Below are 115,343 nucleotides of genomic sequence, written 5' to 3' on the forward strand. Positions count from 1 at the left end.
CTAGCACTAGTCTTTACTAAATTGTAAGCAAATAGATCTATTTATTTTTATCATCCATAAAATTTAGCAAGTTTTTCTTTTTCGGAGTCTCTGTCTGCACTCCTTCCAAGAGTTGCGTTCGTGTGACCCCAACAAAAAACAATTCCTGCTTAGCCCGTGAGACCGCTGTATACGCCAGACCCTGATCTTCTGGTTCTAGGACGTAGACTCGCTTAGATCCACTACCTTGAGCTTTGTGGATCGTTAAGGCGTACGCTAAGAGAAGATCTTTTTTAGCCCGATACAGGGGCAACTTATACTTTCCGACTTCAGTTTGGACTGTTACCGTGCTATCTTCATCATCATTTTTGAGCTCAAGTCCTATGACCTCACCAAATTCACTATTCGTGTAGCCGTAATTTTGAAAACTGTCATCGTTATGATAGAAAACGACTTTTGCCCCGATAAAAAAGCCACCCCGACCAAGCCCATTTTGAAAGTAAAATGGCACAACTTTTTGCTTACCCTTTGATAAAATGCGGTAAAATTGCTGATTGATCAAACCAACCGTCTTATTGCGATAAGCCAAGATCATACACTCTTCCAAAGCTTCGTGTTGATATTTGGCTAAGACCATTTCTTTACCAGTTGCCGTCTTAAATGCCTGACTGCGGGCTAAATACCTGATGTCGCCAGCCCGACAAGCAGCGATCAACTCACCCGTGGCTTTATCTTTACAGCGCAGATTAGCTCTAAAATAAAAGCATGCTCCCCTAGCTTTTATCAAGGCCATGGGATCACCACAAACACTCAATGCGTCTTCGTCTTGTGAGACTGGCGGTAACTGTTTTTCATCTCCGACCAACAGATAACGGACTTTCGTACTAAAAGTCTGGGTCAATTTAGCTAGTAATTCCAGAGGCGCCATTGATACCTCATCGATAATGATCACTTCATAATCATTCACCAGTTCTTCATTACCATTTTCGATCTCATAGATCACATGCTGCAAAGTATCATTGTTAAAGAAACCGTGTTGCGCTAAATTCAGCCGTGCCTTATGTGTCGGGGCTAAGGCTAAAGTCTTTTTAGGATCAAGGATCTGGCCCAAAGTGTAAGTTTTTCCCGAACCCCCAACACCTAGTAAATTGATGATGACGTGCTTATTTTGCGCGAGCCACTTTAAGAAAGCAAATTGCTCTTTAGTCGGACGATAAGTTTTAGGCGGATGAACTAAGGGTAATTTACGCCGCGAGTGCTGGCCCAATAACTGACTAAAGTTACGTTCATATTGGCATTTATCCGCTAAATGTAGCGTATGACCACAATTCTGCTTGCATAAATAGCCAAATTCCTTGAGCAAATTTAATTCTGAAAGGTCAGCCGCTTGACTTTCGGGCAAGACTTCACCTACCTGCTTTAAATAGACGAGATCATCGCACCCTTTTAAATGCCGGTCAGCTGTTTCATCCAAAAGATCATTTAACTCCAGTAATTCAGTGATCTTAGGCCGGTCAAAAGCTGGGATCTGTAAGAGTGAAAATACGCGGGATCGTTCCCATTTTGACTTGAAGAACTCGTCTTCTTCCAGATGATCATTGAAAACCGAACGCAAAAAAAGATCGGGAAACTTCGGTAGATATTTACGATAATACGTCCGTTCATCCCTGATCGAACACGACATGTAGCCTTTGAGCTCTAGGAATTTAGGCTTCGTGACCGCTAATTCTTGCCATTTCCCAGCCGCAAAGCGTTGTTTTTGGAGCTCACTCATCCCGTTGATAAAAAATTTATACGCCCGATATTTGGGATGAGAAGTTTTAGCGATCGGGGTCTTATTTTTAGCAAACTGAATAAATTTAAAGCGCATATGCGTGGGGGCTTTGCCGGTCCACTTAGTCAAGATTTCAGCAAAAGGCTCCAGTTTGGGGACCGCATCGATTTTTGCTTGCTCTAAAAATTCAGCTAACTGGGTCTCATTTTTGAACTTGACTGCTGTTTTTAACGCTAACTGATAAGCTGCCTCACGATTTTTAGTTGTCTCTGTGGCTAAATGGGCTTTGACTAAGGGATAAATATTTTCCTCAGCTTCATTGAGCACAAATGCACATTTAGCTAAAAAGTAGTTGACCGAACGATATGTCGGTTCACTTTGCCGGACCTCATCAAAATAAAAGCGCGCCTTTTGGTATTGCTTTTGGCGCATTGCTTCACATGCTACTTGGTATGTTTTTTTTATTGTTTTTTCAAGCATCTTATCACCGCCTTTAAAGTCTTAATAAAAATTTATATTACTTTTACAGACAAATAAAAAATTCTGTGTTATGCTTTTCTAAACAACCAAGAAAGGGAATACATTGCACACAGCTAAGAAAGGATGGATTCGATGTTCAAACACATTAAACGCTTTTTATGGTTGCTTCTTGCGATCATTAGTTTTATCTTTGGAGTGATCGGAATCTTACTTCCAGTTGTCCCCCAAGTGCCCTTCTTTATTTTAGGCTTTTTCAGCCTCTCTAAGTTTTCACTGCGCTTCCACAACTGGATGGTGAATACTAAGATCTACCGTAAACTCCAAAAATTTCTGGACGAAAAAATAGCTGAAGCCGAGGCTAGATCAGAACATATCAAGCAAACTTGGTATCAAGTCCTTTGGCTAAAATTCTTATTACTCGCGAAAAATTAATGATTAACGCCCACAAGCAACGTCGACTCTTGCAGTTTGCGTTACTTATGGGCGTTATTTATTTTAAGCGTTATTGTCACCTAACGCAGCTTTTAGAGCTTGAGCTAGTGCACTTTCTTGTGGTTCATCATCTTGATTGATCTTCTTTAGCAGCCGTCTTTCTTCGTGTTTGGTCATCTTCTTGTTCTTCTTTTTGCCTCCAGTTAATTTTTCAGTCGTCCCATCATATTTACATCTGAAATAATCACCGTTCTTGCCACTGACGATCAACATCTTCTTATGACAGACTGGGCAGCGATGATTGGAAACTTTTGCCTCAGCTCGGCGCTTGTAATCACAACTTTCACTGGTGCAGACCAGCAATTTACCGTCCCGGACCTTCTTTTCCTTCAAAAAGGTACCACATTTAGGACATTTTTTCTTGGTCAATGAAAAGTCCTGATATTTTTGTTGACTATTCTTCACTTCACGAACCAAGCGTTTAGTATCAGCTTCGATCTCACGTAAGAATTTTTTGCCATCATAATTTCCCTTAGCGATCTGTTCGAGTTGTTGTTCCCACTTTTCAGTCAATTGTGGGCTAACGAGCTCTTCATTGACTAATTCCAGCAATTGTTGGCCTTTTTTAGTCACCCGTAAACTGTTGTTAGTCCGCTCCATCAGTTCCGATTTGACTAATTTTTCGATGATCTCAGCTCGTGTTGCCGGTGTCCCTAAACTATAGCGCTCCATTTGAGCTAGCAGTGAACCTTCACTCAAAGGCTTAGGTGGGGTCGTTAAGGCTTCTTTGACCGTGAGATGTGGCGCAACTTGCATACCTTCGCTAAACTTAGCAGCTGCCTTTTCTGGTGTCGTGTTCTTTTTCCAGCCAGCTTCAATGACTTTTGTTTGGGTCAGTTTAAAGCGTTCCTTACCAAAAGCAAATACGATCTTTTCTTGGCGTTCTTTGTGAGGTGCTGCAAATAAACCTATAAATCTTTCGGCAATCAAAGTATAGATTCGATGTTCATCACTGCTGAGCTTATTATACTGTGGTAACTGTTCCGTTGGGATCAAGGCATGGTGGTCTGTCACCTTAGCGTCGTTAAAAGCTTTATTTTGAACGACTTTTGCGCCCTTGACCGCATATTGTTTAGCTTCCGGAAATAGCCCTGCGATCGCATGTAATCGATCTTTTAATGTCGCCTTTAAGTCATTAGATAGATATTTACTATCAGTCCGAGGATAAGATACGATCTTATGCACTTCATATAAACTTTGGACTAATGACAAGGTCTTTTTAGCGGAATAGCCGTACTTTTCGTTGGCAACGCGCTGTAATTCTGTTAGATCGTATGGTAAAGGTGCAGGGATCGTCTTATCTTTAGCCGTGATCTGTTCGACTTTACCATTTTGAGAACTCATCTTTTTGACGAGTTCATCTGCTTCTTTGCGCTCCTTTAATGCATGCGGATCTTTTTGGACCCGTGTTGCTCTTTGACCGGCAACTTCAAGACTGATCGTAAAATATTTTTGCGGGATAAATTTGCTGATCTTCTCTTCTTGCTTAGCCACTAAAGCTAAAGTTGGCGTTTGGACCCGCCCCGCCGATAAATTATCCTGGTACTTGACCGTTAAAGCACGCGTCACATTCAACCCAATCAGCCAATCAGCTTTAGCCCGGGCCAAGGCCGAATAATAAAGATCATCGTAAGCTTTAGCTGGCTTTAGTGAAGCAAAGCCTTCTTTGATCGCTTTATTAGTTTGTGAAGATATCCATAAACGCTTGACTGGCTTATTGAAACGAATATATTCCAAGATCCAGCGCGCCACTAACTCACCTTCACGCCCAGCATCGGTAGCGATGATCGCTTCTGAGATATCTTTTCGTTTAGCTAAGTTAGCGATCGCTTTTAATTGGGCTCGCGTTTTAGGTAATGGCTTGGTCCCGATATACTTAGGGATCATTGGCAAAGTTTCCATTTGCCAAGTTTGCCATTCATTTTTTAAATCTTCCGGCATCTTCAAAGTCAACAAGTGACCAAGCGCCCAAGTAACAACATAATTTTTACCTTCATAATAATTCTTGTGCTTTTGGTCTGCGCCCAAGATCTTGCTCAGATCACGGGCAACACTTGGTTTTTCTGCCAACACTAATCGTTTCATATTTTTCTTCCTTTAAGTTTGATAATTTTTATTATCTAATTTAATCTGCTTTTTTGCAAATTTTTCAGGCCAATGAAAAAAGTGGCTCAAATGAACCACTTTTCTGACTAATCTTTAACTACTTTGATCGGTAATAAGAATTTTTGCCACAGTCCTAGGCATTGTGCCATTAACTCTGGATAAGCTTGGGGTCTGATCTTTTGTCCATTTTGGGTCAAGAATTCAAACTCCACGCCACCTTTTTCAGCTGTATAAAAATCAGTCGGTAAAAACTCATTTTTAGCATAAAATTTTAAACGGCGTAAACGCTCGTGGTTGTTAGCCGCAGCTTCATCAGGCCTTTCAGCACTTAAGCCGATCATTTGCCCTTGATAACGCTCTTTTATCAGCTTCATCAAACCACTGCCATACCCCTTAGAGCGTTCAGTCGCTTTGATCGCCAAAAAGAACACATAGACTAATTCGGCATTTTTGACCGTATAGATAAAACCGACCCAGTTATCATCGTCATAGAGACTACAAAATTCGGCTATCTCAGTCTTAGTGCGCTTTTTTAACAGCCAAAATGGGATCCGTTCTACGGCTGGAAAAGCACTCAAATACAAATCCTTTATCTTAGGTAGATCAGCTGGAGTTGCTGTAACTAATTTCAAAGTCATAAATATCCTCCTCATTGCTACTTCTCAACTATAGCAGACCTCTCCTAATAACTCTAGCCTTGATAGAGAGCTTTTACAGCTTCGATATCTTTAGGTTGGATCGAATAATACGATCCAGCCGACTGCATCACTGAGACATTTTCATCATCATGCGCCAAACCGATCGCATGCCCTAATTCATGTTCTGCGGTATTAGTTATCCGTAATTGGGAATAACCATACTGCGCATTTAATAAATAATAGGAATTGAGATAGACATCTGCACTGGTCAGACGATTCGTCAATTGATTTATCATGGTATGCGTCACCCCAGCTGCACTGGTATTGGCATCATTTTGTTGTTTTAAAATGATCTGGGCTCGTTTTTTATCATCAGTCAAATCAAAGTTAAAAGCCCCAGTTTGGTTCCAATTTTCGATTGCCCTTAAATAGGCGGTGCGGAAGCGTTCATCACTTGCTTCAAGATAAACAGTCGCTGTGTTTTTGCTCCAACGTGCGCCATTTGCCGCCTGCGCATTGGTATCCTCAGAATAACTTTGCACCGTTGGATCACTTGGGGATATGCTTTCAGTTTTGACATTCAGCAGCTTTCCTTGATCGGGAACGATCTTAGTCACCAAAGTCTGTATCTCACGCACAACTGGGAGAGCGTAAGGACTAGTCATAAACCACAACAAGCCTAAACTTAAGCTAGCAGTGATAAAAAGGGTCAAAAATAGATTCCAAATGAAACGTAAAAATCTGATTTTGCGTCACCTCGCAATTATTTTTTGCTCCCTGTACTTACTAATTGTACACAACTTTCGGCTTAAAACTTTTAAAGAATTCTTTAAGTTTACCTATGCCTGTTCCAAAGCTTGCTCTAGATCTTGTAGCAGATCTTCTTTAGCTTCGATCCCCACTGATAGTCGGATCAATTCATCGCTGATCCCATCTTTTAGCCGGATCTCACGTGGGATAGCTCCATGTGTCATGATCGCAGGTACTTCGATCAAACTTTCCACTGAGCCTAAACTTTCGGCTAACGTGATCAAGCGCAGGTATTCGATAAAGGCTTTTACATCGGCCCCAGCTATCAACTCAAATGAGATCATCCCCCCAAAATCACGCATTTGCTTTTTAGCAAGTTCATGCTCTGGCGCACTTGGATCACCAGGGTAGTAGATCTTAGCAACTTTTTCATGCTTTTGCAAAAATTCAAAGATAGCTCGCGTATTTTCATTATGCACACGCATCCGGACCGCTAATGTCTTGATCCCCCGTTGTAGTAACCAACTATCTTGTGGACCTAAAATAGCCCCGATCGCATTTTGTAAGTAAGCTAATTGATCCCCGAGTGCTTGGCTCTTAGTGACCGCTAAGCCTGCCACAAGGTCGCTATGTCCCCCGAGATATTTTGAAGCACTGTGGACCACGATATCAGCGCCTAGATCTAACGGCTGTTGCAAATACGGAGTCGCAAAAGTATTATCCACGATCACCAAGAGATCGTTAACATGGGCTAAGTCAGATAATGAACTCAAATCAGAGACATGTAACAAGGGATTAGTCGGGGTCTCTAAATACAGTGCCTTTGTATTCGGCTGGATCGCTTGTTTGACCGCTTTTAAATCACGGGTATCGACTGCGGTAAATTCCAGACCAAGACGATTTAAAACTGTATTCAACAGCCGAAAAGTTCCGCCATATACATCATTTCCTACGACAACATGATCACCCTTAGAAAATAAATTAAACACGGTATGGATCGCTGCCGAACCCGAAGCAAAGGCTAGCCCGCGCTTCCCATTTTCTAGCTCTGCGATCAATTGTTCAAGTGCATGGCGCGTTGGATTACCAGTTCGGGAATATTCATACGCTGGTGTCCCCCCCAACTCGGCTTGCTTATAGGTCGAGACCTGATAGATCGGTACACTCACTGCACCTGTTGTCTTATCATTACTGATACCACCGTGGATCAACTTTGAATCAAATTTCATTTAAATCTCCTGCTATATAAAATGTAGAACAATATAGAAGTTTAAGTACATTCTTCTACATTGTTAGAAAGAATTATATAGTTTTTCCTTTCCTAATTTTATTTACTGCCGTCAACATTAGTATTCCCATATCCTAACGAGAGGGTAATGACAGTGACTAACTCTTACAGTTTAAGGGTGTAGCCCACCCCTGTATTTTTTATATCAGTGCTAATAAATTCAACACTGCGTTTTCATCTCTATCCATAATATTTCCGCATTCATAACAGATATATTCGTTGTGCTTAGTTCCATATTTTAAGTTGCCATTAAGCCCAACTTTTTCTTCACCAGTTTTAACATAACCGCAGTTAGAACAGCGTTGTGTGCTTGGATAGTATTTATCAGCGATAAGCAAATCTTTACCATACCAATCGCACTTATAGCTCAATATCTGTCTGAAATAACCAAACATTGAACGCTGTAGCCCTTTGGAAGCAAAATGAGTCATCTGCATTTCTTTAACCGCCAAGTCTTCAATTACGATCTTGTCGTATTCTTCAACTAATTGAGTTGTAAACTTCTGCATAATATCATGTTGGATATTAGCTACTTTGCGATAATCACGTTGAAACTTGGCTCTCGTCTTAACATAATTATTACTTTTAGTAGCTCGTTTCCCATTTACAACACTCTTTCTAGCCAACATACGTTGATAATATTTGATACGCTTATACAATCGTTTTAGATTATCTGGCAATGTATTAATTTTGCCTTCCGTATAGTTGATATGCCCAACATTGACATCGACCGCTGTTACACGGTTAGTTTTAGCTTTGTTTGCCACTTCGATCTCAAAAGGTAAACTTGCCCAATATTTACCATTTTCACGGTAAATTGAAACAACTTTTAATTCACCAGTTAACAACTTAGCGCCACTCATGCGAATGTCATACCAATTCTTAATTCTATGTGGTTTATCCAAGCGCAACTTACCCTTAATAATCTTGGCACGGTCAGTTTTAAAACCCTGTCTAGTGGCTTTCTTTGATTTAAAACGTGGTTTACCCCAATCAACTTGTGCCTTATCAAAAAAGTTCTTCCACGCTTTATTTAAGTCGCTAATTGCTAGTTGTAAGCAACGTGCAGATAGTCGGTATTGCCAATCCTCTTTATTTGCAACCAATTCATCACGAACCTTGTATTGTGTTGGTTTTAACTTTTTATCTTCTAAAATCAATGATTCTTCATACATATCATTCCATAAAGCCAAACCAGCATTCCAGCAATATCTGCGATAATCACACAAGTCATCTAAGACTTTCTGCATGGTTTTATTTGGATAAAGTCTAACTTTTTGGGTTCTTAACACCATTATTTTCACCATCTTTCAAAGATCTGTCGTTTTCTAGTTTATGCTTATATTTACGTAAACCATATAAACGACAGGAAAATACGTGTACAATACTCACCATATCATCAATCATTTCTTGCGTTGGACTAGTTTCAACATTATTCAATACCACAATCTTAGTATTGTGTATTTTACATAATCGTTCAAACCACTCATAACCAAAACAAATAAATCTATCTTTATAAGTAATGTAAATCGTATCAATCTGATTATTCATTACTTCTTCTAGCAATTTATTCCACTTTTTTCGATTGTAGTTAAGCCCACTACCAACATCAGTAATTGTTTCATCTAAAACAACGCCTTTAGCGTTAACGTATTGCCTAATAAAGTCAATTTGATTTTTTAAATCATCTCTTTGACTATTTGTTGATACTCTAGCATAGGCGACTACTTTGCGCTTGTTGGACTCTGATTTACCAATATAGTTTAAATATTGTTCTTCAGTATAATATCTTCGATTGGTGGGAGTCCAATATGCTTTTAACACACCTTTACTATCCCAAATTTGCAAAGTTCTGACTGTAACACCTAAACGTTCAGCCATTTCTTTCGGTTTTAACATTGTCATGATAACCACTCACATTTTTACTTCTTTCCATGGTTTGTTATAACAAATTTTTCTACATTATTCTATGTTTTTGGTAACAGTTAACCACTCCTCAAATCGATAAATATGTCTACTTAAATAACGTTCTGAACTATCGGGAAAAATCGTGACGATATTACTGTTTTGAGGCAGCTTTTGTGCTAATTTCAAGCTAGCTGCCAACGCCGCTCCGCTCGAACTTCCGACAAACAAACCATTTGTCAGTGCCAGTTGCTTGACTTGCGCAAACGCCTCCCGATCACTTATCGTATAGATCGCATCGGGCTTAGTTTGAGCGAAAAAGGGCGGTATAAATTCAACCCCGATTCCTTCCGTCAAATGACTATGGGGCGCACCACCATTTAGGATTGAGCCCTCTGGTTCAACCACGGCAGCTGTTAACCCAGGAAATTTTTGCTTTAAAGCTTGCGTGATCCCAGCAAGGGTCCCACCACTGCCAGCCCCAGCTACAAAAGCAGCTAAACTCAACTTATTTTTTTCAAATTCAGTAATGATCTCTGGCGCCAGACTAGTCGCATATGCAGCTGGATTGGCCGAATTTTCAAATTGTAGCGGCAAGTAGCTATCCGTGATCTGGGCAGCTAATTTCTTAGCTTGGGCGATCGCACCTTTGATCCCTAATTCACTTGGCGTATGTACTATTTTTGCACCTAAGGCACGCATCAAGATCTGTTTTTCCTGGCTAAATTTCTCGGGCACGACTAAGATCGTTTTTAAGCCACGTTTTTGTGCTGCTAAAGCTAGACCGATTCCAGTATTGCCCGCTGTAGGTTCAATGATCGTCGTTTCTGCTGTCAACAAGCCTTTTGCCTGCGCATCATCCATGAGATACTCGCCTAAACGATCTTTAATACTGCCACCTGGATTAAACATCTCTAACTTGGCATAGATCGATACATTATTTGGCGTTTTGACTGCAAGTTTTATCAACGGTGTCTGACCGATCAGCTGTGATACGTCTTGATATATCATGTTCTTCCCTTCTTTCTGCGATCTGAGTAGAAAAAAAGGGCGCAAACTTTAAAAAGTCTGCGCCCTCTTACGTTGAAGAAGCCTCCTAGTTACGTTAAAAAACTCAACGCAAATGAACCTTCTTCGCTAGCTGGCGCGAAGAAGGACAACATGTATGAGCCATATTGTTGATAACTAAAGTCTTCATCGTAATTCCTCTTTTCAAATCGTTATCAATACAATAACACTTACTTTTCGTAAATGCAATCCCTCTTGCAAAAAAATTTTTCTTTGCTAGAATTAAGCTAAATATTTTAACGAGGAGGAATAAATTTGACGATCCGCTTAGCCACTACCGCAGATTTACCCGCGATCAGTGCGATTTATGCATTTGCTCGTACTCAGATGGCAAAAGACAACAATCCAGATCAATGGGGCAAAAGTCATCCAGCATTGGAGCTCTTAGAAGCTGATATTGCTGCTAAACACCTCTATGTCATTGAAGAAGCAGGAAACATCGGTGGCGTTTTTGCCTTTATCCTAGGTGAAGACCCAACTTATCAGCAAATAGAAGGGTCTTGGCTAAACGACCAGCCCTATGGTACGATCCATCGTATTGCCGGCAACGGGAAAGTCAAAGGTGTCTTTAATAAGGCATTAGCTTTTTGTGAACAGCTCGAACCAAATATCCGGATCGACACTCATCAAAATAATAAACGCATGCAACACCTGATCGAAAAAAATGGCTTTACTTATTGTGGGATCATCCTGACTGATGACAACACTCCACGCCTTGCCTATCAAAAAAAGCGCCCGTAAAAGGCGCTTTTTTGCTATCTAAATATCATCTAAAACATAGCCCGCTGCACTTAGATGTCCACTGTCATCCCATTCAAGATAGATACCTTGGATCTCCGGTTCAAAACCCGGGAAATTTTCCATTGCCCCAAGCAGTACCTTGAAATATTCAACATCTAGTGCTTGCCATCTTTCACCCGGTGCGACGATAAAGACTCCAGGCGGATAGGGCAAGGCCCCTTCAAGTGCGACTTTACCTTCGATCTCATCGAGTGGGACCAACTTGCCTTGTCCCCGCATAAACGCAAGATCAGCCGTGCGTGGTAAACAACTATAGGCTTGCAGCTCTGGTTTGATAAATAAGGCTTGTTGTAAATGGTATATCTCTTGTTCTTTAAAATACTCATGCATTTCTTGACATAACTGTCTTAAAGTATAGCCAGCATAACGTTCTTTATTTTGCCGATAAAAACGGGGGAGAGCTTTTTCTAACGGGGCATCTGTCAAATAGAGTCGTTCAAATTCTAATAGTGCCGTCAGCAATGTCTGTAAACTGAGCTCATCTTCACCGGGAGTCAAAAAGAAAAGTGTTGAATAAAGATCGGCTTTACCCGGAATGATCCGTTTTTCCAATAAAAATTCGCCGACTAATGGGCTCGGGATCCCCGTTTCAGTATATTTACCTGTCTTTAGCTCGACTCCCGGAGAGGTGATCGTCAACTTCAAAGGACTGATGATTGCTTCTCCTAAAGCAACTTTACTAAAGCCATGCCAGGTATCTTTAGGATCAAGTTGCCATAAGCTTAGGTCAGCCGCTAGCTTTTCAGTCGGGATATTTTCCCAGGAAATACCGTTTATCTTTGTGGGAACGAGTGGTTTAAACAGCTTGCTTTGACGCAACAATGTCTTTCTAAATTCGATCCCTTTGACCAGTGTTTCTTCCCACCACGCATGATTAGCCGAACTAGCTGCCATCGCTGCATTGACTGCTAAAGACGCATAGATCGGATAAGAGTAACTCGTTGTAACGTATTTAAGGTAGGCATTATTGAAGTGTTTATGATCGATATAACGTTTTTGCCCTTTTAAGTGTGCATCTTTTTTCAAGATCTGAGAAGTTTGGGCTACCCCAGCTTGCTGTTTATGCACAGATTGGGTCACTAAGATCCCTGGATCAGCTGGACCGTATTCCAAACTCAGCGGAGATAATTCTTTCATCAGATCGACAAATTGTTCATAACCGCCCCAAGCACAATCAAATAGAATATAGTCACACAGTGGTCCGAGCTTTTTAATGAGATACCGTGCATCATAAAAGACGCCATCATATGTTTCCAGTTGTAAGACCGCTAGTCTAAAAGGCCGTTTAGCTTTGGCTTTTTTAGGATCGACCAATGCGATCTGTTGGCGGATCTTTTTTTCATCTAACTCTTCACCTACCAAAGGACCGATCAACCCTAAAGGATCACGATCAGTCTTTAAATAGACCGGTTTAGCCCCTGTCATCACTAGGGCACTGTTGTAGAGCGATTTATGGTTATTTCGATCAAAGAGCACGAGATTGCCCTCGGTCAATGCAGCGGTCGCACAGATCGTATTTGAACTAGTAGTCCCATTTGTACAAAAATATACTTTATCGGCGTTAAAAGCTTTAGCCGCCTGTTTTTCAGCTGTCAACGGCGTTCCACCATGGGTCAAGGTATCGCCCAATTCAGGGATCGTGTCACTGACGTCAGCATATAAAAAATTATCGCCGAAAAAGTTTTTAAAGACTTCACCAGCTGGATGCCGCGTGTAAAAATTTCCATTATGGTGTCCCGGTGTGGTAAAGCTGACTGCTTTTTCATCGGCAAAATTGATCAGATCTAATAAAAAGGTGGGCACATTTTCTTTTTCATAAGCCGTGGCTGATTCCAACACTCTTTTCATATCGGCATCGATATTTTCCGCCGTGACTTCGATCAGCGGTATTTTTAGCCCAGAACGCTGACAGATCAATTCAGCGAGCGCACGTTGTTTGAGATCACCTGCTTCGATCACTAGTGCGGCTAATTTAGTGCCAGATACTTCAGGTGTCAATTCTACAGTTGGCCACTTCTTAGCTACGTCTGCCTGCAACTTGGCGGGAGTAGCTATCTTTAGATATTTCTTCATTTTTTCACCTACTCACTTTTTCAAAACAATTTTATATTTTTTCATAAGAAAAAACAAATTTATGGTAGTAATTTCATAAAGGATTCTTTAAAATGGAAAAAGTAATTATTTTCATAAAGGAGAAATTCGCGTGCATTCGAATAAGCATCCCGGTGTTAATGCAAAATAAACTCAAATTTTGCATTAATTAAAGGAGATAAAATTGAATACTTTAAACCAAAACTCACTCAACCAAAAGAAATATACCCCCTGGCTCGTCTTAACTTTACTTGATTTTGTTACGATCATCAGTTTTGAAAATATCTTTTATCCTTTTCAAAATCAAGGGCTATCGGTAGTTATTTCTTGGATCTTCATGTTGTTTGTCTATGTCATTCCCTACGAATTGATCGTCAGCCAATTAGGTTTGACCTTCGACCAACAAGCAGGTGGACTTGCTTCGTGGATCAGACGTGGGACTGGCAGTGATCTCTTTGGTTACGCTACTTCCTGGATGTATTGGGTCCAAACTATCCCATACTTAGTCGATGTCTCTAACTCGATCATCGTATCCTTTAGTTGGATCATCTTGGGTGATGCTACATTGAGCAGTCACATGTCCACCTTTACTTTTGGCTTACTGACATTTGTTATCATTTTAGCTTTCATTCTTTTGGAAAATATTTTCAAAAACGCCTTAGAGATCTTATCCTTGATCGGTGGGGGCGCAATGTTTATCATGTCAATGCTCTTTGTTTTAATGACAGGTTATGCCTTGACACATGGAGCACATATCGCAACACAACCATTTGATTGGTCGGCATTCAAACCTAATTTCAGTTTGCACTATTTTTCAACGACCGGTTTGTTGATCTTTGCGATGTCTGGGGCTGAACTTGCAGCACCTTACATCAGTCGCATGAAAAATCCTAAACGTGATTTCCCACGCTCTATGTGGATGCTCGCCTTGATGACTGGGGCGTTGACGATCTTTGGAACGCTAGCTTTGGCAGTCTTCTTTGATGCCAATAATATCCCTAACGACTTCAAGATGAACGGTCCTTATTACGCTTTCAAACTTTTAAGCCAACAATTAGGCTGGGACAATAGTTTGATGTATGTCTTTGCTGTTGTCCAATCATTTTTCATGTTAGCTCAGCTTGCAGTCTTGATCGATGCTGCCAGTCGCGTCTTTGCCGGCGATGTCAATCAAAAATACATGCCAACTTGGCTCACGAAGACCAACAAAAACGGGCGTCCTGTCCACAGTTATACTTTGACCGCTGGGATCGCCTTGGTCCTCTTACTTTTGAGTGGGACTTTACCTGATATCAACTCCATTTATAACTGGTTGCTTAACTTAAATGGGATCGTTTCCCCTTATAAGACCTGTTTAGTCTTTGTTGCGTTCATCGCCGTTAGATGGCAACAGGATAAATTTAGCTCAGACTATATCTTCATCAAAAACCGTACCGGGGCTTTGCTCGTTGGTTTCTGGTGTTTCTTATTCACATTTGTCTGTGCGACAATGGGATTCATTCCGCAAAATGCACACTTTGGAACAAAGCAATTCACGCATGAATTGATGATGAATTTCTTCTTTGTCTTCTTGATCTTTGGAATGGGTGTTATTTTACCATTCTTACGTAAACTAGAGATCAAACGTAAACAAAAATAAACATAACGGGCTAGAGATTTACTACTGATCTCTAGCCCGTTATATTTATTTTTCGTATAATTCTTTTTTAGCTTCAACGACCCAGCGTGCATTTGTATCAAATACATGAGCTTCCAAGATCAGATCAGCTTGTTTTGTTTCTAAAATGTACTCACACAACTTTGAATCAAGTAGCATCCCTGTAACTGCGATCGGTAAGTTGACTGCCTTTTTCATTGCTGTTGCATATGGAACTTGCCAGCCTTCATAAATATGGTCTGGCTTTTTATCAAATAGCCCACCAGTCGTGATACTCAAGCAATCGATCCCATCACGCTCGAGCCATTGACTGATAGTTTGCCACTCAGTTAGCTTATTTTGCTCATCTTCTTTAGCATAATCATCTAACGACAAGCGGACCCACAATGGCCCCGTATAAAAGTCTCTGATCTGAGTAATGATCTCTTGCACGAAGCGATAACGCCCTGCAAGTTCACCACCATACTCATCATCTCGCCGATTGATGACTGGCGAAAAGAACTCATCGATCAAAAAGCCCTCAGCTCCCTGGAGCTCGATCAGATCAACTCCAGCCTGTATAGCTCGTTTAGCTGCAGTTACAAAAGCACTTTGGATGCGTTTGATCTCAGCGATATTCAAGGCTCTTGGTTCATTGTAATCATCACTGTAGGCTTCAACAAGACTCGGTGCAACTGGTACCGACTCAGCTTTAGCTTTACGGCCTGCATGTCCGAGTTCGATCCCAACTTTTGTGCCCAAACTATGCAAAAAATCGACCAGACGCTTTAACTCTTCTGCCTGTTCGTCGTTCCACAAGCCTAAATCGTGCTCAGTCGTGCGCCCTTCAGGTTCAACAGCGGTCATCTCAAGGATAACTAACCCAACTTGCTCGACCGCACGTGCTCCATAATGAGCAAAATGCAACGGATTTAAGACACCATCACCTTTTTGGACACTATACGTCCGCATGGGCGACATCACTACTCGATTCTTTAGATTTAATGACGCTACTTTAGCTGTTGAAAACAGCATCGACATAAGCTTTACACCCTCTTTTGTGAATTATTATCCACCTAAGTTTAACGATAAAAGCTAAATTTGTAAAGATTTTGCTTAGTTAAAGTCTCGCCCATAAAGGTAATAAGTCTCGGCGGTCTCTTCGTTGCCTTCATCCCAATAAAAACGCTTTTCTACCAATTTTTCTAAGCCATTATGTTCATAGAAGCCATAATCCGATGAATCATCTGTATATAAATAGAATGATCTGACACCATTTTTTTGTAAATATTCACAGAAGTTGTTGTATAATTTTTTCCCTAAACCTAGACCACGATATTTTCCATTGACCAACAATAAATTGAGACTCCCTTCAAATTCACGTTTACTTTGAAGTAACAGCTCCTGATCTAATGCCATCGTTTGAATATATTTTTCAAAGATTGAATCAGGTTCGGTCTGCTTTAAGATTGCACCTAAAGCAGCAGTCTTTTTCCGCAAACAAAAGCGCTGGATCTTCGTATAGTCTAAAACGTCGCCGGCACAGATCCCGGCAGGCTTACCGTCGACCGTTACCACAACGATATGATCTGATTTTTGCAAAAGATCACTCAAAAAGTATTCTGCCATCGGTTCAACCAGGTCTTTGGGGACCCAAGAGCGATAATCCCAAGTTGTGATCACCATCTTTAAGATCTCATCATAGTCACTTGCCCGCATCAGCCTTAAATCAATTTCCATTTTTCACACTCACTTTACTGAAATACACCTAAATTTTAGCGTATTTGAGCCAAAAACAAAAGAGAGACGCAAATAACGTCTCTCTAATATTAATTTTCCCCACGTTCATAACTCAAATTCCCCTGACTGACTAAAGTATCAGCTGTTAGATCTAATAGCTCTTTTTTTGCCACTAGATCAGTAGTCTTTTTGATATATTCTTTAAAATGTGGAGTCTCCCGGTGCTTGGCATAAGCTTGTTTATCTTGATAGAATTCTAAAAAGATCCATTCATCCGGCTTATTCTGGACCGTTGCTGCATACATCGCTAAAACACCGGGTTCAAGTACGATCGCTTGGTGCATTTCACTAAAGACGGCAGCTTTAAAGGCAGCAGCACTGGATTTTTCTAATTGTAATTTAGCTAATTTTACCGTCACATTATCTGGCGTCCCTTTACCTAAAAAATCAAACTTTTCCAGTAATAATTCTGGGATCAGATCGATCACCTTGCGATTGACGATCGCATTTTTAGCAAAAGTCGCGTACTTTTGAAATTGCGGTGAGGCTTGATGTCGTTTTTGCGCCGCAGTATCTTGATAGAGCTCAAAGACTAGATTCTCCAGCCCCTTTTCATCAATATGAGTTGCATGCATCGCTAATGTCTGCGGTTCAGTTTTGATCGATAAATTCAAATTTCTCTGTCCTAAAGCTAAAAATTCCGCTTTCTTTTCTGGTTTGATCTCAAGTTCATACAATCTAAACAAAGGCGGATATTCCAAATTGGTCACTTCATATCACCTGCCATTAATTTTTCAAAGTTTAAATACATGATCTGCTCGCGCTCTTTAGGTGTCAAAATTGCCTCGAGGACCGTCATAACAGCCCCAACAATCAACTCTGGCGCTAACTGTAATAATTACTGATAAAATTTAGGAGGCAAGACATGGGCAAAGATATCGATTGCCGGCTTTGACACTCCAATCACTCCTTTTGATTAATATTCTAAATTTTTTCTGTAAAAATCACGGCTAATTCTTAATTTTACTATTCGAGCCTTTCTGCTTTATTATAACAAAATCTTTAACAAAACGGCGCTTATATATCACACAAGTTATTTTCAATTTTAAGTTATAGCAGCCTTAATTTCCCTAAATTACTTAAAAAATATACTTTAAATCTTTCATTAATAGATTTATAATACACGTAATCTTTTTTTAAGAAAAAGAAATGAGGTGCTACTATGGCAAAAAATGATGAATTACTTCACCAAGAAGCCCGCAGTTTAGCTTCGCAATCACGGATCAAGTACTTTGATCTCGTGATCGCACAAGGAAACGGCGCCCTATTGACTGATGCTGACGGCAAAGAATATATCGACCTCTTAGCCTCCGCCTCATCGACCAACACTGGGCACTGTCATCCATCGGTGGTCCAAGCGATCACCCAGCAAGCTCAAAAGTTGATCCAATACACACCAGCCTATTTTGCTAATCAGATTGCAGCCCAATTGAGCACCAGATTAACAAAACTTGCACCAATGTCAGGACCTGTCAAGTTAGCCTGGGGAAATTCTGGCTCAGATGCCAATGATGCGATCATCAAATTTGCGCGCGCCTATACTGGGCGGCAATACATCGTGACTTTTACCGGAGCTTATCACGGTTCGACCTATGGCTCTCTGACTGCTTCGGGTGTCAGTTTGAACATGACCCGCAAGCTCGGTCCCTTACTTCCCGGGATCATCAAAGTACCTTATCCCGACCCCTGGCAAAAAGCGTCGCAAGAGACTGAAGAGCAATTTGTAGAGCGAATGTTTGCAGCCTTTAAGTTACCATTTGAGACCTATCTTCCTCCTGATGAAGTCGCCTGCATCTTGATCGAACCGATCCAAGGTGATGGTGGGATCATCAAAGCACCGACAAAGTATCTCCAAAAAGTCTATGAATTTGCTCATGAACACGGGATCTTATTTGCAGTCGATGAAGTCAATCAGGGCATGGGACGAACCGGTAAATGGTGGTCGATCCAACATTTCGAGCTTGAACCCGATCTCATGAGCGTCGGCAAATCACTAGCATCTGGGCTTCCACTAAGTGCAGTGATCGGACGAGCTGAGATCATGGAAGCGTTGGACGCTCCGGCTCATATTTTTACTACTGCAGGAAATCCCCTCACTGCAGCAGCTGCTATAGCTACTATTGAAATCATCGAAAAAGAAGAGCTTTTACGTCGCTCGACAGAACTAGGCAGATCAGCGGCGACCTTTTTCCAACAAGCTCAAGCAAAATACGATTTTATCGGTGATGTCAGAATGTATGGCCTCAATGGTGGGATCGATATCGTTGACCCTAAGACTAAACAGCCTTCCACCGAGATTGCGACCAAGATCATCCACCGTGCTTTTGAACTAGGTGTGATCATGATCAGTCTACGGGGCAATATCTTACGCTTCCAACCACCACTTGTGATCACCACAGCTCAGTTAGAACAAGCCTTTGCGATCTTAGAGCAAGTCTTTAGCGAAGAAGCAGCAGGAAAACTCCAACTGCCTAAAAATGCGGCTGAATTAGGGTGGTAAAAATTAATAGCCAAAAAGCGGTTTTGTGGTTTAAAATGATATATGCAATTTAAATCGAAAGGACCGCAATTATCATGAAATATCGCTTACAGGCATGTTTATTTATTTTTATCGCTTTTATGCTCGGATGTAATGAGTATATTATCGTCGGGGTCTTACCAGACATTTCGAGTGAATTTGGGACTGGGTTATCACAACTTGGGCTGTTAGTCACCATTTTTGCACTTGTCTATGCGCTGAGCACTCCGCTTATAACCTCATTTGGCAATCGTTTTTTACGGCATCGTGTCTTACTAGCACTAATCTTGATCTTTTTTATCGGCAATACTTGGACCGCTTTAGCCACTAACTTTACTTCGCTTCTATTGTCGCGGATCTTGACCGCCAGTGTAGCTGGGGCGATCATTTCGATCGTTTTGGTCATGGCCAACTACATTGCACCGCGGCATAAACGAGCTAGCCTAGTTTCTTGGGTCTTTGCCGGTTTTAGTTTAGCTTCGATCATCGGGATCCCCCTTGGAACTTTGATCAGTACGACTTTTTCCTGGCACGATAGCTTTTGGATGATCAGTGCGATCACCTTTATCGTCTTATGCCTACTGCTTTGGCTCGTGCCTAAAGATACCCCTCAGTTTAAAGGGACACTCAAACATCAATTTGCGCTACTCAAAGAAAAGCAAGTTCTCTTAGGTGTCGCCTTTGTCGTAGCTGTGTGCGCCGCTGACTATACGATCTATACCTATATCCGTCCACTTTTCACTAATGAAATGGGCTTTAATAACACTTGGCTCAACTGGTTATTGTTTGGGATGGGGATCTTCTTTATCATTGGCAATAAGTTTGGTGGCTATTTAGCCGATAATGGTGGCTTAAAGCCACTCCGCTACGTCTATATCACGATGACACTATTGATGTTGCTCTTAGGACCAGCAATTCAGCTTCCGTGGCTAGGTGCAGCAACGATCGCTCTACTTTGCGTTTGCTTTGCTAGCTATGGTGCCTCAACTCAGCTGATGTTTTTAGATATCGCTGAGAAAAAATATCCCCAATCCCTTGATCTAGCATCATCGCTCAATTCGATCTTTGCTAACCTAGGGATCTCGCTGGGTTCATTGACTGCAGCCCAAGCCGTCAGTGTTACTTCACTGGGAAATATCGGCTATATCGGTTCCATCTATGGGATCCTAGCCACTTTCCTCGTTTTCATCCTTTACGCTCAAAACAAAAAAATTTAGTCTAATAAAAAAACACGCCTCAGCGCGTGTTTTTTTATACATTCTCTTTTTGATACTGCTCAAAGTACGTTGCGATCTGACTGATCTGGGGACTCGTCGTCATGCAACAGCCACCAATGATGCTCGCACCAGCTTGATACCATTTTTCAGTCAGCTGCGTAAAATCTAACTGTTGCTCACTTTTGGCCCATGTCTTAGTCTCAGGATCATATTGAGCTCCGAGATTAGGGTAGACGATGAGCTTTTTAGTCGTTGCTTGCCGCATAACTTTAAGCGCTCCACTCACAAGCTCAGGTACGATACAATTGACACCGATCGCAAATACTTGCTCAAATTTACTGATCGCTGCAACCGCCCGCTTAAGTTCGGTCCCATCGCTAAGTGTCATTTCATCTCGGAGTGTAAATGAAACGTAGACTGGCATCTGAGGCACATTTTTTTCCAGCCATCTCAATAAAGCTAGTGGTTCTGAGAGTTTTGGCTGGGTCTCTAAAGCTAAACAATCCGGTGCTTGCGCAAGTACGGCCGTCAAACGTGGCAAATGAAAATTAAGATATTGCGCATCATTCAACAAATAATCCCCCCGATACTCACTGCCATCGGCAAGATAGGCTCCATATGGTCCGATCGAGGCAGCCACTAAAGCATGTTTTCCGGTCTGTTCTTCATAGTCATCTCGAGCTTTTTGAGCCACTAATACCGCCATCCCTACCAAGTTTTCAGCCTGCTGTTTGGAATGACCAGCTTTTTCAAAAGCTTTCAGATTAGCTTGATACGTATCGGTCAAGATCATCTGGGCTCCAGCTGCTAAATAACTGTAATGCGCATCATAAACAGCTTCGATATTGTCGCTTAACGCTTGGGCTGTCCACAGCTCACCCGTACTATCTATTCCTTGTTCTTTCAAGGCAGCCGCCATTGATCCATCTAAAACGTGGATATTTTCAGTAAATTTTTCGTTCATTCACTCACTTCCCTTTGCTAAGTTTTAACCTATATTACCACTCTTCTTACTCAAATGTACGTTTTTACACTCAAACTAAAAAATAAGCTGGTGTTACCACCAACTTATTTACTGATCAGATCGAGCGTGGTAAAACGATAAAGATCGCCGTGATCAAGACTTCCCACATCATTGCAGGCGGAAAGATCGTTAAAGTCAAGATCAGACCGATCACTTTTCCTGCAACATCAAACATGCCACGACCATCTAGGATACTAAAATCTGCCTCGACTGATTTTCCCTTATTTATGCGTTTTAGTTCCACATACATCCAAATATTGCAAGCTGTAACAGCTAAAACAATGATTCCATACATCGTTTGAGCAACGGGACTGTCAAAATTATCAGCTACGATACTTGTTGTACAGGGGAAAATGAAGAAAAGAATAACAATATCAAAGAGTTCCATACTAGTTCATTATTGATCTTTTCAACATTATGCCAAGCTCGGTGCATATTGACCCACATCGTTCCTAACCAGAAAAATGAAACAGTGTAGGCAAAGAAACTCTCACATAGATCCCAAACGGCAGCCCAAGTCATCGCTTCAGGTTTATTCAACTCTAAAACTAAGATCGTCATAATGATCGCTAATACTGCATCAGTGAAGGCAGTCAGGCGTTCTTTTGACATTTCCATAATTTTATATTGCCTCCTAGACATTTTTTATTATTTTAAAATATCTTAAATGATCTGGCAATAATTTTTTATAAGATCTGTTCCAGTTCTAGTAGCGCCTGTTTACGGTCAAGTCCACCAGCATAGCCATGCAAACTGCCGTCACTTGCCAAAACGCGGTGACACGGGATAAAAAGACTCAATGGGTTATGCGCTACAGCCCCACCGACAGCCCTTGGATGCGAGGCCAATTGTTTTGCTAGCTCTTGGTAGGTCACCGTAGTTCCATAGGGGATCTGCTGTAGTTGCTGCAATACTCGCTGCCTAAAAGGCGTAACTTGTGGTGCTAACGTGATCTTTGTAGTCGGGATCTGACCATTAAAATACTCCGTTAGCCATGCTCTAGCTTGTTTTAAAGCCGGAGTCTCAACATCTGCGATCTTTTCAAGTGAAAAATCAGGAGCAAAATATTTTTGATCAGTGAACCAAGCTCCCACAAGTTCTGTTTCGGTCCCGACTAACAGCAATTCTCCCAGGGGCGTGGAATAGATCTGTTTGAAGTACATACTTTCACCTGCTTGATTTTTCTTTAGCATAACACAAGTCTATAGTTAAGCACATCCCCCAGCCACTCTTGGTTTAGAACTGATCACTGAGATCTTGGCCGTTAGTCGCAATAACTTTTTTATACCAATAAAATGAATCTTTGCGGTAACGTTTTAAAGTCTTGAGATCAAATTCATCCCGATCAACATAGATGAAACCATAGCGCTTCTTGATTCCTTCATGCGTTGAGATCAGGTCGATCGCTGACCATGGATTATAGCCTAACATCTCAACGCCATCCGAGATCGCTTTTTGTATCTGAGCAATGTGTTCGCGCAAATAAACGATCCGATATGGGTCATGGACTTTTCCATCTGCAGTTAGTTCATCATAAGCTCCGATCCCATTTTCCGTGACTAATAATGGAAGTTGGTAGCGATCATATAAGGCACGCATGGTCGCTCTAAAGCCAACTGGATCGATCTCCCAACCAAATTCGGTCTTTTTCAAATTTTGATTTTGTACACTACGGTAATATCCCGGTTCAGACATTGCAGATTGCTGATCAGCAAATTTGTCATCGATCTGTTCACTACCATCACTTGCTTCGACCGTAAATGAAGTATAGTAATTAAAAGCGATAAAATCAGGTTTGGCTGCCTTTAAGACTTCGGCATCTCCAGGAGCAAACGTTGGGGTTGCATCTTTAGCTTCTAAATACGCCCAAACCAAGTTATTGTAGCGCCCATAAACAGCCATATCTAAATATAACCAATTGCGGATCGCATTGGCATTTTGTTCCGCGATGATGTCTTCTGGACGATTACCATTAGGATAAGCCAACGCGATATTTGGCGCCGGACCGATCTTGGCTTGTGGCAACATCTCGTGGCATAATTGCATCGCTTTAGCTTGTGCCACTAATTGATGGTGATTTTGTTGATAGATCTCTTTAGTCAAGTTCGTTGTTGCTTCTGGCACACGTAATGTACCGATCAGTTGTCCAACTAAAGTCATCATATTTTGTTCATTGATCGTCAACCAATATTTGACCCGGTCACCGTAATTTTCAAAGAGCACTTGAGCAAATTCCTTGAACCATTCGGAAGATTCCGCATTGCTCCAAGAACCTTTTTCTTCCAGAGCTGCCGGCATGTCGAAATGAAACATCGTGATGATCGGTTCGATATCATATTTCAAACATTCATCGATCAAATTATTATAAAATTCGATCCCCTTAGGATTAACTTTCCCGATCCCTTCTGGTAAAACACGTGACCATGAGATCGAGAAACGATATGCTTTAAAACCCATCTCGGCCATCAAGGCGATGTCTTCTTTGTAACGATGATAATGATCAACTGAGACCGTTAGATCAGCGGTCCCTGGTGGCAATTCCTTGGTATCTTGAAAAGATGGTCCTTTGCCGTCTTCTAAACTGGCACCCTCAACTTGGTAAGCCGAAGTCGAAGCCCCCCATAAGAAATCTTTTGGAAATGGTTTTAATGTTTGATGGATCATTTGCATAAGCCCCTTTCTTAGATTATGTATAATTGTTTGGGTACACTTATATGCTAAATTGTTACCAAACATTTTGTCAAGCGTTTTCATTATGCTATACTGAAATATGAGGTGAAATAGCATATGTTAAAACATCAAGTGATCGCAAACAAGCTCAAATCTTATATCGATGATAATCAACTTTCCCATGGAACTAAACTGCCCAGTTTGACCGAATTGATGGAAATGTATGGTGTGAGCAAAAACACGATGATGCAAGCACTTAAGAATCTCGAAAATTCGCATGTAGTCTACCAAGTTCAGGGAAGTGGGATCTTTGTCAGACGGCGCCAACGCCAAGATTATGATCCTTTATTTCAAAATACTGCTGGTTTTTTTGGTAATTTTCACGAACGGATCACCAACCGTGTCCTCGCTTTTGAAAAACTCCCCGCCGAACCTGAAATTGCTAAAAATTTACAGCTCCCAGTCGGCAGTTTGGTCTACCGCATTTTGCGGTTACAATATTTAGATGGTAAACCTTTTTGGCTAGAAGAATCTTTTTATGTTGCCGATCTCGTCGGTCATTTACCCGCTACTGTAGCAGAAGGCTCTATCTTTAGCTATTTACGCGCCCAAGGCCTAAAGATCGGTTTTTCGGATAAATACTTTGATAGTGTTTTGCTCGATGAAGCTCAAGCTAAATTACTAGACTTGTCCCCTAATAGTCCCGCTTTACGACTCGAAGATATTTATTATTTAAATGATGGGCGCATTTTTGACTATTCACGCACTTACTGCCAAGCTAAATTCTACGCCCAATCAAATTGAGCCAGCACGTTGTGGATCCCACGATGTGCTGGTTCTTTTGGTTGATCATATTTATATAATATAGACAACAATATTTCTGCAGATTAGCCATTTTTCTGCAGATCAATCTCTATCTTTTGTGATTCTTAAATCGGCTGTCCTTTGTTTGATCGTAGCAACTTCTTGCTTCAAAGTTCTATTACGTCAAATCTGATTTATTAATCATCTTATGGATCTATACAATACATCCCTTGGGAATATTCAACTTATACTTCTTATTCTCGAGTAAAGCTCTGATCAGAATTTCTCTCAATTCACTATCAGTTACACACATCTGAGCTATCGGTAACCTTTCACCAAAATGATCCATATAAACTCCCAACAACTCCCATGTTGTCTTTCTTTCCAATAAAAACCGCTTAATCTTTTTCAATTTTTAGCACCTAGCCATATCTTTCCTGAATTACTAGAAGTAATATAGCTTTTCCCTTCTTAATTTATTTACCACCATTAACATTCATTGCAAATATCACGATCATGAACTTTTTTCTGCAAGAGAAATAATAGCTTCACGATCTGACTAACACACTCCATTTTCTTTCTCCATGATATCCCTGATAATGGTCTACGGCAAATAAAATATCCCATAATCTTCTGAAAAGTCTAGGTCAAAACAAAAAAACGCATCTCCCACCGAAGTGAGAAATGCGTTTGAAACGTTGATATAACGCGATATTAACGTTTTGAGAATTGTGAAGCTTTACGAGCCTTCTTAAGACCTGGCTTCTTACGTTCTTTCATACGTGCATCACGAGTCAAGAGACCTGCACGCTTCAAGACACCGCGGAAGTCTGGATCTACTTCAAGTAAAGCGCGTGCGATACCATGACGTGTAGCGCCAGCTTGACCTGAGAAGCCACCACCGTTAACGTTTACCAATACATCATATTGGTCTTTTGTTTCTGTGGCAACGAATGGTTGAGCCATAACTTCGCGTAAGTTTGCAAATGGAATGTATTCTTCTGCAGATTTGCCGTTCATTGTGATCTTACCTGTACCTGGTACCAAGATCACACGTGCAACTGAGTTTTTACGACGACCTGTGCCGCGATATTGTACTTGTGCCAAATTCGTTTTCCTCCTAGATTAAGTTTGTGATGTCTAATACTTCTGGGTTTTGAGCAGCATGCTTGTGTTCTGCACCACGGTAAACGTGAAGCTTCTTAGCTTGTGCACGACCAAGAGTACCCTTTGGAAGCATACCTTTAACAGATAATGCGATCAATTTTTCTGGATCCTTTTCACGGTAGTCACCAGCTGTACGTTCCTTCAAGCCACCTGGATGGTTTGAGTGATGGTAATAGATCTTATCTGTTGCTTTACGACCTGTCAAAGCAACTTTTTCTGCATTGATGACAATCACAAAGTCACCTGTATCAACGTTTGGTGTGAAAGTAGGCTTGTTCTTGCCGCGTAAAACAGATGCTACCACTGTGGATAAGCGTCCCAAAGGAACATCTGTTGCATCTACGACATACCATTTACGTTCTACTTCGCCTGGTTTTGCAATATATGTTGTACGCACGTTTATTTCCTCCATTTAATGTATACATGTTTGACAAACAATAAGATTAACGGGGCTTACTGTGGGGCAAACAATACCAAATACTATATTACGATTTTTTTTAGGTATAGTCAATTATAACTTTCAATAAATCGTAAAATCAAGCTATTATTTTATTCATAATACACTTTCTTCAGATAAAGTCCACTTGCGGGTGCTGTTTCCCGACATTCATTGCGGTCTTTGACTTCGTACAAGCGTAAAAAATCATGGACTGGACGTTTACCATTTCCGATCTCTAACAAGGTCGCTACCATGATCCGCACTTGATTATACAAAAAGCCGTTGCCGTAGAATTCAAAGATCACTTCATTGTTTTCTTTGTCTTCTCTGACGGTAGCCTCATAGATCGTTCGGACATGATCTTTAGTTTGACTGCCTGAAGCTACAAAACTCGAAAAATCATGGGTCCCCACGACATCGGGCATCGCTTCTTCGATCCGCTTGATATCAAGGGGATATTTGTAATGTCCCGTGTAGAAACGTTTGAAAGGATCGGTAAACCACGAACGGCTGACACGGTACATATAGCGCTTGCCATGAGTGGTAAAGCGCGCATGAAAGTCATCACTGACGATCTTGCAGTCGATGACCTCACAATCAAGGGGCAACATTGAGTTTAACCCCTTGAGCATCCCTTCTGGTGAGATATCATGGGGAAAATCAAAGTGAATGACTTGCCCCAAAGCATGGACACCCGAGTCAGTGCGCCCCGAGCCATAGATCGTGATGTAGTCGTCAAATTTACTCATCTTGTTGAGTGCTTTTTCTAGAACTGACTGCACGGTCCGTTGCTTAGGTTGGGCCTGAAAACCCGCAAAATTAGTGCCATCATAGGCTAAAGTTATCATATAACGCTTCGTCATTAAAATTCCTCAATTTCTCAAAAATATCAAAGCAAGGGTCACTAGGAAAAAGAATACTAGCGCTAGCGTATCTTGTAAATGCCAAACTTGCAAACGATACTTGCTTCGCCCTTCTCCTCCACGATAACCACGCGCTTCCATCGCAGTTGCCAGATCTTCCGCCCGCGTCAAGGCACTGACAAATAAGGGGATCAATAGCGGGATCACGGCCTTTATCCGGGAGATCAAACTGCCTTCACTAAAATCGACCCCACGCGAGCGTTGTGCATTCATGATCTTAGTCGTTTCATCCATCAAAGTCGGCACAAAACGCAATGCGATCGACAACATCAAAGCGATCTCGTGCACTGGGACCTTTAGTTTCTTTAACGGTTGCATCAACGATTCAGTTGCATCCGCGATCGCAAGTGGTGTCGTTGTCACGGTCAAAAGTGTCGACATAAAAATGATCAACACAAAACGACAAAAGACATAAAAACCATTGACTAAGCCAAACTGTGTCAAGGTCAGTGGTCCAAATTGCCAATAAGTCGTGCCGCCACGGGTGAAGAAGACCTGCAAGAGGACTGTAAATAAGATCAGCCAGATCAACGGCATGACCCCTTTGACAAAATAACTCAGGCTGATCTTTGAAAGTAAAACACTGAGCAAGGTCACAGTTCCTAATAGCAGATATGATTGCCAGTTGTTACATAAAAAAATGATCAACACAAAGTAAAAACACAAGATCATTTTGGCACGGGGATCAAGGCTATGTACCAAAGAATCACCCCGTATATAACGTCCGAGTAATAATTTATCCATTTTCAGCCCCCTGTTCTTTTATTTTTGTCGCTAAAATTTGTGCTAATTCATGTTCAGTCAACGGTAGCTGCGCAAATTTCAATCCCCGTTCGACTAACCGCTGCGCAAATGCGGTCGTTTGTGGCAGATTTAAGTGATGTGCTTTTAGCCAGTCGGGATCAGAAAAGAGCTCAGCTGGTGTTTTATCGGCGAGCAAGCGTCCTGATTCCATCACTAAAACTTGATCGGCAAAATTAGCCACATCGTTCATTTGATGGGTCACTAAAATGATCGTCAATTTTTCTTTTTCATGAAGTCGTTTGAATAACGCCATCATTTCGGCACGTCCGCTCGGGTCTAGGCCTGCAGTCGGTTCATCTAAAACTAAAACTTTAGGTGACATCGCTAAGATCCCTGCGATCGCGACCCGACGCATCTGCCCCCCAGAAAGCTCAAACGGTGAACGCTCCAACACACTTTCATCTAAATTAACGAGTTTGGCTTTTTCACGCGCGATCTTTTCAGCTTCTTCAGCCGTTACCCCAAAATTTTTCGGTGCAAAGGCAATATCCTTTAAGACCGTCTCTTCAAATAGTTGAGCTTCAGGAAATTGAAACACGAAACCAACTTCTTGGCGCAACTTGGCCAACTCTTTATTTTTAGTCGCTGGCGTTATCACCTGCCCATTGACTGTCAAACGACCACTAGTAGGTTTTAAAAGTCCATTTAAATGCTGGAGCAAGGTGGACTTTCCACTCCCAGTATGTCCAACAATAGCGGTAAAACTTTGATCTTTGATCGTAAAGCTCACATCTTTTAGAGCTTGTTGGGCTAACGGGGTCTCGGCTTGATACGTATAGCTTAATTTTTCAAGTTGAATTGCCATAACCAGTCCACCAATTCCTTTTCTGTCAAATATTTTTCGGGTACTTTGATCCCCAGCTTAGCTAGCTCATGCTTCAACCGTTCGGGATAAGGTACATCTAACCCCACTTTACTCAATTCATTGCCCCGGGTAAAGATATTTTCTGGGGTATCATCATCGATCACTTTACCTTGCTCTAACACAATGATCCGATCAGCCAGAGCCGCCTCATCGATATCATGTGTGATCGAAATGACTGTAAAACCTTCTTCTTTATTCAAGCGTCGCATTAAAGCAACTAACTCGGCTCGGCCCTCGGGATCAAGCATACTGGTCGATTCATCGAAGATCACGATCTGTGGTCTAATCGCCAAGACGCCTGCGATCGCAACGCGCTGCTTTTGTCCACCCGAAAGTCGGACCGGTTCGTGTTTGGCAAAAGCCTGCATGTTAACAGCTTCCAAGGCTTCTTGAACATGTTGATGCATTTGTTCATAGGGTACACCTCGATTTTCCAAGCCAAAGGCCACATCCCCTTCAACATCTGCGCCCACAAATTGATTATCCGGATTCTGAAAGACCATCCCGATCTGATCTCTGATCGCCCAAATATTTTCTTCATTCAAAGGAAGACCGGCCACAGTTATCGTCCCCTCAGTTGGCGTCAATAGCCCATCGAGCAATTTAGCCAGAGTACTCTTGCCACTTCCATTATGGCCGATCAAAGCGACCCACTGCCCTTGTTCGATCGTTAAATCGATCTGCGACAATGTCTTTTTTTGACTCGCTTCATCGTACGCAAAGCTAAGATTTTTTATCTCAATAATTACACTCATTTAGCTTCCCCCACTGAAATTCTAGTTGCTAGTCTGCAACCCTTTAGGAATAATATACCACATTCTCACGTTTTAATTTGCCAATCTGAGATTTTACTTCTAAAATTAAAGTCACGAGGTGAAATTTTATGAAAAAAATCGGGATCATCATCGGTAGTACGCGTCCTGGGCGCCGGAGCCCCTCGATCGCTGAATGGTTCGCAAAAAATCTGCCTCAAGCTGAGCTGACTTACGATATCATCGATCTAGCTGATTTTGACTTACCCTTCTTAGATGAAAGTGAAATGCCCCAAACTGGTACTTACCAGCATGAGAAGACCAAACGTTGGAGTGAAAAGATCGCTGCTTACGCGGGCTTTATCTTCATCGTTCCGCAATATAACTGGGGCTATCCTGCGGTCTTGAAAAATGCGCTTGACTATCTCTATTGCGAATGGCAAGGAAAACCCGCTTGCTTAGTTACTTTTGGTGGACACGGTGGCTCCCAAGTCCAGATTGCCTTACGTTTAGTCATGCAAGGGCTCAAAATGCCTGTTCTTTCGGTAGCACCGATGATCACGCTCTCACCTAGTGCAAGTCCAAGTGAAGCCTTAAAGACTCTAAGTACATATGAACCTTTACTTCCAGCGTTAGCAGCTGAGTTCAAACGCTCTTTAAGCTAACTAAAAAGCCGACCGGTGCTGGTCGGCTTTTTAGTTAGCCATTACTATACGTTTGCCAAAGCTTGAGCGATCGGTGTATCACCACTGCTCATCATGATAACTTTTTTGCGTGTATTGTCATGTTCCAAGATCTCAGCTAAGGTCAAGGCCACATCTGGGATCGGATTTTTAGAAACTTTAGTCGCCCCGACCGTGATCTTACCTGTACCAGGTTCTTCGGTCAAAGCTGTTGGTTGTAAGATCGTATAATCTAAGTCCGTGTTATGCACTAGATAGTGGTCCGCAAAGAATTTGGCAATGTTATAATCCATGATCTGAGCTAAACCGTTCTCATGCCAAAATTCTGGTTCTAAGGCATGTAATGAGCTCAACATGATATAACGTTTGATACCATTCAACTCGGCTGCTTGCATCGTCTTGACAGCCCCAAAAGCGTCGGTCTGTAAGAGATTTTTACCACGTGAACCGGCTGTAAAGTAGATCGCATCTTGTTGACCGATCAATTCTGCCAATTCTTCTTTTGAAGCATGCAGATCTAATTTGACTGCAGTCACTTGGGGTGAATCCTTCAACGAGACATTTTCCGGATGACGCGCAGTTGCGGTTACTTGATGCCCCTTAGCAACTAGCTCTTTGACCAATTCTGATGCAACTCGACCAGTAGCACCGACTACAAAAATTCGCATTATATAATTACCTTACTTTACTTTAAAACATCATTGAGCGCTTCACTCATCGTTGGATGGGTATAGATCTGATCACGCAACATTGTGTATGGTAATTTAGCATTGATCGCCAAACTGAGCAAATTGATCAACTCGTGTGATTCTTTAGCATAGATCGTAGCCCCTAAGATCAAGTCAGTTTCAGGATCGACTAAAACTTTAAAGAGTCCCCGAGTATCCTTTAAGACCCGGGCCTTAGGAATAGCTGCAACTGGTAACTTGAAGAGCTTATATTCGATCCCTACTGCTTTAGCTTCTTTTTCATTTAGACCAACTTTAGACAATGGCGGTTCGATAAAGACGCTATAAGGCACATTTTTACGATCACTGATCCGACGTTTGCCAGCGCCAAAAAGTTCATCTTTAATGATCCGGAAATCATCTAAAGAGATATAGGTGAATTGCAACCCACCTTTAACATCCCCGATCGCCCAGACACCAGGAACACTGGTATGCAATTGATCATCAACGACCACTGTTCCACGTTCATCCAATTTGATCGCGGTATTTTCTAAGCCTAGTTCGCTAGTCCGCGGTTTACGTCCCGTCGCAGCTAAAACTTTATCCGCTGTTACGGTATGTTCACCATCGTTTTCATAGACGATCTCAACTTTATCCTCAAGGTCGCAAACTTCTTTGATCTTGACACCCAACTTAAAGTCGATCCCCAAAGCACTCAAGTCATCAAAGACCATTTGGGAAATATCATCATCTTCTCTTGGAATAAACTTATCTGATGCATCCAAAACTGTGACCTTAGCACCATAATTGGCAAACATGCTAGCAAATTCAAGCCCGATATAACCAGCACCAATGATCACCAATTCTTTAGGCAATTCACTTTGATCCATCGCACCAGTTGAATCCAATAGATACTTGCTATCTGCTAGACCTGGGATCGGTAATATCACTGGTTCAGCTCCAGTATTGATAACGATCCGTTCCCCTTCAAAATCTAGGGTCTCACCAGCAGGCGTCGTTACTGTGACTACATGGTCTGACTTGAACTTAGCGGTCCCATCTAAAACACGCACAGTCGGTTCGTCAGCCAACATGTGGTAATTCTTATCCCGCAAGAAAGCTGTCATCTCATTTTTACCAGTAACAGCTTGACTGAAATCAGCCTTTTTCTCAGCTTCAATGATCAAGCGTTTGGAGGGTAAGCAACCGATATTGATACATGTTCCCCCATACATCTGGTCAGAACGTTCGATCACTAAAACTTCCTCGCCTTTAGTTGCCAAAGTCTTGGCTAAAGTTTTACCACCCTTACCAAAACCGATAATAATATTTTTTACCTTTTCCATTTTCACTCCCACTTTCTTTTACTTACTACTCTTGATTATACAAACATTTTCCAACTTGTCACGAAACATGCTTACAAATTGTAAGTTTGATAAATAACCACTCTCATACTGAAGTTACCGCTTTCGTTTTGCAAAAGCAATTTTTTTGCCTAAATACTAAAAAAATCAGCACCCATCCAGGATGAGTACTGATCTTTTCAACTATTTGATTTGACGTTTACGACGTCCGACAGCTAAAAGTCCAGCTCCCGTAAGTCCGAGCAAGCCAAGTAGCGATAAGTTATTTTCGTTGACATCCCCAGTTTGTGGTAATTCAACTTTTGGTTGCGCTTTAGGTGTTTCCACCTTAGCCACTGGTTTTACTTCGGGTTGTGGTTCTTCTACCTTAGTCCCTTGTTTGACCAATTGAGTAACTGGTGCGATCACTTCTTCAGTTTCTTCAGCGATCAATTCACCGGTCTCTTCATCAACGCGATAAGTTATGGTCTTGATCTTTTGTCCTTTTTCCCCTGCTTGTACAATGACTGTCGTCCCCACTGGTAAGGTCGGATCGGCTTCACATAAGATCGTGAAATCGAGTTCTTCGACTACTACCTCTGGCTTGGTCCCGACCAAAATGATCTCAGTTACTGGTTCTTTAGTTACTGTACCATTTGGATGTTTGATACCTACTTGGCCTGGGATCGCTACGACTCTTTCCCCTTTAGCTAGTGACTCATCGCCTTTATAGCGTGTTTGGTATGGGATCTGTGTCTCTTCACCACTACCACGCTTGATCACACGGTCGATTGCTGCGATCGTTTCAGTCGCAACACTTGAACTTAATTCACCCGTTTGTTCATTTACCGCAAACGTTGTCGTTTCGATCGTCTTACCCGCTGTGCCTGGAACTACGATCACTTCTGGATCATCTTTTTTCATCGTTGGATCGTCTTGGTAGATTACTTGTGGTTCAATTGCTGTTTCAACTACAACCGGTTTAGTCCCAACTAAGATCAGTTCAGTTACTGGTTCTTTAGTTACTGTACCATTTGGATGTTTGATACCCACTTGACCGGCTACTTTGACTGCTTTTTCACCATTTGTCTTGGTTGCATCAGCTTTATAGCGCGTTTGATATGGGATCTGCGTTTCTTCACCGCTACCACGCTTGATCACACGATCGATCGCTTTGATCATTTCAGTCGCAACACTTGAACTTAATTCACCCGTTTGTTCATTTACCGCAAACGTTGTCGTTTCGATTGTCTTACCTGCTGTGCCTGGAACCACGATCACTTCTGGATCATCTTTTTTCATCGTTGGATCATCTTGGTAGATCACTTGTGGTTCAATTGCCGTTTCAACTACAACTGGCTTAGTACCCACTAAGATGAGTTCAGTTACTGGTTCTTTAGTCGTTGTACCATTTGGATGTTTGATACCTACTTGACCAGCGACTTTAACGGCTGTTGTGCCATTTGCCATTGTTTCATCAGCTTCATAGCGTGTTTGGTATGGGATCTGATTTTCTTCACCACTACCACGCTTGATCACGTGGTCGATCGCTTTGATCGTTTCAACGGCTGTACTTGAGCTTACTTCACCCGTTTGTTCATTGACAGTAAAGGTCGTTGTTTCGATCGTCTTACCTGCTGTGCCTGGAACCACGATCACTTCTGGATCATCTTTTTTCATCGTTGGATCATCTTGGTAGATCACTTGCGGCTCAATCGCAGTTTCGACCACGACTGGTTTAGTCCCAACTTCGATCACACGAGCAACCACTTCGGTCAAGACCTTACCATTTGGATGAACGACCCCATCGACCCCAGCCACGACTTCACGTGTCGTCTTATTTGCTAACTCGACATTAGCAACATATTTGGTTGGCTTAGCTACAATAGTCGTCTTACCAGTCCCGCGTTTTACGATCTGATCGACCGCAGGAGTCGTTTCGACTGTTGGTTCTAAAGCTGTTACCGCCCCAGTTTTGCGATCAACTTTATATTTAGTCGTCGTTACTTGTTTACCAGCCTTACCAACTTGTTCGATCACTTCTGGATCAGTTGGTAAACTCATTGGATCAGCCGTGTATAAAGTCGTAAAATCTAGCGTCTTTTCTTCGACCGTTGGCTTGGTCCCAACTAAGATGATTTCGGTAACAGCAGCTCTAGTGACCACCCCATTTGGTTGCAAGACACCATTTTTACCTTTAACTTTGATCTCTTGTTTGTTTAAGTCTAATTTTTCACTTGCTTGATAAATTGTTGTATATGGGAGCGAAGTTTCTTTACCCACACCACGTTTGATCTGATGAGTTATCGGTTTAGCAGTGATAACTTCTTGCGGTGGCTGGGCAGTCACTTTACCTGTGTTTAGATCGAGCGTGTAGTTGATCGTCGTCACTTTTTGGCCAACCTTACCCTCAACCAAGACAACTTCTGGGGCATCGGCCCGCATCTTTTCATCAGTCACGTAAATCGTTTCAAATGGGATCTCTTCTGAAGTCGAAGTTGGTTTCGTCCCGACTTCGATGATCTCATTTGTTGGTGTTGTAACTTCAAAATGAGCTTTTGGTTGCACATTTGTTGATAATTTAGCTACTGACGTGCCATCTGCAGTTACGTTAAATTCGATCGCACGTGTTTGTGTTGCTTTACCTGCAAAAGCATAGCTGACTTCGATCGGCGTATCATCTTTCGGTGTATATTCATCCTGAACTTTACCAGCAGCTACTTTAAGATCTTTTACCTCAGAGCCAACTTTTAATTGAGCAGATGTGATCTGCAATTCACCTGATGGATCAGCGATCGCGATCGTCAATGGCTTATATACGATCGTTGGGATCAAGTTTGGTGTCACACTGAGCAATCCAGCTTGATCATCCAATTTGTATGGCATCTTAGCTTTTTGAAAGGCTTTTTCCGCAAAACCAAACTTTTTGAATTCCTGTTTGTTTTGGCCGGTATTTCTGATCGAGATCACCCGTGAACCAGCTTTATTCAATAGATTTACCAAAGCTTTATTATTGATCAAAGAATTCTCATTTTCTGTAAAGAGGTCAGTCTCTAAACGAATTTCTGCATTTTTAAGATCCTCATCGGAAATATTAAACCGTGCTGGAATTTGATCAGCTGTGATCGTGCCAATGCTTTCTAATGGTTTGATCGCTGTATCTTGTCCTTTGACCGAATAACTTGCTTTAGCATCATCAAATTTTTCTGGGATCCGCAAAGCACTGATCCAAAGTAACTTGTCGCCATCTTCCATCTTATCCCAGAGTGGTGCTAATTTAGAAACGTCAGTCGATAGATACATATCGACTACACCACTATTTTCAACTAAAACGACGATCAATTGTGGCTCTCTTGTCACACTAGCTTCAGTTTTTGGACTAAAGGTCGCCGTAGCTGTACCATTTACTGGGTCATAGACCTTAGTCGAAGCACCTTTTTTACCAGCTTGAATGACTTTCGTTTCACCCGCAGTAAGGTTCTTATTTTCACGATATTCTGTTTGGTAATTGATCTCACCACTTGGTCCGTGCTTGATAACTTGATTGACTGGATCGGTCACCTTCACTGTTTCTTGGGTCGTTAGTTCACCAGTCTGTTCATTTAAAGTATATGTTTTTGTCGTCACTTTTTGACCTGCGACCCCTGCCACCGCGATCACTTCTTTATCTGTGACCTTCATGGTTGGATCTTCTTCGTAGACCGTTACAAATGGAATGGCTTCAGTTGTAGTTTCCGCCTTAGTCCCGACGCGAACGATCTCTGCTTCTGGTTGTTTGGTGATCTCTTCACTCGTTTTAGCAACGAATTGGTTATTTGCCCCTAGAACATGTGTCGTAATGACTGTTTTTTGCCCTGAAACACCCTTTTTCTCCACTTGACGTTGGCCCCCGAGCAGTTCTGGATCTGCTTTATATACGGTTTCATACGGTACTTCTACTTGTTCTACTTTATCAGCCGGTGCTTCTAATTCCTGGATCACATCATTATAGGCTTTAGAATCAAATTTATTAGTTGCAACTAAAGCGTTATTGATAAAAGCTTGGCCCTGATGCTTAGCTGGGAAAGGTTGGCCATACCCTTGATTAGCCGTAGCGATGTATATATTGAAGGAAGTCACTTTATTTAAACGACCTGAAATATTGACCGTAAACTCGATCAGGCTTTCTTCGTTAGGTCTGACCTTAACATTTTTGGAATAATAGTAACCATCTCCAGTCAGTGCAACAGAAGTGCCATTTACTTTGATCGAACTTGGCAGTTCATAATTAGAATTACTGGTCAACTCGATCGAGATCGGTAATTCTTTACCTGTTTTTGCACTTGGGACATATTTAACTTCTACACGAACGACTTCAGATCTTGTGGTATGTTTTTTCTTATCCACATAACCATCCATCGCCGTTACTTCAGCACCACCATTTTTAATCGCAACTTGACTATCTAAGCTATAAACTTTAACTTCATTAGCTTTAGCCGCTCTAAATCCTGAACTTTAGCTGTATTCGTTTTCAACAACAGGAACTGAATCTGCCTCATTAGTTACTGTTTTTGCCTCTGTATTTGCTGACGCTTCAGGAGCTTCAGTATCGACCACTGAGTTTTCTGTTTCCGCTTGAATAGCTGGAGCTGGTGTCACAGAAGTTTCAACTGGTGTTTCTGTATCCTCGACTGTCTCTGTTTCGGTGTTTTCCGGCATCGTTTCAGTCACTTCGGTCGATGCTTCAGTAGATTTTAAAGTATCATTCTCAGATGTCTCTTTTGTATCGTCAGTTTCTGTCATTGTCACTGCGGGATCAACCTGAGTATCCGCTGACGCACGATCCACTCCTGTATAGGTGGCAAACATAGTACCTACCAAAACAGACGCTACCCCTACACTCAATTTCTTTATTTTAAAACGTTGCTTTTTAGCAGATAGTTTTTGGTTAGATAATTTATGATTATTTTTTGAAAGCATTTTTTCCTCCAATTGATCTGACCTTAAGTTATCATTCTACAATTTAATATTAAATTTTTACTAAGCAAAAAACAATTTAAATTATGAAAATCTAAAGGTTATCTTCTAAAAAAACGTTTTTATCCAGCAAAAGATTAATTTTTTTATCTAATGCCTTAATTTAACGATTTACATTTAAAAAACGGTTTTCTCAAATAGCTAAAAAACGCCTAATAATAAAGTTTTAGTCCGCAAACTCCTAAATTCAAACATAAAAATTTTAAGTTATATAAACTAAAAAAGAGTGCCCTAAAAAAGGCACTCTTTTCATCGTTATTTAAGATTTATACCAAAAAAATGAAGATAATAAAAAATCACTTTTTATAACGAAGGTTTCACAGATCCAACACCTGCTACTTAGGACTAGACTCGGTTTTACCCAACATCGTAACGCCCAGTTATCGCTATAAAAGTGACACTAGTAATATTCGTCGCTAATAATTAAAAATTAGTCGACCAATTCAAGAACAGCCATCTTAGCTGCATCGCCGCGGCGTTCGTTCATCTTGATGATACGTGTATAACCGCCGTTACGGCCTTCAAAACGAGGTGCAACTTCTTCAAACAACTTTTGCAATGCTGTTTGAACAACTGCCTTATCGCCATCTTCTTTAACGTCTGCAACAACATCCATCATGAATGCAGCAGCACGACGACGAGAAGCTAAATCACCTTTTTTACCCAAAGTAATCATCTTTTCAGCAGTCTTACGTACTTCTTTAGCACGTGTTTCTGTTGTAACGATACGACCGTTAACGATCAAGTCAGTTGTCAAGTTGCGTAACATTGATTTACGGTGTGCGCTTGTGCGACCTAATTTACGGTAAGCCATGAACAGTTCCCTCCCTTAAATTTTATATTAGTCATCATGACGTAATGACAAGCCAAGATCTGCCAATTTAGCCTTAACTTCTTCCAAGGACTTGCGACCAAGGTTACGTACCTTCATCATATCTGCTTCAGACTTGTTAGTTAAAGCTTGCACAGTGTTGATACCAGCACGCTTCAAGCAGTTGTATGAACGTACAGATAAGTCAAGTTCTTCGATTGTCATTTCAAGCATTTTTTCTTTATGTGTTTCTTCTTTTTCGACCATGATCTCAGCATTCTTAGCTTCATCTGTCAAATCAACAAATAATGTCAAATGCTCTGTTAAGATCTTAGCGGACAAGCTGATTGCTTCACTTGGTGTGATCGAGCCGTTTGTCCACACGTCTAACGTTAATTTATCATAATCATTTTTTTGACCAACACGTGTTTTTTCTACTTGGTAGTTGACACGTTCGATCGGGGTATAAATTGAGTCGATTGGTAAAACGCCAATAGGCATGTCTTCAGCCTTAGCTTTGTTTTCCGTTGCGGAAACATAGCCTCGACCCTTGTTAGCAGTCATTCGAGCATGGAACACAGCGCCATCAGCCACAGTACAAATATATTGATCTGGGTTGAGGATTTCTACATCACTGCTACCTTGAATGTCACCGGCAGTAACTTCTTTTGGCCCAACAACATCAAATTCCAAAGTTTGAGAATCTTCAGAATCAAGTTTAAGTGCGACTTTCTTTAAGTTCAAAATGATCGCTGTTACATCTTCTAAAACACCTTTTACAGTTGAGAATTCATGTAACACACCATCAATTTGAACATCAGTGATCGCCGCACCTGGTAAGGAAGAAAGTAAGATACGACGTAAGGAGTTACCTAAAGTTGTACCATAACCACGTTCAAGCGGTTCAACGACAAACTTGCCGTAATCTTGGCCTTCTTCGATTTTATGAATTTTTGGTTTTTCAAATTCGATCATTCTTATCTTTACCCCTTTCAAAACGTTACGTGTAATCTGGTTGAAAACATTATGAGTCTATCCTCAAAATGAATACTGATCCACATTAAACACGACGGCGTTTTGGAGGACGGCATCCGTTATGAGGAACTGGTGTAACATCCTTGATAGATGTAACTTCAAGACCTGTTGTTTGAAGCGCACGAATAGCAGCTTCACGACCAGAACCAGGACCTTTAACTGCAACTTCAACAGTCTTCATGCCATGATCCATTGCACCCTTAGCTGCTGCTTCAGCGGCCATTTGGGCAGCAAATGGAGTAGACTTACGGGAACCCTTGAAGCCTAAAGAACCTGCTGATGACCATGCTACGGCGTTACCATGAACGTCTGTGATCATAACAAGTGTGTTATTGAATGTTGAATGAATATGTGCAACACCGCTTTCGATATTCTTCTTTACACGGCGCTTACGAGACTTTTTAACTGCCATGAAATAGCTAACCTCCTTCTTAGATTATTTAAATTATTTCTTCTTACCTGCAATTGAAACTGCTGGGCCTTTACGTGTACGCGCATTGTTCTTCGTGTTTTGACCACGAACTGGTAAATGACGACGATGACGTAGACCACGGTAAGAGCCAATTTCGGAAAGACGCTTGATGTTTAAAGAAACTTCACGGCGAAGGTCACCTTCTACCTTGTAGTTATCAACAACAGCACGGATCTTGTCTTCTTGATCTGCTGTTAAATCGCGAACGCGAACGTCTTCTGAAACACCTGCTTCAGCTAAGATCTTCTTAGCTGTTGTATTACCGATTCCGTAAATATAAGTTAAGCCGATAACGATACGCTTGTCGCGTGGTAAATCGACACCTGCAATACGAGCCATTACAATTACACCTCCTGATTAATTATTATCCTTGACGTTGTTTGTGCTTTGGATTATCGCAAATAACCATAACGCGACCTTTGCGTTTGATAACTTTGCAATGTTCGCACATTGGTTTAACTGATGGTCTTACTTTCATGAATTATACCTCCTAAATATTTTTGAAGTACAATCTATTTAAAGCGATAGGTAATGCGACCCTTAGTCAAATCATAAGGGGACATTTCAACAGTAACCTTGTCTCCTGGTAAAATACGAATATAATGCATGCGGATCTTACCGGAAACGTGAGCTAAAATCTCATGTCCATTTTCAAGTTCAACTTTGAACATCGCATTTGGCAACGTTTCTTTGATCGTACCCTCAATTTCAATCACATCATCTTTCGCCACGCAAAAGTACCTCCTTAAATTGGTTTTAAAACTTTACACGTAAAAATGTGAGAAGCTTTTTATGGAGTCCCACCTTTTTCCGCAAGTTCTGTTTGCTCAAAATGGCAAACTGAGCCTATTGAAAAGATAAACCTGAATTATCATATCATAGTGCCAAGCTGGATGCAAGCACTATTTTAAAAAAATGACAATCCAGGTGTATCTTTTTTATTTGATTTTAGTTGATTTGATCTAAAACAGCCTTGATATCAGCAAAAACTTTATCGATATCTTGGTTACCATCAACTTCATGCAAGATACCTTGTTTCTTGTAGAAGTCTAATAATGGTGTGTTCATCTTGATATTAACATCAAGACGGTTCTTAACTGTTTCAGGTTTGTCATCTTCACGTTGATAGAATTCGTGTTCACCACAACGATCACAAGTACCTTCGACCTTAGTTGGGTTAAAGATCTTGTGGTAAGTTGCGCCACAGTTACGGCAGATATAACGGCCTGTCAAACGTTCCATCAAAGATTCTGGGTCAACATGAATGTTGATCACACAGTTCAATGGCTTGCCTAATTCAGCCCCGAATGTTTCCAAGGCTTCAGCTTGGGCCATGTTACGTGGGAAACCATCAAGCATGTAACCATCATTAACATCATCTTTAGCTAAACGTTCTTTAACGATACCGTTCGTTACTTCATCAGGGACAAGTTCACCCTTATCTATGTAACTCTTAGCTTCGATCCCCATTGGAGTATTGTTCTTCATTGCTGCACGGAAGATATCCCCCGTGGAAATGTGTGGAATGTGATATTGGTCCACGATCTTTTCAGCTTGGGTACCCTTGCCCGCACCTGGCAGACCCATCAACATAAGATTTAATGCCATTGTAAAATGCTCCTTTATACTTCAAGATTACGTTTTGAACTTTCCCGTTTTATATAACCACAAATACATCGTGATCACCAAGGTATGCTCCATACCCAGCTCGGTTTAAACGTCCATATTGATTATACCACTAAATAGCCGTAAAAATAAGGGCTTACCTGCGCTAAAATGCATTCATACTCTATATAAAAAACAACAAGCAAAGTTGAGCAACTTTGCTTGTTGTCAATGGCAGTTCATTATTTTCTGATAAAACCGATATATTCACGTTTCATCATCATACCGTTCAATTGACGCATTGTTTCAAGAGTTACCCCTACAACAATCAAAAGACTAGTACCACCTAGACCGATCGATTCATTCAAGCCCCAAACAGCCGAAGCTACTAATGGGATCAATGAAACGAGCCCTAGGAAAAGTGAACCTACTGAGCTCAAACGCATCAATAAGCTTGAAACATACTTTTGTGTTTCACGCCCTGGCCAAACAGAAGGAATATAGCTTCCTTGTTTTTGCAAGTTTTCAGCCAATTTTTCAGGGTTAACTTGCACAAAGGCATAGAAGAACGTGAAGACAACAATAAGCACTGTATACAAGATCATACCTGGTACAGTTTGCATATTGAACAATTTGCTCATAATGATGTACCAATTATCTTCCGAGTGATTTTGTGTAAATAACATCAAGATCGTTTGCGGAGTTGCGATAAATGAGCTAGCAAAGATAACTGGGATAACCCCAGCAACGTTCACTTTCAATGGTAAATATGAACTCTCTGAAGCACCTGCGAGGCGTCTTGTATATTGGATCGGAATCTTATAGTTAGCTTGTTGAACATAAGTTACGAATGTAACGATCGCCAAGATAGCTAATAATAAGATGACAATATATAAGATCGGTTGCCACAAGTCTGAGGCACCTTGGAATTCTTCAACAAATACCTGACGAATACCATCTGGAACACGGGCGATGATACCCGCCATAATGATCATTGAGATCCCATTACCGATACCACGATCAGTGATCATATCACCTAACCAAGTCGTAAACATCGTACCACCAGTCAAAATCAACCCGATACTGATGTATGTTTGTGGACTTGGATCTTTCACCAAGTTCAAACTACTCATATAGTTGAACCCAGCTGTAATCCCGATTGATTGTATAAACGCGAGCACAATGGTCAGATATCTAGTCCACTGATTTAACTTGCGCCGTCCGACTTCACCTTGTTTACTCCATTCAACAAATCGTGGAACAATGTCCATTTGTAATAACTGAACAACGATCTGAGCGGTAATATATGGAGAAACACCCATTGCTAAAATGGAATAGTTAGTCAAACCGCCACCGCTAAAAGTGTTCAAGATACTAATTAACCCTGAAGACGCAACACTATTCAATGCTTTAGCGTTGATCCCAGGGACAGTGATATACGTGCCTAAGCGAAATACAACCAAGACACCTAAGGTAAATAAGATTTTATTGCGAATCTCTTTTACAGCAAAGGCGTACTTTAGTGTCTTAAGCATGTATTACATCACCTCTGCTTGACCGCCTGCTGCTTCGATAGCTGCTTTAGCACTGGCAGAGAACTTATTAGCTTTAACAGTTAATTTCTTGTTCAATTCACCATTACCTAAAACTTTAACGCCATCTTTTTCATTCTTAACGATACCAGCTTCCACCATCAATGCTGGTGTTACTTCTGCACCGTCTTCGAATTTGTTTAAAGTTTCTAAGTTTACAATAGCATATTCCTTGCGGTTGATGTTATTGAAACCACGTTTTGGCATACGACGGAACAATGGCATTTGTCCACCTTCAAAGCCCAAACGTACTTTACTACGAGCCTTTTGACCTTTTTGGCCACGACCTGCAGTTTTACCGTTACCGGATGAAGTACCACGACCTACGCGGTTACGTACTTGGCGTGAGCCTTCAGCTGGCTTTAATTCATGTAATTTCATTAGGGTTGGCACCTCCTTATTTATCTAAATAATAATTATTTAGCCAATTCAACGTCCACTAAATGATTGATCTTGCGAATAGCACCGCGCATTGCAGCGTTGTCAGGAACGACAACAGAGCTGTTTACACGTCCAAGGCCTAAGCCCTTAACGATTTCGCGTTGATTTTGAGGACGTCCGATGACAGAACGAACTAAAGTAACTTTTAAGTTAGCCATGAATTTGTCCTCCTTATTACTCTGCTAAGTGTTGAACAGAAACGCCACGTAAAGCAGCAACTTCTTCAGCACTCTTCATGTTAGCTAAACCATCCATTGTTGCACGAACAACGTTGATTGGTGTGTTGGAGCCTAATGATTTACTTGTAACATCAGCAACTCCGGCGAGTTCCATAACGGCACGAACAGCACCGCCAGCAGCAACCCCAGAACCAGCTTCAGCTGGCTTAAGTAAAATACGACTACCGCTGTATTGACCGAGAACTTCGTGAGGAAGTGTTGTTCCGACCATTGGAACTTTAACTAAGTTCTTACGAGCAGCATCAACAGCCTTACGGATAGCTTCTGGAACTTCTTGAGCTTTACCTGTACCGAAGCCCACGTGGCCATTATGGTCACCGACGATTACTAAAGCAGCAAAGCGAAGACGACGTCCACCTTTAACAACTTTAGTGATGCGGTTGATCGCAACAACGCGATCTTCTAAATCTAATTGAGCTGGATCAATAAAAGTCATAAACGTTATTTCCTCCTTTTCCTAAAAGTCTAAGCCGTTTTCGCGAGCAGCTTCAGCCAAAGCTTGCACACGACCATGATAAAGGTATCCGCCACGGTCAAATACAACTTCTTTGATACCCTTGTCTGCAGCACGTTTAGCCACTAATTCACCAACAGCACTTGCTTGAGCTGTCTTTGTACCAGCGCTAACTTCACTGTCTAAAGTAGAGGCACTGACCAGCGTCACACCCGCTACGTCATCAATAACTTGAGCGTAGATGTTTTTGTTTGAACGATAAACATTTAAGCGTGGGCACTCAGCAGTACCAGAGATCTTACCACGAACACGTGTATGGCGCTTTTGACGCGTCTTATTCTTATCTGGTTTTGAAATCACTTTTTTCACCTCTTAGTTTTATTTAACAGCAGATCATGCTGCAAGATTATTTACCAGTCTTACCTTCCTTACGACGTACATATTCGCCAACGTAACGAATACCTTTGCCTTTGTAAGGTTCTGGTGCACGAGTTGCACGAATGCGAGCAGCGCAATCGCCAACGTCTTCTTTGTTAATACCAGAAACGATAATTGATGTAGCTGATGGAGTTTCAAATTTGATTCCATCTTCTTCTTCAAATTCAACAGGGTGAGAATAGCCCACGTTTAACACGAGCTTCTTACCTTGCATTTGAGCACGGTAACCAACACCACGAAGTTCAAGTTCTTTCTTGTAACCTTCTGTTACACCAACTACCATGTTGTGGAAGTTAGCACGGGTTGTACCATGCATTGCTTTAGCTTTTTTATCATCGCTTGAACGTTCAAATGTTGCAACGTTACCATCGATGTTGATCTTGATAAAATCAGAGAATTCACGAGTTAATTCACCCTTAGGACCTTTTACAGTCACAACGTTTCCGTCTTGTTTTACTTCAACGCCTTCAGGTAATTCAACTGCCTTATAACCAATACGACTCACGAGATGGACACCTCCTTTTGAACTTTATATATTACCAAACGTAAGCGACTACTTCGCCACCGATTTTCTTAGCGCGAGCATCTTTATCTGTCATAACACCTTCAGATGTTGACACGATAGCGATACCTAAACCGTTAAGAACCTTAGGCACTTCGTCAGCTTTAACGTATGAGCGTAAACCTGGTTTTGAGATACGACGGATACCAGAGATAACGCGTTCGTTGTTTTTACCGTATTTCAAGAATACACGGATGATACCTTGCTTGTCATCTTCGATGTATTCTACATCACGAACAAATCCTTCGTTCTTAAGGATTTCAGCGATGTTTTTCTTCATTTTTGAAGCAGGAACTTCTACAGATTCATGCTTGACCATGTTAGCATTACGAATACGTGTCAAGAAGTCTGCAATAGGATCTGTCATTGCCATGTTATTGCCTCCTTTTCCTTGTTAATATGGACTACCAGCTAGCCTTTTTCATGCCAGGGATTTGACCCTTATGAGCAAGTTCTCGCAGGCAAACACGGCATAACTTAAATTTACGATATACAGAATGAGGACGACCGCAACGTTCGCAACGTGTGTATTCTTGTGTTGAGAACTTAGCTGGGCGCTTATTCTTTGCTACTTGTGACTTTTTAGCCAATGTGAAACCCCCTTATTTAGCGAATGGCATTCCAAGTTGTGTCAAAAGTTCTTTGGATTCTTCGTCTGTGTTAGCAGTTGTAACGATAACGATATCCATACCACGAACCTTGTTAACATTATCAAAATCAATTTCAGGGAAGATCAATTGTTCGCGTACGCCCAATGTGTAGTTCCCGCGGCCATCAAATGCACGCTTGCTTACACCATGGAAGTCACGCACACGAGGCAATGAAACTGAAACTAATTTGTCCAAAAATTCGTACATACGTTGTCCACGTAAGGTAACCTTGGCACCGATTGCCATACCTTCACGTAAACGGAAGCCAGCGATAGATTTCTTAGCGCGGGTAATAACTGGTTTTTGACCAGAGATAAGCGTAAGTTCTTCCACAGCTTCATCCAAATTTTTAGCATTGCTTACAGCATCACCAACACCCATGTTGATAACGATCTTATCAACCTTAGGTGCTTGCATGATTGATGAGTAGTTGAATTTTTCCATCAAGGATGGAACGATTTCATTAGTATATTTTTCTTTTAAACGGTTAACCATGAAGAAAGTATCCTCCTTTCTCGACTATTCACTGATTTTTTTAACGTTAGAAACATGAATTGGTGCTTCCATTTCAACGATCCCACCGTTTGGGTTTGCGTTGTTAGGTTTTTGATGCTTCTTAACGATGTTTACACCTTTTACGATCACACGATCATTTGCTGGGAAAGCCTTGATAACAACGCCTTCTTTACCTTTGTCCTTACCAGCGATAACTTTAACTTTGTCATTGCTCTTGATGAACATTTTCTCTGCGCACCTCCTTGCCAAATAGACGGATATTATAATACTTCAGGTGCTAAGGAAACGATCTTCATGAAGTTTCCGTCACGTAATTCACGTGCAACAGGTCCGAAAATACGTGTACCCTTAGGTGACTTGTCATCACCGATGATAACAGCAGCATTTTCATCGAACTTGATGTATGAACCGTCAGCACGGTGTGCACCAGATTTTGTACGAACAACAACAGCCTTGACAACATCGCCTTTTTTGACAACGCCACCTGGTGTTGCTTGTTTAACAGTAGCAACAATAATGTCACCGATATTAGCAGTCTTCACACGGGAACCACCCAAAATCTTGATAACCAAGATTTCGCGGGCACCGGAGTTATCAGCGACTTTCAAACGACTCTCTTGTTGGATCACAGTATGTGACCTCCTTTCGCTATTAGATAGATCAGAATACGAATGCTTTGTTAGTTATCGAAAATTAGATAATAACTGCTTTTTCAACGATTTCTAATAAACGGAAACGTTTTGTAGCTGACAACGGACGTGTTTCCATGATCTTAACAATGTCGCCAACTTTTGCTTCATTGTTTTCGTCATGTGCCTTGTATTTCTTTGAATACTTAACACGTTTGCCGTAAACTTTATCGTTCACGTAAGTTTCAACAACAACAGTGATTGTTTTTTCCATTTTGTCAGAAACGACACGTCCTTGATAGACTTTGCGTTGGTTACGAGCTTCACTCATGCGCGATTAGCCTCCTTTTCGTATTCTTATTTGTTCAATTCTTGTTGACGCAACGCAGTCTTGATGCGTGCGATCGTTTTACGAACTTCTTTCAAGCGTGCGGTGTTTTCTAATTGACCGGTAGCTAATTGGAAGCGTAAGTTAAATAATTCTTCTTTGAATTGCTTTTCTTTTTCGAGCATTTCAGCAGTGGTTAATTCATTAATTTCATTAATCTTCATTTGATTCGCCACCTACCTCACGTTTTACAAACTTAGTCTTGACTGGGAGTTTGTGGGAAGCTAAACGCAATGCTTCACGAGCAACTTCTTCAGAAACACCACCAATTTCAAACATGACCTTGCCACGTTTTACAGGAGCTACCCAGCCTTCTGGAGCACCTTTACCGGAACCCATACGAACACCAATAGCCTTAGCTGTGTAAGACTTGTGAGGGAAAATCTTGATCCAAACTTTCCCACCACGCTTCATGTAACGAGTCATAGCAATACGAGCAGCTTCGATTTGACGGTTTGTGATCCAATGTGAATCAGTAGCTTGTAAACCGAATTCGCCGAATGTTACTTCCTTACCGCCTTTTGCTTCACCACGCATTTTACCGCGGAATTCACGACGGTGCTTTACACGTTTTGGTACTAACATAGACTATTTCCCTCCTTTACCGTTATTTTTCTTTGTTGGCAATACTTCACCACGGTAGATCCAAACTTTAACGCCCAATTGGCCGTATGTTGTTGTAGCTTCTACCCATGCGTAATCGATATCAGCACGCAATGTATGCAAAGGAACAGTACCTTCTGAGAATTGTTCGATACGGGACATATCAGCACCGTTCAAACGACCAGCAACTTGAACCTTGATACCTTTTGCGCCAGCACGCATTGTACGTTGGATAGCTTGTTTCATTGCACGACGGAAAGCAACACGGTTTTCCAATTGTTGAGCAATGCTTTCACCAACTAATTTTGCTTCTAAGTCAGGCTTCTTGATTTCCACAATGTTGATGTGTACTCGCTTGCCTGTCAAGTTGTTTAATTCTTTACGAAGCTTTTCAACTTCAGAACCGCCTTTACCGATGACCATACCTGGTTTTGCAGTATGGATAGAAATGTTAACACGCTTTGCAGCACGTTCGATTTCTACGGTAGAGACAGCAGCGTCGGCTAATTTCTTTTCGATGTATTCACGGATGTGTAAGTCTTCGTGTAAGTTGGAAGCAAAATCTTTTTCAGCATACCATTTTGCATCCCAGTCACGAATGATACCGACACGTAACCCGGTTGGATTTACTTTTTGACCCACGCGTTATCCCTCCTTATTTAACAGATACCACAACTGTAATGTGACTTGTACGCTTGTTGATTGGGGAAGCAGAACCCTTTGCACGAGGACGGAAACGCTTCAAGGTTGGTCCTTCGTTAACATAGGCTTCGCTTACATAAAGATCTTCAACATCTAAGTCAAAGTTGTTTTCTGCGTTTGCAACAGCAGATTTCAAAACTTTTTCGATTAAGTAAGCACCAGATCTTGGTGTGAACTTCAAGATACCGAATGCTTCAGCAACGTTCTTACCACGGATAAGATCGATCACAAGACGTGCTTTACGTGCAGGGATTCGAACTGTCTTGGCAGTTGCTTTTGCTGATGTTACTTGTTCAGCCATGATTTATCCTCCCTTATTATTTCTTGCCTGTCTTCTTATCGTCTGCGGCATGACCATGGAATGTACGTGTTGGCACGAATTCACCTAATTTATGGCCGACCATATCTTCTTGGATATAAACCGGCACATGCTTACGACCATCATATACTGCGATTGTGTAACCAATAAAGCTAGGGAAAATCGTGGAACGACGTGACCATGTCTTGATCACTGATTTCTTTTCTTGATCAGCTTGTGCTTCAACCTTTTTCATCAAGTGTTCGTCGACGAAAGGTCCTTTTTTCAAACTACGACTCAAAGTATGTCCTCCTTTCGGAACAATAATCGCATAAAATTTACGCGATTAGGAGATTATTTCTTTTTACGACTACGTACGATAAATTTGTTTGACTTAGCTTTCTTAGAGCGAGTCTTAAGACCTGTAGTCTTCTTACCCCATGGAGACATTGGAGATGGACGACCAACAGGAGCTTTACCTTCACCACCACCGTGTGGGTGATCGTTAGGGTTCATTACAGAACCACGGCTTTGTGGACGCTTGCCCAACCAACGGGAACGACCAGCTTTACCGATGTTGATAAGTTCGTGTTGTTCGTTACCAACAGCACCGATCGTAGCACGGCATGTAACTAAGATCATACGAACTTCACCAGAAGTCAAACGAACGATTGCGTATTTGCCTTCTTTACCAAGTAATTGAGCTGATGTACCAGCAGAACGAACCAATTGGCCACCCTTACCTGGTTTTAATTCGATGTTGTGGATAACTGTACCAACTGGAATGTTTTCCAATGGCAATGTGTTACCAACTTTGATATCAGCATCTTTACCGGATTGAATTTTTTGGCCAACTTCAAGGCCTTTTGGTGCAAGGATGTATGATTTAACACCATCAGCATAAACAACTAATGCGATGTTAGCAGAACGGTTTGGATCATACTCGATTGCTTTAACTGTTGCAGGAACATCGTCTTTAATACGTTTGAAGTCGATCAAACGGTATTGACGTTTGTGTCCACCACCACGGTGACGAACTGTGATATGACCGTAAGAGTTACGACCAGCTGTCTTACTCTTAGATGCAAGCAAGGACTTTTCTGGGGTTGTTTTTGTGATTTCAGCGAAATCTGAACCAGTCATATTACGACGACCGTTAGAGGTTGGTTTGAATTTTTTGATCCCCACTATATTTCCCTCCTATGATTAATTTAAAATTTTATTCTTCGTTGAATAATTGAATATCTTTTGATTCTGGTTTCAAAGTAACGATAGCTTTACGACGCTTACGTGTGTAGCCTTCGTAACGACCCATGCGTTTCTTTTTACCTTTAACGTTCATGATGTTAACTTTAGCAACTTCAACTTCAAAGATGTCTTCAACAGCATCTTTAACTTGTGTCTTGTTAGCACGTAAGTCAACTTCAAATGTGTAGCGTTTGTTGTCCATTTCATTCATAGAAGCTTCTGTGATGATAGGACGTAAGATTACATCGCGTGATTCCATTATGCAAGAACCTCCTCTACTTGAGAAAGAGCTCCTTTTGTGATGACCATCTTGTCGCTGTTTACGACGTCTAATACGTTCAAGCCTTTAGCTGGGATAACTGTTACGTTAGCCAAGTTGCGTGCAGCTAATGCAGCTTTTTCGTTGTCATCTTCAAGAACTACTAAAACTTTGGATTTAACATCTAAGTTGTTCAAAACTTCTGCAAATGCTTTTGTCTTTGGAGCGTCGAAGTTCAATGTTTCAACAACTACCAAGCTATTGTCCAATACCTTTTGAGAAAGGACGGAGCGGATAGCCAAGCGACGCACTTTACGTGGAAGCTTGTAAGCATATGAGCGAGGTGTAGGACCGAATACGGTACCACCACCAACCCATTGTGGTGAGCGGATAGAACCTTGACGAGCACGACCTGTACCCTTTTGACGCCATGGCTTACGACCACCACCGCGAACAGCACTTCTGTTCTTAACTGCGTGTGTACCTTGACGAAGTGATGCACGTTGCATGATCACAGCATCAAAAACAACACTTTCATTTGGTTCGATACCAAAAACTGCATCGTTCAATTGAACATCACCGTTTTGTGTACCGTCTTGATTAAATAATGCTACTGTAGGCATGTGTATTTTTCCTCCCTTCCTCTAATTATTTAACTGTACTCTTAATTGTAACGAATGACTTGTTAGCGCCTGGTACGTTACCCTTGATCAAAAGTACGCCGTTTTCTGTATCAGCTTTAACGATTTCCAAGTTTTGGATCGTAACTCGTTTGCCACCCATACGTCCTGGTAATAACTTACCTTTCATAACACGGTTGATGATAACACCCATCGAACCTGGTCGACGGTGGTAACGGGAACCGTGAGCCATTGGTCCACGACTTTGACCCCAACGTTTGATGTTACCTTGGAAACCATGTCCCTTGGACGTACCTGTTACGTCTACGATGTCGCCTGCTTCGAACAAGTCTGCCTTGATTTCGTCACCGACTTTGTATTCTCCAAGCTCAACATCGCGGATTTCACGAACGAAGCGCTTAGGAGCAGTATTTGCTTTTGCTGCATGACCCTTAGCAGGTTTGTTAGCATTCACTTCACGTTGGTCATCAAAACCTAATTGAACAGCTTCGTAACCGTCATTTTCAACAGTTTTAACTTGTAATACAACGTTAGAACCAACTTCAACAACTGTTACAGGAACTAATTCGCCGTTTTCAGTGAAGACTTGTGTCATACCTACTTTTTTGCCTAAGATTCCTTTAGTGGTCATGAGTACACCTCCAATTAATTTTTATAGTTTAATGTAATTTATTATAATTTGATTTCGATATCAACACCAGATGGTAAGTCAAGTTTCATCAATGAATCAACTGTCTTTGGTGTAGGATTTACGATATCGATCAAACGCTTATGTGTGCGCATTTCAAATTGTTCACGAGAATATTTGTATTTGTGTGGTGAACGAATAACCGTGTAAATTGTACGTTCCGTTGGCAACGGAATAGGACCGGAAATTTGAGCACCTGTTCTCTTAGCTGTTTCCACGATCTTGTCAGCGGATTGATCTAAAATGCGGTGTTCGTATGCTTTCAAACGAATACGAATTTTTTGTTTTGCCATTATGTTACCTCCCTCGTCTATTTTAAAAATAAGACTAGCTCCGTGAAAATTCCCGTCACGCCTGTGGCAAAGCTCCCGGGTGTGTCGCAACCTTTCACATCATAGCTCATTTAAAATATAAAACAACTGAATTATGCACTTGTCCCTTGCACAAGTACTTTTCTATATTATTACAAACAAAAACACAAATCAAGTATTTTTTTGAAAATATTTTTATGAAAGCGTTATTTGTGCTTTTACTTTACAACTAGATCACTTTTCTTCTATTATAATAAGAAAAATATATACGAGGTATCTCAACATGAAAAAAGCTCTACTCATTATCGACTACACTAACGACTTTATCGCCGACGACGGTACGCTTTCCTGCAAAGAGCCTGGCCAAGCTATCGAAGAGACTATCCTCAAATTAGCTGACACCTACCTAGCTAACGGTGATTATGTTATCTTACCGACCGACACCCATCAGTTAAACGATAAGTACCATCCTGAAAGTAAATTATTTCCCCCACATAATATAGAAGGAACTTGGGGACACCAACTTTACGGTAAGTTAGCAGAGTGGTACCAAAATAATCAAGCCAACGAATTAGTCTGGCAATACTCCAAAGATCGGTATTCCAGCTTCCAAAATACAGGCTTAGATAACTTTTTACGCACCCGCAAGATCGATACGCTCTGTTTAACTGGGGTCTGCACTGACATTTGCGTTCTGCATACTGCCGTGGACGCTTACGACCTAAACTACTCACTTGAGATCCCTAAAAATGCCGTGGCTAGTTTTGATCAAATCGGACACGAATGGGCTTTACGTCATTTTGAAAGTTCTTTAGGTGCAAAAGTATACTAATATAATAAAGTAGCATGCAGCCTAGATTTAAACTAGCAAGACATGCTACTTTATTTTTAAGCATTTAGTTTAAATTTTTCCTTTTACCTTGCACAAAAAACTTAAACTTCTTAAAATTAGGTTGTACCAAGAAGAGAGAAGGTCATTAATTATGTACTATAATGCAGCACTAGTGCTCGAAGGTGGTGCCATGCGTGGGCTCTACACTTCAGGTATCCTTGATGTTTTACTAAAAAAAGATATTCAATTTAAAACCGTGATTGGCGTTTCAGCTGGCTCTTTGAGTGGTGCTAATTACGTTTCCAAACAATATAAGCGAACTTACAACATCAATACGCAATACCGCGATGACAAAGAATACATCTCAATGGCTAATGTGCTCAAAAAAGAAAGCATCATCAACCTTGATTTCTTATTCGCAGATCACGGACCAACTTGGCATAACTTTGATGTTAAAGCATATGAACGCTCGGAAACTAATTTCGTGGTCGTAGCGACTGAATTGACAAGTGGCAAAGCCGTTACTTTCAATAAACCAAAACCAGGCAAACCATTTGTGAATGCTTTAGAAGCTTCATCTTCTATGCCTTTTATCTCCAAACCAGTCCAAACGGCTAAGGGATTATGTCTAGACGGCGGGATCGCTGATTCGATACCTTATGATCTAGCTCAACAAGCTGGTTTTGATAAGATCGTGGTCGTCAGAACTAGAATGCGCGATTACCGCAAAAAGCCAACTAGTTTTGCTCTTCAAAAGCTCTATCATCGTCATTTCAAAACTTATCCTAACTTTGTCAAAGCTGCGATCGCACGACCAGAAAATTACAATAAGTCGGTCAAAACTTTGAATCAATTGGAAAAAGATGATAAGATCTTTGTTTTAGCACCAGAAACACCTGTTAAAGTCGGCCGTTTAGAACATAACATCAAAAAACTCGATGAACTCTATCAAGTAGGAACTACCAATATGGAAAACAACTTCGATAAGATGATCGCTTACTTAGAAAGTTGATTTTATGTATCACAAAAAGACCGCTGGGATAACCCCAACGGCCTTTTCTTATACCATCAATTATGATTAAGCGTTGCCGCCGTTTTTCTTGATGATTTCTTCTTGGATAGCCTTTGGCACTGGTTCGTAGTGATCCATTGTCATTGTAAATGTACCACGACCTTGTGTTGCAGAACGTAATGTTGTTGCGTAACCGAACATTTCGGACAATGGAACAAATGCGTTAACAACTTGTGCGTTACCGCGAGCTTCCATACCTTCAACACGGCCACGACGAGCTGTCACGTGACCCATAACGTCACCCAAGTTATCTTCTGGAGCAACAACTTCAACCTTCATGATCGGTTCAAGAATTACAGCGCCAGCCTTGGATGCAGCGTTACGCAAGGAAAGTGATGCAGCAACCTTAAATGCAGCTTCAGAGGAGTCAACATCGTGGTAGCTACCATCATATAACTTAGCCTTAACGTCGATCAATGGATATCCAGCCAAGACACCATTTTGCATAGCTTCCTTCAAACCTTGTTCTACTGAAGGGATGTATTCACGAGGAACAACACCACCGACGATAGCATTTTCGAATTCGAAGCCTTTACCTTCTTCGTTTGGTGTAAATTCAATCCAAACGTCACCGTATTGACCTTTACCACCAGATTGACGAACGAACTTACCTTGTGATTGTACTTGTTTTGTGAATGTTTCACGGTAAGCAACTTGTGGTTCACCAACAGTAGCTTCAACGTGGAATTCACGCTTCATACGATCAACGATGATATCCAAGTGCAACTCACCCATACCAGCGATCAATGTTTCGCCTGTTTCAGGGTTTGTTTCAGCCTTGAATGTAGGATCTTCTTCAGCAAGTTTTTGTAAAGCAACGTCCATCTTATCTTGGTCAGCCTTGGATTTTGGTTCCACAGAAACTTGGATAACCGGTTCTGGGAATTCCATGGATTCAAGGATCAATGGGTGCTTAGGATCTGTCAAGGAGTCACCTGTTGTTGTGTCCTTCAAACCGATAGCAGCAGCGATATCACCGGAGAATACTTCAGAGATTTCGTTACGGTGGTTAGAGTGCATTTGCAACAAACGACCTACACGTTCACGCTTGCCCTTTGTAGCGTTCAAGACGTATGAACCAGCTTCCAAAGTACCTGTGTAAACACGGAAGAATGTCAAACGACCAACGAATGGGTCAGTTGCGATCTTAAATGCTAAACCAGCAAATGGCTTGTCATCATCAGCAACAAGTTCAACAACTTCGTCTGTATCTGGGTTTGTAGCGTTATATGGCTTAACATCTAATGGAGATGGTAAGTAATCATTAACACCATCAAGCATCATTTGAACACCTTTGTTCTTGAAGGCAGAACCAGCAAAAACAGGGTATACATCTAAGCTAAGTGTAGCTTGACGAATAGCTTTCTTGATTTCTTCTTTAGAAATTTCTTCCCCACCAAGGTATTTTTCCATGATGTCTTCATTAACATCAGCTAATGCTTCGATCATTTCTTCACGGCGAGTTTGTGCTTCTTCCAAGTATTCTTCTGGAACTGGAACTGTTTCCCAGCTAGCACCAGAAGCATCTTCATCGTAAAGGTCAGCTTGCATTTCAACCAAGTCGATAACACCTTCGAATTGATCTTCAGCACCGATAGGCATTTGAACTGGCAATGGGTTTGCTTGCAAACGGTCCTTGATCGTGCTTACAGAGTAGTCAAAGTTAGCACCAATCTTGTCCATCTTGTTGATGAATACGATACGTGGAACACCATATGTTGTAGCTTGACGCCATACGTTCTCTGTTTGTGGTTCTACACCAGATTGAGCATCCAAAACAACTACCGCACCGTCAAGAACACGTAATGAACGTTCTACTTCGACAGTAAAGTCAACGTGTCCTGGGGTGTCGATGATGTTGATACGGTTGTCTTTCCATTGCGCTGTTGTAGCAGCGGATGTGATCGTGATACCACGTTCTTGTTCTTGTTCCATCCAGTCCATTTGTGAAGCACCATCGTGTGTTTCACCGATTTTGTGGATCTTACCTGTGTAATACAAGATACGTTCGGTCGTTGTTGTCTTACCAGCATCGATGTGAGCAACGATCCCGATGTTACGTGTTTTTTCCAATGGGAATTCACGCTTGTTTGCCATTTGAGATTTCTCTCCTTCCAAAAATAAAGATAATAGTAGTTCTTTTTTCAAAAAAATGACTACTATAAGATTTACCTATCTAAATCATATAATAGTCATCCTAAAATTACCAGCGATAGTGTGCAAATGCGCGGTTGGCTTCTGCCATCTTGTGTGTATCTTCGCGCTTCTTAACTGATGCACCTGTATTGTTAGCAGCGTCCATAATTTCTTTAGCTAAGCGTTCTGGCATTGTGTGTTCCCCACGTAAACGTGAGTAGTTAACTAACCAACGCAAACCTAATGTTGTACGACGTTCTGGACGAACTTCGATCGGAACTTGGTAGTTAGAACCACCAACACGGCGAGCTTTAACTTCCAAAACAGGCATGATGTTCTTCATTGCTTCTTCGAACACTTCTAATGGATCGTTACCTGTTTGTTCCTTAATAATATCAAAAGATTCGTATAAAATTTTTGATGCAGTCCCGCGCTTACCGTCTAACATCAAACGGTTGATCAAGCGTGTAACCAATTTTGAGTTGTAAATTGGATCTGGGAGCACTTCGCGTTTTGCAACGGCACCTTTTCTTGGCATCTAAAATGACCTCCTCAAATTCTAGCTACTTCTTCGTAATTAAGTATTTTTTAGTTATTTATGTTTAATTATTTCTTAGGTTTCTTAGCACCATACTTGGAGCGACTTTGCATACGGCCGTCAACACCGGCTGTATCTAAAGCACCACGAACGATATGGTAACGAACCCCTGGTAAGTCTTTTACACGACCGCCACGGATAAGAACAACACTGTGTTCTTGCAAGTTGTGGCCGATACCTGGGATGTATGCTGTAACTTCGATCAAGTTAGACAAACGAACACGAGCATACTTACGTAAAGCAGAGTTAGGTTTCTTAGGTGTCATTGTACCGACACGAGTTGCAACCCCGCGTTTTTGAGGAGCAGGATTGTTTGTTTGTACTTTCTTGTAACTGTTATACCCAAAGTTTAAAGCTGGGGAATTAGATTTTGAACCTTTAGACTTACGGCCCTTACGAACTAATTGGTTAATTGTAGGCATATCTAAAGCTTCCTCCTTCCTTGTCTCATGTATTATTTTAAGTACACACATCCAGGAGTTTCTTTTTTATAAATAAAAAAATAACGTCCCGATGTACGTCGTTTAAATGTGTGCTAACTTGCTCACAGCCAGCACGATCTTGGGCTGATCCCAAGAGAACTGTTCACATAAAGCACCTTTTACAGATTAACACGTTTAAACAAGGGATGTCAAATAATATTTTCAAATTATGTGCAATTTTTTTCCAAGGTCTTGCGTATCTATAAAGTGAGGAGGAATCTTAACATGCTGATTACACTGATAATCATCTTAGGTTTATGTCTGGGGTCATTTGCGACCTGTCTGGCTTACCGCTCTAAATACCGCTGTTCATTGCTCTATCCGCATTCTTTTTGCGAAACGTGCCAACATAACTTGACGTGGTGGCAATTACTCTCCGTTTTAGGTTATGTTTTACAAAAAGGGCATTGTCATTTTTGCCACCAAAAGATCTCACCCTTAAGCACCTACATCGAATTAGGTTTTGGTCTATTACTGGGGAGTGTCTGCTATTTTTTGCCGTGGGAGATCTGGCCTAATTTCATTTTGACGAGTTTTTGGCTACTTTGCTTGAGCCTAGAAGATTGGCAAGATACGACTATTTCTCTTTACCTATTGATATTGGGTGCCATCTGCTTACTAACGCTTGCTCCCTTGCAGCTTTCCTTTACCCAAGTCGTTTTATTTGGTGTGCTCTTTTGGGCAAATTGGACTAAAAAGCTTGGCTATGGTGATACCTTTGTTATTTTAGTCCTAGGGATAACACTAGGTGATCAAACTTTAGCTAGTATTTTATTTATCGCCAGTCTGACCGCACTTATCTATGCCAAATATACAAAACAACATGCGTTTCCCTTTGTTCCTTTTTTGTCTGTGGGGTATCTTTTGAGCTTGCCTATTGCTTTAAATTGGGCTAAATTTTAAAAAAAATTAAGTCCAAGGGTCTATCTAAGCAAAATCAAGCGGTTTCAACTATAATTTATAGTGTATAATGATATTTTTATATAGAGGTGAATTATTTATGACACACAAAATTATTTTAGATACTGACCCAGGGATCGACGATGCAGTGATGATCTCAACTGCTTTGACCGACCCCAAGCTAGAAGTCGCTTTGATCACTACTGTTGCTGGTAATGTTACCGTTGATAAAACGACTAAAAATGCTTTGACACTAGTCGACTTTTTTAACAAAGATGTCCCTGTAGCAGCGGGCGCAACTGATCCATTGATCAAAAAATTCGAAGATGCGGCTCGGATCCACGGTGAAAGTGGTATGGCTGGCTATGACTTTCCTGAACCAACCAGTAAGCCGCTCGCTTTGCATGCTGTCCAAGCTTTACGTGAAACACTCATGAACAGCACTGAACCGATAACTTTGATCACTACTGGAGCGTATACCAACATCGCCCTGCTACTGCGTGAATATCCTGAAGTCAAATCTAAGATCAAGCAGATCATCGCAATGGGCGGCTCATTAGGTCGTGGCAATATGACTAGTGCTGCTGAATTCAATATCTTTACTGACCCGCATGCAGCTCAGATCATATACAACTCTCAGCTCCCGATTGTTATGGTTGGCTTAGATGTTACACTTGCTGGCCGGATCAGTGATGAGACGACAGATAAACTCAAACAGTTTGGGCGTGCTGGTCAAATGCTCCACGATATCATTGGACATGACTTTGACCATGATGAAAATGGAACGGCGATCCACGATCTACAGACGCTCTTTTATCTCGAACATCCAGAAGCTTTTGAGACTAAAGATTACTGGGTCGATATCGTCACAGAAGGACCTGCAGTAGGTGAGACCGTGGCTGATATCCGTGGTGCCTATCATGATGGTAAGACTAACGCTAAAGTCTGTGTGGGGATCGACACTGCTGCCTTTAATCAATGGTTATTAGAAAAGGTCAGCCAAAACATGCAAAATTAAACCAAACAAAAAAGCATCTCGCATTTTTTTGCGAGATGCTTTTTTAGTATATCAGCGATGCTTAGTTTTCATCATCTGCTTTAACAGCAGCCATCGCTTCTTTTGCTTCAAGTGATTTTTCCACGTCGGAGATCGAGTAAACACTGTCAGAAGCAGTACCTACTTCTTCAGGAACAATGTCACGGTACTTCTTCATACCTGTACCAGCAGGGATGATCTTACCAATGATAACATTTTCCTTCAAACCGATCAATGGATCGTTCTTACCACGGATAGCAGCATCAGTTAGGACACGTGTTGTTTCTTGGAAGGAAGCAGCAGATAAGAAACTGTTTGTTTCCAAGGAAGCCTTGGTGATACCAAGAAGGACAGGACGTGCTGTTGCTGGGATACCGCCGTTGATCAAAGTATCAACGTTGTTATCCTTAAAGTCGTTGATATCCATCAATGTACCTGGCAACATGTTTGTGTCACCTGGATCCATGATACGAACTTTACGCAACATTTGACGTGCCATAACTTCAACGTGCTTATCAGAAATTTCTACCCCTTGCATACGGTAAACCTTTTGAACTTCACGCAAGATGTAGTTTTCAGTTGATAAGACGTCACGCACTTTGATCAATTCCTTAGGATCGATCGAACCTACTGTCAAGGCTTCACCACGGTGAACATAGTCGCCTTCTTTTACCTTCAAGACAGAAGTAAATGGTAAGGAGTATGTTCTGGTATCTGTTTCACCTTGAACTGTAACTTCTTTTGTACGTTCAGCTGGGTTTTCTTCAACTGATTGGATGACACCCGTAACTTCTGTGATCGTTGCACGACCCTTAGGATTACGAGCTTCGAAGATTTCTTGCACACGAGGAAGACCTTGTGTGATATCGTCTCCGGCAACCCCACCGGTATGGAAAGTACGCATCGTAAGCTGAGTACCAGGTTCACCGATAGATTGAGCAGCCACAGTACCAACTGCTTCACCCACTTCAACTTCATCCCCCGTAGCCATGTTACGGCCGTAGCAGTGTTCACAAACACCATGACGTGTGTTACATGTGAAGGCGGATCGGATCGTGACCATTTCAACACCAGCATCAACAACTTGTTGTGCCATTGTTTCATCGATCATAACATCAGCTGGAACGATAACTTCGCCTGTTTCTGGATGTTTAACAGCCTTCATCGTGTAACGACCTAAGATACGATCGTATAATGGTTCGATCATTTCGTTACCTTCACGGATAGCTGTCACATCTAAACCACGGTCAGTACCACAGTCTGTTTCACGAATGATAACATCTTGGGCAACGTCTACTAAACGACGGGTCAAGTAACCGGAGTCGGCTGTCTTAAGCGCCGTATCGGTCATACCTTTACGAGCACCGTGAGTGGAAATAAACATTTCCATCACAGAAAGACCTTCACGGAAGTTCGCAATAACTGGAAGTTCCATTGTCTTACCGTTAGGAGCAGCCATCAAACCACGCATACCAGCAAGCTGCGTAAAGTTAGAGATGTTACCACGAGCACCGGAATCACTCATCATTTGGATAGGGTTAGATGGATCCATCTTTTCAACTAGCTTAGCTTGGATATCATCTTTAGCCTTGTTCCAAATAGCGATAACACGGTTGTAACGTTCGTCTTCTGTGATCAAACCACGACGGAATTGCTTAGCAACTGTCGCAACTTCTTTATGAGCACGTTCAACGATCTCTGGTTTTTCATCAAGATCAGTAACGTCAGCGATACCCACTGTCAAACCAGATTTAGTTGATTCGTAGTAACCTAAGTCTTTCATGCGGTCCAAAAGTTCTGCTGTAGCAGTAACTTTGTAGTCTTTGTAGACTTGAGCGATGATATCTGATAAGAAACCAGACTTGAATGGTGCTACAAGATCAGCTTCAGCCAAGTATTCATGAATATCTTGACCTGGTTCTAAGAAATACTTATCTGGTGTCTTGCCAGACAAGTTCTCTGCAGTTGGTTCGTTAAGGTATGGGAAATCTTCTGGTAAGATCTCGTTAAAGATCGCTTTACCAGCTGTTGTCACCAAGATCCGGTCTTTTTGCCAGTCTGTAAATGGTGTTCCCTTAGCAGCCAAGGAAGATGCTTGCAAACCAATACGTGTGTGCAAGTGCACGTAGTTGTTTTGGTAAGCTGTGCGAACTTCGTTGACGTCTTTGAAGATCATACCTTCACCTTCACGATCTTTTTCTTCGATCGTAATGTAGTAGTTACCGATCGTCATATCTTGAGATGGTGAGATGATCGGCTTACCATCTTTAGGTGCCAAGATGTGGTGAGCAGCAAGCATGAGCAAGCGTGCTTCTGCTTGAGCTTCATCAGATAATGGCACGTGGATAGCCATTTGGTCCCCGTCAAAGTCGGCGTTGTAAGCTTCACAGGCAAGTGGATGCAAGCGCATAGCTTTACCATCAACTAAGGTAGGTTCAAAGGCTTGGATACCCAAACGGTGCAATGTAGGGGCGCGGTTGAGCAAGACTGGGTGTTCTTTGATAACATCTTCTAAAACGTCCCAGATATCATCGTCACGACGATCGATCTTACGTTTAGCATTCTTGATGTTAGAAGCCATACCACGCTTAGTCAATTCACGCATCATGAATGGTTTGAACAATTCCAAAGCCATTTCATGCGGGATACCCATTTGGTTAAGTTTCAACTTAGGACCAACGTCGATAACTGAACGACCAGAGTAGTCAACACGCTTACCTAACAAGTTTTGACGGAAGCGACCTTGCTTACCTTTAAGCATGTGAGATAAGGACTTCAATGGACGGTTACCAGGACCTGTTACCGGACGACCACGACGACCGTTATCGATCAAAGCATCAACAGCTTCTTGCAACATCCGCTTTTCGTTTTGCACGATGATGCCAGGTGCATTCAAGTCGAGCAAGCGTTTCAAACGGTTGTTACGGTTGATAACACGGCGGTATAAGTCGTTCAAGTCACTTGTTGCAAAACGGCCACCTTCAAGTTGGACCATTGGACGTAGATCTGGTGGAATAACAGGAATTGCATCCATTACCATCCAGTCAGCATGGTTGCCGGAATTCAAGAAGGCTTCCAAGATATCCAAACGGCGAACGGCACGTGTCCGTTTTTGACCCGTTGCTTCTTTTAATTCTTCTTTTAATTCAGCACATTCTCTTTCTAGATCTACATCGCGTAAAAGTGTCCGGATAGCTTCGGCACCCATTGCTGCTTTAAAGCCATCACCGTATTCTTCACGTTTTTCACGATATTCACGTTCAGTTAAGAGTTGCTTTCTTTCTAAAGGCGTGTCCCCACCATCAGTAACTACATAAGATGCAAAGTAGATGATCTCTTCAAGGGCACGAGGGCTCATGTCAAGCACAAGACCCATTCGGCTAGGGATACCTTTGAAATACCAGATATGTGTTACAGGGGCAGCAAGTTCGATGTGACCCATACGTTCACGACGAACTTTTGCACGTGTGACTTCAACGCCACAGCGGTCACACACAACGCCCTTATAGCTAACTTTCTTGTATTTTCCACAGGCACATTCCCAGTCTTTTGTAGGTCCGAAAATCCGTTCATCAAACAGACCGTCTTTTTCTGGTTTCAACGTACGATAGTTGATCGTTTCTGGCTTCTTGACTTCACCATAAGACCAGCTTCTGATCTTATCGGATGAAGCAAGGCCGATTTGCATGCTATCGAATTTATTGACATCGATCAAAGGACCGACCTCCCTTTCTTATTTTGAAATACGAGTGTTTACTACTTTTCAACTTTTGTTTCTTCTTCGGCTGGTTTTGAGCCTTCTGCTTCAGCTTCTTTTTCTGCTGCAGCTTTTTCGCGCTTAGCTTTTTCTTCTTCCGAAACTTTAGCTAATGCATCGACTTTCATGATGTCATCATCATCTTCGTCCATATCGCGCAATTCGATCTCTTGTTTTTGAGCGTCGAGCACTTTCATATCAAGACCAAGTGATTGTAATTCCTTAACTAAAACGCGGAATGATTCAGGCACGCCTGGTTGTGGAATTTGTTCACCCTTAACGATAGCTTCGTAAGTCTTAACACGGCCGACCACGTCATCAGACTTGTAGGTCAAGATTTCTTGCAAGGTGTAAGCTGCCCCATAAGCTTCAAGGGCCCAAACTTCCATTTCCCCAAATCTTTGGCCACCAAATTGTGCTTTACCACCAAGAGGTTGTTGTGTAACCAAGGAGTAAGGTCCAATTGAACGAGCGTGGATCTTATCATCGACCATGTGAGCGAGTTTCATGTAGTACATGACACCAACAGCGACACGGTTATCGAAGGCTTCACCTGTACGGCCATCGTAAAGAACTGTCTTACCGTCAGATGGAAGACCAGCTTCTTTCAAGGCTGCCCAGATATCTTCGTCACGAGCACCATCGAAAACTGGTGAAGTTACGTGGATACCGAGTTTACGTGCAGCCATACCCAAGTGCAAGTCTAATACTTGCCCGATGTTCATACGGGAAGGCACACCCATTGGAGAAAGCATGATGTCGATTGGTGTACCATCTGGCATAAATGGCATATCTTCTTCAGGGATAACAACAGAAACAGTACCCTTGTTACCGTGACGACCAGCCATCTTATCGCCGACTTGTAATTTACGTTTTTGTGCAATGTAAACACGAACCATCATGTTAACACCAGGTGCTAATTCATCACCAGCTTCACGCGTGAAGATCTTCACGTCTTGGACGATACCGCCACCACCGTGAGGCACACGTAAGGAGGTATCCCGAACTTCACGTGCTTTTTCACCAAAGATCGCATGCAATAGGCGTTCTTCAGCTGATAATTCAGTCATACCCTTAGGCGTAACTTTACCAACTAAGATATCGCCATCCTTAACTTCAGCACCGATGCGTACGATACCGAACTCATCTAAGTTCTTCAACGCATCTTCACCAACGTTAGGAATTTCACGTGTCATTTCTTCAGGCCCGAGTTTTGTATCACGAGCTTCGGATTCATGTTCTTCGATGTGGATCGAAGTATAAACATCTTCTTTAACTAAACGTTCGTTGATAGCGATAGCATCTTCGAAGTTGTAACCGTCCCAAGTCATGAAGGCGATAAGTGGGTTTTGCCCTAAAGCTAATTCCCCTTCTTCCATTGATGGGCCATCAGCTAACACATCATCAGCATCAACGTGGTCACCAACACGTACGATCGGTGTTTGGTTGTAGTTCTTACCACCGTTAGAACGACGGAATTTCATCAACTTGTAAGTGTCTAAAGAGCCATCTTCGCGACGCACGCGGATCTCACGCGCATCAACGTATTCAACTGTACCGTCATGGTCAGCGATCAAAGCATCACCGGAGTCATGAGCGGCTTTGTATTCAATACCAGTACCAACTAATGGAGCATGTGGCTTGATCAAAGGAACCGCCTGACGCTGCATGTTAGCACCCATCAAAGCACGGTTGGAGTCATCGTTTTCCAAGAAAGGAATACATGCTGTAGCGACCGCAACAACTTGTTTTGGTGACACGTCCATGTAGTCGACTTTATCAACGGAAATTTCGATGTTTTCATTTTTATGACGAGCCATAACAACATCATCAACGAATGAACCGTCATCGTTTAATGGTGAGTTAGCTTGAGCTACGACATAGTTATCTTCTTCATCAGCTGTCAAGTAGTCGATCTTGTCAGTAACTTTATGTGTATCCCAAGAAACACGACGGTATGGTGTTTCCACGAAACCATATTTGTTAACACGAGCATAAGTGGACAAACTGTTGATCAAACCGATGTTAGGACCTTCAGGCGTTTCGATCGGACACATACGACCATAGTGAGTATAGTGAACGTCACGAACTTCATAGCCAGCACGGTCACGTGTTAAACCACCAGGCCCTAAGGCTGAAAGACGACGCTTATGTGTAAGTTCGCCAAGTGGGTTTGTTTGATCCATGAACTGGGACAACTGGGAACTACCAAAGAATTCCTTGATCGAAGCAACAACTGGACGGATGTTGATCAATTGTTGTGGTGTTACCGTTGCGATGTCTTGGATAGACATTCTTTCACGAACCACACGTTCCATCCGTGTCAAACCGATACGGAATTGGTTTTGTAATAATTCACCCACAGAACGGATACGACGGTTACCCAAGTGGTCGATATCATCAACGCTACCTAAACCTTCTTGCAAGTTGAAGAAGTAGTTCATGGAAGCCAAGATATCAGCTGGTGTGATGTGCTTGTATTCCAAAGGTACATTACCGTTACCGATCATGTTGATCACGCGTTCTGGATCTGTTTCAGAGTAGACCTTGATGATCTGTAAGGTCATTGGTTCTTGGACCACACCTTCTTCAGATGGATGGAATGTTACCATCTTGAAGTCATCACGCTTGAGGTAAGGAGCTAGTTTTTCCATAGCTACCTTATCTAAAAGGTCACCCTTGTTGACGATGATCTCGCCTGTTTCTGGATCAGCTAAAGTTTCAGCTACACGTGTGTTCAATAAACGTGTCTTCAAATCAAGCTTTTTGTTGATCTTGTAACGGCCAACAGCTGCTAAGTCGTAACGTTTTGGATCAAAGAAACGAGCTGTCAAAAGACTACGTGCAGAATCAGCTGTCTTTGGTTCACCTGGACGTAGGCGTTCGTAGATATCTTTCAAGGATTCTTCAACCCGAGAATCTTCCATGTTCTTGTGGATATCTTTTTCCAAAGTATTCATCAATGCATCAGTTTCACCGAGTATTTCAAGAATTTGTGAATCTGATTCGTAACCCAAAGCACGGATCAATTCTGTCAATGGAATCTTACGTGTGCGGTCGATACGTACATACGCAACATTTTTAGCATCTGTTTCGTATTCCAACCAAGCACCACGGTTAGGGATCACCGTTGTACCGTAGTTTTCACGGCCATTTTTATCTAATTCAGAGTTAAAGTATACGCCGGGTGAACGAACTAATTGTGAGACAATAACACGTTCAGCACCGTTGATGATGAATGTTCCTTGCTTTGTCATCAATGGGAAATCGCCAAAGAAGACGTCTTGTGACTTGATCTCTCCTGTTTCCTTGTTGATCAAACGCAAAGTAACGTGTAATGGTGCTGAGTAGTTAGCATCGTGTTCACGTGCTTCGTCAACCGTGTACTTTGGTTCTAACAATTGATAATCTACAAATTCAAGTGATAAGTTCCCTGCGAAGTCTTCGATAGGCATGATGTCTTCAAACATCTCACGCAAACCTTCGTCTAAGAACCATTTGTAAGAGTCTGTTTGGATCTCGATCAAGTTAGGCAGATCTAGAACTTCTTTGATTCGAGAATAACTTCTGCGTTCACGGTGTTTGCCGTATTTTACTAAATGTCCTGCCAAGTTGTTCACCTCTCAAAATATTTACTGTAAATTGCTGCTACAACTGAAAATTAATATTACAATTATGTTACAAATAACTTTTTACAAAAATTTTCAGTGAATTTTGGCAAAAAAAAGCAAAAACAGATCATGTTTAATAAAATAAACCTCACTATTTTTGCTTCTTCGTTTACCTGATCCGGACAATAGATCGTATCAAGCATCTAAATTCACAGTTTTTGCATCTATATAGTGTAGCAATAAAAACCGGTACTGTCAATACTTTTTGCGCGTTTTCTGAAAACTATTTCGTCAGTGTCGGCAAACGTTCTAAATGATGATAAGCGCAAATATCTTCATCTAAAATTTTCAAATTTTCTTGCCTGGCACGCGCACGACTCCAAGGAGTCCCTTTTCGATGGGTCAAATTTTTCTCCGGATCATCCCAAGCTGCAATATATTGTTGCTTACACTGTTCAACTGTTGTTTTGATCGTCAAAAGTAATTCTGCAGTTTTTGGGTAGACCGCTAATTTTCCCTCAAATAAACCTGACTTTTCTAATTCATCAGTATATTTATTTTTACGATAGACTTCTCTTTCGACCGGTCCATGTTCAAATGCTTCAAAGTCAGCGATAAAGGGAGGTTCACGATATTTTTCTAAGTAATCAGCATAAATATAATATAGCGTCTTTTGTAATAAGAAAGAATTTAAATGGTAGCGTTGTACTAAATAAGCTGCAATATCAGTGGCATTCAATTGACTCAACCGTCTGACCTTTTCAACTAATTCAGATACGCTATCTAGTTGTATTGCATCAGAAAAATATGGATCCATACGCTGAATATCTGCAAAAGTTGTTCCTTCGCTGTTTATCACATGAATACTGATCCCCGCCAAAAAGTCTGGCGAAATATTTCGTAATTCACTTCTTTTTTTTAAAAATTCTTCTTTGTCTGTTGCAGCAAAATGATAAGCTAATGCGATTCCATTTTGCTTAGCTAAAGCGATCATATGAAGCATTACTTTCCACCATCCTCTTTCGTTCATGTTCTTCATGCGCAAAAAAATTATCAGCTTTGTTTGCAGAATCCCAAATCTGTAATTCCCACGGAAAACTATAGTTATTGATCTTGAAATAACAATGAATTGCATGATATCCACCAACATCACGATCAATAAATCGAAATAACTTCTTATCATCACACTTTAAAGTTAATAAATCTCTAATTCCGTCTAGATTTTTTTCAATATCTGCCAAAATGATCCGAAAACCCACCAAATCATTTAATGATTTATTTACAGAAATTCCGCCAAGAGATTTTTCCCTGTAAGAGTACTGTCTGATTTTATCATAGGTCGTCTTTTGGGATTTCACACGATAACTAAAATCAAAATCCAATAAATAATCTAGAAAGTCATATTCTATCTTTTCCATCAAAATAGCTGAAAATTTTAAATATCCTGGGATAAGTTCATGTAAGAAATAATCATCTCGCATAATATTGCCTATATTTAGTTTCCGTAAATTATATTTGCTCATATTTACTTTTTGTATAAATTTTTGAGAAAAATATAAATACTCTTCTGAAATAGTATCGATCAACTTTGATAGTACTACTAATGTATCTGACATACTCTCACTCCCCAAATACAGAGTAGTACTAATACTGGCTAACTACAACTTCATTTATTTAGCTTAAAATATCACTGATCTGAGCCAGCAAACTAGCTTCCAGATCGATCTTGATCTTAGGATCAGCTACCTGTTGCTTACGATTCAACCATAGTGTATCGATCCCGGCATTTTGGCCACCTAACATATCTGAACTGAGCGAATCACCGATGATCAGGGCTTTTTCTTTATCAAAACCCGCGATCTGATCAAAAGCACGTTTGAAAAAGAGTTGCGACGGCTTTTGGGCACCTAACGTCTCTGAGATGAAGATCTGTTTGAAATATTGATCAAACTTAGATTCTTTTAGCCGCTTTTCTTGGATGAATTTAACACCGTTAGTCACAATATACAGCTCATAGTCACGTGCTGCTAGATCTTCCAACAATTCACGTGCTCCAGGCAGGGGTTGATGACCATTAGCTAAAAACTGCAAGTAACGTTCATTTAAGCTATTATTAGCTAATGTTTTACCAAAATGCTCCTTAAAAAAGGTCGGAAAACGGATCGCCATCAACTCATCCCGTGTGATCTCGCCACGTTCGAGCTGTTCCCACAGTCCTTGGTTATATGTGGCATAGGCCTGTTTTACCGTAGCAGTCGGCTCGATATCGACTGAAGTGAATAGCTGGTCGAGCGCTTGGTCTTGAGCCGCATGAAAATCAAGTAAGGTGTCATCAACGTCAAATAATAATGTCTGGTAGCGTTTCATCTCTTATACATCCTTTTTGTGTTTTTGCCAGTTTAGCACAAAAATCTTCGAACTGGTACTATTTTTTCTTCGTTGCGATCGCGATCGCTGTTAAAATGATCGAACTCAAGCTCTCAAGATCGATCGCATTACCATCTTCAAATTCTTTGATCAAAACTTGGCCGATCGCTTCGGTCACTGAAACGGCTACACCTGCACTGATCGCACCTCCTAGAATACTTCCAGCACCTGGGACTAATTTGAATAAGCTACCTGCTAAGCTCCGCCCCATCGTTGTCGCAAAAGTGGATTTGAGCACACCTTGTACCATACCCTTAGAAACATTTTTACCGTACGTCCGATAGATCTGCACGATCATTGCGGTTTGGATCGGCATCAAAGCTATCGCGTCGGCAAATGGGATCGGTGTTGCCGCCACTGTGGCTGCTCCGATTGCTGCTGTATGAACCGCTTTTTGTGCCTTTTGTTTAGGTGTTTCGACTACTTCATTTTTATCCATAAAAATACCTCCCACTTTTTTCTTTCTACTATATAGTATAGTCGAAAACTAGCAGGAGGCATTTATTTTGCCTAAAACTTATAAGAAGGTTAAGGTCCGTTCATTTATCCTTGGGTAAAAATAGATCCCTATATACGACTGCAATGATCGGCAATAGCACTAAAGCAGCTAAGGCCATGACCCATTGATTTTCACGGTTAGTATAAATAATAGCTACATATACTATGAATAATATCAAACTCACAAGAGCCGATAATAATTTTTTATTTTTCATACGTTTCTCTCCTCTATAATCATTGAACATGTTACAATATTCCCATCATTTTCCACACTATACCCTAGCTCTACCTAAGAAATATATCCCTAAAAATTGACACGCTGACAACATATCCCTGAGTAAAATAGCGATTTTCCCTGCCTATTGCTTAACACAGTGACAATTTTTTATGGAAAGGAATCACAAAATGAGAGAAACACGGGAAATGATCATCAATGCTGTTATGCGTTTGGCTCTGCAAAACAAGCAGCGATCACACTTGACTTTAACTGAGATCGCAAACGAAGCTAGCATCTCACGCCAAGCCATTTATCAAAAGCATTTTAATAGTGTTGATGAGATCTTTGACTACATCCATGCAACTATCGACGAACAGATACTGCAAGTATTCCAACAAAAAGTCCTCTGCTTGCCTCCAACTGAACTCTATCACGGGATCGCTGTACATATTTTGCCACTGATCTACCACCAGCGCGAGTGGCTTAGAGTCCTTTACAGCACTAACATTGATCTAAAATGGCGGCACTACTTATATGAGAGGCCAGTGTCACCTCGGAATATCTGACAACACATCCGCCTCTAAATACTCCCTTTTCACAAACTATGACCGTCAAACTTTTGACCGACCACTTGATCACGGTCATCTCGATCTGGTTAAGCGATGAGATCCCGCTCCATCCGTCCAAATTTTCACCGATGTTCTTGGATCTTAGCTTCATCTTGCGTCGGATCTTTTTTAGCTTCTTGTAGCTCAGGGATGATCTTAGTCACAAGCTCTTCTTCATAAATTTCCAAACCTGCGATCAAGATATTAGTAACTCTGAATAAGTTCAAATTTTCGGTATAGAAGGCATCTAATTGCTTATTATCTTCGACTAAGATCTGTTGATCGACACCGAGTTTATTTTTCAAAGCATCGATCCGATCAGAAGTAGCTTTAAAGATATCTTGTTTCTTTTCTGGAACTAATTTGCTTGGCTTTTTCTTGAATAAGCCAAAGAAACCTCCCCGATCTTCTTGTTGTGTTTCTTCACGTTCGACTTGATCAGCAACTTCTTGTAAGTTGATGCTCTTGATCACATTAGCCAACATATTCAGATCGGCACTGACAGATTTACGATTGCTATCATCAAGACCTTTTTCCATATATTTCTTGGAAAAGGCATCAATACTATCAGCGGCTTTTTGACCGTAATTCGTCAATGTGATCCGTTCTGCATAGTTGAGCTGTTTAGATTGCTTTTCAGCCAATTTTTGATCATTTGCATCTAGCTTGTTGTAGAGCGTTTTTTCAACTTTAGGTGCCTCTGTTTGTGCCGGTACATTGGCAGTATCATTGCCCAATAATTCCGATACGTCATTACCCGCTGATGGCGCTGGGGCATTTGTCGTGACAGGTTTAGCGACCACACTTGCTACTTCATCTGCACTTTTGGCGACTTGCTTGGTTTGCTCTTTAGTCTGACCGTATAATTCACTCATTAAATCGTCGCCTTGACTAACATCTAATAAATCTTCAACACTCATTTGAGGACCCTCCTATATATGTAAAATCGTTTTAGGTCCATTATATTTAAAAACAAATTCATTTGATATTGTACATATACACGACTAATTCCATGTATTTTTCCTTGCAAAAACGCAAATAAAAAAGTACCAGCAAATTTTTTGCTGATACTTAAATGGTTATTTCTTAACTGGTGTCTTTTCAGCCCGTTTGAGTGCATCTTGGATACAATCAAGATACAACTTGCTGGCATCTTCACGTCCACCAAAGTGTGTCCCATCAGTGCCTTCAAAGACTTCTTGGTGTGCTCGGGCAACTTGATCCCAGTCGCCGATCGTGATGAACTTGTATTTGCTTGGTAAAGTCCGTTCCCACACACCCAACTTATATGAGTTATACGAAGAATCGGCATGGCCATCATGCGGGGTGATGAAGATCAAATGATGCCCTGGTTTCAAGTCATTGATCACCTTTTGAGTTTGTTCTTGATAATCATCTAACGAGTTGGTCCCGATACAGATCACCACGTTTTTACGCAATTGCCCACTATTTTGTAGATTCATCAAAACATCATAAGCTAGATTCATCGTGCGGTTACCTTCTGCGTCGATATCGACGTCTGTCATGTGTTCCAACAGATAACTGCGACTGCCAAGCGTCACACTATCGCCGATGATCGTCGTTCCAGCTGGGATACCCGTATTTTGATCGGCCGCTACTGGCGTCTCATTTTTAGGCGCAGTCGCTTTGGCGTACGCCATATCGAGCTTACCGACATCTTGTTGGATCCCACCTAACATCAAGTTTTCTTCCAACGAAGAGATCGTCGGTGCTTGTAAGCAGAGGAACACCCCAAAGCCAATCGCTAGTGTCATAAAACCACCTAAAGGAGCTACGATCTGTTTGAAATTGACTTCACGCCCAGCCAATGAGACCGATTTACCACGGAGAAGCGGTTCTAAGAAGTAATACGAGAAGCTCGCAAAAATGACCGATAAGATCGTCGTCAAAAGCGCGGCGATCCCGTTACTGAATTGCTTGGGTAAGATGACAAACAACGGCCAGTGGAACAGATAAACACTATAGCTGATATCTGCGAGGTAGACAAAGATCTGAGGCTCTTTTACATCCGGCGTCTTGCGGTGTAAGATATTCGCCCCAAAGATCGCACCCGCGGCAAAGAGACTCGCTAAAATAAAGCCAAACATGTAAGTCTCACGGCGATCAAAGCGCAGGAAGTAAGCCAAGATGAATAATAGTGCTAAATTTATCATCATAAAGGCTAAAGCTTTATTTTTAGTCCAATGTTTCTCAACACTTGCACTGAAAGCTGGCATCAGATCTTGGATCCCCGCGATCGACCCTAACACGCTCCCGATGAAAAATGGGAAGATGTGAGTCACACTGGAGAAGTAGATCGGTGAAAATTCACTCAAGCCTTGGGCTCCTAGATACATTGCGGTCGCACTTCCTACGGCAAGCAAAGCTGAGCCAGCTAGTACCCGCAACCGGAATTGCTTGACCGACGTTGAGACTTTAGTCAATAAGTAAAGTAAAAAGCCCCAGATCAAGTAGAATTGAACTTCGATCGCTAATGACCACGTATGGACGAACAAATGCGGAATAAAGCGCGATTCATACGTTCCACCCGTGTTGATCTCAAAGATGTTGGTCACAAATCCGACCGCTGATGTGATCTGGCGTGTCAGGTCAGTGATGTAATCTTTACCGACCAATAAAGTGAACGGTAAAACGATACAGATCATCAAGCCCAGGGGAGGCAAGATCCGCATCACGCGCCGATAATAGAAGTCCCGCAACCTAAATTTTTGCGAACGACTGAACTCATCGATGATCAAGGCGGTGATCAGATAGCCTGAGAACGTAAAGAAGATATCGACCCCGATAAAACCACCGGTATAGCGCATTTGAAAGAAGTGATATAAGAGCACACAGATCAGACCCGTGATCCGGATCAAACTAAACCATTTGATTCTCATTTGTCTTTGTACTCTCCTTTGACATAGTTACCGGCTTGGATGACGTGGTCTTTATCCTGCAATTTGCCCGCGCCATTTGCGACACCCTTATGGAAGATCCCCGTAAAGGTCCAGCCGTTATGTGACTTGAAAGTACCCCGGCCTTCGAAATGCCCGTCTTTGAAGCCACCGGTATAAACATCGCCGTTTTTGAACTTGAGCGTACCTTTGACGGGTTTACCCTCATTTGTCGTACCTGTATATGTGCTGCCATCTTGGAAAGTCAACGTGGTCTTCTTTTCACCTGCGTTGCTGAAAAAAGTTATCAGCACACAGACCACGATCAAGATCCCTGAGGCTAGCAAGATAATATTTTTTCTACCCCACATAGCTAAAATGTTTTTCCTTTCTTTCTAATCAATTTATTATAATAACATATTTTACGCTACATAATAAACAGAAAACTACGCAGAAAGTGATAAAAATAAAAAATCTATATCCAACTCCTTAAAGAATGGGATATAGATCTTTAGATGTTATAGTTCGCCACGGCGTCTCAATTATGCAACTACCTTATCGTAGCCATATTGTTGTGGAATACCTTTAGCTTCCATATTTTTCTTATGACGCTTTAATTCAGCAGTTGACATCGAACGTAAATTTTGATCGAATTTCTTTTCAGTTTTCACTGCTTCATCTTCGGCCCATTTTTTTGCTGCTCCTAAAAAATCCATCAATCCCATAATAATACCTCCACTGTATCAATTTATAATGTTTTTCCCTTAGTATCTCATCAACAACATTAATTAACTTCATCTTCATCAACGAGTGCCTTCAAAAGTTCTATAGCATCTACTACCTCATTAAAAATATCGCACAAACTAGACATACGCTCATCTCCTCGTAAAAATTCTTGCTGACTTACTTTATGAATATATTATCCCGCATCACATAGACATATATTGTCACACAGCAAAAAAGCATCCAAGATTTTGGACGCTTTTTGCATATGTTGCTCTAGTATATTACTGTAGTAGCTTTTGCTGACATAAATTCCATTAAGCTTGATAAAACTGTGTTATTTTTGTCCAACCGTTTTATTCAACATCTTAGCAGCTGAAAATACATTATTGACAATTGCAACAATTCTATCCTGTTCTGTCTCGCTTAATTCATTAAAATTTCGATTAAATCGCTCAACTCTTAATCTTGCACTGTTCATTTCAGAAGTAAATTTAGAGGTTTGCCTACGTAGAATTCTAATTTCTTCTGCTGTTCCTTCAAGTATTTTAGACTGCGCCTCTATTTTTTTAGTTGCTTCATTAGCTTGGGCAATAGCTTTTTTATTTTTACCATTAGCCATTAATGAACCACCAACAATTCCTGCAGCTGCTATTCCCCAACCAACAGGACCTGCAAGGCCTAATATGGTACTTCCAAGAGCTGTGCCGCCACCACCAGCTGCTAAAGTTCCACCACCTAGCCAAGCAAGTGCTGCATTCCTTGCTGCCACCCCAGATAATGCCGAGATAGCTGTTCCAGTGGAGGCAGTTCCAAATGTTGTTGCAATTGACATTGCAACTGAGGGTCCCAAAGCTGCTACTCCACCACCAATAGCTACAGCCGATACTGCTCCACCGTAAACTTTCTCCAACTCATCTGCTTGAACTTCAGCTTCACTTATCAAGTCTTCATATCGATCGTATTCGATTTTCACCTTTTTTAGCGTCACATTTAGTTCTGTAGGCTTTTCTCTAAATGAATTGATCAAATCCCACATTGTAAATACCGATTTCTTTAGTCTGTCCCTTTCACGATACAAATGTTCACTACTACGAATAACATTTTTCTGATGTCTTTCCATCTGCTTATATTCTTTATTCATTCTTTCAACAGCAGCCTCACGTTCTTCACCATGGAACATAGAAAATCACTCCTTAATTATTGAAAAAATTATAAATATCTTCCTTTGAGCTCAAATAATTTGTGACATTATTCAACTTTGCAAACTCTACACTACTTTCAAATTGACTTTTCGCAGACTGATTCCAATTAGTTGCATTTTCTTGAAGATTTGCATATACTTCATATTCTTTCAACATCTCTTTCATTATTTGAGAATATTTACTATCAATATAGCGTAGTTGAGTCTGTAATTGAATTTCCAAATCTTCAACACTGTGTGTCATACCAAAAACCACTTGATTCCAAATTTTATCAATATTTTTTATATCATCTTTAAATTCATCTGATTGGATAAGACGCTTAATTGTAGCTATTAACCCACCAAAATCAAGCTCACGAATAGCATTCGGTAAATCAAATTGTGCTTTCATTAATGAGCGTATTAAATCTTGTGATGTAGAAATCCCATTAGCTACTGCAATTACTTTGTCAGTTTTCCGCTTAACAATTTCAGCAGATACAGGTGAATTTCGATATCTCAAAAATCTATAGATAATACTACTAATTGTATTTATAAACTCGGCTAATCCATACTGGACTCCGATATTAGCAATCCACATAGCATCAAAATGGTTTTCTAACAACCAACTATTGACACTAGCCGAAGTAACTTCTCCAATATTAGGTAGCAATGATAGACCAGGAATAGGCAACCCTTGTTGTGTGCCCACATCAGAAGCTAAATGTAACAAATGCTTCACTACCGCTGCTGGCAAAATCATAGCGTCATTTTTTACATACTCAATGCTAGTAGCAGTGGCTGTCGTAAATGTAGTAGGTTCACCTATTTGATACCCCGAATCTGCCCGTCCATAATCTGTAGGGACAACATTTGAGGTCTTCAAAGAAATAAGCGCATCTTCATCACTAAAAGTTATCGTTTCACTCATTAAATTTATTGGACCAACCAACAAACCAACTAGCGGATCATGTGCTAATGTTTTGTAGCGATGATTCATTCCAGACAGTCCAGTCTTAGTAATTTTAGTTGACGATCGAGCTATTGCATCGTAACTTGTTGGACCAAGTATCCACTCACCATAATTTTTATTTTTAATTACATTTTCAACAACTGAGTTATGCTTTACTAAATTAGCTGATTCTTGATCATTTAGTCTACGCATATTCAAAATCTTTTTTCGTGAAAGATATTGGCGCAAAATCTGTAATCCAGCTATTAATGCCACAAAATCTAGGTCTTTACGCGTTAATTCTAATTCTTGCGAATCATTTACTCGTTTAACAAGTTTCTTTACATCTTCACCATGCGGAAGATTCAATTCACTCATGACACCATCCCTTATTCTTTCGAGTTATCAACCAAAGCAATTGCTACTCCAGCAATAGTTACGCATGCTCCGCTAATAGTTAAAGCAGTATGTGCTGTGGCTAATCCAGCGGCTGTCGTAATTGCCCCAGCCACTGCTGTTACGGTTCCTGCAATTTTTTGAGTATCTTGTTTACTATTTTCTTTATGCCTGACTCCTCTACTACTGGGATTTTTTTGACTTTTGGTGTTTTTCTTATTCACTGTCTCCTCACCTTTTTTCACAGTGGGGGCAAGTTGATGTAAAAAGTCGATTCTTTCTTGCGAAAAATTAAATGTTAAATCAGCCAAAACATCATACAAATATTTTTCTGTCCATTCATCTTCACTTTTGAAAGTTTCACCATCATGCTCTTCAATCAGATTAGGAATTTTTCCCATAGCAAATTGAAGTTTTTCATCAAAAAGCTTTAATGTTGGATCAAGTAATATTGAATCTTTCATACTTACAACCACTTTTGTCCGATTCCCACTCTTCACACTTTCCTTAAAAAAATTGTCTATAGCCATCAGTCTATCCTCCCTATATACTTAAAACATTGTTCAACTTCGCCTCAAGATTTGCTAGCCATTCTAATGTTTGACGATTTTTTTCAATTTCGGCTTCAGATAAATCTTTTTGCGATTTAACATTTTCTAAGCTCTTCATTTCCTCTTGCATCATAGATGTCAACCGTTCAAATTCGTGTTCGAAGAATTTTCTAGTCTTAACTTCCTGTGTTTCAGCATATGCAGTTATCTGCGGCACATAATCTACTAACATTGGTTGAACCCCACTAAACATATTGACAAAATCTTTTTTCTCAACAAAATCTTTTTCTGGTGTATCTTCTACGTATTTATCACCTTTAAACCATGTAAATGGGTTATACCATTTCTTTTGACTTTCAAAATGGTATTCAGCTTCACGATGTTGTACATTCATTTGTTCAATATTTCCAACACTCGATTCTATATCGGCATGAATAAATTCTATAGGACTTCCTAATTCCATATCCATGTCCGATTCATCCAAGATTGAGTTGATTCTGCTTTTATATTCATCAATCAAATCCTGTGTTTGTTCATTAATACAGAATTCTACCAATTCATTTAACTCAACTTCAACACGTTGTCTAATATCTTCTACTTCTTGGACTAAACTTTCATATTCCGTTTTAGCTTCATATTCTTCAATTTCATCTTGCAGATTATCAACTTGCTCATTAAAATCAGCTATCGCTTGCTTAATTGATTTGTTAGCTTCTTTTTCAACTAACTTAGAATAGCTAATTTTATCAATTTTACTTTGCAATTCTTTACCATTTTTTGCACTTTCAAGTTTTGAGTTAATTTCAGCAGCTTTAGCTCGAAGTTTATTTCCCAATTCCTCATTTTCACTAATCTTATTCTCTAACGAACGTTTAATATTTGCTTTTTTCAAGCTGGCTTCAAATGTTGCAACAATATTTGAAATTTTTGCTGGAATAGCATACTTTTCTACATATAATCTAATTGCTGACTCAATTGTAGGAACACCACTATAAATTAATGCCTGTTCTTTTTTATCCTTCTCTTCAATTGCTTTGGCTAATTTGCTATCTATTTCTCTCTTAATAGATGGAATTTGTGGAGCATACTGTTCGAAATGATGATCTTCCCGCTTAATAGCTCGTCTAATCTTTACAAATAACTCAGCTTCTTCATCGTCATCTATGTCCAAATCATCGACTGATTTCCCCTTTAAGATAGTTCTTAATTGCAGCGCATTCAATGCGCTTGCCGCATAAATATTTGGATTCTCAATTCCGATATCATCCTCTAAGTAGCTCCGCACATTAGCTAAAGTTTTAGAAACATCTTCTGTTTTAGCTTTTAAAGCGTCTAATTTATTGACAACAAAAATAAATCTATCCCTGGACTGTTTGCCTCCTACACTCATAGTATCCTTAACTCTAGTCAAAAAATTTTTATCATCTTTTATACCCAATTGTGTAGCATTTAAAATGTACAATACTAATGTCTTTGAAGATTTCCCTAACATTTTCCATGTTGTCTTTTTATGCTCTTCTTTTCGAGCATTATTTGGTCCAGGCGTATCAATTAATATTAAATTAGAATCATTCTCTTTCGACCCAATAAATGGAATATCCCCTTCCATGTTAATGGTTGCTACGTTCTCATCACTATTCCACTCTGTTGTTTCTTTAATGGTAACATTATCACTTTCGGCAATCTTCATATTTTGCTTATCAAAAACAGTTGCCTTAAAATTATATAAGTCGTCATTATCCTTAATATTAGTAATAATTGCAGTACATGGTTCTTGAGAAGATGGCATAATTTCATCTCCTAATAGAGAATTAATAAGTGTTGATTTGCCAGCACTCATTGTAGCAATTACATTTATTGGAAACTCATCACTTTTAGCTTTTTCAAAGGCATCTGCCAATTCTGGAGTCTTCAAATCCTCCACATCACCTGCTTGGATTTCTTCAAAAATTTCTGTGATTTGACCAATTTTATCAACCACTTCTTCAGTTGGTGCCTCGTAGTTAATCTCAAAATTAAATTCTGGATTTTTTTTGACATATCGCTCACAAGCTTCAACCACATCTTCATAATCATAATTAGTACCATGGAATGTGAACTTAAAATTTTTGTCCTTTCCTTTCGATGTGATATATTCCGGTAGTTCTTCCACCCATTCCTGCAGGTGTTTACCCGCATCAATATCAAAATTTTTATCATCAATTCTTATATCTGTTTTAACTGTATAAGGATTGTATTTAACATATACTTCACTCATAAAATTCCCTCTACTTTGTATATTTCAATAATTCATTCCCTAACTGGTAAATGCCACTTAATACATCAACTGTATCATCTATATCTTCATTACCAGTCTTATATAACTTATCCTTGGTGAGTTTTCTAGTTAGACGTTCTAATTCAAATTCATCATCATCATCTAGAGAATCTGTACCACTCAAACATCCTAGTAATGCAAAATAACTTGAAACCGGCAATACAGTGGGCTCTAAAAATCCTAACTCACTTAGTTCTTCCTCTGCATCAGATATACTTTGTTCAACAGAATCATTTTTTTTGTTAAACGTATCTATTTTATTAAGCGCAAAAATTACTGGTTTATCAGCTTTTTTTACAAGTTGTAAATTCTTCTTCTCATCATATGTACCCGCTTGTGTAGCATTTAGTACACATAAAATAACATCATAATCAATATTATTTAGAGCATATTCAGTTAACCCCAAGTGATTATCATTTCCAGAATAGTTCGTCCCAGGAGTATCAATAATTTCAACTGGGAATTCATTGAATCTCTCTATGTAAGTACTGATATAGATGTCTTTCTCACTGGAACTTTCACTAATTTTGATAATTTCTTGTTCAGTTTCTAAATTTTGTAATTCATCTTCAAGTCGGCTAAAGCCAGATTTATCTACCTTATTTAAAATGTGATAAATTTTACCAGTGGCCGACTCATTTTGTGAAAATAGTATTTTTTTACCAACAAGCGCATTGATCAATGTTGATTTTCCTGCACTCATTGTTGCAGTAACAAGAACTTTTAATCTTCTGCGTCGCCTGGGAAACAACTCAGTATCTTGATTGGCATATCTTACCTTCAATCCACTTGAGTCGGTACTACTCACCTCACTCTCTACATTCGCTCTAATGGCACTACGAATCTCATCTTTATATGTTTCAGAAATATCTTCTACTTTTTCTTCTGTTTTTGATAATTTTTCCTCATAAATTTGAATGATCTTTTCTAGCTCTGCTTGCTTTTGAGATAATACTTCTAATTTTTCATTGGTTTCTGCTTGAGCTTTTTTTAATTTCCCAAAAAACATCAGGACACCCCTTTAATAATAATTGTTAATAACACTTTAATTCTCTTACAATATTATAGGCAATTCTACTTGATAAAAGTTAAAAAATACATTATAAAAAAATTTATATTTACCTAGTTTTAAAAGGTTTTATAACGAAAAACACGTAAAGTTTGTCACAAAAAGCATCCAAAATATTTTGAACTCACTCATTATCTTGTTTACACTAATTATCCCTTCTCGCATAGACAATATGTGTCACAAAATAATTACCAAATAAAAAAACCATATTCAGAAAATTCCGAATATGGCTTATATTATTTACATTGTTAATTCAAGAGATATTCGATTCCATTCTCGCTGAAGCTCTGCGTCTTTTTGTTCCAAATCATGGATATGTTTTACCTTATTCCTAAGAACTTGTACAGCCCTAAATCCCATATCAGCGACATTGACGTAATTCAACTTCAATAAAACTGTTACATTTAAACCACCACTACGTACCAAAGCATCCACTACATCGCCTGCTTCAAAAACAGCAGTAGTAGTTAACAACATCCTGCTTAAATCTTCTTTGTAGGAATCTGCTAATTCTCCTGTCTGCTCATCTATATAGAATTTTCGCTTAAAGGACATATAGATCCTTATCATAACCTCTTCTAATATAACTGGAATAGATTGAGCCGTAAACATTCGCAGATCAAAGCCTTTTTCATAAAGCCATGTGCTTACCTCACCAAAATTTTTATCGCCTATTTTCCCAAAGTTAAGACTTTGTAACGTTCCGAAAAATGGTGCTGGTAAACCTGCTCCACGTTGCATAGATGTGCTCGAGCCCGCGATATCAGACATAATATGTCCAAACCAATTTTTTACAGATTCAGCAATTTTAACTATCATATTTGATGAGCTAAATTCCAATCCCTGATTGACTGTAGTTACACGTTCTATCCTACCATTATTAAAAATCGTTGTTTTTCCTGTAATTTGATCCATTATTCCTACAATCAAACCTAGCAAATCAGGCCAGTGCGCAATCGATTTGATATGATGATTATTAGGTGTAAATTTATTTATTCCACTTTCAATAATCGAATCATGAGTTGCCGCATCGTAGTTCACAGCATACTTTCCTTCAAGAAATTTAATTGCCGTTTTTTCGCTACTAAATTTTCCACCATCAGGATTAACAAAATTAGCGTACCCGACTACAACTTTACTATACAATTCATCAACTTTACGGCGCAACATATCATTCCCATTATTTTTTTGTCGCGTTATATCACCTATTAAAAACTTATCTACTAATCCCATTATTATTCCAACAGAAGCAGCAAACGCATAATCCATCCCATCTAGGCGTGATAACTTAAAGTCTCTGACGATCTGTTGATTTATTTCAACTATCTCACGCTCACTTAGAACTTTGAAATATGGATCATTCATATCAAGTTTTCTAACATTTGCATAATTTTGAGCACTAGATAACAACGCATCCCAGCTATCGGTATTCAGCAACTGGATATCTTCATATTTTTTCTTCTCTATTGAGTTTTCTAAAGCCAATATACCTGCCAGCTCTGATAACTCATCGCTAGATAATCTATTTTCTTGCAAGAGTCGTTCTGTATCAGTAAAAAGTTTACTTTCTTCACAAAGTTTTTGTTCAACAATATCAAGATCATTGTTCAAGTTATCCAGTCTTACTTCACCTAACTCTAGTTGGTCTTGATTTACAGCTAATATTTCAGCTAAATCATCAAAAAGATCATCTGTTTTTTTCATTATTCTCACCTAAATTAGTTATTTAGCTTTGACCAGAGCTTCTTACCCACATTTTTAGCATTAGCCATAGTTGCAACTTTGTAATACTCTATATTTTCTAAGATTGCTTTACATACTTTTAGGTTTTTTAGCTCACTTTCTTCATTAATGCGGTTTTCGCCTTCTTTATAATTGTATACTTCGTCCAAGGCCATTCCAAACTTATCCCCATTAATATTTTGCTTGAGTAAATCATTCAACTTTTCAACTTCTAAAGTTTCTGGAAGTTCACTCAAAATCAATTCACGTTTCCGATATTCTTCATCTTGTTTTGCGTGATTAATTGCATTATTAGTTTTAGACAATCTCTCTACTAATTTTTTCAATTGTTCACGAGCTTCATCACTTTTGTTTATCTTTGCTGATAAGTCTACTATTCTTTTTGTAATATAATTTATGTCACTCAACATCAATTGCATACCCATTTCGTGTCTCTTAATAGCTTCTTGAAGTAATGTTTGACGAATAATACTGTCTTCAGTTTTACTACTTGATAATTTTTTAACTCCATTATACCCAACGATTCCAGCTGTTGTAATTCCTGCTACAGCCAATGCAAGTCCCCCAGTTGACATTGTAGCAAAAGCTAAGGTCCCTAAACCTAGTTCCCCAAACGCTCCAACCACTACTCCCGTAACACCAAAAGCAGCTAAAGAAGCTCCTGCGGCACCTGCTATACCTGCAAGTTCCTCCCGCATTTTCTTTGCTTCCTTATCAGTAGTTCTTTCCTCAATGATTTTTTTATCTTGTTCACTTTTTTTGATGAAGACATCAATCTGTTCATCCGTAACTCCTAATTTTTCTTGAATATCCTTAAAATATTCTTCTTCTCTAACTTCATCATACTTTTCAAACGGAGTTGTTAATATTAAATCATTCACTAAACCTTGAAAAATTTCACTTTGGCTTCCTTCAGGAATTTCTCGTTTTAATGTTGAAATCAAACTATCATTATCTTCCATTTCTGCACTATTACGATATTTTCTTAGCTCATCAGATAATTTATCCCCCAGCTGTAATCCACCAATCAAGCCTGCTAAACTGACATATTCTTTAGTTTCAACTTTCCCATCATGCTTAATAAAATTAGTTACAATTTTCAAATATGCAAGAATAGCTTCATCACTACAATCAGTCAAAATAACTTGGTGATCTGTGCTAACAGTTTCACTTACCTCATTAGCCAATTCATTTAAAAAATCACCTAACGCCTTCAATGTATCTGTGACATATCCCTTATGTAATTTGATATCATCAGATTCCTCTAATTTAATTACCAAATCACACTCAATACTTTCTTTTCCTTTTGAATTTACAATCTTATTTTCAAGATATTCTACTTCCACTACCTTACTTAAATCAATCTCAACCGGGGCTTCAAAAGCTTCTTTATAGAAAAGTTTTTCCCCTGTAAAAACAATACCTTCCTTCCCACTCCCCAAAAGTGTTGTATCATAAATTGCTGCAATGAATGCCGGATTTATGCCGTTAGCAATTTTTTGTGCCGCATTAACAACTTTCTTTTTTTCTTTATCTGTTTTTGCGGGCGTAATCAATACATTGCTATCATCAAAATATTTTGTAACATTTTCTCTAATAAATTCTTCTGATCTCATAATAGTTACCTCCACTTTTAATATATCTTTATAATACAATAAAGCGCTTACTTAACACCATCTATTTGCACATCATAAAAATAGCCCGATCCCCAAGAACCGAGCTACTTTGATCAATCGAACCAATCTTCTGGATCACCTAAAAATTGGTACATATAGTTGTAGACTTTTTCTGCCACTACGTACATCTTTTGGTAAATTTCCTCTAACATCTGTGGGCCTACTTTCTTGATTTTCCAGCATCACTGCGCTTTTTGCGCCAGCTACCATCATTGTTACGTGAACGATTTTGCCCTGCTGTAGGACCAGTTTTGACGATCGGTCCATGGGTATTTCTTGGTGAATTGTTAGTCATTAGACTTCTCCCTTCTGTGCAATGTTTTAATCTTCATCCAATGCATTGCCTAGTGATCCGGTGATCAAAAGCTACCACTAAACTTTCAATTGATCACCTTATGTTTTATATTATCCGCCGCTAAATAGACGTATAGTGTCATCTAATGCAAAAAGAATAACTTTTTTCACTGCACAAAAAAAGCTCTAGCAGATCTGCTAAAGCCTCATTGATCATCTTCAGTTATCTCACTTATCATCCGTCGCACACTGCGCTCACTGTAACCAGTCAATTTTGCCAGCTCACGTACATTCAAGCGATCCATATTTTCCGCGATCTTCTTGCGCGCATAATCTTTAGAATGTAATTTGGAAGGAAAATAGATGGTGCTTCCTCGCAAATTATCATAGACCAGATTGACCACCCGCTCGCCAAACAGCTCGTAGAATAGCTGATAAATTCCGTTGTACTTATTCATCTTAACAATTTCCTCATCATAGTTTGTTGGCAAGCATCGTTTTTCTTTGATCACATCTTGCACAAAACGCAAACTATAGCCTAATTCTAGGGCTAAAATACGTGGTTGCTTGTGATCTTTATGCTTTAAAATATAATATTCACAGTACTGCTTAGAATACAGCCGCATAGAGAAGTCATATTTGGTACTCTTGACCATTTCAAACAACTTATGTGTCCGTTGCTCTCCAATCAGTGCTGCCATCTCTTGATATGTCTTCTTGTAATCCGAAATCATGGTGCACTCCGAAAAATTAATCTTACTTTAAGTATATACCCTTATTTGCTGACATTTCGACTGGTATTTTCATAAATTTTATCCTTGGAAATTATCTCGATAAATCCTAATTTATCAACCTTATATTCGGCATATTCTATGAATTTGTCAACAATAAATATAATTTTTTAAATTTATTTTAGGTTGCCTATTTTTTGCAATCTGCTACCGGTGTGCCTTTTTCACGGGCTTTACGTAAATTGTCCAAGACCCATTTTTGGGAATAACCGTACTTGCGCGCTAGTTCACGTGAATTGCGTCCGTTATATTGCTCAGTGATCTTTGTCGCAGCGATCTTGCGGTCATAGAGATGACTTGGGATCACTAATTGCGAGCCTTTATAGTGATCATGGACCTTCAACATGCTTTCTAGACCGATCAAATTTTGTAATTCCTTATAAAATGAGTGCAATGCCTCAATATCGATTTCTTCTTTATCCATAATGATAAACTCCCTAGCATTAATACATCCCAAATTATATAAAATGCGTCTTGCAGTTGATATAGCGGTCTTCAACGTACTTATACATGTAGTTTTACATGAAAAAATACCTGACCAAATTTTTGAAATTCGATCAGGTATTTTCTTATACAAACCAAATGCCCACCATTCCTAAGCCTTCAAACCCCTTTTGAAAAGATTTTCTAGTAAAAACCGTCAACTGGGAGACTATCTCTTCTTGGGCACGGGTGAATTTTGTCTGTTTAGCAAGTGACAGCCTCGAAAACTCTCTTTTCAGCGCCTCGATTGCTTCGGGCACCTCGGCGTACTGGACTGAAAGTTTATCTGACGCATTTATTTTGTTATACGCATTTTGAACAGCTACTTTAGCTGCTTGATGGTCTAGCAGATCATATAGTTCTGTGAATAGCTCGTTGACTTTTTGAATGTTTTGCTTTTGTTTTGCCTCTTTCATCATATCCCCCCAGTCTAAATATTTACACGTAAATTCTACCATGCTAGATTTTTTATGTAAACGTTATTTTTTACCTAAATCGAGACAAAAAAATACCCAACGCATTTTTTGCGTTAGGTATGTAAAATTATTTAATATATTTTAGCGAATATTCTTTGATCGTTTCATGATCTTGCCAGACAATATGATCGCCTTTGACTTCAATACCGCCACCGAAGCCACCCATTGTTGAACGCAAAAGTAAGCTGTTGCCAGTATTTTCTTCAATATTGTAAGAATTGTCGTAATGAGTCGGTGTTGTCGCACTATCATGTACCACATGAGCAGTCTGCACCGTATCAACACCTGTGATGATCATAACATCATCAGGATTAGTAACATTTTCCCAGATCGATGTTCGACCATCGACAAATAATGGATCAGGTAATGATGTAGCACTACTTGTTGATTCACTATTAGCTGCTGCATTATTTCCCGCAACCTCTACACTTGTGCTAGAAGCTTTTTCACGTTCAGATGAACTTTCCACTGCTGTTGAGCTTTCTTTTTCACTAGAACTTTCTTTTTTCTTAGCTTTGGACGAACTCGTTTCTTTTTTGGAACTTACCACTTGCTTGGTTGGAGCACTTGCTGTTTGGTTAGTAACCGCCTTGTATGCAAAGAAAACACCGCATAGTACAACTAAAGCTCCGATAACTAATAAGATATATAGCCATGGACCTTTTTTCTTGCCCGTTGAAAAATTATAACCACAATTTTGGCAAAATTTTGCTCCAGGAGCATTATTATTTCCACAATTTGGACATTGCATAGTCTTCCCTCCTAATCTGCTTCATAGATATTATCGTCATCATCATAGGAACTACTTTCGGTATTACCTTCTTTTGACTCTGGTTGATAGTGATAAGTCGTGATCTGACCTTGATTGTTCACAGTCAAAACATTGTCAACGATGCTGATTTCCCCTCTATCGATTCGCCCTTGTGGCGGACCACTCATAGGATGAAAACTTTCACCATTGTTTTCGATCCCGCTAATATCATAAGTTCCATCTTCTGGAGCCTTACTTCCGTTTGAAATTGTCACAATTGTCGTTCCATTGATCGTTAAAACTGGGCCATCATCACTGACCCAAGTCGTCGTTTGACCGTTAGCTACAACAGGTGTTGGCGCATCTTGATCAACTTCTTGCTCATCTGATGAATCTGCATCATCATCGGAACTGGCATCTTCTTGGGTTGAACTATCATCTTCTGATGAATCTTTATATTTATATACTTCGGTTTTCAACTTAGCACTCGTTTTTACTGGACGTTGAGCCAATGTATTATGCACCAAGGTTATTGCACCGACCGCGATCAGACTAAGAAACAATCCGATAAATACCCCTAAGATATACTTACCAGCATTATTCTTTTTAGGTGGGATCGGTTGAATGAAAGTTTGTTGTGATGCTGACAAACTTTGTCCACAATTTTCGCAAAATTGTGCGCCAGGTAAATTATCTTTTCCACAGTTTGGACATTGCATCTAACTTCACTTCCCTTCACGTACAAAGTAAGCCCATTCGCCATCTTGAACTGGAAAAGCTAAAACCGTTCGTTCAACACCATTTATCTTATGCTTTTCCAAGCGAAATGCTAACCAGGTACTAGCATCTTTATTTGCAAATACAATAAGTTTTGATGACTTATCCACAATTCTCAGTGATAGATCTATTTTTTGTAATTCTTTACTCGACTTCACTCTGTATGTGATCTTACTAGGTGTGATCTCAAATGATCGAAGATTCTTATCTAACACACCCTTTTTTGTTTCCTCAACAAATTTCCACTTACCAGTAACATCCTTAGGTTCGATCTTATCGTATTTCACATACTTAGGGTCATTGTTGATCACGCCAAAATGATATGCTAGGCCCGTCCCAATTGCTGTAAAAAGCAAAAAACTAACAATAATGACTACTGGTAATTTCGAACGACTAGCTTTGGGCAAAATAAGCCCACATTGCTGACAATACTTCTCTCTAGGTGAATTTTGATATCCACAAGTTGGACAGATCATAGAAGCACCTCTACTTTCTTACGTAATATCCCCAGCTATCATCAGAACTGTTATAGACAGCAAGGACAACATGCTCAATTCCGTTTACTTTACGCTTTTCCAGACGTAATTCAACCATATTAGCTGTAAAAATATTATCGGTATCTGAAATGATCACTGTGTCTTCATCAGTCACAGTGCTGTAACGTACAGCAATTTTTTCACCTGAATCCGTTGTGATCTCATCTTCACTGATTTTTATCTCTTCGGTCATCGTGTCTTTTTTGCTCTCGTCAACTAATCTCCAAGTCCCCACAATATCAGCCAGTTCCAATTTATCAGCTGTCTTATACTCAGGATCATTACCGCCTAACATATATAAGCCACCAAAAATCAACACGACTACGGCTATACAGATCCCGATGATCGCTGGAACAGGCAAGCCATTTTTCTTAGGTGGGGCATACATTTGCAACTGCGCTCCGCAATTACTACAAAATGCAGAACCAGCAGGATTTTGTTGCCCACAGTTAGGACAATTTAACATCAATTCTCCCCCTAATTTTGAGGTGTATTTTGATCATCGTTTGGTTTTTGTGATGGTACTTGTTGTGGTTGGTGTTGATTTTGTACCGGTTGTTGTGGTGCTTGTTGTTGATTCATATATTGTGGTTGTTGACCATAATTTTGTTGTTGGTATGGTTGTTGCATTTGGTTAGGTTGTTGATACGGTTGGCTTTGGTATTGTGGGTGATCGACCAATAATAAATAAATATTGTAAAATGGCACTAAAACTAACCATGGATTATTGGCAATGTAACGTGTTCTGCGTACTGCGGCAGCTAACAAGCTGATTCCGGAAGCACAGCAGAAAACATAAAAAATAATATAAAATAGATTCCCTAAAAGTAACATAAGTTCGCTACCACTACTGAAACCCGTAATCGCAAAAAAGTACATGATCATATATAAGGCCAGACCTACAATACATTGTCCTAAAGTTCCCCACCAATAAACTGCCTTCCGTGTTTCTGGCGTCTTAAAATCAAACGTATTTGCAGTCACATACTTTACACTATCCCAAAAACCTAAATTAGGTTGTGACCCCATTTGACCTGGGACAACATTTTTAAATTTTTTGATATTATTTATAAATTGATTTACCCGTTGTTGATATTGCCCCGTTGGTGGTACTTGTTGTTGGTATGGTTGTTGCCCTGTTGGTGGCACTTGTTGTTGATACCCCTGTTGCATGTTTGGTTGTTGTGGTGCTTGTTGGTAGCTTTGAGGATTTGGTTGGACCGGTGGGGTTTGTGGCTGTTGGTTCACCGGTTGTCCTTGATTACTTGGTGCTACATTTTGGGTAGCACCACATTGGGGACAAAATTTCGCCCCTGCTTCTAACTGTTGACCACAGTTTGAACAAAATTTATTTTTCATAAAAAACACTCCCTATAACATTTATATACAGATAGATCCATATAAGCACATTATAGAAAAGGAATAGTGCAGTTTATATTGCACTATTACGTGTCTTTTTACTTGAAACTTTATCACAAAATTTCGGTTGACAGTGCACAACTAACCTGCTATCCTAGTTCGTAGATCAAATTGAACGGAGGCGTCGCCATTGAAATTCTAAATTCTGCACAACAAACAAGTTTAACAACTCTGGGAACAAACAGGGTCAGTTTCACTTGGGCAGAATTTAGGGTTTTGGGCTGATGCAAGATGACTCAGTCTGCCCTTGTGCAGGCTTTTTTTGTTCCTCAAAAATTGGAGGAATGCCTTTATGTCGAATATCTCGATCAAAAATCTTACTTTTGCTTATCCGGGCCAAGCTGCTCTTTTTGACAACGCCAATTTTGAACTGGATACTTCTTGGCGTTTAGGTCTTTTAGGGCGCAACGGTCGCGGTAAGACTACCTTATTCAAATTATTACAAAATAAACTTTCTTATACGGGTACGATCAATGTTTCCGTGCCCCTAGCGTATTTTCCACAACCTTTGGGCGATCAAACACAACTGGCGCTTTACTGTCTGCAAGAGACAGGGAACTTCTTAGAATGGGAACTAACACGTGAGCTCAAATTATTTGGGATCAGTGAAGATCTCTTGTGGCAACCATTTAACACGCTCAGCGGTGGGGAACAGACCAAATTGATATTATGTGCGCTCTTTTGCCAAGCTGACCACTTTTTCTTGCTCGATGAACCGACAAATCACCTCGATCTAGCAGGGCGTCAGGAATTAGTGACTTACCTAAAACAGAAAAAACAGGGCTTTATCGTCACGAGCCATGACCGCACCTTCTTGAACCAAACGATCGACCACACCTTAGTTATCGAAAGAAATCAATTGCGCTTAGAAAATGGTGATCTTGTATCATATGAAATGCAAAAGAAACGCCGGGATAGCCATGATATCCAGCAAAATGAAAAAACACGCCACGAACTAAAACGGCTCAAGCAAGCTGCTTTGACTAAAGAAAATTGGGCAGCGCAAGCAGAAAGACAAAAGCAAAATAATTCGCACGCTGACAAAGGCTTTATCGGTCGGCGCGCTGCCAAGGTGATGAAACGTGCTACCTCATTGAAGTCGCGTGCCGAAGAGCAGATCAAACAAAAAGAGACGCAACTTAAAAACCTCGAAGTCAGTGAACCACTCAGCTTAAATTACCAGCCGACCCACAAACAAATTTTAGTGGAAGCCAAGAACTTCACACTTGCCTACGACCAACAGCTATTTTCACCTTCGAATTTTGAGGTCAAAGCCGGTGAGATCGTAGTCCTAAAAGGCAACAACGGCAGTGGCAAATCCAGTCTCTTCCAAGCTCTTTTGGGAAGCACAAATGCAACTGCGAGTGGTGAGCTGTCACTAAACACCCAAAATATCAGTGTCGTGCGCCAAGATTTCAGCGCCAACCGGGGAACGCTCAAAGAGTTTACGCAAAAACGCGACCTCGACTACACGCTCTTGTTGACACTTTTGAAAAAACTTAGCTTTGAGCGCCACACCTTTGATGTTTTACTCGAAAATATGAGCTTAGGCCAACAAAAAAGGGCGAATTAGCGGCTTCACTTGCTACCCCAGCCGAGTTGTATCTGTGGGACGAACCCCTAAACTACTTGGATACCTATAACCAAGACCAGCTGCTGGCTTTATTGCAAGAAACCAAGCCCGCCCTTTTAGTGATCGAACACGATCAAAATTTCAGCGATCAGATCGCTGATACGGTCGTCGAACTAAAATAAGCTCCCTATAACTACAATGGCGTTGTAAGCTAGAAAATTTCTAACTTACAACGCCATTTTTTACTATATATCCAATTCAGCACTGATCTGTTTTGAGATCACCACACCTAGTGTCAATAACCCTAACAAAGCAGCACTACCTAACAGAACGCTACCGATCCCCCACAGAGATATCAAGAAGGAATGAAACTTATTTTGCGGGAACTAGTACTGAACTTTATCATAATAAAAAAACGGGGTTTCACTCGTATTTTATCAACTTTGATTCGGGTAGTCGTCTAGAATTGATGTCAAAACAGCGCCTCAGCCCACGAGTCGCCGATAGTCTTGGATATACGCACATTGCACTATCCGTCGGTACTAAAGCCGATGTGGATGCCTACGTTGAAAAATTCTTAGCCACCGGTTTCCCACTTTTGAATGGTCCACGCACAACTGGTGATGGCTACTATGAAGCTGTCATTCAAGATCCTGAAGGGAATTTACTTGAACTTACAACTGATTAACAAAAAAAGCATTTCGCCACTCTCATAATGATATTGGCAAAATGCTTTTTTAGCTCTTAATTATTCACTTTTTCTTTTGCTGTTTCAACTTTTGGATCTTTGACGTTCAAAGTGATCTTGCCCTTCTTAGCTCCGATCGTCACCGTCGAACCTGTGACGATCTTTCCTTCTAATAAGGCTTCACTCAGGCGGTCTTCGATCTCATTTTGCAAGGCACGTCTGATCGGACGAGCCCCGTATTCTGGATCAAATCCAGCTTTAGCTACCACATCGATTGCAGCTGGCGTGATCTTCAAGTTCACATTGCGTTCAGCTACCCGTGCGATAATATCTTTAGCCATCAACTTCACGATCTGGTGCAACTCATCTTTTTCAAGTGAGTGGAAGATGACGATCTCATCGATCCGGTTCAAGAATTCAGGTCTAAAGCTCTTCTTGAGCGATTCTCTGATCTTAGCTGACATTGCAGCGTAGTCATCGACCACATTACCGGCGCCAAACCCAACGGATTTTTCGTCCCGCAAGGCTGTTGCCCCTAAGTTAGAGGTCATGATGATGATCGTATTTCTAAAGTTGACTTTGCGGCCCTTAGAATCGGTCAAATAACCATCATCTAAAACTTGCAATAAGATGTTGAACACATCTGGGTGGGCTTTTTCCACTTCATCGAGCAAGACGACTGAATATGGCTTATTGCGGACCTTTTCGGATAATTGCCCACCTTCATCATAGCCGACATATCCTGGAGGAGCACCGACTAAACGACTAGTGGAGTATTTTTCCATATACTCACTCATGTCGACCCGGATCATCGCATCTTCTGAGCCAAACATTGCTTCAGCCAAGGCTTTAGCTAACTCAGTTTTCCCGACACCAGTAGGTCCTAAGAACATAAATGAACCGATCGGACGGGTCGGGTCGCTCAAACCACTGCGCGAACGGCGAATAGCTTTAGCGATCGAACTGATAGCCTCATCTTGGCCGACCACACGCTGGTGCAGGATCTTCTCTAAGCCGACCAGCCGTTGACTTTCAGTCTTCGTCAATTGGGTAACGGGCACGCCAGTCCATTCTGAAACGACAGTGGCCACATCTTCTTGGGTCACCACAGCTTTAAACTCGCCTTTAGCTTCTTCTTCGGCTTGTTTAGCTGTGAGTTTTTCAACTTTTTCTTTTAATTTCAACACTTCTTTGCGCAATTTAGCCGCGTCATCGAAGTTTTCGTGTAAGATCTCCTCATCATAGCTATCACTGACTTCTTTTAGCTTAGCTTTGGCTTTAGATAACTGACTGCTCTTTTCAGCACTCATGATCCGCAACCGCGCTGCTGCTTCGTCCATCAGATCGATCGCCTTATCTGGCAAGAAGCGCTTCGTGATATAGCGCGAACTCAACTTGACGGCTGCATCTAAAGCATCATCGTTGATCTTGACTTTATGGTGCTTTTCATAGCGGGAACGGACACCCTTTAAGATCTCAAGGGTCGCTTGTTGGTCAGGTTCATCGACCATGACTGTCGCAAAGCGCCGTTCTAACGCAGGATCAGATTCAACGTATTTTTGATATTCATCTAATGTCGTCGCTCCGATGACTTGCACTTCACCCCGCGCTAGAGCAGGTTTTAAGATATTGGAGGCATCGATCGCACCTTCAGCCCCACCAGCGCCGATCAAAGTATGCATCTCATCGATAAACAAGATCACATTGCCATCACGGTAGACTTCTTCTAAGATCTTCTTTAGACGGTCTTCGAATTCGCCTCGGTATTTGGTACCAGCTACAAGCGAGCCCATATCGAGCATCATCAAGCGTTTCTTCGCCAAATTCTCAGGGACATCCCCATTGACGATCGCTTGGGCTAAGCCTTCTGCGACCGCTGTCTTACCCACACCAGGTTCGCCTAGTAATACTGGATTGTTTTTCGTCCGGCGACTTAAAACTTGGATCACACGCTTGACTTCACTGGTGCGCCCGATAACGGGATCGGTGTCTTCATTTTGTGCGATCGCCGTCATATCACGGGCTAAACCATCTAGCGTTTCTGTCTTAGAACGTTTTTGCGCTTCACTGGCTTGCTTAGCTAAACGTTGACGTTGGCGGTCAGTCATGCCCAATTGGCGCAACAACAACTGCCGCAAACGCCGAGTATCGACTTGTAAACTGTACAAGATCCGCGAAGATAAAATATTTTCATCATTTAATAGTGCCAATAATAAATGTTCGGTCCCGATCTTAGACGAACCCATCATCATCGCTTGGCGCAAGGCATCATTTAAGACGGCCTTGGATTTTGGTGAATATGGTAAATAACTATCTGGTGCTTGACGGCGCAAAGTCCCATACCCTGCGAGCCGCTCGATCTCTTCTTTGATATCGACACTACTTACGAGGTTTTGCCTTAAAACTTGACCGGCAACACCATTTTCCTCCAAAACAAGGGCTAACAATAAATGTTCGGTCCCGATCGCTTGGTGCTTGAAGTAGTTAGCCTGTTCTTGTGCAAGTAACAAGACTTGGTTAGCACTCGGTGTGTAAGATGTTGAATCCATAAGATCCCCTTCTTTCTATTATTGATCAGCACAACGCAGACGATTTAAAATGCGATTCAAGATCTTGGCACGGATCGCCTCTTCTAACTCATTGTCGGATAGTACTAGCGTGCTTTTCTCGATCGCAGTCGCTACTAAATGTGCTTCTTTATGTGTCAATAGCTCATTTTCATAGAGCGTTTGAATGATCTGAAATGCCTTGGTCTCGCTGATACTGGTCCCAACGTACTCGATCAATTCATCTAAAATATCCGGGTCACTGATCAAATCGACCTTGGCGATCCGAATATACCCACCTCCGCCCCGCTTACTCTCGACTAAATAGCCATTTTGCAAAGTAAAACGCGTCTTGATCACGTAATTGATCTGCGAAGGTACGCAGTCAAATTGGTCTGCGACTTCAGAACGTTTGATCTCAACTTGGGAAGCTTCAGCAAGAATACTCTTTAAATATCGTTCGATTATATCGGAAATATTGCGATTTTGCATAAAACTATCCTCAATCTGTTTGACTAACTTTGACTATAATTATAAACGTTATCCACCATGGTTGGCAATGAATTAGTGCTAATTTCTAGGGCTGATGATTTAAAATTTCCTTTATTTATCTGCCGTGAAGATCACTGCCCACACAACATGTTTAGCTGGGCAAAAATATACGAACTGAGCGCCCGTTCCTTTAGCCTGGTCAACTGAGATCGCTTGATCAGCATATTTAGCGGTCGGGCTAGTCGGATCTCTTTCCCATTTAGCATACTGTGTCTTCGTCCCCGTAAAGCTTTTTTCCTTGGTGTAACCTCTTTGCTCGTACGGCGCCAATAGCTCAGCCGTGATCTGGTCGAGCTCTTCTTTAGTATCGGCTTTAGTATAATGCTTAGCCGAACTACTGTGACTAGTTGTTGAAGAAACCACTTTATCTTTGACCGAGCTCGCTTTTTTAGCAGGTACGACTGCCACCGTGACACCGTTTTTGCCCCACGTCACGTGATAGCTACACCCACTGACTACGAGGACAAAAGCCCCGATCAGCAAAAGACAAACTGAGCGCTTTATTATGATTCCCCCTTTGAAACAAAAAGAGCCGTCCTGTATAGGTACGACTCTAACTAGTAATTGATCGGGATGACAGGATTTGAACCTGCGACCCCCACGTCCCGAACGTGGTGCTCTACCAAACTGAGCTACATCCCGAGAACAATTACTATTATAATACTAGTTTGTTAAATGTAAAAGGAAAATCTTATTTTTCTTCGGGATACACTAGACCCCAATCTCTTCTAAGCTCGGTCATGATCTCCATCACATCGGTCGAATAATCTAAGTGCATCACATTTTGGCCCCCAGAAACGGCTTGTTCCATATCAGTCACCTCATAGAACAAGGCATCTGCAGTTGCTCCACTTTCGATCACCTCTTGGCCACCATCAGCGGTATAAGTGATCGTTGCTTTTTGGCCCCGCGGATACTCATAGATCTCGATATATCCCTTATCAAAAGCGACCATCCCGCGTTTTGGTTGCTTAGCGTGCAACGTCAAAGCCAGTGTCGCCATTTCACCCGCTTCATTTTGCAATAAGATACCCGCTTGCTCGTCGACACCGCTGGGAGCTAATTTGACTTGGGATGCAACTTTATCGGGTTTTTGCGACATGAACCAGCGCGCAAAGGACAAAGCGTAGACCCCGATATCTAACAAAGCTCCTCCTGCCAACTCTGGGTTAAAGAAGCGATTGGTCATATCATAGTCTTTGTAGCTCCCAAAGTTCAACTGTAGCATGCGCAATTCACCCAAACGACCGCTTGCGATCACTTCGGCTAATTCTTTATAGATCGGCATATGGTACAACGTCATCGCTTCAGCCAAGATCACATTATTTTTTTCTGCCAGTTGCTTAGCTTCTGTCAGTTCAGCTGCATTCAATGTGATCGATTTTTCACAGAGCACATGTTTGCCCGCAGCTAAAGCTTGACGTAAATATTTGATGTGAGTGTTGTGTGGGGTCGAAATATAGATGATATCGACTTCAGGATCACTGAAGATGTCTTCGATCTGATCATAGACCTTAGTGACCCCATATTTTTTGGCAAAATCAACTGCCTTACTGTGTGTTCGATTAGCCACACCATATAAAGTACGCCCGTGAGCTGCCATGGCTTGTGCTAATTCATTTGCGATCACACCACAGCCTAAAGTTGCCCAATTATAATTTTTCAAAAAAATCCCTCCAGACTAATATTGCTACCTCGATCTTAGCAAAAACTTTCCCCCAAGACAAAGAACGTGAATTATCAACGTGATTGTTTTATCATATTCTTAAAGGAAGGTGATCACTATGACAAACACTTGGCTTTATAAGCAATTATTTACCAATTGGAAGAAATTTGAAGTTACCTATGTCAGCATTTTGATCTTGATCCAACTAGCCGTCTTTTGGATTGTCCCCGATAGCTTGATCGGTATGATCTCGGGGGTCACAGGTACGTTATCACTGGTTTACGGGATGAAAGGACGCAAGATTGCCTTTATCTTTGGGACGATCCAGTGTCTAGCCATGACTTATGTCGCTTGGATCAGTCATGCCTATGGTTCATTTGCAATGGACATCTTCTATGTCATCTCGCAACCCATCGGCTGGTTCATGTGGGGCCACGACCAAGCAACGCATCGTTTTTCGCCTGCTAGTCGCAAAAAACTCTTTGTTGGGGCTTTTGTCGCTTGGCTTATCGGCTGGTGGATCTTAGCTTTGTTACACGGACAACTACCGTATTTTGATTCGATCAATTTTGTCGTCAGTTTCATCGCTCAACTGCTCTACATCTTGAAATACCAAGAAAACTGGTCGCTTTGGATCGTGGTCAATCTTGCCAATATCCTCTACTGGTCGATCCTAAGCATCCAAGTCATGACCGGTGCCACTGATATCGGCTCTTTAGGTGCCTATCTCTCCCAAGTTGCCTTGCAAGCAGCCCTGCTCTTTAACTCGATCTATGCAACTAAAGTCTGGGCCAGCGGTGAAGCCGACAATGAAGGTGGAACTAAGTAAGGTGAGCGATCTTTTGTTCAATATTTGCTGTTCTATAATAGGTACGCTTGCAGCTATCACAACTACTGTAGTTAAAATTCAATGATATACAGAATAGGGCTAACTATCTAGTTAGCCCTATTCTGTATATTTTGTTGATTCTAGCTTGACGATTTCGCCATTTTGGAGCTGCAGTTCAAGCCCATTTTCAGCATACGGAGACTCAGCTTCAAAGCGCAGGCGGTAATTTCCATCCGGCAAGCCAACATAAGAAAGTTCTCGCAAACTATCAGTATTAAAAGCATATGGATCTTGAGTTGCGATATCAACATAGTAGTAATATAGCCCCTCTTTGACAAATTGTGGGATATCCAAATTATAGTAACCACCCAAAGGCAATTTTTTTTGCTGATTTTTAGCGATCACAGCCGCTACTTTTTGGAACTTAGGATCAGTTTCTTCAAAGGGATACATGCAAACTCCGATATTAGTGATCTTTTCTTTGGGAAACAGTGTTTTAAACTGCTGTTTGATCTGTTTCAATTCTACTTTAACAGCTGGCTGTTGTTGGGCTGCACTTTCTTTTAGCACCACTAAGCTTTCGGTAGAACGCTGATATCGACTATCTAATTCACCTTTTCGCAATGCTTTAGTCCCGATATCGATCTGCTCTAGCTCGGACGGCTTGAAATTTACCCACAGCTTTTTTTGATAAGTTTTTCCAGGCTCTAATTTTTCGGTATAGGTGTAACTACCATAATATCCGCTTCCAGCCTCGGTCCGATCTCTACCGACTTTGGTAACCTTGATATCGCCCATAAAGCCAGCTTGGTGATATTTTTGCGTCAATTCTTTTTGTAACGGCACGATCAAGGAGTTTTCTTGGCGTAAGACCGTATATTTTCCCAGTTGGATACCACCGGCGATGCCGACGATAAATATAATGATCCAACTTAACAGTAACTTGGCCACTTTAGTATTCCAGGTACGATAAGCCGTTTTGTCAACAGCAACCTTCTCTATTTTACGCATTTGGAGCAATAAGCCGATCAACAACCCCAGCATACAAATAACACCTAGGGGGATCAGGAATATGAGGAAAAAGATCAAGATCGGTTCTTGGGCACATAGATACGCAAATACCGTCCCACCGATCGTATAAAGTCCCAAAAAGAGATTAACTTGGCGCAATAAATTTTTCTGGCGCCACTTTACCTCATCTTTCATACAAATCTCCTTTTTACTCTTATTTAACCATATCTAGAGGCCTTTTCCTAAAAATTGAGCTTGTTTTGTCCAAATAAAAACCACCCTGAAAACAGAGTGGTCATTGTTATTCTAATATACTGCCCCTTCATAGAAGTTGTAGTATGGTTTATTGAAATCAAAATCAGCTAGCTCAGAGACTTTGATGACTGTATCAGCAACGCCCCAACTCATCAAGTTGATTGGCTTGCCGTAATCTTCATCGGGGATCACCAACACGATATATTTGCCTAACCCTTTGGCTAAGCCTAACTCGACCCCACAACCGATGTCTTCTTCATCCGGTAGATAAGTACATAAGAAGATATCTGAACTCTTGATCCCGACACAGTCCCCATTGAACGTTGCCGTTTGCCATTCTTTATCTTCTAGTAATTCAGGATGTTCATCCACGCGTAAACCTTTATATTGATGCGCCAAAGGAACATAACTGTCCGCATCATTTATCGTCTTGTTTTTCTTGATCGCTGCCATTACTTGTTCATAGGCTGCGTTTTGCTTTGGTGTAAACCACCCAGCTGCAAAATATACTGTCTTTGTCATCCGCATTCGCCATCCTTTTAAAAATATGCACCTTTTATTATGAACTTTCTAGCTAAATATAACAAATTGTGCACTAATTTCCATAGCGTTCATACGCACATTCGACTTGGTAACCTTGCCTTTGGGCATCTGTAAGCGACATTGGCGTCCCACCACCATGGCGTTGTAAACCACGGCAATTAGGATCTAAGTGATAGCGTCCAGGAATGCTGGCATTAACATAGACCGTTTGAGTGTTTTGCACTGGATCTGGCGCTTGATAAGCGTAAGTCACTGGTGTTTCACCTTGTTCAGGTCGTGGATCGATCACTTCACTTGAACTCGTCGCTACACTTGGAGTTTCACTAGCTGAACTTTGGGTTGCTGTAGCCGTTTCAACGCTTGAACTACTTACATGACTAGCACTACTACTTGAGCTAGTTTCACTTGAGCTTTCAGAAGTCGAACTCATTGAACTTGTAGAACTTGAACTAGCAACTTTATGCTCACTTTTAGCTGGATATTTGTGATGAGACTGTCCTAGAGCACTCAACTCAGAGATCCCAAAAACTAATAATGCGATAAATACAAGTACTACTGTTATCCCTGCAAAAATCTTATTGTTGTTATTTTTCACCGTTAAACCTCATCTCTAATAATCGTCATCATCATCGTTACTGTTATAGTATAATTCGGTGCTTTCCATATCATCATCGGTCGTACTGTTGCTATTAGCTAGCCCCCACAGCAATGAAGTCCCAAGTAACCCTAGACAGAGTACAATCACCGGAACTAGGCCTTTGATACCATAAACTTTTTTACCAAATTGACTTTGTTTTTCTTGGCGATAGCGATTATTTTCCATAGCGGTAGGCTGGCACATAAATACTAGTACGATAATGTTTCCGACTGGGATAAATTGCAATAAGACCCAAGCCCCATCCATGCCGATATCATGCAAACGTCGAACAGTGGCCGAAAGATTTAATAAAAATAGTGCAATAATTGCTGTGACGGCAACAAAAATAATAAAATTCACAAGTGCTTGGGCGATCCTATATTGACCAATACCATTAAAGTATCTGAGTGCAATATTACAAGCCCAAAGTCCGATAAATACAGCCAGCGTCAACAATGCCATTCCTAGGACACCATACCAATAATCAGCCCGGCTCATACATTTACCATACCGGAAAATATCTTTTAACATCAACTTAGTTGAACTTAACAGACCCGCTACTGGTTGTGAAGTTAGTTCAATTTCTTTAACATCCTCCACCGCATCTGCTTTTTGTTCAACTGGGATCAACTCTTTGCCACACTTGATACAAAACTTACTGTCATCGGGATTTTCTGTCCCGCACAATCTACAAAACACGTTATCTTATCCTTTACAAAAAAATAATTCTATATAAGCAATACAAATAAATATCTTATCATAAAGTTAAGTCCCTTTAAACTTTCCTAAATAAAAATAGACGCCTAGTAACCACTAGACATCTATTACCTGCAAATATATTTAAAATTTGCCTGAATTAGTTAATTCTGTTTTAGCCGGGATCGGTTCAGTGACCGCATAACGTTCAACGATTTTTCCAGCTTGTAAACGGAAAATGTCAAAAACAGCGTAAGCTCTAGAATTGATCAATGCTTGGGAATAGGCCACAACGTAATTACCATGTCCGATAACCTTAAAAATAAAATCATATTCAACGTTATTTTCTTGCAAATATTCTTGATAAGCACTACTTCCGTCGGCGATCTCATGTTGATGCGAAATAATATCATCAGCTACATATTCCGAAAATTTTTCTGTAGCATGGTTCTGCAATACTTCGACTAAAAATAAGCGGACTCGCTTTTTATTTTCTTCTGTCTTATCTAGGTCCTCAAGATAATAACTACTATAGATAAGGAGCCATACACTCAAACAAAGTGCGACCACATGTGCCAAGAAAAGCTGTTCGGTCTTCCAAGAAAGTTTTGCGCTCCAGTTAAAGGCAAAAGCACCCAACATCCCCGCTAAATTGATTCCCACTAAGATCAGCCCCGTCTTGATCTCAGGTCCACGCTGAAAGTAAAGCTGCCACTGATTATAAGGTCCGACCGTTATGAATGTCAGTGGTAAAAATAAGATCAAGGTCTCAAGTAATGGTCGCTTTTTTTGCCAAATCTGACGCTCAAATGTAAAGCGGAGTGGCTCAGGTGGTTTAGGTGCTGTATCAAAGCGCACCAAACTCAAAGAAACAAGCCCAACTACGTACAGGATCACCGCCCCACTGATAAGTGGTAAGCGCAATTCGATATTCCCTAATTGATCCGCCTCCAGATAACCGCCTACAAAACTCACCAAACTGACTAACATATAGTTATGTGAAAATAACTTTCCTTGATCAAGCTCTGAATTCTTAGTCCGTTCGACGATCCAGGAAGTCAACGTCCCTGAATACAACGAATCACCAAGTGCTGTCAAAATAGCACTCAAAATCAAAACCACTAGATGTTTATCAAATATTGCCACGAGCAAAAGTCCACTTCCACGAAAAAGCGCACTCCAAAAGGTCATTTTTAAGGCACCAAATTTATCCGCTAAAAAGCCTGACGGGATCTCAGCTACACAAGTCACCAACCAAAAAAGGGCTAAAAATAAATTGATCTGACCATAACTATAACCGACTTGTTGCATGTAAAGATAGATTGTCCCTGTCCACAAGCTCAAGCCTAAAGCATAAAGCCCCGATAGACCTTGATAACTCAAAACAGCGTATTTATTTTGCATATAAATATCCCCTAAAATATATTTCCCACTAACTTTCACCCCGTCCATAAGTTAAGCCTAATACTTAAAAAACACAACAAAAAAGCCTGCTCCTAAACAGGAACAGACTTTGACTAGATCAAAATTTTATTCAACAGTCACGCTCTTAGCCAAGTTACGTGGCTTATCCACATCGTAACCACGTTGTAAACTTACATAGTAAGCCAACAATTGTGTTGGTACGACTGAAACAAGTGGTGATAACAATGGATCAACTTCTGGTAAGATGATCTGATCACCTTCAGCAGCTACATCACGGCTGGAGATGAATAAGACATTTGCACCACGCGCGATAACTTCTTGCGCATTGCTTCGTGTATGCGCAGCTGTCTTAGGATCGGTGATGATCGCTACGACTGGTGTGCCTTCTTCGATCAAGGCGATCGTGCCGTGCTTTAATTCACCCGAAGCAAAACCTTCAGTTTGAACATAAGAAACTTCTTTTAACTTCAAAGCAGCTTCTTGCGCTAACGCATAGTCAACACCACGGCCGATATAGAACGCATTGCGTGTTGTCGCAAACATATCTTGAGCGACCTTTTCAATGTCACCTTTTTCATCAACTAATTCTTGCATCCCGTTAGCAACTTTCGTCAATTCAACCGCAACATCAAAGTCCTTAGCAGCCTTGATGTCCTTAGCTTCACCGTAAGCTTTGACCAAGATTGCCTCTAAAGCGATCTGAGCGGTGTAAGCTTTAGTTGAAGCAACAGCGATCTCAGGACCAGCATGTAACAATAAAGTATAAGTTGCTTCACGTGAAAGCGTTGAGTTAGCCACGTTTGTGATCGTCAAACTTGGATAACCCCATTCATTAACTTGAGTCAACACTTGGCGACTATCAGCGGTTTCCCCACTTTGTGTCAAGAAGATGAAGAATGGTTTTTCAGACAACAATGGTGGGTTGTAAGCAAATTCAGAGGCCACATGAACTTCAGTTGGAATATGAACTAATTTTTCAAACAATTCTTTCCCGACTAAACCAGCATGGTAACTTGTCCCAGCGGCCACGATGTATAACCGATCTGCCTTGGATAAAGCATCCAATAGTTCTTGATCGATCTTAACTGAGCCGTCTTCATTAAAGTATTCTTGGATCAAAGTGCGCATCACGCCTGGTTGTTCGTCGATCTCTTTTAACATGTAGTATGGATAAGCACCTTTTTTAGCGGCTTGTGGATCCATATCGATATGGAATGGTTCACGTTCGACAGCATTGCTAGCTGGATCCATGATCTGGATCTTATCTGGTTCAACTACCACGACTTCACCATCCATCAATTCGATGAAATCATGCGTTTGTTCAAGCATTGCAGTGGCATCAGAACAAACAACGTTGAAGCCATCGCCCACACCAAGTAACAATGGGCTCTTGTTTTTAGCTACAAATAACTTGCTTGGTTGGTCTTTATCCATCAACAAGAATGAGTAAGATGAGCTTTCATCAACTAAGCCCAAGACTTTGCGGAAAGCAGCCAAAGTATCCATACCTTCATCAGCAAACTTACCGATCAATTGCACGATGATCTCTGTATCTGTGTCACTCTTTAATTCAACATCAGCCAAGTATTCATCACGCAATTGGCTAAAGTTACCGATCACACCGTTATGAACTAAGAAGAAACGTCCATCGGCTGAAACGTGGGGATGAGCATTCTTAACACTTGGGACCCCGTGTGTTGCCCAACGTGTATGCCCGATTCCAGTCGAACCCTTGACTTCTGGTCCAACTAAAGCACGGAGATCAGCGATCCGGCCTTTTTCCTTAACTAAAAAGCCATCACCTTGTTGGTCATTTACATAGATACCGGCTGAGTCATAGCCACGGTATTCTAATTGTTGTAATCCATCTAATAAAATATCTGTTGCATTTTCATTGCCTGTTACGCCAACGATACCACACATAATTCAATACCTCGCATTTTAAAATTGGTATATACCTTAATTATTATTTTCAAATCTCATAGAAGTTAGTTACATCAAGTAACAAGACTAAATATAGCGCAACAAAATTCTTCTGTCAACCAATATATATTTAAATTGGTATACCAAAAAATATAGGTATCAAACCCAAAATATATACTATTTCCTAATAGAAACTATTCAAAGGTCTCTTTTTTCAAATGATAGCGGTATAAAACTTGGTGTGCGATCGGTTGGGCGATAATTGCTTCAACGAGAAAAGCTATGCTAAAATTGCGAGGCCATTTACCAAAAAATTCACTCACTGGGGCCCAATGGATCGCCCCTTCACCGATCCAAGCTCCGATCAAAGTTATGAAAAACGACATCAAAAAGACGTTGCATAATATATTGATCGTGATCTGTGACCGAAAACTGTCTTTTGGATGCACGATCAGGTCCTTGAGCTTGCCGGATGGTTTTTGTGTCAAAATAACTAAGCTCACCACTGCTAGCCAGATAAATGGTAATACTCTTAACGTATTTTGCCAGACTTCAAAGCTAAAGCCTAACTCAAACATGCTGATCAAAGGAGCGATCAAGTTCACTGAGATCAACGACACGATCAACAAAAATAAAACAAATTCCCGGTGATTTCGGGGTAAGCGCATGTAAAAATCCATAAAAAACTTCCTCTCTTAGATAAAAAATAAGGGTCCAGCAAAACTAATTAGTTCTGCTGGACCCTTATACGCGAAAACTTCATCTGTTATTTTAACAAACCTTTTGGAGATGCGCTAATGTTTTTTCCTATATTCCCGCGCGTTTCTGGCTCGTCTTCCAATCGATGGCAAAATCAGATACTGCTTTAGCGATCGCAGGATCAGCTAAACTGGCGGCATAGATATCACTGCCTGCAGTCACGGCTTGAGCACCTGCCCCCAGTGCTTTAGTTACTTGGCTGGCATTTTTAAAACTAGCCGCTAAGATCTTGCCCTTTTGCGTGCTTTTTTCCCGCGCACTGGCTAACTGTGCGATCAGTGCCACCGGATCAGTATCTAAATTCTCCATGCGATTGTAATACGGGGCTAAATAATCGGCTCCGGCTTCCAACGCTAAAAGTCCTTGCATCGTCGTATAGATCGCAGTTGCAGTGACCTTAAAGTCCGCTTGCTTTAGCTGTTTAATCGCTACTAAGCCTTCTTGGGTGACCGGGATCTTGATATAGAGGTTGCCTCCAAGTTCTGCTTGCAATTTCTTAGCTTCCGCAACCATCCCTGCAGTGTCCTTAGCTACAACTTGGACATGTAGGCTCGGTTGCGGGCCGATGAGCTCACGAACTTTTTTCAAATGTTCAAAAAAATCCAACTCTCCTTCACGTTTAATGATGGTCGGATTAGAAGTCACCCCTGCTAGGGGCAAGATCTGCGCCCATTTTTTTATCTCCGCTAGATTTACTGTATCTAACATAAATTCCATTTGTCGGCCTTCTTTCTATAATGCATGTTCGGTTCGGGCAATGATATCATCTTGCGTTGCCTTAGATAAAACATTGAAAAAGGCGGAATATCCCGCCACTCTGACGATCAGATCACGGTGCTCTTCGGGATGCTTTTGGGCATCGAGCAAGGTTTCTTTTGAGACCACATTGTACTGGATATGGTATCCATGTAACCGATTGAAAAATGTCCGCAATAATGCGATCAACTTCTGCTTGTCCTCTTCTTTAGCCAAAGTCTGGGGGTTGACTTTTTGATTCAACAGCACGCCCCCAACGATCTCATGCGTTGGTAATTTAGCGATCGATTTCAAAACCGAAGTCGGACCTTTTTGATCCATATTATGTGATGGTGAACACCCTTCCGCTAAAGGCGTCCCTGCATGGCGGCCATCCGGTGTCGCCAAAGTGCCACGCCCTTGCCCGACATTAGCCGAGATCGAAGACGTTCCTGAATACCGAATACCACCGATCGGACCCCGTCCATAGCGCGTATTAGGATATTTAGCGATCTCTTCGATATATACATCATAGGCAGCCGTCACTAATTTGTCAGCATAATCATCGTCATTACCATACTTAGGCGCTTCATTGATCAACATCTGCCGGATCCTTTCACCCTCTTCACCAGCATAATCAGTCTGCAACGCATGCCACAACTCTGCTGGTGTCAAACGTTTTTCGCTAAAGACCAACTTTTTGACTGCCGCTAGTGAATCAGCTAGATTAGCGATCCCTACTTGAAGCCCTGAGATATAGTCATAGACTGCGCCCCCTTCTTTTAGATGCTTGCCCCGCCCGATACAATCATCAGTCAAAGCCGAGCACAAAATATCTGGCACTTCCCTTTCAAGACTTAGATCGATCGCATTTTCGACGATCACACTCATCTTAGTCAAATAGCGCAAGGTCTCATCAAAGGCAGTGGTCAATTCTTCAAATGACTGCATCTCAGGAAAATATCCATAGTTTGGAGTGAAGCGCTTACCAGAAACTGGGTCGATCCCCCCATTCATCGCGATCAACAGGACTTTAGGAAAATTCATATAACTCATCCCAGTGCAACGATAGCCCCATTTTCCAGGAACAGCGGTCTCGACACAGCCGATTGCACTGTAATCATACGCATCTTCCACGCTGACACCTTTTTGGATAAAGGATGGGATAATGATCTCATCGTTGTTGAAAGCCGGCATCCCAAAGCCAAGTTTCATCACTTCGATCGCTTCATTCATAAATTCTGGATCTAACCCGGCATGATAGCGGACCGTCAAATTAGGCTGTGGCAGGTGTGTTTGAGCAACTGATCTGAGCACCATAAATGACAACGGATTGACAGCATCTTCTTTTTGGCGTGTCTGCCCACCGATCGTCACATTTTGATAGAGCGGACTTCCTGCCGAAGAAAAAGTATGGGCTTGGCTTCGAACCTTATTGATCGTCAACGTCTTGATCCACAAATTGGTCAAGCGCTCAACGATCGAAGCTTTAGTCTCGCGCCCTGCCTCAAGATCAGCTTTAACATAAGGATACATGTATTGATCAAATCTTCCATATGATAACGAATGACCATTCGATTCGATCTGAAGGATACATTGGATAAACCAAACCGCTTGGATCGCTTGCGCAAATGTCTGGGCTGGTTCATAGGGAACAGTTTCACAGATCGCTGCGATCTCTAACAACTCTGCTTTCCGAGCAGCCGACGCATCTTTGGCTTGTTTGCGCGCTAGATCAGCAAAACGTTGGGCATAATTTTTGACTGCCGAGATCGTGATCAAGATCGCATCATAAAAATGATATTTATCAATGTTTTCCGGTACCGTCAGATCAAGTTTGGCCTTAGCTTGCTTGGTTTTTTCTTCAAAGCCACGCAGACCCTCAGTTAGTAATTTTTGATAATTGACCGCTAAATGCGCATCGCCCGAGTTCATCTTACCTTCCATCCCAAAGAAGCCCGTTTCCATATAAACTTGAACTTCTTGGGGTAACATGGCCCCCGCTCGCGCCCGTAACGTATTATCCTCCCAGAAAGGCGCAAGCGCACGCAACTGCTCTTTAGTCTCTTCAGTGATATAAAAAACATCCCCATCACGTTTTTCGAACAGATCAAGTTCAGCTAAAACAAACTCCAAAGTGTACTCAGGAAATATCGGAGCATCCTTATCACTAGAAGCTTGATTACCCACGATCATAGTCTCATCATCGATATAGATCGACATGTTCTCTAAAATATTTTGGAGCATATAAGCTCTTTTCAAAACATTTGGCTTAGCTTGATGTTTTTGGTAGCTTTCTGTCACCAAAAGTGCTCGTTGTGCATCAATATACGGCTTTTTATCTAAAACTTTATTGCGATATTTATACATTCGCGGTGTTAAATAACCAAAGTGCTTTTGCGAATTTTGTTGTGTCTCATTGGTGTATTTTTGGGTAAGTAGTTCGAGTGTCATCTTCCGCTCCTCCCTTTCGTTTGAAAATAATAAACTTTCTTTCGTAATAAACATAGCATGTTATTAGAAAAAATACAAATGTTTTCCCTATTTTAGACGTAAAAATCCGAGCTATAAACAACAAGAGATCTATTACAATACGTATTATCGCATCGTAATAGATCTCTTGTTATCCATGATCGCACGCTTTACTTAGACTTTGGTTACTTTGACTTGATTTTGCAGGAGATACGCTTCTTTAGTTGCACTGATATTCTTATCCGTAATAACACCACTGATCTGGTCAGGGGTAAATTGACCAACTGTTCCACGTTGCAAGAACTTCGATGAATCGGTCAAGATCACGACTTCATCGGCAACTTCAGCTATCGCATGAACGACTTCGGTGCGCATCAAATCCTTACCGGTAAAGCCGACCGCTTCAGCAAAGCCATCGGTACCGATAAATGCAAGTTGCACGTGAAACAATCTGATCATCTCTTTGACTAGTGGGCCCACCGTCACCTGTGAGTTCTTTTGATATTCGCCCCCGAGTAAAACGATCTTACACGAGTCATAGCACTTAACATAGTCGGCGATAAAATAAGAGTTGGTCAAGATCGTCACGCCCCGCTTAGTCCGACAGATCTCCTCTGCCAATAACGCACACGTCGACCCCGACTCGATGATGATCGTTTCATTATCGTTGACTAATTCAGCCGCTTTTTGTGCGATCTTTTTTTTGACATCGTAGTGAAATGACAATCTAACATTGATGTCATCGCCACTATTTAAGACCGCATAGCCATGCTCTCGATGCAATAATCCCTTTGCTTCAAGTTTATCTAGATCTTTTCTGATCGTGACCTTCGAAACCCCTAATGTCTCGGACAGCGTATTAACATCGACTTTTCGCTCTTTTGAAACTAATTTTATGATCTTATCTAAACGTTCCATTAACTTCACCCCAAATTCTATTTTAATCGATTCTGCTAAAAAGTAAAACTCTATTTTCTTTCGTTCGTAATTGAAATATCTTCGTTTTATTGCTATGATAAAGAAAAAAGCAAGTGAGGTGTTAATAATGGTTGTTACTGACCGTGGTATCATTTTTAATATTCAACATTTTTCGCTCCATGATGGCCCGGGGATCCGCACGACAGTCTTTTTAAAGGGTTGTCCTTTGCGTTGCCCTTGGTGTGCCAATCCTGAATCACAACGTCGGCGCCCCGAACCGATCCTCGATGCACAAACTAAAAAACAAACGACGATCGGCGAAGAAAGGACTGTAGACGAGATCATCGCCGAAGTCCTAAAAGATATCGATTTCTATGAAGAATCTGGCGGTGGCCTTACCCTTTCAGGTGGCGAGATCTTTGCACAATTCCACTTTGCCAAAAGCATCTTGCAACAAGCGAAAGCAAAAGGGCTCCACACTGCGATCGAAACGACCGCCTATGTGGAGCCCCAGAAATTTGCGGAACTCATCGAATACGTTGACTTCATCTACACCGATCTTAAGCACTACAATACGCTCAAACATCGCCAAGTAACGGGTGTCCAAAATAACTTGATCATTCAAAATATCCAGTATGCTTTTGCCCATCACAAGCAGATCGTTTTACGCATTCCGGTGATTCCTGGCTTCAACGACTCATTGACTGACGCCAAACATTTCGCACAATTATTCAATGAGCATCAGATCACTGATGTTCAACTGCTCCCATTCCATCAATTCGGTGAAAATAAATATCAACTTCTAGGACGCAAGTATGAATTTGAAGATGTCAAAGCCTTACATCCCGAAGAGCTCCAAGAGTATCGCCAAGTCTTTTGTGACCACGGCATCAATTGTTATTTTTAGCTATCATCGTTAGCGTTTACATGATATGATCAACTTAGAAAGGAGCATAAGGCAATGGCTGCGAATTTTAAAAATTATATCATCCGTGGAACAGAAATGTTTATCTATCTTTTTATCATAGATTTTATCATCGAAATGTTCTTGATCAAGGGAAATGCCAAGCTCACGACTGTATTAGGTTTACATGTTGAAAGTTTTATCACACCTGATGAACAAGAAGTAAAGCTCTATCTCTCCCAGTATTCACTTATCCCCTATCTACTTTTCTTATTTTTCTGGACAAAATTTTTCAAATGGAAACAACAACGAGCTATTCCTCCTTTGCATAACTAATTATCGAAACTAAGCATTGGATACCTTGTGGACAATATTTTATAATGTTAGCGATAAGATGAAAGGGGTAGATTTCATGAAAAGCGCAATTTTTGAAAAAGCAGGTCAAATGATCATCGAAGAGGTCGAAAAGCCAAGCCTCGAGCGGGATGATGATGTGATCATCAAAGTCGTACGGGCGTGTGTTTGTGGCTCAGATCTTTGGTCATATGCTCACGGCGACGATAAAGCAGCTCACTCAGAAAATAGTGGGCACGAAGCTTTAGGGATCGTTGAAGAGATCGGTTCGGCGATCACTACGGTCAAGCCTGGCGATTTCGTGATCGTTCCATTTACTCATGGCTGCGGTCACTGCGATGCTTGTCGCGCTGGCTTTGATGGTACTTGTGATAACCATCCCGGCTACAGCAATTGGTCAAGTGGTTTCCAAGCCGAATACGTTCGTTTCCACTACGGTAACTGGGCTTTGATCAAGATCCCTGGCAAGCCAGCTGATTATACTGAAGGTATGCTAAAATCATTGTTGACTTTGGCTGATGTCATGCCAACAGGTTACCATGCTGCGCGCGTGGCCGATGTCAAACCCGGCGATAAAGTAGTCGTGATCGGTGATGGCGCGGTCGGACAATGTGCTGTGATCGCAGCTAAAATGCGCGGGGCTTCACAGATCGTCCTAATGAGTCGCCACAAAGACCGCCAAGAAATGGCTCTAGCATCTGGTGCGACTGCAGTTGTTGCCGAACGTGGGCCAGAAGGGATCGCCAAAGTTCGCGAGATCTTAGGTGGCGGGGCAGATGCTGCCCTTGAATGTGTCGGGACTGAAGCTTCGATCGAACAAGCACTTGGAGTTTTACACAACGGTGGGCGCATCGGTTATGTCGGTGTACCCCACTATAACAACCGACCTTTAGGCTCAACGTTTGCCCAAAATATTACGATCGGTGGGGGTTCTGCTTCCGTGACGACATATGATAAGCAGATCTTATTAAAGGCTGTTCTCGATGGTGATATCGATCCAGGCCGGGTCTTTACCCAAACTTATAGCTTGGATGATATCGATCAAGCTTACAAAGATATGCAAAATCGCAAAACGATCAAATCAATGCTCGTTATTTCTGAATGATCGACCAAACGCCTTTCAGCTCATTGAAAGGCGTTTTTTACTACGAATATTCTTGCTTGCTGTATAATGAAATTAAGAATAAATTTAGAAAAGAAGTGGCTTTTTTTGCTCAGTAAAACACGGACTTATCTCTTGATCTTCAATCTTTTTTGGCTAGTATTACTGCTATTTGAACAACTACTCAAAAATTCGTCCAACAGTAATATATTATTTTTATTGCTTTCTGTTTTAGCATTAGTCGGCTTGGTCTTCCAAGCTCTTTCTTGGTGCAGTTTAAATCAAGAAAGAATGCGCCTCGACTATGCTTTATACGGTACCGCTTGGGTGCTGTGCTTTTTATTTGTACTGTTATTGTAATTTTGATCGTAATCTATTTGGATCACGATCTTTTATTTTAGATATTTTCTCGGTTATAATTAAAGTAGAGAGAAAGTCTAGGGGGAATACACATGCGTTCGCGCTTCTTACTGGTCTTCCAGTTGCTATTGTTGTTCATCTTTTTAGCCACACATCTTTTACTACACAAATATGATTTCTTCCCAGAATTTTTAGTACTGCTCACAATACTAACTAACTACTTTGAAAGAGATAATAGACATCCCCTCAGTATGGTCGGATTATTGCTAATGATCTTAGCTACGGTGATCTATTTCTTTAGTGGTGTGATATAAAAAAGCGTGGTCTCACCCGGAGATCACGCTTTTTTATAGGCTATTTACTCGCTACATAAGTAACATCTAGAACTTTACCAAGCAATTTTCTAAGAATAGCTAATTTGCTTCAGTATTTCTACCACTTCTCGCAACTATTGCCAAATGTTAAAACACATGTTATTATTTGCTTACAAAAAATAAGTTTATATATAAACTAAAGAAAGAAGGAAGGATATTTCTTATGCAAATTGAATTAGGTATCTCTACTTTTGGTGAAACGACTCCACTTGAAAAAACTGGGCAAGCCATCAGCCATGATGAGCGGATCCGGGACTTGTTAGAAGAAGTTGAACTGGCAGATAAACTTGGGATCGATGCTTTTGCAGTTGGTGAACACCACCGCAAGGACTTCGCCGTTTCAGCTCCAGAGATCATTTTAGCAATGGCTGCAGCGCGGACAAAACAGATCCATCTTTCCAGTGCCACTACTAACTTACCGACGATCGATCCGATCAGAGTTTACGAACAATATGCCTCGATCGATGCGGTTGCCCCTGGCCGGATCGAGATCATGGCTGGACGTGGTTCTTTTACCGAAGCCTTTGAGCTTTTTGGCTATGATCTGGCAGATTATGATGATCTTTTTAAAGAAAAACTAGATATGTTACTAAAGATCAACGAAAATGAGATCTTAGACTGGCCTAAAGGAAAATTTACACCTAAGATCGATCATAAAGGTATCTATCCTCGCTCAAAAAGACCATTACCGATTGCTTTAGCTACTGGTGGTAGTATCGATTCTACGATCCGGGCAGCTGAAATGGGCCTTCCGATCGTCTACGCAACTATCGGGGGCAAGTTTAAAGATTTCCAACCATTGACAAAACTCTACTGTGCTGTCGCTGAAAAAACTGGCAAAGATCTCACTAAGATGTCGATAGCTGCGCATTCTTGGGGCTGGTTAGCTCATGACCGCGAAAAAGCGATCAAGGATTACTTCTACCCGACTAAATTTTTGATCGACACGATCAGTCAAGAACGGCCTCATTGGGCCGGCCTATCATACGAAAAATATCTTGAAAGTATCAACTATGAAGGGGCTATTTTCGTCGGTGATGCTAATATGGTAGCTAATAAGATCATCAAGATGATCTAGACTTTAGGTCTAACTCGCTTCTATCTCCATTTACCTGTCGCTTCCATGCCTCACGAAGATGTCATGCAAGCGATCGAGATCTACGGCAAAGAAGTCGTCCCTAAAGTAAAACAGTATTTTGCTGATAAATAAGCTAACAAAACATACTAATCTAGTGTTGGATGATTACTCGACGGAGTAGTCGTTCAACACTTTTTCTTTTACTATGTAAAGTGGAGATGAAGCCAATGCCGTGACTGCTTTGGACACATGATGTCGTAAACAAAACTGGCAGCTTCACCATTCAATTGTGAATCTCGTCTAAGTATGTTGGCTGTTAAAGTCCTGTTGAGAAAATTAGATCTGATTGGATTAGATGGAGGCAGCTCATCTCCAAGTAAAGCGGAGGTTTATTCTTATGGATTTATTGAAAACTGTTTTTGGTATTGATGTTAGCAGCCGGAAGTCTAACGTATGCATTATGGTCAATGGCCAAAAAGTTGATGACTATGCCATCTCCAACGATATGGTAGGCTTCAATCAGTTGCTAGATGACCTTAAGCAGGTTACTAAACCGCAGATTATCTTTGAAGCAACTGGTGTCTATTCCAGAAGACTCCAGGCGTTTTTGGACATGCACGAATTGCGCTATGTCATGATGAACCCGCTGGAAGCCAAAAGAAAGACAAAGGATGACCTGCACCAGAACAAGACCGATAAGCTTGATGCCTTGTACCTTGCCAAGCTGCAGTCTGAGCACCCGCAACGGCTGGCCTACGTTCAAAGCAAAGAATATCAAGAATTGATGGCCAATAACCGCATCTATGAGCAGGCTTCGCACGATCTGATAACCAACAGGAATAGACTGCACAAAGCCATTCAGCTCACTTTCCCAGAGATTGAGCACTTAATGGTTAACCCGAGAGGGAAAAACTACTGGAGTATTGTTCTCAGATTCCCACACCCTGATATCGTATTAGAAACAAAAGAAGCCGATATCATCGACTTCTTAAAAGGCTTATCTGGTATTGGTAAAAAGCGCGCTAACGACATAATGCAAAGTCTTATTCGTTTGGCTAAAGTCGCATGCCCAGCTGTCAAAAAGGACAGTGCACATATTCGTGGCCTCGAAATGGCCATTAACAATATTCTGAGCGCTGAAGAGGCGTGCCAGACAGCTTTAAAGGAGATGACCAAGCTCGCTCCCAAGCGGGATCTGGAGATCCTCACAAGCATTCCAGGCATCGGCGAAAATACCGCTCTAAGAATCATTAGTGAGCTTGGGGATATCAGACGTTTTAACAACCCTAGCCAATTAAATGCCTTCGTTGGCGTTGACCCTCAAGTTTATGAATCTGGCAACCTCACGGCCCACCTGTCAATTTCAAAGCGTGGGACAGCTATCGGCAGAAAGGTGCTGTACTTGGCAATCAACCAAATTCAGTCGGCTAAGAAAGCGGGAAACCCTTCTCATATTGCGGATTATTACGAGAAACGAAAACGGTCTTCTGAGACTGCAAGTCACAAGAAGGCCGCTATCGCATCGATCCATAAATTATTACGGACGATCTTCGCTTTAATTAAGAATGATCAATTATATAGCTATGACGTAGCCAAACATAACCAAAGACTTTTGTCATAAAAATTGATCCAATAGATATTATAACAGCCTCTTTTTTGAAATTACAGAAGGTGGCTGTATTTATCATGCCCTAAATCAGATATTTAACTCGATTCTCCGGGAGCCATTTCCCGATTAGGCCTGTATTTCAAAATAAAATTGCTTAAAATCGTTGATAACACTTGACTTAGAGTAGAAAAAAGCGTGGTCTCGCTCGGAGATCACGCTTCTTTTTACCGAAAGGCTTTATCTTAAAGCTTTTCTTTGGAGACAATGTTCAAGTTGTCATCCAATTCATAAACAACTGGTTGACCTGTTGCCATTTCAACGTCCATGATGTCTTCATCAGAGATGTTTTCAATGTATTTTGTCAAGGCACGTAATGAGTTACCGTGTGCAGCAACGATAACGTTCTTGCCATCCAACAAGTCTGGAGCGATGTTGTCTTCCCAGAATGGCCTCCAGGGACATGCTGTAAATCCTATTATATCAATGAAAACTCAACTTTTTGATTATTTTTCATTTCGTCATCTATTCGACATGTGCACGTTACGAAATGTTACGATATGTAAAAATAGCCTTAGAAAATACCACCAAAATTGATAAAAAAAATAAAGCCTTAACAGCTTTATTTTCTTATGCTAAAGCTAATAGTTTCACCACCTTTTTATCTTCATTCATGACTTGATCTGGGAGTAAGTCAATATAGTACTTCTGCGTTATCGAAATATTCGAATGACCCAAAAATCGAGAAATATAGACCAGTGATATCTCCCCCGAATTTAACATCATACTAGCTATCGTATGTCGCATAGTGTGAGTTGAAAATATACCTGACAATCCTAGTCTTTT

At 40.9% G+C, this 115,343-nt stretch carries 118 protein-coding genes, 1 tRNA gene and 5 pseudogenes (1 of these 124 cut by a window edge); 22 read left to right on the plus strand and 102 right to left on the minus strand.

The genetic code is table 11. The features are described 5' to 3' along the window. Positions 1–37: 37 nt before the first annotated feature. The gene (locus GSR62_RS07440) at positions 38–2,233 is read right to left on the minus strand and encodes an ATP-dependent DNA helicase (RefSeq protein ID WP_066023518.1); all 2,196 of its coding nucleotides are present in this window, start codon (positions 2,231–2,233) and stop codon (positions 38–40) included. A gap of 132 nt (positions 2,234–2,365) precedes the next feature. On the opposite strand from GSR62_RS07440, the gene GSR62_RS07445 reads away from it, so the two are divergent. Next, positions 2,366–2,665: a DUF454 family protein gene (locus GSR62_RS07445; RefSeq protein WP_035447782.1), complete on the plus strand. Its 300-nt coding sequence runs from the start codon at positions 2,366–2,368 to the stop codon at positions 2,663–2,665. Positions 2,666–2,728: 63 nt separating this feature from the next. Here the strand turns inward: GSR62_RS07445 and GSR62_RS07450 are convergent, their stop codons facing one another. The 7 genes from GSR62_RS07450 to GSR62_RS07480 all read right to left on the minus strand — a co-directional run bounded on the left by GSR62_RS07450 (position 2,729) and on the right by GSR62_RS07480 (position 10,423). Beyond that, the gene (locus tag GSR62_RS07450; protein ID WP_066023519.1) at positions 2,729–4,810 is read right to left on the minus strand and encodes a DNA topoisomerase 3; all 2,082 of its coding nucleotides are present in this window, start codon (positions 4,808–4,810) and stop codon (positions 2,729–2,731) included. A gap of 107 nt (positions 4,811–4,917) precedes the next feature. Beyond that, the gene (locus GSR62_RS07455) at positions 4,918–5,469 is read right to left on the minus strand and encodes a GNAT family N-acetyltransferase (protein WP_066023520.1); all 552 of its coding nucleotides are present in this window, start codon (positions 5,467–5,469) and stop codon (positions 4,918–4,920) included. A 53-nt stretch (positions 5,470–5,522) separates the two neighbouring features. After that, on the minus strand, positions 5,523–6,182 hold the full coding sequence (locus tag GSR62_RS07460; protein ID WP_083213871.1) for a matrixin family metalloprotease: 660 nt from the start codon (positions 6,180–6,182) through the stop codon (positions 5,523–5,525). 126 nt (positions 6,183–6,308) lie between these two features. Then, positions 6,309–7,448: a trans-sulfuration enzyme family protein gene (locus GSR62_RS07465; protein WP_035447775.1), complete on the minus strand. Its 1,140-nt coding sequence runs from the start codon at positions 7,446–7,448 to the stop codon at positions 6,309–6,311. A gap of 199 nt (positions 7,449–7,647) precedes the next feature. After that, complete coding sequence (locus GSR62_RS07470) at positions 7,648–8,802, minus strand: RNA-guided endonuclease InsQ/TnpB family protein (protein ID WP_225362217.1); 1,155 nt, start codon at positions 8,800–8,802, stop codon at positions 7,648–7,650. Then, positions 8,777–9,412, minus strand: coding sequence for an IS607 family transposase (locus GSR62_RS07475; protein WP_066023523.1), 636 nt, complete (start codon positions 9,410–9,412; stop codon positions 8,777–8,779). Before GSR62_RS07475 ends, GSR62_RS07470 begins: the two co-directional genes overlap by 26 nt. A 57-nt stretch (positions 9,413–9,469) precedes the next feature. Continuing rightward, entirely contained in the window at positions 9,470–10,423 is a 954-nt protein-coding gene (locus GSR62_RS07480) for a PLP-dependent cysteine synthase family protein (RefSeq protein ID WP_066023524.1), read from the minus strand. A gap of 312 nt (positions 10,424–10,735) precedes the next feature. Here GSR62_RS07480 and GSR62_RS07485 point away from each other — a divergent pair, with 312 nt between their 5' ends. Further along, complete coding sequence (locus tag GSR62_RS07485) at positions 10,736–11,221, plus strand: GNAT family N-acetyltransferase (RefSeq protein ID WP_010688146.1); 486 nt, start codon at positions 10,736–10,738, stop codon at positions 11,219–11,221. A gap of 18 nt (positions 11,222–11,239) precedes the next feature. Here the strand turns inward: GSR62_RS07485 and GSR62_RS07490 are convergent, their stop codons facing one another. Next, the gene (locus GSR62_RS07490) at positions 11,240–13,354 is read right to left on the minus strand and encodes a putative ornithine decarboxylase (protein WP_066023525.1); all 2,115 of its coding nucleotides are present in this window, start codon (positions 13,352–13,354) and stop codon (positions 11,240–11,242) included. A 202-nt stretch (positions 13,355–13,556) separates the two neighbouring features. On the opposite strand from GSR62_RS07490, the gene GSR62_RS07495 reads away from it, so the two are divergent. Further along, positions 13,557–15,011, plus strand: coding sequence for an APC family permease (locus GSR62_RS07495; protein WP_010688148.1), 1,455 nt, complete (start codon positions 13,557–13,559; stop codon positions 15,009–15,011). A gap of 45 nt (positions 15,012–15,056) precedes the next feature. Here the strand turns inward: GSR62_RS07495 and GSR62_RS07500 are convergent, their stop codons facing one another. The 3 genes from GSR62_RS07500 to GSR62_RS07510 form a co-directional block, all read right to left on the minus strand. Next, positions 15,057–16,049, minus strand: coding sequence for an oxidoreductase (locus GSR62_RS07500; RefSeq protein WP_066023526.1), 993 nt, complete (start codon positions 16,047–16,049; stop codon positions 15,057–15,059). A gap of 75 nt (positions 16,050–16,124) precedes the next feature. After that, positions 16,125–16,748 (minus strand): GNAT family N-acetyltransferase, encoded by a 624-nt coding sequence (locus GSR62_RS07505; RefSeq protein ID WP_035447763.1) that lies wholly within the window; start codon positions 16,746–16,748, stop codon positions 16,125–16,127. A gap of 89 nt (positions 16,749–16,837) precedes the next feature. Next, on the minus strand, positions 16,838–17,518 hold the full coding sequence (locus GSR62_RS07510; RefSeq protein ID WP_010688151.1) for a putative quinol monooxygenase: 681 nt from the start codon (positions 17,516–17,518) through the stop codon (positions 16,838–16,840). Between the two features lie 452 nt (positions 17,519–17,970). Here GSR62_RS07510 and GSR62_RS07515 point away from each other — a divergent pair, with 452 nt between their 5' ends. Both GSR62_RS07515 and GSR62_RS07520 read left to right on the plus strand, forming a co-directional pair. After that, complete coding sequence (locus GSR62_RS07515) at positions 17,971–19,308, plus strand: aspartate aminotransferase family protein (protein WP_066023527.1); 1,338 nt, start codon at positions 17,971–17,973, stop codon at positions 19,306–19,308. A gap of 74 nt (positions 19,309–19,382) precedes the next feature. Continuing rightward, positions 19,383–20,543, plus strand: a complete 1,161-nt coding sequence (locus GSR62_RS07520) for an MFS transporter (protein WP_010688154.1) — start codon at positions 19,383–19,385, stop codon at positions 20,541–20,543. Positions 20,544–20,577: 34 nt separating this feature from the next. Here the strand turns inward: GSR62_RS07520 and mmuM are convergent, their stop codons facing one another. The 4 genes and pseudogenes from mmuM to GSR62_RS07540 all read right to left on the minus strand — a co-directional run bounded on the left by mmuM (position 20,578) and on the right by GSR62_RS07540 (position 24,231). Then, positions 20,578–21,507 (minus strand): homocysteine S-methyltransferase, encoded by a 930-nt coding sequence (gene mmuM / locus GSR62_RS07525; protein WP_066023528.1) that lies wholly within the window; start codon positions 21,505–21,507, stop codon positions 20,578–20,580. 115 nt (positions 21,508–21,622) lie between these two features. Further along, a pseudogene (locus GSR62_RS07530) lies at positions 21,623–22,179 on the minus strand (TMEM175 family protein). Between the two features lie 74 nt (positions 22,180–22,253). Further along, positions 22,254–22,730 carry a methylated-DNA--[protein]-cysteine S-methyltransferase gene (locus GSR62_RS07535; RefSeq protein ID WP_066023652.1) on the minus strand — a complete coding sequence of 159 codons (477 nt, stop codon included), beginning with the start codon at positions 22,728–22,730 and terminating at the stop codon, positions 22,254–22,256. Between the two features lie 73 nt (positions 22,731–22,803). Continuing rightward, the gene (locus GSR62_RS07540; protein WP_035447757.1) at positions 22,804–24,231 is read right to left on the minus strand and encodes a glycoside hydrolase family 1 protein; all 1,428 of its coding nucleotides are present in this window, start codon (positions 24,229–24,231) and stop codon (positions 22,804–22,806) included. Positions 24,232–24,354: 123 nt separating this feature from the next. Between GSR62_RS07540 and GSR62_RS07545 the strand changes: the two genes are divergently transcribed. Next, a complete protein-coding gene (locus GSR62_RS07545) occupies positions 24,355–25,041 on the plus strand; it encodes a GntR family transcriptional regulator (protein WP_066023529.1) in 687 nt (228 codons plus the stop codon). A gap of 714 nt (positions 25,042–25,755) precedes the next feature. On the opposite strand, the gene rpsI is transcribed toward GSR62_RS07545, so the two are convergent. From rpsI to GSR62_RS07575, 6 genes are all read right to left on the minus strand, one after another. Then, positions 25,756–26,148, minus strand: coding sequence for a 30S ribosomal protein S9 (gene rpsI / locus GSR62_RS07550; RefSeq protein WP_004050245.1), 393 nt, complete (start codon positions 26,146–26,148; stop codon positions 25,756–25,758). Between the two features lie 13 nt (positions 26,149–26,161). Further along, complete coding sequence (gene rplM, locus GSR62_RS07555) at positions 26,162–26,605, minus strand: 50S ribosomal protein L13 (protein WP_004050247.1); 444 nt, start codon at positions 26,603–26,605, stop codon at positions 26,162–26,164. A 152-nt stretch (positions 26,606–26,757) separates the two neighbouring features. After that, positions 26,758–27,510 carry a tRNA pseudouridine(38-40) synthase TruA gene (gene truA, locus GSR62_RS07560; protein ID WP_004050249.1) on the minus strand — a complete coding sequence of 251 codons (753 nt, stop codon included), beginning with the start codon at positions 27,508–27,510 and terminating at the stop codon, positions 26,758–26,760. Between the two features lie 9 nt (positions 27,511–27,519). Next, positions 27,520–28,314 carry an energy-coupling factor transporter transmembrane component T family protein gene (locus tag GSR62_RS07565; RefSeq protein WP_066023530.1) on the minus strand — a complete coding sequence of 265 codons (795 nt, stop codon included), beginning with the start codon at positions 28,312–28,314 and terminating at the stop codon, positions 27,520–27,522. After that, positions 28,307–29,179, minus strand: a complete 873-nt coding sequence (locus GSR62_RS07570; protein WP_066023531.1) for an energy-coupling factor ABC transporter ATP-binding protein — start codon at positions 29,177–29,179, stop codon at positions 28,307–28,309. Before GSR62_RS07570 ends, GSR62_RS07565 begins: the two co-directional genes overlap by 8 nt. Continuing rightward, positions 29,155–29,994, minus strand: a complete 840-nt coding sequence (locus tag GSR62_RS07575; protein WP_010688163.1) for an energy-coupling factor ABC transporter ATP-binding protein — start codon at positions 29,992–29,994, stop codon at positions 29,155–29,157. The genes GSR62_RS07570 and GSR62_RS07575 overlap by 25 nt, the downstream gene beginning before the upstream one ends. Before the next feature lie 128 nt (positions 29,995–30,122). Between GSR62_RS07575 and GSR62_RS07580 the strand changes: the two genes are divergently transcribed. Continuing rightward, positions 30,123–30,656 carry an NADPH-dependent FMN reductase gene (locus GSR62_RS07580; protein ID WP_066023532.1) on the plus strand — a complete coding sequence of 178 codons (534 nt, stop codon included), beginning with the start codon at positions 30,123–30,125 and terminating at the stop codon, positions 30,654–30,656. 44 nt (positions 30,657–30,700) lie between these two features. On the opposite strand, the gene GSR62_RS07585 is transcribed toward GSR62_RS07580, so the two are convergent. The 33 genes and pseudogenes from GSR62_RS07585 to rpsJ form a co-directional block, all read right to left on the minus strand. Beyond that, entirely contained in the window at positions 30,701–31,345 is a 645-nt protein-coding gene (locus GSR62_RS07585) for an SDR family oxidoreductase (protein WP_066023533.1), read from the minus strand. A 14-nt stretch (positions 31,346–31,359) separates the two neighbouring features. After that, the gene (locus GSR62_RS07590) at positions 31,360–32,688 is read right to left on the minus strand and encodes an FAD-containing oxidoreductase (protein WP_066023534.1); all 1,329 of its coding nucleotides are present in this window, start codon (positions 32,686–32,688) and stop codon (positions 31,360–31,362) included. A gap of 201 nt (positions 32,689–32,889) precedes the next feature. Next, positions 32,890–37,071 carry a G5 domain-containing protein gene (locus GSR62_RS07595; protein WP_161517662.1) on the minus strand — a complete coding sequence of 1,394 codons (4,182 nt, stop codon included), beginning with the start codon at positions 37,069–37,071 and terminating at the stop codon, positions 32,890–32,892. Positions 37,072–37,179: 108 nt separating this feature from the next. Further along, a complete protein-coding gene (locus tag GSR62_RS07600; RefSeq protein WP_066023536.1) occupies positions 37,180–37,644 on the minus strand; it encodes a YSIRK-type signal peptide-containing protein in 465 nt (154 codons plus the stop codon). 487 nt (positions 37,645–38,131) lie between these two features. After that, positions 38,132–38,515, minus strand: coding sequence for a 50S ribosomal protein L17 (rplQ, locus tag GSR62_RS07605; RefSeq protein WP_004050261.1), 384 nt, complete (start codon positions 38,513–38,515; stop codon positions 38,132–38,134). A gap of 27 nt (positions 38,516–38,542) precedes the next feature. Beyond that, positions 38,543–39,487, minus strand: coding sequence for a DNA-directed RNA polymerase subunit alpha (locus GSR62_RS07610; RefSeq protein WP_010688171.1), 945 nt, complete (start codon positions 39,485–39,487; stop codon positions 38,543–38,545). Between the two features lie 85 nt (positions 39,488–39,572). Then, on the minus strand, positions 39,573–39,959 hold the full coding sequence (rpsK, locus tag GSR62_RS07615; protein ID WP_004050265.1) for a 30S ribosomal protein S11: 387 nt from the start codon (positions 39,957–39,959) through the stop codon (positions 39,573–39,575). A gap of 33 nt (positions 39,960–39,992) precedes the next feature. Beyond that, entirely contained in the window at positions 39,993–40,358 is a 366-nt protein-coding gene (gene rpsM / locus GSR62_RS07620) for a 30S ribosomal protein S13 (protein ID WP_004050267.1), read from the minus strand. A 25-nt stretch (positions 40,359–40,383) separates the two neighbouring features. Beyond that, a complete protein-coding gene (gene rpmJ, locus GSR62_RS07625) occupies positions 40,384–40,497 on the minus strand; it encodes a 50S ribosomal protein L36 (protein ID WP_003696792.1) in 114 nt (37 codons plus the stop codon). A 34-nt stretch (positions 40,498–40,531) separates the two neighbouring features. Continuing rightward, the gene (infA, locus tag GSR62_RS07630) at positions 40,532–40,750 is read right to left on the minus strand and encodes a translation initiation factor IF-1 (RefSeq protein WP_003689399.1); all 219 of its coding nucleotides are present in this window, start codon (positions 40,748–40,750) and stop codon (positions 40,532–40,534) included. Between the two features lie 217 nt (positions 40,751–40,967). Continuing rightward, complete coding sequence (locus tag GSR62_RS07635; RefSeq protein WP_010688172.1) at positions 40,968–41,627, minus strand: adenylate kinase; 660 nt, start codon at positions 41,625–41,627, stop codon at positions 40,968–40,970. A 239-nt stretch (positions 41,628–41,866) separates the two neighbouring features. Further along, positions 41,867–43,159 carry a preprotein translocase subunit SecY gene (gene secY, locus GSR62_RS07640; protein WP_010688173.1) on the minus strand — a complete coding sequence of 431 codons (1,293 nt, stop codon included), beginning with the start codon at positions 43,157–43,159 and terminating at the stop codon, positions 41,867–41,869. 3 nt (positions 43,160–43,162) lie between these two features. Continuing rightward, entirely contained in the window at positions 43,163–43,597 is a 435-nt protein-coding gene (gene rplO, locus GSR62_RS07645) for a 50S ribosomal protein L15 (RefSeq protein ID WP_004050280.1), read from the minus strand. A gap of 35 nt (positions 43,598–43,632) precedes the next feature. Beyond that, positions 43,633–43,815, minus strand: coding sequence for a 50S ribosomal protein L30 (rpmD, locus tag GSR62_RS07650; RefSeq protein ID WP_004050281.1), 183 nt, complete (start codon positions 43,813–43,815; stop codon positions 43,633–43,635). Positions 43,816–43,831: 16 nt separating this feature from the next. After that, the gene (gene rpsE / locus GSR62_RS07655; protein WP_004050282.1) at positions 43,832–44,332 is read right to left on the minus strand and encodes a 30S ribosomal protein S5; all 501 of its coding nucleotides are present in this window, start codon (positions 44,330–44,332) and stop codon (positions 43,832–43,834) included. A gap of 21 nt (positions 44,333–44,353) precedes the next feature. Continuing rightward, the gene (gene rplR, locus GSR62_RS07660; protein WP_029507270.1) at positions 44,354–44,719 is read right to left on the minus strand and encodes a 50S ribosomal protein L18; all 366 of its coding nucleotides are present in this window, start codon (positions 44,717–44,719) and stop codon (positions 44,354–44,356) included. 37 nt (positions 44,720–44,756) lie between these two features. Further along, positions 44,757–45,293: a 50S ribosomal protein L6 gene (gene rplF, locus GSR62_RS07665; RefSeq protein WP_066023537.1), complete on the minus strand. Its 537-nt coding sequence runs from the start codon at positions 45,291–45,293 to the stop codon at positions 44,757–44,759. Positions 45,294–45,324: 31 nt separating this feature from the next. After that, positions 45,325–45,723, minus strand: coding sequence for a 30S ribosomal protein S8 (rpsH, locus tag GSR62_RS07670; protein WP_010688175.1), 399 nt, complete (start codon positions 45,721–45,723; stop codon positions 45,325–45,327). Between the two features lie 31 nt (positions 45,724–45,754). After that, on the minus strand, positions 45,755–45,940 hold the full coding sequence (locus tag GSR62_RS07675) for a type Z 30S ribosomal protein S14 (protein ID WP_004050287.1): 186 nt from the start codon (positions 45,938–45,940) through the stop codon (positions 45,755–45,757). Positions 45,941–45,952: 12 nt separating this feature from the next. After that, on the minus strand, positions 45,953–46,495 hold the full coding sequence (rplE, locus tag GSR62_RS07680) for a 50S ribosomal protein L5 (RefSeq protein ID WP_004050289.1): 543 nt from the start codon (positions 46,493–46,495) through the stop codon (positions 45,953–45,955). 33 nt (positions 46,496–46,528) lie between these two features. After that, a pseudogene (gene rplX, locus GSR62_RS07685) lies at positions 46,529–46,741 on the minus strand (50S ribosomal protein L24); the annotation flags it as partial. A gap of 35 nt (positions 46,742–46,776) precedes the next feature. Next, entirely contained in the window at positions 46,777–47,145 is a 369-nt protein-coding gene (gene rplN, locus GSR62_RS07690; protein WP_004050293.1) for a 50S ribosomal protein L14, read from the minus strand. 64 nt (positions 47,146–47,209) lie between these two features. Next, positions 47,210–47,476 (minus strand): 30S ribosomal protein S17, encoded by a 267-nt coding sequence (gene rpsQ / locus GSR62_RS07695; protein WP_010688176.1) that lies wholly within the window; start codon positions 47,474–47,476, stop codon positions 47,210–47,212. 26 nt (positions 47,477–47,502) lie between these two features. Then, the gene (gene rpmC / locus GSR62_RS07700; RefSeq protein WP_004050297.1) at positions 47,503–47,697 is read right to left on the minus strand and encodes a 50S ribosomal protein L29; all 195 of its coding nucleotides are present in this window, start codon (positions 47,695–47,697) and stop codon (positions 47,503–47,505) included. Beyond that, positions 47,687–48,118 (minus strand): 50S ribosomal protein L16, encoded by a 432-nt coding sequence (gene rplP / locus GSR62_RS07705; RefSeq protein WP_004050298.1) that lies wholly within the window; start codon positions 48,116–48,118, stop codon positions 47,687–47,689. The genes rpmC and rplP overlap by 11 nt, the downstream gene beginning before the upstream one ends. Positions 48,119–48,121: 3 nt before the next feature. Next, positions 48,122–48,778: a 30S ribosomal protein S3 gene (rpsC, locus tag GSR62_RS07710; protein WP_004050300.1), complete on the minus strand. Its 657-nt coding sequence runs from the start codon at positions 48,776–48,778 to the stop codon at positions 48,122–48,124. Between the two features lie 13 nt (positions 48,779–48,791). Beyond that, positions 48,792–49,139, minus strand: coding sequence for a 50S ribosomal protein L22 (gene rplV, locus GSR62_RS07715; protein ID WP_004050311.1), 348 nt, complete (start codon positions 49,137–49,139; stop codon positions 48,792–48,794). A gap of 16 nt (positions 49,140–49,155) precedes the next feature. After that, positions 49,156–49,437, minus strand: coding sequence for a 30S ribosomal protein S19 (gene rpsS, locus GSR62_RS07720; RefSeq protein ID WP_004050313.1), 282 nt, complete (start codon positions 49,435–49,437; stop codon positions 49,156–49,158). A 53-nt stretch (positions 49,438–49,490) separates the two neighbouring features. Further along, entirely contained in the window at positions 49,491–50,324 is an 834-nt protein-coding gene (rplB, locus tag GSR62_RS07725; protein WP_010688177.1) for a 50S ribosomal protein L2, read from the minus strand. 31 nt (positions 50,325–50,355) lie between these two features. After that, positions 50,356–50,643: a 50S ribosomal protein L23 gene (gene rplW / locus GSR62_RS07730; RefSeq protein ID WP_004050317.1), complete on the minus strand. Its 288-nt coding sequence runs from the start codon at positions 50,641–50,643 to the stop codon at positions 50,356–50,358. Beyond that, a complete protein-coding gene (gene rplD / locus GSR62_RS07735) occupies positions 50,643–51,266 on the minus strand; it encodes a 50S ribosomal protein L4 (protein ID WP_010688178.1) in 624 nt (207 codons plus the stop codon). The genes rplW and rplD overlap by 1 nt, the downstream gene beginning before the upstream one ends. A 25-nt stretch (positions 51,267–51,291) precedes the next feature. Further along, entirely contained in the window at positions 51,292–51,915 is a 624-nt protein-coding gene (rplC, locus tag GSR62_RS07740) for a 50S ribosomal protein L3 (RefSeq protein ID WP_004050322.1), read from the minus strand. 41 nt (positions 51,916–51,956) lie between these two features. Then, positions 51,957–52,265 carry a 30S ribosomal protein S10 gene (gene rpsJ / locus GSR62_RS07745; protein ID WP_004050324.1) on the minus strand — a complete coding sequence of 103 codons (309 nt, stop codon included), beginning with the start codon at positions 52,263–52,265 and terminating at the stop codon, positions 51,957–51,959. A gap of 301 nt (positions 52,266–52,566) precedes the next feature. On the opposite strand from rpsJ, the gene GSR62_RS07750 reads away from it, so the two are divergent. Beyond that, positions 52,567–53,115: a cysteine hydrolase family protein gene (locus GSR62_RS07750; RefSeq protein ID WP_010688179.1), complete on the plus strand. Its 549-nt coding sequence runs from the start codon at positions 52,567–52,569 to the stop codon at positions 53,113–53,115. Between the two features lie 151 nt (positions 53,116–53,266). Next, entirely contained in the window at positions 53,267–54,127 is an 861-nt protein-coding gene (locus GSR62_RS07755; RefSeq protein ID WP_066023538.1) for a patatin-like phospholipase family protein, read from the plus strand. A 66-nt stretch (positions 54,128–54,193) separates the two neighbouring features. On the opposite strand, the gene fusA is transcribed toward GSR62_RS07755, so the two are convergent. The 3 genes from fusA to rpsL form a co-directional block, all read right to left on the minus strand. Further along, a complete protein-coding gene (gene fusA / locus GSR62_RS07760; RefSeq protein ID WP_004050332.1) occupies positions 54,194–56,284 on the minus strand; it encodes an elongation factor G in 2,091 nt (696 codons plus the stop codon). Between the two features lie 106 nt (positions 56,285–56,390). Next, positions 56,391–56,861, minus strand: a complete 471-nt coding sequence (gene rpsG / locus GSR62_RS07765) for a 30S ribosomal protein S7 (protein WP_004050334.1) — start codon at positions 56,859–56,861, stop codon at positions 56,391–56,393. Between the two features lie 68 nt (positions 56,862–56,929). Further along, the gene (rpsL, locus tag GSR62_RS07770) at positions 56,930–57,343 is read right to left on the minus strand and encodes a 30S ribosomal protein S12 (RefSeq protein ID WP_004050336.1); all 414 of its coding nucleotides are present in this window, start codon (positions 57,341–57,343) and stop codon (positions 56,930–56,932) included. 285 nt (positions 57,344–57,628) lie between these two features. Here rpsL and GSR62_RS07775 point away from each other — a divergent pair, with 285 nt between their 5' ends. Both GSR62_RS07775 and rihC read left to right on the plus strand, forming a co-directional pair. After that, positions 57,629–58,306 (plus strand): prepilin peptidase, encoded by a 678-nt coding sequence (locus GSR62_RS07775; protein WP_066023539.1) that lies wholly within the window; start codon positions 57,629–57,631, stop codon positions 58,304–58,306. A gap of 97 nt (positions 58,307–58,403) precedes the next feature. Next, positions 58,404–59,321: a ribonucleoside hydrolase RihC gene (rihC, locus tag GSR62_RS07780; protein ID WP_066023540.1), complete on the plus strand. Its 918-nt coding sequence runs from the start codon at positions 58,404–58,406 to the stop codon at positions 59,319–59,321. A 61-nt stretch (positions 59,322–59,382) separates the two neighbouring features. Here the strand turns inward: rihC and rpoC are convergent, their stop codons facing one another. From rpoC to GSR62_RS07815, 7 genes are all read right to left on the minus strand, one after another. Continuing rightward, complete coding sequence (gene rpoC, locus GSR62_RS07785) at positions 59,383–63,054, minus strand: DNA-directed RNA polymerase subunit beta' (RefSeq protein ID WP_066023541.1); 3,672 nt, start codon at positions 63,052–63,054, stop codon at positions 59,383–59,385. 41 nt (positions 63,055–63,095) lie between these two features. After that, positions 63,096–66,716, minus strand: a complete 3,621-nt coding sequence (gene rpoB / locus GSR62_RS07790; protein WP_143452056.1) for a DNA-directed RNA polymerase subunit beta — start codon at positions 66,714–66,716, stop codon at positions 63,096–63,098. A 274-nt stretch (positions 66,717–66,990) separates the two neighbouring features. Further along, a complete protein-coding gene (locus GSR62_RS07795) occupies positions 66,991–67,710 on the minus strand; it encodes a Panacea domain-containing protein (RefSeq protein WP_066023543.1) in 720 nt (239 codons plus the stop codon). Beyond that, positions 67,685–68,323, minus strand: a complete 639-nt coding sequence (locus GSR62_RS07800; RefSeq protein ID WP_066023544.1) for a nucleotidyltransferase family protein — start codon at positions 68,321–68,323, stop codon at positions 67,685–67,687. The genes GSR62_RS07795 and GSR62_RS07800 overlap by 26 nt, the downstream gene beginning before the upstream one ends. A gap of 58 nt (positions 68,324–68,381) precedes the next feature. After that, positions 68,382–69,074, minus strand: coding sequence for a YjjG family noncanonical pyrimidine nucleotidase (locus tag GSR62_RS07805; RefSeq protein ID WP_066023545.1), 693 nt, complete (start codon positions 69,072–69,074; stop codon positions 68,382–68,384). Positions 69,075–69,132: 58 nt separating this feature from the next. After that, the gene (locus tag GSR62_RS07810; RefSeq protein ID WP_066023546.1) at positions 69,133–69,573 is read right to left on the minus strand and encodes a YcjF family protein; all 441 of its coding nucleotides are present in this window, start codon (positions 69,571–69,573) and stop codon (positions 69,133–69,135) included. 100 nt (positions 69,574–69,673) lie between these two features. Further along, entirely contained in the window at positions 69,674–69,847 is a 174-nt protein-coding gene (locus GSR62_RS07815; protein WP_010688191.1) for a hypothetical protein, read from the minus strand. A gap of 190 nt (positions 69,848–70,037) precedes the next feature. Between GSR62_RS07815 and GSR62_RS07820 the strand changes: the two genes are divergently transcribed. After that, entirely contained in the window at positions 70,038–70,415 is a 378-nt protein-coding gene (locus GSR62_RS07820) for a TetR/AcrR family transcriptional regulator (protein WP_010688192.1), read from the plus strand. A gap of 125 nt (positions 70,416–70,540) precedes the next feature. Here GSR62_RS07820 and GSR62_RS07825 read toward each other — a convergent pair whose 3' ends face one another. From GSR62_RS07825 to GSR62_RS09570, 20 genes are all read right to left on the minus strand, one after another. After that, positions 70,541–71,377, minus strand: coding sequence for a toxic anion resistance protein (locus tag GSR62_RS07825; RefSeq protein WP_066023547.1), 837 nt, complete (start codon positions 71,375–71,377; stop codon positions 70,541–70,543). Between the two features lie 159 nt (positions 71,378–71,536). Next, positions 71,537–73,357, minus strand: a complete 1,821-nt coding sequence (locus GSR62_RS07830; RefSeq protein ID WP_010688195.1) for an acyltransferase family protein — start codon at positions 73,355–73,357, stop codon at positions 71,537–71,539. Further along, positions 73,354–73,725, minus strand: coding sequence for an MORN repeat-containing protein (locus GSR62_RS07835; protein ID WP_010688196.1), 372 nt, complete (start codon positions 73,723–73,725; stop codon positions 73,354–73,356). The genes GSR62_RS07830 and GSR62_RS07835 overlap by 4 nt, the downstream gene beginning before the upstream one ends. Before the next feature lie 171 nt (positions 73,726–73,896). Beyond that, a complete protein-coding gene (locus tag GSR62_RS07840) occupies positions 73,897–74,079 on the minus strand; it encodes a hypothetical protein (protein ID WP_010688197.1) in 183 nt (60 codons plus the stop codon). Positions 74,080–74,414: 335 nt separating this feature from the next. Further along, on the minus strand, positions 74,415–75,260 hold the full coding sequence (locus GSR62_RS09565; protein ID WP_029507272.1) for a hypothetical protein: 846 nt from the start codon (positions 75,258–75,260) through the stop codon (positions 74,415–74,417). Between the two features lie 13 nt (positions 75,261–75,273). Then, a complete protein-coding gene (locus tag GSR62_RS07850) occupies positions 75,274–76,590 on the minus strand; it encodes a hypothetical protein (protein ID WP_010688199.1) in 1,317 nt (438 codons plus the stop codon). An 11-nt stretch (positions 76,591–76,601) separates the two neighbouring features. After that, positions 76,602–77,138, minus strand: a complete 537-nt coding sequence (locus GSR62_RS07855; protein ID WP_010688200.1) for a hypothetical protein — start codon at positions 77,136–77,138, stop codon at positions 76,602–76,604. Between the two features lie 13 nt (positions 77,139–77,151). Next, positions 77,152–79,416, minus strand: a complete 2,265-nt coding sequence (locus tag GSR62_RS07860; protein WP_010688201.1) for a dynamin family protein — start codon at positions 79,414–79,416, stop codon at positions 77,152–77,154. 10 nt (positions 79,417–79,426) lie between these two features. After that, positions 79,427–80,485: a dynamin family protein gene (locus GSR62_RS07865; RefSeq protein WP_056938451.1), complete on the minus strand. Its 1,059-nt coding sequence runs from the start codon at positions 80,483–80,485 to the stop codon at positions 79,427–79,429. 300 nt (positions 80,486–80,785) lie between these two features. Further along, a complete protein-coding gene (locus GSR62_RS07870) occupies positions 80,786–82,249 on the minus strand; it encodes a hypothetical protein (RefSeq protein WP_010688204.1) in 1,464 nt (487 codons plus the stop codon). Positions 82,250–82,263: 14 nt separating this feature from the next. After that, on the minus strand, positions 82,264–83,904 hold the full coding sequence (locus tag GSR62_RS07875) for a hypothetical protein (protein WP_066023548.1): 1,641 nt from the start codon (positions 83,902–83,904) through the stop codon (positions 82,264–82,266). A 220-nt stretch (positions 83,905–84,124) separates the two neighbouring features. Next, positions 84,125–84,259, minus strand: coding sequence for a hypothetical protein (locus GSR62_RS09620; RefSeq protein ID WP_010688207.1), 135 nt, complete (start codon positions 84,257–84,259; stop codon positions 84,125–84,127). Positions 84,260–84,464: 205 nt separating this feature from the next. Further along, positions 84,465–84,959: a hypothetical protein gene (locus GSR62_RS07880; RefSeq protein ID WP_010688208.1), complete on the minus strand. Its 495-nt coding sequence runs from the start codon at positions 84,957–84,959 to the stop codon at positions 84,465–84,467. Between the two features lie 220 nt (positions 84,960–85,179). Next, positions 85,180–85,473, minus strand: a complete 294-nt coding sequence (locus GSR62_RS07885) for a Mor transcription activator family protein (protein WP_010688209.1) — start codon at positions 85,471–85,473, stop codon at positions 85,180–85,182. A gap of 145 nt (positions 85,474–85,618) precedes the next feature. Continuing rightward, positions 85,619–85,948, minus strand: coding sequence for a hypothetical protein (locus GSR62_RS07890; RefSeq protein WP_066023549.1), 330 nt, complete (start codon positions 85,946–85,948; stop codon positions 85,619–85,621). 127 nt (positions 85,949–86,075) lie between these two features. Beyond that, a complete protein-coding gene (locus GSR62_RS07895; protein ID WP_010688211.1) occupies positions 86,076–86,759 on the minus strand; it encodes a zinc ribbon domain-containing protein in 684 nt (227 codons plus the stop codon). Positions 86,760–86,770: 11 nt separating this feature from the next. Then, the gene (locus GSR62_RS07900) at positions 86,771–87,478 is read right to left on the minus strand and encodes a zinc ribbon domain-containing protein (RefSeq protein WP_010688212.1); all 708 of its coding nucleotides are present in this window, start codon (positions 87,476–87,478) and stop codon (positions 86,771–86,773) included. A gap of 6 nt (positions 87,479–87,484) precedes the next feature. Next, the gene (locus GSR62_RS07905) at positions 87,485–88,012 is read right to left on the minus strand and encodes a zinc finger Ran-binding domain-containing protein (protein ID WP_010688213.1); all 528 of its coding nucleotides are present in this window, start codon (positions 88,010–88,012) and stop codon (positions 87,485–87,487) included. Between the two features lie 10 nt (positions 88,013–88,022). After that, a complete protein-coding gene (locus GSR62_RS07910) occupies positions 88,023–88,538 on the minus strand; it encodes a zinc ribbon domain-containing protein (RefSeq protein WP_010688214.1) in 516 nt (171 codons plus the stop codon). Positions 88,539–88,549: 11 nt separating this feature from the next. After that, positions 88,550–89,431, minus strand: coding sequence for a zinc ribbon domain-containing protein (locus GSR62_RS09570; protein WP_010688215.1), 882 nt, complete (start codon positions 89,429–89,431; stop codon positions 88,550–88,552). 352 nt (positions 89,432–89,783) lie between these two features. Here GSR62_RS09570 and abc-f point away from each other — a divergent pair. Then, positions 89,784–91,246 (plus strand): annotated as a pseudogene (abc-f, locus tag GSR62_RS07920) (ribosomal protection-like ABC-F family protein). A 170-nt stretch (positions 91,247–91,416) separates the two neighbouring features. Next, the gene (locus tag GSR62_RS07930) at positions 91,417–91,752 is read left to right on the plus strand and encodes a VOC family protein (RefSeq protein WP_066023653.1); all 336 of its coding nucleotides are present in this window, start codon (positions 91,417–91,419) and stop codon (positions 91,750–91,752) included. A gap of 56 nt (positions 91,753–91,808) precedes the next feature. Here GSR62_RS07930 and GSR62_RS07935 read toward each other — a convergent pair whose 3' ends face one another. From GSR62_RS07935 to GSR62_RS07955, 5 genes are all read right to left on the minus strand, one after another. Further along, positions 91,809–94,301, minus strand: a complete 2,493-nt coding sequence (locus GSR62_RS07935; RefSeq protein ID WP_066023550.1) for an ATP-dependent Clp protease ATP-binding subunit — start codon at positions 94,299–94,301, stop codon at positions 91,809–91,811. An 18-nt stretch (positions 94,302–94,319) separates the two neighbouring features. Then, complete coding sequence (locus GSR62_RS07940; protein WP_066023551.1) at positions 94,320–94,790, minus strand: CtsR family transcriptional regulator; 471 nt, start codon at positions 94,788–94,790, stop codon at positions 94,320–94,322. Positions 94,791–94,901: 111 nt separating this feature from the next. Then, on the minus strand, positions 94,902–95,285 hold the full coding sequence (locus GSR62_RS07945) for a porin (protein WP_066023654.1): 384 nt from the start codon (positions 95,283–95,285) through the stop codon (positions 94,902–94,904). 133 nt (positions 95,286–95,418) lie between these two features. Further along, positions 95,419–95,492: transfer RNA gene (locus GSR62_RS07950), tRNA-Pro, on the minus strand. 49 nt (positions 95,493–95,541) lie between these two features. After that, on the minus strand, positions 95,542–96,522 hold the full coding sequence (locus GSR62_RS07955) for a Gfo/Idh/MocA family protein (protein WP_179854457.1): 981 nt from the start codon (positions 96,520–96,522) through the stop codon (positions 95,542–95,544). A 112-nt stretch (positions 96,523–96,634) separates the two neighbouring features. Here GSR62_RS07955 and pnuC point away from each other — a divergent pair, with 112 nt between their 5' ends. Next, on the plus strand, positions 96,635–97,345 hold the full coding sequence (gene pnuC, locus GSR62_RS07960; RefSeq protein ID WP_035448531.1) for a nicotinamide riboside transporter PnuC: 711 nt from the start codon (positions 96,635–96,637) through the stop codon (positions 97,343–97,345). Between the two features lie 117 nt (positions 97,346–97,462). On the opposite strand, the gene GSR62_RS07965 is transcribed toward pnuC, so the two are convergent. The 10 genes from GSR62_RS07965 to GSR62_RS08010 all read right to left on the minus strand — a co-directional run bounded on the left by GSR62_RS07965 (position 97,463) and on the right by GSR62_RS08010 (position 108,719). Beyond that, positions 97,463–98,551, minus strand: coding sequence for a hypothetical protein (locus GSR62_RS07965; RefSeq protein WP_066023553.1), 1,089 nt, complete (start codon positions 98,549–98,551; stop codon positions 97,463–97,465). A 111-nt stretch (positions 98,552–98,662) separates the two neighbouring features. Then, a complete protein-coding gene (locus tag GSR62_RS07970) occupies positions 98,663–99,139 on the minus strand; it encodes a nucleoside 2-deoxyribosyltransferase (RefSeq protein ID WP_010688224.1) in 477 nt (158 codons plus the stop codon). A gap of 67 nt (positions 99,140–99,206) precedes the next feature. Next, entirely contained in the window at positions 99,207–99,749 is a 543-nt protein-coding gene (locus GSR62_RS09455; protein WP_066023554.1) for a hypothetical protein, read from the minus strand. Positions 99,750–99,764: 15 nt separating this feature from the next. Then, complete coding sequence (locus GSR62_RS07975; protein WP_029507275.1) at positions 99,765–100,490, minus strand: DUF805 domain-containing protein; 726 nt, start codon at positions 100,488–100,490, stop codon at positions 99,765–99,767. 141 nt (positions 100,491–100,631) lie between these two features. Next, positions 100,632–101,891 (minus strand): MFS transporter, encoded by a 1,260-nt coding sequence (locus GSR62_RS07985; RefSeq protein ID WP_083213875.1) that lies wholly within the window; start codon positions 101,889–101,891, stop codon positions 100,632–100,634. Between the two features lie 126 nt (positions 101,892–102,017). Then, positions 102,018–103,835 carry a glutamine--fructose-6-phosphate transaminase (isomerizing) gene (glmS, locus tag GSR62_RS07990; protein ID WP_066023555.1) on the minus strand — a complete coding sequence of 606 codons (1,818 nt, stop codon included), beginning with the start codon at positions 103,833–103,835 and terminating at the stop codon, positions 102,018–102,020. Positions 103,836–104,029: 194 nt separating this feature from the next. Beyond that, positions 104,030–104,515: a DUF2798 domain-containing protein gene (locus GSR62_RS07995; RefSeq protein ID WP_066023556.1), complete on the minus strand. Its 486-nt coding sequence runs from the start codon at positions 104,513–104,515 to the stop codon at positions 104,030–104,032. 127 nt (positions 104,516–104,642) lie between these two features. Further along, positions 104,643–105,311 (minus strand): fructose-6-phosphate aldolase, encoded by a 669-nt coding sequence (locus tag GSR62_RS08000; RefSeq protein ID WP_010688232.1) that lies wholly within the window; start codon positions 105,309–105,311, stop codon positions 104,643–104,645. A gap of 15 nt (positions 105,312–105,326) precedes the next feature. Then, the gene (locus GSR62_RS08005; RefSeq protein WP_066023557.1) at positions 105,327–107,783 is read right to left on the minus strand and encodes a glycyl radical protein; all 2,457 of its coding nucleotides are present in this window, start codon (positions 107,781–107,783) and stop codon (positions 105,327–105,329) included. A gap of 192 nt (positions 107,784–107,975) precedes the next feature. Next, positions 107,976–108,719, minus strand: coding sequence for a DeoR/GlpR family DNA-binding transcription regulator (locus tag GSR62_RS08010; protein ID WP_066023558.1), 744 nt, complete (start codon positions 108,717–108,719; stop codon positions 107,976–107,978). Between the two features lie 127 nt (positions 108,720–108,846). Here GSR62_RS08010 and GSR62_RS08015 point away from each other — a divergent pair, with 127 nt between their 5' ends. From GSR62_RS08015 to GSR62_RS08045, 7 genes and pseudogenes are all read left to right on the plus strand, one after another. Then, positions 108,847–109,626: a glycyl-radical enzyme activating protein gene (locus tag GSR62_RS08015; protein ID WP_010688235.1), complete on the plus strand. Its 780-nt coding sequence runs from the start codon at positions 108,847–108,849 to the stop codon at positions 109,624–109,626. A gap of 54 nt (positions 109,627–109,680) precedes the next feature. Continuing rightward, entirely contained in the window at positions 109,681–109,959 is a 279-nt protein-coding gene (locus GSR62_RS08020) for a hypothetical protein (RefSeq protein WP_010688236.1), read from the plus strand. A gap of 76 nt (positions 109,960–110,035) precedes the next feature. Further along, positions 110,036–111,082, plus strand: a complete 1,047-nt coding sequence (locus GSR62_RS08025) for an alcohol dehydrogenase catalytic domain-containing protein (protein ID WP_035448550.1) — start codon at positions 110,036–110,038, stop codon at positions 111,080–111,082. 105 nt (positions 111,083–111,187) lie between these two features. After that, entirely contained in the window at positions 111,188–111,439 is a 252-nt protein-coding gene (locus tag GSR62_RS08030) for a hypothetical protein (RefSeq protein WP_010688238.1), read from the plus strand. A gap of 92 nt (positions 111,440–111,531) precedes the next feature. Further along, positions 111,532–111,753 (plus strand): hypothetical protein, encoded by a 222-nt coding sequence (locus tag GSR62_RS08035; protein WP_066023559.1) that lies wholly within the window; start codon positions 111,532–111,534, stop codon positions 111,751–111,753. A gap of 223 nt (positions 111,754–111,976) precedes the next feature. Beyond that, positions 111,977–113,023: pseudogene (locus tag GSR62_RS08040) on the plus strand (LLM class flavin-dependent oxidoreductase). 265 nt (positions 113,024–113,288) lie between these two features. Continuing rightward, positions 113,289–114,512: an IS110 family RNA-guided transposase gene (locus GSR62_RS08045; RefSeq protein WP_004897277.1), complete on the plus strand. Its 1,224-nt coding sequence runs from the start codon at positions 113,289–113,291 to the stop codon at positions 114,510–114,512. A 230-nt stretch (positions 114,513–114,742) separates the two neighbouring features. Here GSR62_RS08045 and GSR62_RS08050 read toward each other — a convergent pair. Then, a pseudogene (locus GSR62_RS08050) lies at positions 114,743–114,949 on the minus strand (2,3-bisphosphoglycerate-dependent phosphoglycerate mutase); the annotation flags it as partial. Between the two features lie 178 nt (positions 114,950–115,127). Next, positions 115,128–115,343: the final stretch of a tyrosine-type recombinase/integrase gene (locus tag GSR62_RS08055; protein WP_066023560.1), read on the minus strand. The gene runs 912 nt beyond the window's last position; 216 of the gene's 1,128 nt are visible here — the last part of the coding sequence; its start codon lies off the right edge, out of view — the gene reads right to left on this strand; the stop codon is at positions 115,128–115,130.

This window comes from Ligilactobacillus animalis, assembly GCF_009933595.1.
GTDB lineage: Bacteria > Bacillota > Bacilli > Lactobacillales > Lactobacillaceae > Ligilactobacillus > Ligilactobacillus animalis.

Bases quoted from the DNA above. Each gene is read 5' to 3' on its own strand.
- GSR62_RS07440 (WP_066023518.1), bottom strand. From the start codon at position 2,233: ATGCTTGAAAAAACAATAAAAAAAACATACCAAGTAGCATGTGAAGCA.
- GSR62_RS07445 (WP_035447782.1), top strand. From the start codon at position 2,366: ATGTTCAAACACATTAAACGCTTTTTATGGTTGCTTCTTGCGATCATT.
- GSR62_RS07450 (WP_066023519.1), bottom strand. From the start codon at position 4,810: ATGAAACGATTAGTGTTGGCAGAAAAACCAAGTGTTGCCCGTGATCTG.
- GSR62_RS07455 (WP_066023520.1), bottom strand. From the start codon at position 5,469: ATGACTTTGAAATTAGTTACAGCAACTCCAGCTGATCTACCTAAGATA.
- GSR62_RS07465 (WP_035447775.1), bottom strand. From the start codon at position 7,448: ATGAAATTTGATTCAAAGTTGATCCACGGTGGTATCAGTAATGATAAG.
- GSR62_RS07470 (WP_225362217.1), bottom strand. From the start codon at position 8,802: ATGGTGTTAAGAACCCAAAAAGTTAGACTTTATCCAAATAAAACCATG.
- GSR62_RS07475 (WP_066023523.1), bottom strand. From the start codon at position 9,412: ATGACAATGTTAAAACCGAAAGAAATGGCTGAACGTTTAGGTGTTACA.
- GSR62_RS07480 (WP_066023524.1), bottom strand. From the start codon at position 10,423: ATGATATATCAAGACGTATCACAGCTGATCGGTCAGACACCGTTGATA.
- GSR62_RS07490 (WP_066023525.1), bottom strand. From the start codon at position 13,354: ATGAAGAAATATCTAAAGATAGCTACTCCCGCCAAGTTGCAGGCAGAC.
- GSR62_RS07500 (WP_066023526.1), bottom strand. From the start codon at position 16,049: ATGTCGATGCTGTTTTCAACAGCTAAAGTAGCGTCATTAAATCTAAAG.
- GSR62_RS07505 (WP_035447763.1), bottom strand. From the start codon at position 16,748: ATGGAAATTGATTTAAGGCTGATGCGGGCAAGTGACTATGATGAGATC.
- GSR62_RS07515 (WP_066023527.1), top strand. From the start codon at position 17,971: ATGGCAAAAAATGATGAATTACTTCACCAAGAAGCCCGCAGTTTAGCT.
- GSR62_RS07520 (WP_010688154.1), top strand. From the start codon at position 19,383: ATGAAATATCGCTTACAGGCATGTTTATTTATTTTTATCGCTTTTATG.
- mmuM (WP_066023528.1), bottom strand. From the start codon at position 21,507: ATGAACGAAAAATTTACTGAAAATATCCACGTTTTAGATGGATCAATG.
- GSR62_RS07535 (WP_066023652.1), bottom strand. From the start codon at position 22,730: ATGTACTTCAAACAGATCTATTCCACGCCCCTGGGAGAATTGCTGTTA.
- GSR62_RS07540 (WP_035447757.1), bottom strand. From the start codon at position 24,231: ATGATCCATCAAACATTAAAACCATTTCCAAAAGATTTCTTATGGGGG.
- GSR62_RS07545 (WP_066023529.1), top strand. From the start codon at position 24,355: ATGTTAAAACATCAAGTGATCGCAAACAAGCTCAAATCTTATATCGAT.
- truA (WP_004050249.1), bottom strand. From the start codon at position 27,510: ATGACGAAGCGTTATATGATAACTTTAGCCTATGATGGCACTAATTTT.
- GSR62_RS07565 (WP_066023530.1), bottom strand. From the start codon at position 28,314: ATGGATAAATTATTACTCGGACGTTATATACGGGGTGATTCTTTGGTA.
- GSR62_RS07570 (WP_066023531.1), bottom strand. From the start codon at position 29,179: ATGGCAATTCAACTTGAAAAATTAAGCTATACGTATCAAGCCGAGACC.
- GSR62_RS07575 (WP_010688163.1), bottom strand. From the start codon at position 29,994: ATGAGTGTAATTATTGAGATAAAAAATCTTAGCTTTGCGTACGATGAA.
- GSR62_RS07580 (WP_066023532.1), top strand. From the start codon at position 30,123: ATGAAAAAAATCGGGATCATCATCGGTAGTACGCGTCCTGGGCGCCGG.
- GSR62_RS07590 (WP_066023534.1), bottom strand. From the start codon at position 32,688: ATGGAAAAGGTAAAAAATATTATTATCGGTTTTGGTAAGGGTGGTAAA.
- GSR62_RS07600 (WP_066023536.1), bottom strand. From the start codon at position 37,644: ATGCTTTCAAAAAATAATCATAAATTATCTAACCAAAAACTATCTGCT.
- rplQ (WP_004050261.1), bottom strand. From the start codon at position 38,515: ATGGCTTACCGTAAATTAGGTCGCACAAGCGCACACCGTAAATCAATG.
- GSR62_RS07610 (WP_010688171.1), bottom strand. From the start codon at position 39,487: ATGATCGAATTTGAAAAACCAAAAATTCATAAAATCGAAGAAGGCCAA.
- rpsK (WP_004050265.1), bottom strand. From the start codon at position 39,959: ATGGCAGTTAAAAAGTCTCGTAAGCGCCGTGTAAAGAAGAATATCGAA.
- rpsM (WP_004050267.1), bottom strand. From the start codon at position 40,358: ATGGCTCGTATTGCAGGTGTCGATTTACCACGCGACAAGCGTATCGTT.
- rpmJ (WP_003696792.1), bottom strand. From the start codon at position 40,497: ATGAAAGTAAGACCATCAGTTAAACCAATGTGCGAACATTGCAAAGTT.
- GSR62_RS07635 (WP_010688172.1), bottom strand. From the start codon at position 41,627: ATGGCATTAAATCTTATGTTGATGGGTCTGCCAGGTGCGGGCAAGGGT.
- secY (WP_010688173.1), bottom strand. From the start codon at position 43,159: ATGCTTAAGACACTAAAGTACGCCTTTGCTGTAAAAGAGATTCGCAAT.
- rplO (WP_004050280.1), bottom strand. From the start codon at position 43,597: ATGAAATTACATGAATTAAAGCCAGCTGAAGGCTCACGCCAAGTACGT.
- rpmD (WP_004050281.1), bottom strand. From the start codon at position 43,815: ATGGCTAACTTAAAAGTTACTTTAGTTCGTTCTGTCATCGGACGTCCT.
- rpsE (WP_004050282.1), bottom strand. From the start codon at position 44,332: ATGACTTTTATTGATCCAGCTCAATTAGATTTAGAAGATCGCGTTGTT.
- rpsH (WP_010688175.1), bottom strand. From the start codon at position 45,723: ATGGCAATGACAGATCCTATTGCAGACTTCTTGACACGTATTCGTAAT.
- rplE (WP_004050289.1), bottom strand. From the start codon at position 46,495: ATGGTTAACCGTTTAAAAGAAAAATATACTAATGAAATCGTTCCATCC.
- rpsQ (WP_010688176.1), bottom strand. From the start codon at position 47,476: ATGAGTGAAGCTCGTAACCAACGCAAAGTCTATCAAGGACGTGTCGTT.
- rpmC (WP_004050297.1), bottom strand. From the start codon at position 47,697: ATGAAGATTAATGAAATTAATGAATTAACCACTGCTGAAATGCTCGAA.
- rplP (WP_004050298.1), bottom strand. From the start codon at position 48,118: ATGTTAGTACCAAAACGTGTAAAGCACCGTCGTGAATTCCGCGGTAAA.
- rplV (WP_004050311.1), bottom strand. From the start codon at position 49,139: ATGGCTGAACAAGTAACATCAGCAAAAGCAACTGCCAAGACAGTTCGA.
- rplW (WP_004050317.1), bottom strand. From the start codon at position 50,643: ATGGAATCACGCGATGTAATCTTACGTCCTATCATCACAGAAGCTTCT.
- rplD (WP_010688178.1), bottom strand. From the start codon at position 51,266: ATGCCTACAGTAGCATTATTTAATCAAGACGGTACACAAAACGGTGAT.
- rplC (WP_004050322.1), bottom strand. From the start codon at position 51,915: ATGACCACTAAAGGAATCTTAGGCAAAAAAGTAGGTATGACACAAGTC.
- rpsJ (WP_004050324.1), bottom strand. From the start codon at position 52,265: ATGGCAAAACAAAAAATTCGTATTCGTTTGAAAGCATACGAACACCGC.
- GSR62_RS07750 (WP_010688179.1), top strand. From the start codon at position 52,567: ATGAAAAAAGCTCTACTCATTATCGACTACACTAACGACTTTATCGCC.
- GSR62_RS07755 (WP_066023538.1), top strand. From the start codon at position 53,267: ATGTACTATAATGCAGCACTAGTGCTCGAAGGTGGTGCCATGCGTGGG.
- fusA (WP_004050332.1), bottom strand. From the start codon at position 56,284: ATGGCAAACAAGCGTGAATTCCCATTGGAAAAAACACGTAACATCGGG.
- rpsG (WP_004050334.1), bottom strand. From the start codon at position 56,861: ATGCCAAGAAAAGGTGCCGTTGCAAAACGCGAAGTGCTCCCAGATCCA.
- rpsL (WP_004050336.1), bottom strand. From the start codon at position 57,343: ATGCCTACAATTAACCAATTAGTTCGTAAGGGCCGTAAGTCTAAAGGT.
- GSR62_RS07775 (WP_066023539.1), top strand. From the start codon at position 57,629: ATGCTGATTACACTGATAATCATCTTAGGTTTATGTCTGGGGTCATTT.
- rihC (WP_066023540.1), top strand. From the start codon at position 58,404: ATGACACACAAAATTATTTTAGATACTGACCCAGGGATCGACGATGCA.
- GSR62_RS07795 (WP_066023543.1), bottom strand. From the start codon at position 67,710: ATGCTTCATATGATCGCTTTAGCTAAGCAAAATGGAATCGCATTAGCT.
- GSR62_RS07800 (WP_066023544.1), bottom strand. From the start codon at position 68,323: ATGTCAGATACATTAGTAGTACTATCAAAGTTGATCGATACTATTTCA.
- GSR62_RS07805 (WP_066023545.1), bottom strand. From the start codon at position 69,074: ATGAAACGCTACCAGACATTATTATTTGACGTTGATGACACCTTACTT.
- GSR62_RS07810 (WP_066023546.1), bottom strand. From the start codon at position 69,573: ATGGATAAAAATGAAGTAGTCGAAACACCTAAACAAAAGGCACAAAAA.
- GSR62_RS07815 (WP_010688191.1), bottom strand. From the start codon at position 69,847: ATGAAAAATAAAAAATTATTATCGGCTCTTGTGAGTTTGATATTATTC.
- GSR62_RS07820 (WP_010688192.1), top strand. From the start codon at position 70,038: ATGAGAGAAACACGGGAAATGATCATCAATGCTGTTATGCGTTTGGCT.
- GSR62_RS07825 (WP_066023547.1), bottom strand. From the start codon at position 71,377: ATGAGTGTTGAAGATTTATTAGATGTTAGTCAAGGCGACGATTTAATG.
- GSR62_RS07830 (WP_010688195.1), bottom strand. From the start codon at position 73,357: ATGAGAATCAAATGGTTTAGTTTGATCCGGATCACGGGTCTGATCTGT.
- GSR62_RS07835 (WP_010688196.1), bottom strand. From the start codon at position 73,725: ATGTGGGGTAGAAAAAATATTATCTTGCTAGCCTCAGGGATCTTGATC.
- GSR62_RS07840 (WP_010688197.1), bottom strand. From the start codon at position 74,079: ATGGGATTGATGGATTTTTTAGGAGCAGCAAAAAAATGGGCCGAAGAT.
- GSR62_RS09565 (WP_029507272.1), bottom strand. From the start codon at position 75,260: ATGTTCCATGGTGAAGAACGTGAGGCTGCTGTTGAAAGAATGAATAAA.
- GSR62_RS07850 (WP_010688199.1), bottom strand. From the start codon at position 76,590: ATGAGTGAATTGAATCTTCCGCATGGTGAAGATGTAAAGAAACTTGTT.
- GSR62_RS07855 (WP_010688200.1), bottom strand. From the start codon at position 77,138: ATGGCTATAGACAATTTTTTTAAGGAAAGTGTGAAGAGTGGGAATCGG.
- GSR62_RS07860 (WP_010688201.1), bottom strand. From the start codon at position 79,416: ATGAGTGAAGTATATGTTAAATACAATCCTTATACAGTTAAAACAGAT.
- GSR62_RS07865 (WP_056938451.1), bottom strand. From the start codon at position 80,485: ATGTTTTTTGGGAAATTAAAAAAAGCTCAAGCAGAAACCAATGAAAAA.
- GSR62_RS07870 (WP_010688204.1), bottom strand. From the start codon at position 82,249: ATGAAAAAAACAGATGATCTTTTTGATGATTTAGCTGAAATATTAGCT.
- GSR62_RS07875 (WP_066023548.1), bottom strand. From the start codon at position 83,904: ATGAGATCAGAAGAATTTATTAGAGAAAATGTTACAAAATATTTTGAT.
- GSR62_RS09620 (WP_010688207.1), bottom strand. From the start codon at position 84,259: ATGACTAACAATTCACCAAGAAATACCCATGGACCGATCGTCAAAACT.
- GSR62_RS07880 (WP_010688208.1), bottom strand. From the start codon at position 84,959: ATGGCAGCACTGATTGGAGAGCAACGGACACATAAGTTGTTTGAAATG.
- GSR62_RS07885 (WP_010688209.1), bottom strand. From the start codon at position 85,473: ATGGATAAAGAAGAAATCGATATTGAGGCATTGCACTCATTTTATAAG.
- GSR62_RS07890 (WP_066023549.1), bottom strand. From the start codon at position 85,948: ATGAAAGAGGCAAAACAAAAGCAAAACATTCAAAAAGTCAACGAGCTA.
- GSR62_RS07895 (WP_010688211.1), bottom strand. From the start codon at position 86,759: ATGCAATGTCCAAATTGTGGAAATAATAATGCTCCTGGAGCAAAATTT.
- GSR62_RS07900 (WP_010688212.1), bottom strand. From the start codon at position 87,478: ATGCAATGTCCAAACTGTGGAAAAGATAATTTACCTGGCGCACAATTT.
- GSR62_RS07905 (WP_010688213.1), bottom strand. From the start codon at position 88,012: ATGATCTGTCCAACTTGTGGATATCAAAATTCACCTAGAGAGAAGTAT.
- GSR62_RS07910 (WP_010688214.1), bottom strand. From the start codon at position 88,538: ATGTTAAATTGTCCTAACTGTGGGCAACAAAATCCTGCTGGTTCTGCA.
- GSR62_RS09570 (WP_010688215.1), bottom strand. From the start codon at position 89,431: ATGAAAAATAAATTTTGTTCAAACTGTGGTCAACAGTTAGAAGCAGGG.
- GSR62_RS07935 (WP_066023550.1), bottom strand. From the start codon at position 94,301: ATGGATTCAACATCTTACACACCGAGTGCTAACCAAGTCTTGTTACTT.
- GSR62_RS07940 (WP_066023551.1), bottom strand. From the start codon at position 94,790: ATGCAAAATCGCAATATTTCCGATATAATCGAACGATATTTAAAGAGT.
- pnuC (WP_035448531.1), top strand. From the start codon at position 96,635: ATGACAAACACTTGGCTTTATAAGCAATTATTTACCAATTGGAAGAAA.
- GSR62_RS07965 (WP_066023553.1), bottom strand. From the start codon at position 98,551: ATGAAAGATGAGGTAAAGTGGCGCCAGAAAAATTTATTGCGCCAAGTT.
- GSR62_RS07970 (WP_010688224.1), bottom strand. From the start codon at position 99,139: ATGCGGATGACAAAGACAGTATATTTTGCAGCTGGGTGGTTTACACCA.
- GSR62_RS07985 (WP_083213875.1), bottom strand. From the start codon at position 101,891: ATGCAAAATAAATACGCTGTTTTGAGTTATCAAGGTCTATCGGGGCTT.
- glmS (WP_066023555.1), bottom strand. From the start codon at position 103,835: ATGTGTGGTATCGTTGGCGTAACAGGCAATGAAAATGCAACAGATATT.
- GSR62_RS07995 (WP_066023556.1), bottom strand. From the start codon at position 104,515: ATGGATTTTTACATGCGCTTACCCCGAAATCACCGGGAATTTGTTTTA.
- GSR62_RS08000 (WP_010688232.1), bottom strand. From the start codon at position 105,311: ATGGAATTTATGTTAGATACAGTAAATCTAGCGGAGATAAAAAAATGG.
- GSR62_RS08005 (WP_066023557.1), bottom strand. From the start codon at position 107,783: ATGACACTCGAACTACTTACCCAAAAATACACCAATGAGACACAACAA.
- GSR62_RS08010 (WP_066023558.1), bottom strand. From the start codon at position 108,719: ATGGAACGTTTAGATAAGATCATAAAATTAGTTTCAAAAGAGCGAAAA.
- GSR62_RS08015 (WP_010688235.1), top strand. From the start codon at position 108,847: ATGGTTGTTACTGACCGTGGTATCATTTTTAATATTCAACATTTTTCG.
- GSR62_RS08020 (WP_010688236.1), top strand. From the start codon at position 109,681: ATGGCTGCGAATTTTAAAAATTATATCATCCGTGGAACAGAAATGTTT.
- GSR62_RS08025 (WP_035448550.1), top strand. From the start codon at position 110,036: ATGAAAAGCGCAATTTTTGAAAAAGCAGGTCAAATGATCATCGAAGAG.
- GSR62_RS08035 (WP_066023559.1), top strand. From the start codon at position 111,532: ATGCGTTCGCGCTTCTTACTGGTCTTCCAGTTGCTATTGTTGTTCATC.
- GSR62_RS08045 (WP_004897277.1), top strand. From the start codon at position 113,289: ATGGATTTATTGAAAACTGTTTTTGGTATTGATGTTAGCAGCCGGAAG.